General features: G+C 71.1%; 113 protein-coding genes and 5 tRNA genes (2 of these 118 cut by a window edge). 31 read left to right on the top strand and 87 right to left on the bottom strand.

The features are described 5' to 3' along the window. The 26 genes from mscL to ACIQI7_RS24020 all read right to left on the bottom strand — a co-directional run. On the bottom strand, positions 1-327 hold the 5' portion of the coding sequence (gene mscL, locus ACIQI7_RS24145) for a large conductance mechanosensitive channel protein MscL (protein ID WP_401113197.1). 99 nt of this gene lie to the left of the window's left edge; only the first 327 of its 426 coding nucleotides appear in the window; its start codon is at positions 325-327; its stop codon lies beyond the left edge, outside the window. A 141-nt stretch (positions 328-468) separates the two neighbouring features. Next, positions 469-1308: a type I methionyl aminopeptidase gene (gene map, locus ACIQI7_RS24140; protein WP_380728078.1), complete on the bottom strand. Its 840-nt coding sequence runs from the start codon at positions 1306-1308 to the stop codon at positions 469-471. A 118-nt stretch (positions 1309-1426) separates the two neighbouring features. Next, positions 1427-2080: an adenylate kinase gene (locus ACIQI7_RS24135; protein WP_401113195.1), complete on the bottom strand. Its 654-nt coding sequence runs from the start codon at positions 2078-2080 to the stop codon at positions 1427-1429. Next, complete coding sequence (gene secY, locus ACIQI7_RS24130; protein ID WP_401113193.1) at positions 2080-3390, bottom strand: preprotein translocase subunit SecY; 1311 nt, start codon at positions 3388-3390, stop codon at positions 2080-2082. Before secY ends, ACIQI7_RS24135 begins: the two co-directional genes overlap by 1 nt. A gap of 310 nt (positions 3391-3700) precedes the next feature. Further along, positions 3701-4153, bottom strand: coding sequence for a 50S ribosomal protein L15 (gene rplO / locus ACIQI7_RS24125; protein WP_030280790.1), 453 nt, complete (start codon positions 4151-4153; stop codon positions 3701-3703). A 2-nt stretch (positions 4154-4155) separates the two neighbouring features. Further along, on the bottom strand, positions 4156-4338 hold the full coding sequence (gene rpmD / locus ACIQI7_RS24120) for a 50S ribosomal protein L30 (RefSeq protein WP_030055835.1): 183 nt from the start codon (positions 4336-4338) through the stop codon (positions 4156-4158). Then, a complete protein-coding gene (gene rpsE, locus ACIQI7_RS24115) occupies positions 4338-4958 on the bottom strand; it encodes a 30S ribosomal protein S5 (RefSeq protein WP_316523510.1) in 621 nt (206 codons plus the stop codon). The genes rpmD and rpsE overlap by 1 nt, the downstream gene beginning before the upstream one ends. A gap of 48 nt (positions 4959-5006) precedes the next feature. Further along, complete coding sequence (gene rplR / locus ACIQI7_RS24110) at positions 5007-5390, bottom strand: 50S ribosomal protein L18 (protein ID WP_031063032.1); 384 nt, start codon at positions 5388-5390, stop codon at positions 5007-5009. A 3-nt stretch (positions 5391-5393) separates the two neighbouring features. Beyond that, positions 5394-5933 carry a 50S ribosomal protein L6 gene (gene rplF, locus ACIQI7_RS24105; RefSeq protein ID WP_387756336.1) on the bottom strand — a complete coding sequence of 180 codons (540 nt, stop codon included), beginning with the start codon at positions 5931-5933 and terminating at the stop codon, positions 5394-5396. Positions 5934-5955: 22 nt separating this feature from the next. Next, positions 5956-6363 (bottom strand): 30S ribosomal protein S8, encoded by a 408-nt coding sequence (gene rpsH / locus ACIQI7_RS24100; protein WP_238862988.1) that lies wholly within the window; start codon positions 6361-6363, stop codon positions 5956-5958. Between the two features lie 281 nt (positions 6364-6644). Next, positions 6645-6830: a type Z 30S ribosomal protein S14 gene (locus tag ACIQI7_RS24095; RefSeq protein ID WP_030055830.1), complete on the bottom strand. Its 186-nt coding sequence runs from the start codon at positions 6828-6830 to the stop codon at positions 6645-6647. 4 nt (positions 6831-6834) lie between these two features. Beyond that, on the bottom strand, positions 6835-7404 hold the full coding sequence (rplE, locus tag ACIQI7_RS24090) for a 50S ribosomal protein L5 (RefSeq protein ID WP_316523506.1): 570 nt from the start codon (positions 7402-7404) through the stop codon (positions 6835-6837). Beyond that, on the bottom strand, positions 7404-7715 hold the full coding sequence (gene rplX, locus ACIQI7_RS24085; RefSeq protein WP_030263484.1) for a 50S ribosomal protein L24: 312 nt from the start codon (positions 7713-7715) through the stop codon (positions 7404-7406). The genes rplE and rplX overlap by 1 nt, the downstream gene beginning before the upstream one ends. 15 nt (positions 7716-7730) lie before the next feature. After that, positions 7731-8102, bottom strand: a complete 372-nt coding sequence (gene rplN, locus ACIQI7_RS24080; RefSeq protein WP_196949334.1) for a 50S ribosomal protein L14 — start codon at positions 8100-8102, stop codon at positions 7731-7733. A 102-nt stretch (positions 8103-8204) separates the two neighbouring features. Then, complete coding sequence (rpsQ, locus tag ACIQI7_RS24075) at positions 8205-8477, bottom strand: 30S ribosomal protein S17 (protein WP_030055826.1); 273 nt, start codon at positions 8475-8477, stop codon at positions 8205-8207. Beyond that, positions 8477-8701, bottom strand: a complete 225-nt coding sequence (rpmC, locus tag ACIQI7_RS24070) for a 50S ribosomal protein L29 (protein ID WP_030263491.1) — start codon at positions 8699-8701, stop codon at positions 8477-8479. Before rpmC ends, rpsQ begins: the two co-directional genes overlap by 1 nt. Next, positions 8701-9120: a 50S ribosomal protein L16 gene (rplP, locus tag ACIQI7_RS24065; protein ID WP_030232476.1), complete on the bottom strand. Its 420-nt coding sequence runs from the start codon at positions 9118-9120 to the stop codon at positions 8701-8703. Before rplP ends, rpmC begins: the two co-directional genes overlap by 1 nt. Positions 9121-9125: 5 nt before the next feature. After that, positions 9126-9950, bottom strand: a complete 825-nt coding sequence (rpsC, locus tag ACIQI7_RS24060) for a 30S ribosomal protein S3 (RefSeq protein ID WP_355253411.1) — start codon at positions 9948-9950, stop codon at positions 9126-9128. Further along, positions 9950-10297 (bottom strand): 50S ribosomal protein L22, encoded by a 348-nt coding sequence (gene rplV / locus ACIQI7_RS24055; protein WP_030280773.1) that lies wholly within the window; start codon positions 10295-10297, stop codon positions 9950-9952. Before rplV ends, rpsC begins: the two co-directional genes overlap by 1 nt. An 82-nt stretch (positions 10298-10379) precedes the next feature. Beyond that, entirely contained in the window at positions 10380-10661 is a 282-nt protein-coding gene (gene rpsS, locus ACIQI7_RS24050) for a 30S ribosomal protein S19 (RefSeq protein ID WP_030280772.1), read from the bottom strand. Between the two features lie 11 nt (positions 10662-10672). Then, on the bottom strand, positions 10673-11509 hold the full coding sequence (rplB, locus tag ACIQI7_RS24045) for a 50S ribosomal protein L2 (protein ID WP_030232466.1): 837 nt from the start codon (positions 11507-11509) through the stop codon (positions 10673-10675). 46 nt (positions 11510-11555) lie between these two features. Further along, the gene (gene rplW / locus ACIQI7_RS24040) at positions 11556-11873 is read right to left on the bottom strand and encodes a 50S ribosomal protein L23 (RefSeq protein WP_030280768.1); all 318 of its coding nucleotides are present in this window, start codon (positions 11871-11873) and stop codon (positions 11556-11558) included. Then, positions 11873-12550, bottom strand: a complete 678-nt coding sequence (gene rplD, locus ACIQI7_RS24035; protein ID WP_097237486.1) for a 50S ribosomal protein L4 — start codon at positions 12548-12550, stop codon at positions 11873-11875. Before rplD ends, rplW begins: the two co-directional genes overlap by 1 nt. Positions 12551-12555: 5 nt before the next feature. Then, the gene (rplC, locus tag ACIQI7_RS24030) at positions 12556-13203 is read right to left on the bottom strand and encodes a 50S ribosomal protein L3 (protein ID WP_153460994.1); all 648 of its coding nucleotides are present in this window, start codon (positions 13201-13203) and stop codon (positions 12556-12558) included. A 14-nt stretch (positions 13204-13217) separates the two neighbouring features. Next, positions 13218-13526, bottom strand: a complete 309-nt coding sequence (rpsJ, locus tag ACIQI7_RS24025; protein ID WP_012785157.1) for a 30S ribosomal protein S10 — start codon at positions 13524-13526, stop codon at positions 13218-13220. A gap of 393 nt (positions 13527-13919) precedes the next feature. Further along, entirely contained in the window at positions 13920-15737 is a 1818-nt protein-coding gene (locus tag ACIQI7_RS24020) for a hypothetical protein (protein WP_401113187.1), read from the bottom strand. Between the two features lie 286 nt (positions 15738-16023). Between ACIQI7_RS24020 and ACIQI7_RS24015 the strand changes: the two genes are divergently transcribed. Beyond that, positions 16024-17778, top strand: a complete 1755-nt coding sequence (locus tag ACIQI7_RS24015; RefSeq protein ID WP_401113185.1) for a hypothetical protein — start codon at positions 16024-16026, stop codon at positions 17776-17778. Positions 17779-17861: 83 nt separating this feature from the next. Here ACIQI7_RS24015 and ACIQI7_RS24010 read toward each other — a convergent pair whose 3' ends face one another. The 6 genes from ACIQI7_RS24010 to rfbB all read right to left on the bottom strand — a co-directional run bounded on the left by ACIQI7_RS24010 (position 17862) and on the right by rfbB (position 23168). Then, positions 17862-18767 (bottom strand): glycosyltransferase family 2 protein, encoded by a 906-nt coding sequence (locus ACIQI7_RS24010; protein ID WP_387756327.1) that lies wholly within the window; start codon positions 18765-18767, stop codon positions 17862-17864. 4 nt (positions 18768-18771) lie between these two features. Next, complete coding sequence (locus ACIQI7_RS24005) at positions 18772-19170, bottom strand: DUF2304 domain-containing protein (RefSeq protein ID WP_401113183.1); 399 nt, start codon at positions 19168-19170, stop codon at positions 18772-18774. Beyond that, positions 19167-19856 (bottom strand): glycosyltransferase family 2 protein, encoded by a 690-nt coding sequence (locus tag ACIQI7_RS24000; protein WP_392867362.1) that lies wholly within the window; start codon positions 19854-19856, stop codon positions 19167-19169. Before ACIQI7_RS24000 ends, ACIQI7_RS24005 begins: the two co-directional genes overlap by 4 nt. Before the next feature lie 68 nt (positions 19857-19924). Then, positions 19925-21241, bottom strand: a complete 1317-nt coding sequence (locus ACIQI7_RS23995; protein WP_401113181.1) for a lipopolysaccharide biosynthesis protein — start codon at positions 21239-21241, stop codon at positions 19925-19927. A gap of 17 nt (positions 21242-21258) precedes the next feature. Next, positions 21259-22194: a dTDP-4-dehydrorhamnose reductase gene (gene rfbD, locus ACIQI7_RS23990; RefSeq protein WP_401113180.1), complete on the bottom strand. Its 936-nt coding sequence runs from the start codon at positions 22192-22194 to the stop codon at positions 21259-21261. Then, positions 22191-23168, bottom strand: a complete 978-nt coding sequence (rfbB, locus tag ACIQI7_RS23985) for a dTDP-glucose 4,6-dehydratase (RefSeq protein ID WP_387756318.1) — start codon at positions 23166-23168, stop codon at positions 22191-22193. Before rfbB ends, rfbD begins: the two co-directional genes overlap by 4 nt. A gap of 81 nt (positions 23169-23249) precedes the next feature. Here rfbB and rfbA point away from each other — a divergent pair, with 81 nt between their 5' ends. The 3 genes from rfbA (at position 23250) to ACIQI7_RS23970 (ending at position 26123) form a co-directional block, all read left to right on the top strand. Then, entirely contained in the window at positions 23250-24125 is an 876-nt protein-coding gene (gene rfbA, locus ACIQI7_RS23980) for a glucose-1-phosphate thymidylyltransferase RfbA (protein WP_401113177.1), read from the top strand. Next, positions 24122-24718: a dTDP-4-dehydrorhamnose 3,5-epimerase gene (rfbC, locus tag ACIQI7_RS23975; RefSeq protein ID WP_401113176.1), complete on the top strand. Its 597-nt coding sequence runs from the start codon at positions 24122-24124 to the stop codon at positions 24716-24718. The genes rfbA and rfbC overlap by 4 nt, the downstream gene beginning before the upstream one ends. A gap of 214 nt (positions 24719-24932) precedes the next feature. Next, complete coding sequence (locus ACIQI7_RS23970; protein WP_401113174.1) at positions 24933-26123, top strand: acyltransferase family protein; 1191 nt, start codon at positions 24933-24935, stop codon at positions 26121-26123. 39 nt (positions 26124-26162) lie between these two features. Here the strand turns inward: ACIQI7_RS23970 and ACIQI7_RS23965 are convergent, their stop codons facing one another. The 9 genes from ACIQI7_RS23965 to ACIQI7_RS23925 all read right to left on the bottom strand — a co-directional run bounded on the left by ACIQI7_RS23965 (position 26163) and on the right by ACIQI7_RS23925 (position 37578). Further along, the gene (locus ACIQI7_RS23965; protein ID WP_401113173.1) at positions 26163-26615 is read right to left on the bottom strand and encodes a GtrA family protein; all 453 of its coding nucleotides are present in this window, start codon (positions 26613-26615) and stop codon (positions 26163-26165) included. Between the two features lie 23 nt (positions 26616-26638). Next, on the bottom strand, positions 26639-28894 hold the full coding sequence (locus ACIQI7_RS23960; protein ID WP_401113171.1) for a hypothetical protein: 2256 nt from the start codon (positions 28892-28894) through the stop codon (positions 26639-26641). Positions 28895-29129: 235 nt separating this feature from the next. After that, entirely contained in the window at positions 29130-30146 is a 1017-nt protein-coding gene (locus tag ACIQI7_RS23955) for a glycosyltransferase family 2 protein (RefSeq protein ID WP_401113169.1), read from the bottom strand. 288 nt (positions 30147-30434) lie between these two features. Beyond that, positions 30435-31628, bottom strand: coding sequence for an elongation factor Tu (gene tuf, locus ACIQI7_RS23950; RefSeq protein WP_355253441.1), 1194 nt, complete (start codon positions 31626-31628; stop codon positions 30435-30437). Between the two features lie 198 nt (positions 31629-31826). Continuing rightward, positions 31827-33932 (bottom strand): elongation factor G, encoded by a 2106-nt coding sequence (fusA, locus tag ACIQI7_RS23945; protein WP_387756307.1) that lies wholly within the window; start codon positions 33930-33932, stop codon positions 31827-31829. A gap of 39 nt (positions 33933-33971) precedes the next feature. Continuing rightward, entirely contained in the window at positions 33972-34442 is a 471-nt protein-coding gene (gene rpsG, locus ACIQI7_RS23940) for a 30S ribosomal protein S7 (RefSeq protein WP_030055803.1), read from the bottom strand. A gap of 2 nt (positions 34443-34444) precedes the next feature. Further along, positions 34445-34816 carry a 30S ribosomal protein S12 gene (rpsL, locus tag ACIQI7_RS23935; RefSeq protein ID WP_014144289.1) on the bottom strand — a complete coding sequence of 124 codons (372 nt, stop codon included), beginning with the start codon at positions 34814-34816 and terminating at the stop codon, positions 34445-34447. Positions 34817-35192: 376 nt separating this feature from the next. Then, complete coding sequence (locus ACIQI7_RS23930) at positions 35193-36809, bottom strand: DUF2142 domain-containing protein (RefSeq protein WP_401113166.1); 1617 nt, start codon at positions 36807-36809, stop codon at positions 35193-35195. A gap of 223 nt (positions 36810-37032) precedes the next feature. Next, positions 37033-37578, bottom strand: a complete 546-nt coding sequence (locus tag ACIQI7_RS23925) for a DUF1707 and DUF4190 domain-containing protein (RefSeq protein WP_401113164.1) — start codon at positions 37576-37578, stop codon at positions 37033-37035. Between the two features lie 263 nt (positions 37579-37841). Between ACIQI7_RS23925 and ACIQI7_RS23920 the strand changes: the two genes are divergently transcribed. The 4 genes from ACIQI7_RS23920 to ACIQI7_RS23905 all read left to right on the top strand — a co-directional run bounded on the left by ACIQI7_RS23920 (position 37842) and on the right by ACIQI7_RS23905 (position 43180). Next, complete coding sequence (locus ACIQI7_RS23920) at positions 37842-38663, top strand: ABC transporter ATP-binding protein (protein WP_401113162.1); 822 nt, start codon at positions 37842-37844, stop codon at positions 38661-38663. A 218-nt stretch (positions 38664-38881) separates the two neighbouring features. Next, entirely contained in the window at positions 38882-40504 is a 1623-nt protein-coding gene (locus ACIQI7_RS23915; RefSeq protein WP_401113160.1) for a transporter, read from the top strand. Between the two features lie 159 nt (positions 40505-40663). Next, positions 40664-41935 carry a DUF2786 domain-containing protein gene (locus tag ACIQI7_RS23910; RefSeq protein ID WP_401113158.1) on the top strand — a complete coding sequence of 424 codons (1272 nt, stop codon included), beginning with the start codon at positions 40664-40666 and terminating at the stop codon, positions 41933-41935. 132 nt (positions 41936-42067) lie between these two features. Further along, a complete protein-coding gene (locus ACIQI7_RS23905; protein WP_401113157.1) occupies positions 42068-43180 on the top strand; it encodes an ADP-ribosylglycohydrolase family protein in 1113 nt (370 codons plus the stop codon). A 30-nt stretch (positions 43181-43210) separates the two neighbouring features. On the opposite strand, the gene ACIQI7_RS23900 is transcribed toward ACIQI7_RS23905, so the two are convergent. The 22 genes from ACIQI7_RS23900 to ACIQI7_RS23795 form a co-directional block, all read right to left on the bottom strand. Beyond that, entirely contained in the window at positions 43211-44527 is a 1317-nt protein-coding gene (locus tag ACIQI7_RS23900) for a serpin family protein (RefSeq protein WP_401113155.1), read from the bottom strand. Positions 44528-44579: 52 nt separating this feature from the next. Next, the gene (locus ACIQI7_RS23895; RefSeq protein WP_401113153.1) at positions 44580-45578 is read right to left on the bottom strand and encodes an ADP-ribosylglycohydrolase family protein; all 999 of its coding nucleotides are present in this window, start codon (positions 45576-45578) and stop codon (positions 44580-44582) included. A 22-nt stretch (positions 45579-45600) separates the two neighbouring features. After that, positions 45601-46815, bottom strand: a complete 1215-nt coding sequence (locus ACIQI7_RS23890) for a cytochrome P450 (protein WP_401113151.1) — start codon at positions 46813-46815, stop codon at positions 45601-45603. Between the two features lie 90 nt (positions 46816-46905). Then, the gene (locus ACIQI7_RS23885) at positions 46906-47646 is read right to left on the bottom strand and encodes an SIR2 family NAD-dependent protein deacylase (RefSeq protein ID WP_401113150.1); all 741 of its coding nucleotides are present in this window, start codon (positions 47644-47646) and stop codon (positions 46906-46908) included. Positions 47647-47737: 91 nt separating this feature from the next. Continuing rightward, on the bottom strand, positions 47738-48355 hold the full coding sequence (locus ACIQI7_RS23880) for a hypothetical protein (protein ID WP_401113149.1): 618 nt from the start codon (positions 48353-48355) through the stop codon (positions 47738-47740). A gap of 173 nt (positions 48356-48528) precedes the next feature. After that, positions 48529-49209 (bottom strand): response regulator, encoded by a 681-nt coding sequence (locus ACIQI7_RS23875; RefSeq protein ID WP_401113147.1) that lies wholly within the window; start codon positions 49207-49209, stop codon positions 48529-48531. Beyond that, positions 49206-50393 (bottom strand): sensor histidine kinase, encoded by a 1188-nt coding sequence (locus ACIQI7_RS23870; protein WP_401113146.1) that lies wholly within the window; start codon positions 50391-50393, stop codon positions 49206-49208. The genes ACIQI7_RS23875 and ACIQI7_RS23870 overlap by 4 nt, the downstream gene beginning before the upstream one ends. Before the next feature lie 82 nt (positions 50394-50475). Continuing rightward, the gene (locus ACIQI7_RS23865; protein ID WP_401113145.1) at positions 50476-51150 is read right to left on the bottom strand and encodes a hypothetical protein; all 675 of its coding nucleotides are present in this window, start codon (positions 51148-51150) and stop codon (positions 50476-50478) included. A 175-nt stretch (positions 51151-51325) separates the two neighbouring features. Continuing rightward, a tRNA-Met gene (locus tag ACIQI7_RS23860) sits at positions 51326-51399 on the bottom strand. A 158-nt stretch (positions 51400-51557) separates the two neighbouring features. Continuing rightward, complete coding sequence (locus ACIQI7_RS23855; protein ID WP_387756283.1) at positions 51558-55451, bottom strand: DNA-directed RNA polymerase subunit beta'; 3894 nt, start codon at positions 55449-55451, stop codon at positions 51558-51560. Between the two features lie 98 nt (positions 55452-55549). Beyond that, complete coding sequence (gene rpoB / locus ACIQI7_RS23850; protein WP_387756281.1) at positions 55550-59026, bottom strand: DNA-directed RNA polymerase subunit beta; 3477 nt, start codon at positions 59024-59026, stop codon at positions 55550-55552. A 693-nt stretch (positions 59027-59719) separates the two neighbouring features. Next, positions 59720-60106 (bottom strand): 50S ribosomal protein L7/L12, encoded by a 387-nt coding sequence (gene rplL, locus ACIQI7_RS23845; protein WP_387756279.1) that lies wholly within the window; start codon positions 60104-60106, stop codon positions 59720-59722. An 87-nt stretch (positions 60107-60193) separates the two neighbouring features. Beyond that, the gene (gene rplJ / locus ACIQI7_RS23840; protein ID WP_045693068.1) at positions 60194-60757 is read right to left on the bottom strand and encodes a 50S ribosomal protein L10; all 564 of its coding nucleotides are present in this window, start codon (positions 60755-60757) and stop codon (positions 60194-60196) included. Positions 60758-61143: 386 nt separating this feature from the next. After that, positions 61144-62022 carry a hypothetical protein gene (locus ACIQI7_RS23835; RefSeq protein WP_401113142.1) on the bottom strand — a complete coding sequence of 293 codons (879 nt, stop codon included), beginning with the start codon at positions 62020-62022 and terminating at the stop codon, positions 61144-61146. Between the two features lie 208 nt (positions 62023-62230). Beyond that, entirely contained in the window at positions 62231-63154 is a 924-nt protein-coding gene (locus tag ACIQI7_RS23830; protein WP_401113140.1) for a hypothetical protein, read from the bottom strand. A gap of 88 nt (positions 63155-63242) precedes the next feature. Next, positions 63243-64121, bottom strand: coding sequence for a hypothetical protein (locus ACIQI7_RS23825; RefSeq protein WP_401113138.1), 879 nt, complete (start codon positions 64119-64121; stop codon positions 63243-63245). Between the two features lie 123 nt (positions 64122-64244). Beyond that, entirely contained in the window at positions 64245-65024 is a 780-nt protein-coding gene (locus ACIQI7_RS23820) for a hypothetical protein (RefSeq protein ID WP_401113136.1), read from the bottom strand. Positions 65025-65259: 235 nt separating this feature from the next. Next, a complete protein-coding gene (gene rplA, locus ACIQI7_RS23815; RefSeq protein ID WP_207809814.1) occupies positions 65260-65982 on the bottom strand; it encodes a 50S ribosomal protein L1 in 723 nt (240 codons plus the stop codon). 77 nt (positions 65983-66059) lie between these two features. After that, positions 66060-66494, bottom strand: a complete 435-nt coding sequence (rplK, locus tag ACIQI7_RS23810) for a 50S ribosomal protein L11 (RefSeq protein WP_387760756.1) — start codon at positions 66492-66494, stop codon at positions 66060-66062. Positions 66495-66656: 162 nt separating this feature from the next. Then, positions 66657-67514: a transcription termination/antitermination protein NusG gene (nusG, locus tag ACIQI7_RS23805; RefSeq protein WP_401113133.1), complete on the bottom strand. Its 858-nt coding sequence runs from the start codon at positions 67512-67514 to the stop codon at positions 66657-66659. A gap of 209 nt (positions 67515-67723) precedes the next feature. Further along, positions 67724-68056, bottom strand: coding sequence for a preprotein translocase subunit SecE (gene secE, locus ACIQI7_RS23800; RefSeq protein WP_401113131.1), 333 nt, complete (start codon positions 68054-68056; stop codon positions 67724-67726). A 146-nt stretch (positions 68057-68202) separates the two neighbouring features. Next, positions 68203-68275: transfer RNA gene (locus tag ACIQI7_RS23795), tRNA-Trp, on the bottom strand. 284 nt (positions 68276-68559) lie between these two features. Between ACIQI7_RS23795 and ACIQI7_RS23790 the strand changes: the two genes are divergently transcribed. Then, positions 68560-69807 carry a pyridoxal phosphate-dependent aminotransferase gene (locus tag ACIQI7_RS23790; RefSeq protein ID WP_401113129.1) on the top strand — a complete coding sequence of 416 codons (1248 nt, stop codon included), beginning with the start codon at positions 68560-68562 and terminating at the stop codon, positions 69805-69807. A 126-nt stretch (positions 69808-69933) separates the two neighbouring features. Then, positions 69934-70998, top strand: a complete 1065-nt coding sequence (locus ACIQI7_RS23785) for an adenosine deaminase (protein WP_401113127.1) — start codon at positions 69934-69936, stop codon at positions 70996-70998. A 40-nt stretch (positions 70999-71038) separates the two neighbouring features. Here the strand turns inward: ACIQI7_RS23785 and ACIQI7_RS23780 are convergent, their stop codons facing one another. From ACIQI7_RS23780 to ACIQI7_RS23745, 8 genes are all read right to left on the bottom strand, one after another. Further along, positions 71039-72082, bottom strand: a complete 1044-nt coding sequence (locus ACIQI7_RS23780) for a UDP-N-acetylmuramate dehydrogenase (RefSeq protein WP_401113125.1) — start codon at positions 72080-72082, stop codon at positions 71039-71041. Between the two features lie 113 nt (positions 72083-72195). Next, entirely contained in the window at positions 72196-73659 is a 1464-nt protein-coding gene (locus ACIQI7_RS23775) for an MFS transporter (protein ID WP_401113124.1), read from the bottom strand. Between the two features lie 86 nt (positions 73660-73745). Beyond that, positions 73746-74345: a TetR/AcrR family transcriptional regulator gene (locus ACIQI7_RS23770; RefSeq protein WP_401113122.1), complete on the bottom strand. Its 600-nt coding sequence runs from the start codon at positions 74343-74345 to the stop codon at positions 73746-73748. Positions 74346-74452: 107 nt separating this feature from the next. Further along, a complete protein-coding gene (locus ACIQI7_RS23765; protein WP_387760762.1) occupies positions 74453-74875 on the bottom strand; it encodes a MaoC family dehydratase in 423 nt (140 codons plus the stop codon). Positions 74876-74880: 5 nt separating this feature from the next. Next, positions 74881-75339, bottom strand: coding sequence for a MaoC family dehydratase N-terminal domain-containing protein (locus tag ACIQI7_RS23760; protein WP_401113120.1), 459 nt, complete (start codon positions 75337-75339; stop codon positions 74881-74883). Positions 75340-75455: 116 nt separating this feature from the next. Next, the gene (gene rpmG, locus ACIQI7_RS23755) at positions 75456-75620 is read right to left on the bottom strand and encodes a 50S ribosomal protein L33 (protein WP_006604855.1); all 165 of its coding nucleotides are present in this window, start codon (positions 75618-75620) and stop codon (positions 75456-75458) included. Positions 75621-75703: 83 nt separating this feature from the next. Then, positions 75704-75776, bottom strand: a tRNA-Met gene (locus ACIQI7_RS23750). Between the two features lie 43 nt (positions 75777-75819). Then, positions 75820-75892 (bottom strand) — tRNA-Thr (locus ACIQI7_RS23745). 278 nt (positions 75893-76170) lie between these two features. Here ACIQI7_RS23745 and ACIQI7_RS23740 point away from each other — a divergent pair. Continuing rightward, positions 76171-77439: a hydrolase gene (locus ACIQI7_RS23740; RefSeq protein ID WP_401113119.1), complete on the top strand. Its 1269-nt coding sequence runs from the start codon at positions 76171-76173 to the stop codon at positions 77437-77439. Between the two features lie 275 nt (positions 77440-77714). Here the strand turns inward: ACIQI7_RS23740 and ACIQI7_RS23735 are convergent, their stop codons facing one another. From ACIQI7_RS23735 to ACIQI7_RS23685, 11 genes are all read right to left on the bottom strand, one after another. Then, the gene (locus ACIQI7_RS23735; protein ID WP_401113117.1) at positions 77715-78452 is read right to left on the bottom strand and encodes a response regulator; all 738 of its coding nucleotides are present in this window, start codon (positions 78450-78452) and stop codon (positions 77715-77717) included. 69 nt (positions 78453-78521) lie between these two features. Beyond that, positions 78522-81065: an ATP-binding protein gene (locus ACIQI7_RS23730; RefSeq protein WP_401113116.1), complete on the bottom strand. Its 2544-nt coding sequence runs from the start codon at positions 81063-81065 to the stop codon at positions 78522-78524. Positions 81066-81186: 121 nt separating this feature from the next. After that, positions 81187-81822 carry a potassium-transporting ATPase subunit KdpC gene (kdpC, locus tag ACIQI7_RS23725; RefSeq protein WP_401113114.1) on the bottom strand — a complete coding sequence of 212 codons (636 nt, stop codon included), beginning with the start codon at positions 81820-81822 and terminating at the stop codon, positions 81187-81189. 20 nt (positions 81823-81842) lie between these two features. Next, positions 81843-83960 (bottom strand): potassium-transporting ATPase subunit KdpB, encoded by a 2118-nt coding sequence (gene kdpB, locus ACIQI7_RS23720; protein ID WP_401113112.1) that lies wholly within the window; start codon positions 83958-83960, stop codon positions 81843-81845. Continuing rightward, a complete protein-coding gene (gene kdpA / locus ACIQI7_RS23715) occupies positions 83960-85624 on the bottom strand; it encodes a potassium-transporting ATPase subunit KdpA (RefSeq protein ID WP_401113110.1) in 1665 nt (554 codons plus the stop codon). Before kdpA ends, kdpB begins: the two co-directional genes overlap by 1 nt. Position 85625: 1 nt before the next feature. Continuing rightward, positions 85626-85715, bottom strand: a complete 90-nt coding sequence (gene kdpF, locus ACIQI7_RS23710; protein WP_401113108.1) for a K(+)-transporting ATPase subunit F — start codon at positions 85713-85715, stop codon at positions 85626-85628. A gap of 1141 nt (positions 85716-86856) precedes the next feature. After that, positions 86857-87327 carry a hypothetical protein gene (locus ACIQI7_RS23705; protein WP_401113106.1) on the bottom strand — a complete coding sequence of 157 codons (471 nt, stop codon included), beginning with the start codon at positions 87325-87327 and terminating at the stop codon, positions 86857-86859. 88 nt (positions 87328-87415) lie between these two features. Continuing rightward, positions 87416-88552, bottom strand: a complete 1137-nt coding sequence (locus tag ACIQI7_RS23700; protein WP_401113104.1) for a hypothetical protein — start codon at positions 88550-88552, stop codon at positions 87416-87418. Continuing rightward, positions 88549-89064, bottom strand: coding sequence for a DUF4365 domain-containing protein (locus ACIQI7_RS23695; RefSeq protein WP_401113102.1), 516 nt, complete (start codon positions 89062-89064; stop codon positions 88549-88551). The genes ACIQI7_RS23700 and ACIQI7_RS23695 overlap by 4 nt, the downstream gene beginning before the upstream one ends. Positions 89065-89342: 278 nt before the next feature. Beyond that, positions 89343-90026, bottom strand: a complete 684-nt coding sequence (locus ACIQI7_RS23690; protein ID WP_401113100.1) for an HAD family hydrolase — start codon at positions 90024-90026, stop codon at positions 89343-89345. Continuing rightward, on the bottom strand, positions 90023-90871 hold the full coding sequence (locus tag ACIQI7_RS23685; RefSeq protein ID WP_401113099.1) for a GntR family transcriptional regulator: 849 nt from the start codon (positions 90869-90871) through the stop codon (positions 90023-90025). Before ACIQI7_RS23685 ends, ACIQI7_RS23690 begins: the two co-directional genes overlap by 4 nt. Before the next feature lie 529 nt (positions 90872-91400). Here ACIQI7_RS23685 and ACIQI7_RS23680 point away from each other — a divergent pair. From ACIQI7_RS23680 to ACIQI7_RS23615, 14 genes are all read left to right on the top strand, one after another. Continuing rightward, positions 91401-91664: a hypothetical protein gene (locus tag ACIQI7_RS23680; protein WP_401113097.1), complete on the top strand. Its 264-nt coding sequence runs from the start codon at positions 91401-91403 to the stop codon at positions 91662-91664. Beyond that, entirely contained in the window at positions 91661-92305 is a 645-nt protein-coding gene (locus ACIQI7_RS23675; protein WP_401113096.1) for a hypothetical protein, read from the top strand. Before ACIQI7_RS23680 ends, ACIQI7_RS23675 begins: the two co-directional genes overlap by 4 nt. Further along, positions 92302-93573, top strand: coding sequence for a hypothetical protein (locus ACIQI7_RS23670; protein WP_401113094.1), 1272 nt, complete (start codon positions 92302-92304; stop codon positions 93571-93573). The genes ACIQI7_RS23675 and ACIQI7_RS23670 overlap by 4 nt, the downstream gene beginning before the upstream one ends. 17 nt (positions 93574-93590) lie before the next feature. Next, positions 93591-93731 carry a hypothetical protein gene (locus ACIQI7_RS23665; RefSeq protein WP_401113093.1) on the top strand — a complete coding sequence of 47 codons (141 nt, stop codon included), beginning with the start codon at positions 93591-93593 and terminating at the stop codon, positions 93729-93731. A 48-nt stretch (positions 93732-93779) separates the two neighbouring features. Beyond that, on the top strand, positions 93780-94166 hold the full coding sequence (locus ACIQI7_RS23660; protein ID WP_401113092.1) for an ATPase: 387 nt from the start codon (positions 93780-93782) through the stop codon (positions 94164-94166). Between the two features lie 17 nt (positions 94167-94183). Next, positions 94184-94354: a hypothetical protein gene (locus ACIQI7_RS23655; protein ID WP_401113091.1), complete on the top strand. Its 171-nt coding sequence runs from the start codon at positions 94184-94186 to the stop codon at positions 94352-94354. Between the two features lie 139 nt (positions 94355-94493). After that, a complete protein-coding gene (locus ACIQI7_RS23650) occupies positions 94494-95300 on the top strand; it encodes a hypothetical protein (protein WP_401113090.1) in 807 nt (268 codons plus the stop codon). Between the two features lie 17 nt (positions 95301-95317). Further along, entirely contained in the window at positions 95318-95752 is a 435-nt protein-coding gene (locus tag ACIQI7_RS23645) for a hypothetical protein (protein ID WP_401113089.1), read from the top strand. Continuing rightward, complete coding sequence (locus ACIQI7_RS23640) at positions 95752-96459, top strand: hypothetical protein (RefSeq protein ID WP_401113088.1); 708 nt, start codon at positions 95752-95754, stop codon at positions 96457-96459. The genes ACIQI7_RS23645 and ACIQI7_RS23640 overlap by 1 nt, the downstream gene beginning before the upstream one ends. Before the next feature lie 264 nt (positions 96460-96723). Beyond that, the gene (locus ACIQI7_RS23635) at positions 96724-97086 is read left to right on the top strand and encodes a hypothetical protein (protein ID WP_401113086.1); all 363 of its coding nucleotides are present in this window, start codon (positions 96724-96726) and stop codon (positions 97084-97086) included. 130 nt (positions 97087-97216) lie between these two features. Further along, positions 97217-97807 carry a hypothetical protein gene (locus ACIQI7_RS23630; RefSeq protein WP_401113084.1) on the top strand — a complete coding sequence of 197 codons (591 nt, stop codon included), beginning with the start codon at positions 97217-97219 and terminating at the stop codon, positions 97805-97807. 20 nt (positions 97808-97827) lie between these two features. Then, a complete protein-coding gene (locus tag ACIQI7_RS23625) occupies positions 97828-99807 on the top strand; it encodes a DUF3987 domain-containing protein (RefSeq protein WP_401113082.1) in 1980 nt (659 codons plus the stop codon). A gap of 257 nt (positions 99808-100064) precedes the next feature. After that, positions 100065-100250 (top strand): AlpA family transcriptional regulator, encoded by a 186-nt coding sequence (locus tag ACIQI7_RS23620; RefSeq protein WP_280675284.1) that lies wholly within the window; start codon positions 100065-100067, stop codon positions 100248-100250. Beyond that, positions 100250-101644: a tyrosine-type recombinase/integrase gene (locus tag ACIQI7_RS23615; protein ID WP_401113081.1), complete on the top strand. Its 1395-nt coding sequence runs from the start codon at positions 100250-100252 to the stop codon at positions 101642-101644. The genes ACIQI7_RS23620 and ACIQI7_RS23615 overlap by 1 nt, the downstream gene beginning before the upstream one ends. Before the next feature lie 151 nt (positions 101645-101795). Here the strand turns inward: ACIQI7_RS23615 and ACIQI7_RS23610 are convergent. Beyond that, a tRNA-Tyr gene (locus ACIQI7_RS23610) sits at positions 101796-101876 on the bottom strand. Between the two features lie 216 nt (positions 101877-102092). On the opposite strand from ACIQI7_RS23610, the gene ACIQI7_RS23605 reads away from it, so the two are divergent. Further along, the gene (locus ACIQI7_RS23605) at positions 102093-102581 is read left to right on the top strand and encodes a YajQ family cyclic di-GMP-binding protein (protein WP_049652087.1); all 489 of its coding nucleotides are present in this window, start codon (positions 102093-102095) and stop codon (positions 102579-102581) included. A 136-nt stretch (positions 102582-102717) separates the two neighbouring features. Here the strand turns inward: ACIQI7_RS23605 and ACIQI7_RS23600 are convergent, their stop codons facing one another. After that, the gene (locus ACIQI7_RS23600; RefSeq protein ID WP_387753153.1) at positions 102718-103278 is read right to left on the bottom strand and encodes a TetR/AcrR family transcriptional regulator; all 561 of its coding nucleotides are present in this window, start codon (positions 103276-103278) and stop codon (positions 102718-102720) included. A 124-nt stretch (positions 103279-103402) separates the two neighbouring features. Between ACIQI7_RS23600 and ACIQI7_RS23595 the strand changes: the two genes are divergently transcribed. Continuing rightward, positions 103403-104002: a DUF2867 domain-containing protein gene (locus ACIQI7_RS23595; RefSeq protein WP_401113078.1), complete on the top strand. Its 600-nt coding sequence runs from the start codon at positions 103403-103405 to the stop codon at positions 104000-104002. A gap of 85 nt (positions 104003-104087) precedes the next feature. Here ACIQI7_RS23595 and ACIQI7_RS23590 read toward each other — a convergent pair whose 3' ends face one another. Together ACIQI7_RS23590 and ACIQI7_RS23585 are read right to left on the bottom strand one after the other, a co-directional pair. Beyond that, positions 104088-104582: a hypothetical protein gene (locus ACIQI7_RS23590; protein ID WP_401113076.1), complete on the bottom strand. Its 495-nt coding sequence runs from the start codon at positions 104580-104582 to the stop codon at positions 104088-104090. Positions 104583-104624: 42 nt separating this feature from the next. Further along, the gene (locus tag ACIQI7_RS23585) at positions 104625-105281 is read right to left on the bottom strand and encodes an ArsR/SmtB family transcription factor (protein WP_401113074.1); all 657 of its coding nucleotides are present in this window, start codon (positions 105279-105281) and stop codon (positions 104625-104627) included. A 157-nt stretch (positions 105282-105438) separates the two neighbouring features. Between ACIQI7_RS23585 and ACIQI7_RS23580 the strand changes: the two genes are divergently transcribed. The 4 genes from ACIQI7_RS23580 to mug all read left to right on the top strand — a co-directional run bounded on the left by ACIQI7_RS23580 (position 105439) and on the right by mug (position 110607). Next, positions 105439-106833 carry an MFS transporter gene (locus ACIQI7_RS23580; protein WP_401113072.1) on the top strand — a complete coding sequence of 465 codons (1395 nt, stop codon included), beginning with the start codon at positions 105439-105441 and terminating at the stop codon, positions 106831-106833. A gap of 822 nt (positions 106834-107655) precedes the next feature. After that, a complete protein-coding gene (locus tag ACIQI7_RS23575; RefSeq protein WP_401113252.1) occupies positions 107656-108735 on the top strand; it encodes an aminopeptidase P family protein in 1080 nt (359 codons plus the stop codon). Between the two features lie 109 nt (positions 108736-108844). Beyond that, positions 108845-109960, top strand: coding sequence for a phosphatase PAP2 family protein (locus ACIQI7_RS23570; protein ID WP_401113071.1), 1116 nt, complete (start codon positions 108845-108847; stop codon positions 109958-109960). 14 nt (positions 109961-109974) lie between these two features. Then, on the top strand, positions 109975-110607 hold the full coding sequence (gene mug, locus ACIQI7_RS23565; RefSeq protein ID WP_401113250.1) for a G/U mismatch-specific DNA glycosylase: 633 nt from the start codon (positions 109975-109977) through the stop codon (positions 110605-110607). 10 nt (positions 110608-110617) lie between these two features. Here the strand turns inward: mug and ACIQI7_RS23560 are convergent, their stop codons facing one another. Further along, positions 110618-111489: the 3' portion of a LysR family transcriptional regulator gene (locus ACIQI7_RS23560; RefSeq protein ID WP_401113069.1), read on the bottom strand. The gene runs 130 nt beyond the window's last position; 872 of the gene's 1002 nt are visible here — the last part of the coding sequence; the start codon falls outside the window, past its right edge; it ends in the stop codon at positions 110618-110620.

The following is a 111489-nucleotide window of genomic DNA, read 5'->3' as shown; positions in this document are numbered from 1 at the left end:
GCGCTTCGGCGTCTTCGGCTTCTTCGGCATGTAGCGCGCGGTCGCCTTGGTGATCGGCAGCACCACGCAGAAGTACAGCACCGCGGCGGTCATGAAGAACGCGATCAGCACGTTGAGGAACTGCCCGTACGGGAAGGTCACCCCGGCGACGTGCGCCTTGTACGAGCTGAAGTCGCCGGCCGCGCCGACCACCACACCCACCAGCGGGGTGAGGAACGCCGACACGAAGCCGGTCACCACTGCGGTGAACGCGGCGCCGATGACCACACCGACGGCCATGTCGACGACGTTGCCGCGCATCATGAAGTCGCGGAATCCCTTGAGCACGTGCTGTCTCCTGCATCGCTCGTAAACCAGTCAGGCGGCAGCGGACCACTACCAGCCGATAAAAATAGGACAAAAGCCCTGGAGGTCCAAACCTCCAGGGCCCTGATCCCTCGTCAGCGGCGGCAGCCGGCGCCGCCCCGACTACGCGAGGGGGTCCGGAGCAGCGGTGATGCCCAGCTTGGCCAGTTCCGCCTTGCCGCCGTCGAAGGCGGTCAGCACCAGCGGGCCCTGCTCGGTGACGGCCACCGAGTGCTCCCAGTGCGAGGCCCAGGTGCCGTCGTTGGTGACGACCGTCCAGTCGTCCTCCAGCACGGTGGTGTGCGGGGTGCCGAGCGAGACCATCGGCTCGATCGCCAGCACGGTGCCGGGGACCAGCTTCGGGCCCTTGCCGCGGCCGCGCTCGACGTAGTTCAGCACGTGCGGCTCCATGTGCATCGCGGTGCCGATGCCGTGGCCGCCGTACCCCTCGGTGATGCCCCACTTGCCCTTCGGCGGCAGCGGCTGGCGGCGGATGTAGCCCTCGATCGCCTTGGAGACGTCCACCAGGCGGTTGTTCTTCTTCATCTGGGCGATGCCGGCCCACATCGAGCCCTCGGTGACCCGGCTCAGCATCTCGACCTCCGGGCGGACCTCGCCGACCGCCACGGTGATGGCCGAGTCGCCGTGCCAGCCGTCCAGGATGGCGCCGCAGTCGATCGAGATGACGTCGCCCTCCTGGAGCACCCGGTCGCCGGGGATGCCGTGCACGACCTCGTTGTTCACCGAGGCGCAGATCACGCCCGGGAACCAGAGCCCGCCGTGGTGGGCGCGGAAGTTCGAGGTGGCACCGTGGTCGGTGATGACCTTGTCCGCGATGTCGTTGAGCTCCTGGGTGGTCACCCCCGGGACGACCGCCTCGCGGCAGGCCTTCAGGGCCTCGGCGACGACCAGCCCGGCCGCTCGCATCTTCGCGATCTGCTCGGGGGTCTTGATCTCCACCATCTGGTCACGCCTTCCAAGTCCGGATTACCACTGCTACCACCGTACGACGCCGAAACGGCCGGGCCACCCGCGCTGGGGCGGGCGACCCGGCCGTACCGTCGTACGTTCGCCGAGAGACTCAGCTGTCCTGCTTCAGCGCCTCGATCGAGCGGGCGGTGACCTCGTCCACCTTGCCGAGGGCCGAGATGGTCGCCACCAGGCCCTGCTGGACGTAGTAGTCGATGATCGGCTCGGTCTCGGTGTGGTAGACCTCCAGGCGCGTGCGCACCTTCTCCTCGGTGTCGTCCGAGCGCTGGTACAGCTCGCCGCCGCACTCGTCGCAGACGCCCTCGGTCTTCGGCGGGTTGTAGTCCACGTGGAAGACGTGGCCGCCGTCGTTGCGGCACAGGCGTCGGCCGGCGATCCGGCGGACGACCTCGTCCTCGGGGACCTCCAGGTCCAGCACGCCGTCCAGCTCGATGCCCTGCTCGGCGAGGAACTCGTCGAGCGCCTTCGCCTGGCCCAGGTTGCGCGGGAAGCCGTCGAGCAGGAAGCCCTTGGCGGCGTCCGGCTGGAGCATCCGGTCCTTGGCCATCCCGATGGTGACCTCGTCCGGCACCAGGTGTCCCGCGTCCATGTAGCTCTTGGCCTCGAGCCCCAAGGGGGTGCCCTGGCTGATGTTCGCACGGAACAGGTCGCCGGTGGAGATGTGGGGGATGGACAGGGTCTTGGCGAGCAGGTGCGCCTGAGTACCCTTCCCGGCCCCGGGAGGACCAACGAGGACGATACGCATCAGCGGAGGAACCCTTCGTAATTGCGCTGCTGGAGCTGGCTCTCGATCTGCTTCACAGTTTCGAGTCCGACGCCGACGACGATGAGCACGCTGGTGCCGCCGAACGGGAAGTTGGTCTGCTGTCCGAAGGCGACCAGGGCGATCATCGGGATCAACGCGATCAGGCCCAGGTAGAGCGAACCCGGCCACGTGATACGGGTCAGCACGTAGTTCAGGTACTCGGCCGTCGGCCGGCCGGCCCGGATGCCCGGGATGAACCCACCATACTTCTTCATGTTGTCGGCAACTTCTTCGGGGTTGAAGGAGATGGCGACGTAGAAGAACGCGAAGAAGACGATCAGCAGGAAGTAGGTGGCCATGTAGATCGGGTGGTCACCCTTGACGAAGTTCGTCCGGATCCACGTGGCCCAGCCGGCCTGGCTGTTGGTCAGCTGGACCACCAGCGCGGGGATGTACAGCAGCGACGAGGCGAAGATGACCGGGATGACACCGGCCTGGTTCACCTTGAGCGGGATGTAGGTCGAGGTGCCGCCGAACGCCCGGCGGCCGATCATCCGCTTCGCGTACTGGACCGGGATCCGGCGCTGGGCCTGCTCGACGAAGATGACCAGCATCACGACGATGACGCCGACCGCGACCACGGAGAGGAACTCGACCCAGCCGCCGCCGATGGTGCCGGACTGCTTGATCGCCCACATCGAGGACGGGAACTGGGCGGCGATCGAGGTGAAGATCAGCAGCGACATGCCGTTGCCGATGCCGCGGTCCGTGATCAGCTCGCCGAGCCACATGATGACCGTGGTGCCGGCGGTCATGGTGAGCACCATGACGGTGATCCGGAACACGCTGGTGTCCGGGACGATCTGGTTGGCCAGCGGGCAGCCGGAGAACAGCGCGCCGCTGGAGGCCGTCGCCACGATGCCGGTGCCCTGGAGCACGGCGAGCGCGATGGTCAGGTACCGGGTGTACTGGGTGATCTTCGCCTGGCCGGCCTGCCCCTCCTTCTTCAGCATCTCCAGTCGCGGGATCACGACGGTGAGGAGCTGGAGGATGATGCTCGCCGTGATGTACGGCATGATGCCGAGGGCGAAGATCGTCAGCTGGAGGAGCGCGCCACCGCTGAACAGGTTGACGAGTCCGAAGAGGCCACTGTTCTTGGTCTCCTTCACGCACTCGTTCACGGCCGTGAAGCTCACGCCCGGAATCGGGATGTGCGAGCCCAGCCGGAACAGCACCATGATGCCCAGCGTGAACAGCAGCTTCTTGCGCAGGTCGGGCGTCTGGAACGCCCGCGCGAACGCACTGAGCACGGTGCCTCCTGCGCCTCCCGCGCGTCGTCGGCGGGAGGGTCGGTCCTGAATGGGGAGTTTGCGGTACGGGCCCCCGTACAGACGGCACAGGCGAGCCTACGCGCAGCCTACAAGGGAACTCCACGGACTCTAACAGTGCGCGGCCATTCCGAAGAAGCGCGTACGGCCGCTCCCCCACTCACGGGGTACGGGATGCCCGGGTTTGCCACACAAAAGAACGAGCACCGTCCGGCGCGATGTCACCGGGAAACGGCACGAGCCCCGCACCTCCCGAAGGAGGTGCGGGGCTCGTGGGGCCGGATCAGCGAACTCAGACGAGCTCGGTGACCGTGCCGCCCGCGGCCTTGATCTTCTCGGCGGCCGAACCGGAGACGGCGTCGACCGTCACCTGGAGGGCGACCGAGACCTCGCCGGTGCCGAGCACCTTGACGAGCGAGTTCTTGCGAACCGCGCCCTTGGCGACCAGGTCCTCGACCGTGACCTCGCCACCCTGCGGGTAGAGCTCGGCCAGCTTGTCCAGGTTGACCACCTGGAAGGTGATCTTGAACGGGTTCTTGAAGCCCTTCAGCTTCGGCAGGCGCATGTGGAGCGGCATCTGGCCACCCTCGAAGCGCTGCGGAACCTGGTAGCGGGCCTTGGTGCCCTTGGTACCACGACCAGCGGTCTTACCCTTGGAGCCCTCACCACGACCCACGCGGATCTTGTCGGTCTTGGCACCCGGGGCGGGACGCAGGTTGTGGATCTTGATCGGGTTGTCGCCCATGATCAGTCCACCTCCTCAACCGTCACCAGGTGACGGACCGTGTGGGCCATCCCGCGGATCTCGGGACGGTCCTCCTTCACCACGACGTCGTGCATGCGCTTGAGACCAAGCGAACGCAGGGTGTCACGGTGGTTCTGCTTGCTGCCGATGTACGACTTGGTCTGCGTGATCTTCAGGCGAGCCATCAGGCGCTCACCCCAGCAGCACGCGCCCGCAGCAGAGCGGCGGGGGCCACGTCCTCCAGCGGCAGGCCACGACGGGCGGCGATCTCCTCGGGGCGGACGAGGCCCTTCAGAGCCACCACGGTGGCGTGCACGATGTTGATCGCGTTGTCCGAGCCGAGCGACTTCGACAGGATGTCGTGGATGCCGGCGCACTCCAGGACGGCGCGCACCGGACCACCGGCGATAACACCGGTACCGGGGGCGGCGGGCTTCAGCAGCACGACGCCGGCGGCCTTCTCACCCTGGATGGGGTGGGGGATGGTGCCCTGGATACGGGGGACCTTGAAGAAGTTCTTCTTGGCCTCCTCAACACCCTTGGCGATGGCGGCCGGAACCTCCTTCGCCTTGCCGTAACCGACACCCACGGTGCCCTCGCCATCGCCCACCACGACGAGCGCGGTGAAGCTGAAGCGACGGCCACCCTTGACAACCTTGGCGACACGGTTGATCGCGACGACGCGCTCGACGTAAGCGGTCTTCTCGACAGCCGGGGCGTTGCCCTGACCGTCACGCTTACGGTCGCGCCGCTCGCCACCCGTGCCGCGACCGGCGCCGCCTTCGCGGCGCTGGGGTCCAGCCATTGGAATTACCTCTCTCGTTTACGTCCGTCGACAGAGTCGACGAGCGGCTTAGAAGTCGAGCCCGGCCTCGCGGGCCGCGTCCGCCAGGGCGGCGATGCGGCCGGCGTACCGGTTGCCCGCGCGGTCGAAGACGACCGACTCGATGCCGGCGGCCTTGGCGCGCTCGGCGACCAGGCTCCCGACCTTCTTGGCCAGCTCGGTCTTGTCGCCCTCGGTGCCCTTGATGGACACGTCGAGGGTGGACGCCGACGCCAGGGTGTGACCCTTGGCGTCATCGATGACCTGGGCGACCATGTGGCGGTTCGAGCGCGTCACGACGAGGCGCGGACGCACCTCGGTGCCGACGACGCGCTTGCGAACGCGGATCGCGCGGCGCTTGCGAGCGGCGCTCTTGTAGGCGTTGCCCTTGCCGATCTTGACAGAGACACTCATCGCTTACTTACCACTCTTTCCGACCTTGCGGCGGATGACCTCGCCCGCGTACTTGACGCCCTTGGCCTTGTACGGGTCGGGCTTGCGCAGCTTGCGGATGTTCGCGGCGACCTCGCCGACCTTCTGCTTGTCGATGCCGTCCACGTGGAACTTGGTGGGCGACTCGACGACGAAGGAGATGCCCTCCGGCGCGGCGATCAGGATCGGGTGGCTGTAACCGAGCGCGAACTCCATGTCGGAGCCCTTCGCGGTCACACGGTAACCAACACCGCTGATCTCCAGCGACTTGCGGTAGCCCTGGGTCACACCGGTGATCATGTTCGCCACCAGCGTGCGGGTCAGGCCGTGCAGGGCCTTCGAGCGACGCTCGTCGTTGGGGCGGGTGACGAGCACGGTGCCGTCCTCGCCCTTGCCGATCTCGATCGGCTCGGCGACGACGTGGGTGAGCGAGCCCTTCGGGCCCTTCACCGAGACCGCCTGGCCATCGATGGTGACGTCCACGCCAGCGGGGACCTGGATGGGCAGCCGTCCAATGCGCGACATTGCTGTACCTCCGTTTCCCGAATTACCAGACGTAGGCGAGAACTTCTCCGCCTACGCCCTTCTTGGCGGCCTGCTTGTCGGTCAGGAGGCCGGACGACGTGGAGATGATCGCCACGCCCAGGCCGCCGAGAACCTTCGGCAGGTTGGTGGACTTTGCGTAAACGCGCAGACCCGGCTTGCTGATGCGCTTGATGCCGGCGATGGAGCGCTCACGGTTGGGGCCGAACTTGAGCTCGATGGTCAGCTTCTTGCCGACCTCGCCCTCAGCCGGCTCCTCAACCTTGTAGGAGGAGATGTACCCCTCCTGCTGCAGGATCTCGGCGACGTGCGCCTTGATCTTGCTGGCCGGCATCGCCACGGAGTCGTGGTACGCCGAGTTCGCGTTACGCAGACGCGTGAGCATGTCTGCGATGGGGTCGGTCATGGTCATGATGGCCTCAGGCCTCTCTCGCCGTGGTTTCTCCGCACCAGGTCCCCCTTCCGCACTCTTCCGAGTTCGTCAGGGGCACAAGCGCAGGGGACCTACGACGTAGTAAGACTGGGTGCGAGCCCTTGAAGGGGCCACGGTCGTCCATGGGGAAGCCGTGGCAGGGGGCCCGACCCCACTACCTTACGGGAATCCGTACGGCAGCCCAAACCTCAGCACTGTGAGATCGGCGGGCCAGGTGGGGTCGGGCACCTCTGCGTCGCTGTGTGCCTAAAGCGCCTGGATTACCAGGAGCTCTTGGTCACGCCCGGCAGCTCGCCGCGGTGCGCCATCTCACGGAGGCAGACACGGCACAGGCCGAACTTGCGGTACACCGAGTGCGGACGGCCGCAGCGCTGGCACCGGGTGTAGGCCCGGACGCCGAACTTCGGCTTGCGCTCGGACTTCGCGATGAGGGACTTCTTCGCCATTGGCTCACGCCTCCTTGAACGGGAAGCCCAGAGCGCGCAGGAGCGCCCGGCCCTCGTCGTCGGTCTGAGCGGTGGTCACGACGGTGATGTCCATACCGCGCTGACGGTCGACCTTGTCCTGGTCGATCTCGTGGAACATAACCTGCTCGGTCAGACCGAAGGTGTAGTTGCCACGGCCGTCGAACTGCTTCGGGGAGAGACCACGGAAGTCACGGATACGCGGCAGGGCCAGCGAAACCAGACGGTCCAGGAACTCCCACATGCGGTCACCGCGGAGGGTGACGTGGGTGCCGATCGGCTGGCCCTCGCGCAGCTTGAACTGCGCGATGGACTTGCGAGCCTTGGTCACGGCCGGCTTCTGACCGGTGATGGCGGTCAGGTCGCGGATCGCGCCCTCGATCAGCTTGCTGTCACGGGCGGCCTCGCCGACACCCATGTTGACCACGACCTTGACCAGGCCGGGGATCAGCATGACGTTCTCGTACTTGAACTGCTCGTGCAGCTGGCCCTTGATCTCGGAGTTGTAACGCTCCTTGAGGCGGGGGGCCACCTTCTCAACAGACGTCTCAGACATCAGATGTCCTCACCGGTTCGCTTGGCAACGCGGATCTTGTTGCCCTGGTCGTCGAAGCGGTAGCCGACGCGGGTGACGACCTTCTTGCCGTCCTTCTCCACGACCAGCTGGACGTTGGAGACGTGCACCGGGGCCTCGACGGTCACGATGCCACCCTGGGTACCCGGACCCGGCTTGGTGTGCTTCTTGACCCGGTTGACACCCTCGACGAGGACCTTGTTCTCAGCCGGCATGGCCTGGATGACCTTGCCCTGCTTGCCCTTGTCCTTGCCGGTGATGACCTGAACCAGGTCACCCTTCTTGATCTTCATGCTGTTCGCCATGGGTCAGAGCACCTCCGGCGCCAGCGAGATGATCTTCATGAACTTCTTGTCGCGCAGCTCGCGGCCCACCGGGCCGAAGATGCGGGTACCGCGGGGGTCACCCTCGGTGTTCTTGAGGACGACGGCGGCGTTCTCGTCGAACCGGATGTAGGAACCGTCCGGACGACGGCGCTCCTTCACGGTACGGACGACGACGGCCTTGACCACGTCACCCTTCTTCACCGAGCCACCGGGGATCGCGTCCTTGACGGTCGCGACGATGACGTCCCCGATTCCGGCGTAGCGGCGACCGGAGCCACCGAGAACACGGATGCAAAGGATCTCCTTGGCACCAGTGTTGTCGGCAACACGCAGTCGCGACTCCTGCTGGATCACAGCTTTCTCCTGATCGTCAACGAGAGTCGACGGGCCGGCCGCTGCTCACATCGGCGCCCCGGAGGGACCCGCTGCACATACGGCCGTACCACATCGGCTTCGTTACTTGGCCTTCTCGAGGATCTCGACGACGCGCCAGCGCTTCGTCGCGGACAGCGGGCGGGTCTCCGCGAGGAGGACCCGGTCGCCGATGCCGCAGGCGTTCGCCTCGTCGTGCGCCTTCAGCTTGTTCGTACGGCGGATGACCTTGCCGTACAGAGCGTGCTTGACGCGGTCCTCGACGGCGACGACGACGGTCTTGTCCATCTTGTCGCTGACGACGAGACCCTCACGGGTCTTGCGGAAACCGCGCGTCTCGTTGGTGTTCTCAGTCATCAGGCGTTCTCCACCGTCTCGATGCCCAGCTCGCGCTCGCGCATCAGGGTGTAGATCCGCGCGATGTCCTTACGGACCAGCTTGAGCCGGCCGTGGTTGTCGAGCTGCCCGGTCGCCGCCTGGAAGCGGAGGTTGAACAGCTCCTCCTTGGCCTCGCGGAGCTTGGCAACGAGACCCTCGTTGTCCAGCTGACGAAGCTCAGCAGCCTTGGTAGCGGCCGACATCAGCTCTCACCGTCCTCGCGCCGGACGATCCGGCACTTCATCGGCAGCTTGTGCGCGGCGCGGGTGAGCGCCTCGCGAGCAACCTTCTCGTTCGGGTACGACAGCTCGAACATGACCCGACCCGGGTGCACGTTCGCGATCCACCACTCCGGCGAACCCTTACCGGAACCCATGCGGGTCTCGGCCGGCTTCTTGGTGAGCGGACGGTCCGGGTAGATGTTGATCCAGACCTTGCCGCCACGGCGGATGTGACGGGTGATCGCGATACGAGCGGACTCGATCTGACGGTTCGTCACGTAGGCCGGGGTGACGGCCTGGATGCCGAACTGGCCGAACGCCAGCTCGGTGCCACCCTTGGCAGCGCCACGGCGCTTCGGGTGGTGCTGCTTGCGGTGCTTGACCCGACGGGGGATCAGCATTTGGGTCAGGCCTCCGTTCCGGTGTTCTCGGCAGCCGGAGCCTCGACGGCCGGGGCCGCGGGGGCCTCGGCAGCGGCGGGACGACGGCCACGGCCACCGCGCTCGCCACCGCGACGGTCGCCACCGCGGGCGGGACGACCACCCTCGGGACGGGCCGGGCGGTTGCCGGAGCGGGCAGCGGCGTTCTCAGCGCGGACCTCGGCGATGTTCTTGACGTCGCCCTTGTAGATCCAGACCTTCACGCCGATGCGGCCGAAGGTGGTCTTGGCCTCGAAGAAGCCGTAGTCGACGTTCGCACGCAGGGTGTGCAGCGGCACGCGACCCTCGCGGTAGAACTCCGAACGGCTCATCTCGGCGCCGCCGAGACGACCGGAGCACTGGACCTTGATGCCCTTGGCGCCGGACTTCATGGTGCCCTGCATCGACTTGCGCATGGCACGGCGGAAGGAGACGCGGGAGGACAGCTGCTCCGCGACGCCCTGAGCCACGAGCTGGGCGTCCAGCTCGGGGTTCTTGACCTCGAGGATGTTCAGCTGGACCTGCTTGCCGGTCAGCTTCTCGAGGTCGCCGCGGATGCGGTCGGCCTCGGTGCCACGGCGACCGATGACGATGCCGGGGCGGGCGGTGTGGATGTCGACGCGGACGCGGTCGCGGGTGCGCTCGATCTCGACCTTGGAGATGCCGGCGCGCTCCATGCCCTTCGTCATCATGCGACGAATGGCGACGTCTTCCTTGACGTAGTCCTTGTACAGCTTGTCGGCGTACCAGCGGGACTTGAAGTCCGTGCTGATGCCGAGGCGGAACCCGTGCGGGTTAACCTTCTGGCCCATTACCGGGTCCCTTCCTTGCTGCTGACGACCACGGTGATGTGGCTGGTCCGCTTGCGGATCCGGTAGGCGCGGCCCTGGGCACGCGGACGGAACCGCTTCAGGGTCGGGCCCTCGTCAACGTACGCCTCGGAGATGTAGAGGTCGTCCACGTTGGAGTGGTTGTAGTTGTGCGCGGCGTTGGCGATGGCGCTGTCGAGCACCTTGCCAACCGGCACGGTGGCGGCCTGCGGAGCGAAACGCAGGACGGCCTGGGCCTCCGTGGCATTCATGCCACGGATGAGGTCCACCACGCGGCGGGCCTTCATGGGCGTCACGCGGATGTACCGCGCCTGTGCCCTGGCTTCCATGGTTGTCCCCTTAATGGAGTAAGTCATTGAGTCTTTTTGGCGCGCAAGCTCAGCCCGTGGCCAGTGGCCACAGATGGGCCTTCTAGCGACGCTTCGACTTCCGGTCTTCCTTCACGTGGCCACGGAAGGTGCGGGTCGGAGCGAACTCGCCGAGCTTGTGGCCGACCATCGACTCGGTGACGAACACCGGGACGTGCTTACGGCCATCGTGAACCGCGATCGTGTGGCCGAGCATGCTCGGGGAGATCACGGAACGACGGGACCAGGTCTTGATGACGTTCTGGGTACCCGCCTCGTTCTGAGCGTCCACCTTCTTGATGAGGTGGCCGTCGATGAAGGGGCCCTTCTTAAGACTGCGCGGCATCTGACCTGCTCCTAGCGCTTCTTGTTGGTCTTGCGGCGGCGCACGATGAGCTTGTCCGACGCCTTGTTCGGGCGACGGGTACGGCCCTCGGGCTTACCCCACGGCGAGACCGGGTGGCGACCACCGGAGGTCTTACCCTCACCACCACCGTGCGGGTGGTCGATCGGGTTCATGGCGACACCACGCACGGTCGGGCGGACGCCCTTCCAGCGCATGCGGCCGGCCTTGCCCCAGTTGATGTTCGACTGCTCGGCGTTGCCGACCTCGCCGACGGTGGCGCGGCAGCGCGCGTCGACCAGGCGGATCTCACCGGAGGGCATGCGCAGGTGCGCCATCTTGCCCTCACGCGCCAGCAGCTGGATGCCGGAACCGGCCGAGCGGGCCAGCTTGGCACCGCCACCGGGACGCAGCTCCACCGCGTGGATGGTGGTACCGACCGGGATGTTGCGCAGCGGCAGGTTGTTGCCCGGCTTGATGTCGGCGCCAGCGCCGTTCTCGATCCGGTCACCCTGCGCGATGCCGCGCGGCGCGATGATGTAGCGCTTCTCGCCGTCCGCGTAGTGCAGGAGCGCGATGCGCGCGGTGCGGTTCGGGTCGTACTCGATGTGCGCGACCTTGGCCGGCACGCCGTCCTTGTCGTGACGACGGAAGTCGATCACGCGGTAGGCGCGCTTGTGACCGCCACCCTGGTGGCGAGCGGTGACACGACCGGCGTTGTTACGGCCGCCCTTGCTGTGCAGCGGGCGAACCAGCGACTTCTCCGGAGTGGACCGCGTGATTTCTACGAAGTCGGCCACGCTGGAGCCGCGACGGCCCGGCGTAGTCGGCTTGTACTTGCGGATGCCCATTTGGCTCTCTCGTCCTCGTCCTAATCGACGATCACGATCTCCCTGTTCAGGAGACCGGACCACCGAAGATGTCGATGCGGTTGCCCTCGGCCAGCGTCACGATGGCGCGCTTGGTGTCCTTGCGCTTGCCAAAGCCCGTCTTGGAGCGCTTGCGCTTGCCCTGACGGTTGATCGTGTTGACAGCCTCGACCTTGACCGAGAAGACCGCCTCGACGGCCTGCTTGATCTGGGTCTTGTTGGCGCCCGGCGACACGATGAACGTGTACTTGTTCTCGTCGAGAAGGCTGTAGCTCTTCTCGGAGATGACCGGCTTCACCAGGACGTCACGGGGGTCCGTGAACGTCTTGCTCGTAACGTCGCTCATCAGGCGGCGCTCCCTTCGAGCTCGCCCTCAGCGGCAACGGCCTTGGCGGACGCGGCCGGACCGGCCACGAAACGCTCGAAGGCGGCCTGGGTGAAGACCACATCGTCGGAGACGAGCACGTCGTAGGTGTTCAGCTGACCGGCGTCCAGGATGTGCACGTGCGGCAGGTTGCGAGCGGACTTCAGGCCCAGCTCGTCCTCGCGCTCGACGACCAGGAGGACGTTCTTGCGCTCGGTGATCTTGCCGAACAGGCTCTTGGCGGCCTTGGTCGACGGCGCCTCGGTCGCGGTCACGCCGGTGACGACGTGAATGCGGTTGTGGCGGGCCCGGTCGGTGAGCGCACCGCGCAGCGCGGCGGCGATCATCTTCTTCGGGGTCCGCTGCGAGTAGTCGCGCGGCACGGGACCGTGCACGACGCCACCGCCGGCGAACTGCGGCGCACGGGTCGAGCCCTGACGGGCGCGGCCGGTGCCCTTCTGGCGGTACGGCTTCTTGCCGCCACCGCGGACCTCGCCACGAGTCTTGGTCTTGTGGGTGCCCTGACGGGCCGCAGCGAGCTGCGCCACGACGACCTGGTGCATCAGCGGAACGCTGACCTTCGCGTCGAAGATCTCGGCCGGCAGCTCGATGCTGCCGGTCTTGTCGCCAGCCGGCGACAGGATGTCAATGGTGCTCATATCCTTCACAGCCCCTTCGCCGCGGTGCGGACGAGGACGAGGCCGCCGTTCGGGCCCGGGACGGCGCCCTTGATGAGCAGCAGACCCTTCTCCGCGTCGACCGCGTGCACGGTCAGGTTCTGGGTGGTCACACGCTCGTGGCCCATCCGACCAGCCATGCGCAGGCCCTTGAACACACGGCCCGGGGTGGCGCAGCCACCGATGGAACCGGGCGAGCGGTGCTTGCGCTGGGTGCCGTGACCGGCGCCGAGACCACGGAAGTTGTGGCGCTTCATGACACCGGCGAAGCCCTTGCCCTTGGAGGTGCCGGTCACGTCGACCTTGACACCCGCCTCGAACAGCTCGGCGGTGATCTCCTGGCCCAGGGTGTACTCGGACGCGTCCGAGGTACGGAGCTCGACCAGGTGACGGCGCGGGGTGACACCGGCCTTGGCGAAGTGGCCCGCGAGGGGCTTGTTCACCTTGCGGGGGTCGATCTCGCCGAAGCCGATCTGGACGGCGTCGTAGCCGGCCGGGCTGTCGGCGGTGTGGACCTGGGTCACGACATTCGGCCCAGCCTTGACGACGGTCACCGGAACGACCCGGTTGTTCTCGTCCCAGACCTGGGTCATGCCGAGCTTCTCGCCCAGGATGCCCTTAATCTGCTTAGCCATCTTCGGTGCGCCTCTCAGAGCTTGATCTCGATGTCGACGCCCGCCGGCAGGTCGAGACGCATCAGCGAGTCAACCGTCTTCGGCGTGGGGTCGAGGATGTCGATCAGACGCTTGTGAGTACGCATCTCGAAGTGCTCGCGCGAGTCCTTGTACTTGTGCGGCGAGCGGATGACGCAGTACACGTTCTTCTCAGTGGGCAGCGGCACCGGGCCTGCGACCTGCGCACCAGTACGGATCACCGTCTCGACGATCTTCTTCGCCGAGGAGTCGATGACCTCGTGGTCGTAGGCCTTGAGCCGGATGCGGATCTTCTGTCCCGCCATGGCTACTCAGTAGTCCTTTGTCCTTGGTTACTTCACGACTGCCCCTCCGACCCCCGCGCTCGGGCGTGTCGCACTCGCGCTTGCAAAAAACCGGCGAAGTACTTCGTCGGTTTCAAACTTTCGGGGTGGGGGGTGCCGGGCCGAGACCCCGCACACGCTTCCCGGAAGATTCCCGTACTTTCGCCCCGCAGCTGCCGTGGCGTAGAACTCACGCTTGACGGCCATCACGGGAACGACGAGTACATGGGACTCGCTTCCAGTCCTCCCGGCGGGAGGCGCGCAGCATCGGCACTCAACCGAGCAACTTGGACATACTGCCACATGGAGCAGCCCGGATGCCAATCGGGGCCGGTGAGGTGTTCCTCACCGGCCCCGATCGGGTGAAGCCCCTGGTCAGCCCTTGCGCCAGAGCACCCAGCCGCGCTCCTTGTTGTACTTCGCGATGTGCCAGCCCGGCTTCGGCTCCGGCCAGCTGGCCTCCGGCGGGGCCTCCTTGCGGGAGGACGTCGCCGCCAGGTACGCGGTGGCCTTCTCCGGCGGGGTGGAGCCGTCCTTCAGGTCGTCCGACCACACCCGGCCCCAGTAGACCTCGTACGCCATCGCCATCCGGGTGTCCCAGTCGAGGTCCATGTCCAGGACGACGTTGTCGCCCTTGCGCAGCCCGGCCTCCTTGGCCACGCCGACCGCCTGGTACTTGCGGGCCTTGACGTGCGGCTCGGAGACGTTGTCGGTGACGGCGATCGTCGCGTAGGCGGCGAACAGCGTCACGCAGGCCACCACCGCGGAGACCACCCGGCGCCCGCCGGCCACCCGCAGCAGCAGGCACGCGGCCAGCACCGCCAGCGCGCCGAAGCTCGTCCGGACCATGTGCAGGCCGTCCCAGGTCGACGCCAGGAACATCGCGTCCGGCACCGTCCACGGACTGACCCAGAGCTTCAGCTCGGCGCCCGCGTACGCGCCGACGGACAGCTGGATGGTCCCGATCACCGCCGTGCCGACCAGCGCCATCCACAGCAGCGCGCGGGCCCCGGCCCGCCACAGCGCGGCCAGGCCGACCACCAGGAACATCGGCACCAGCACCGCGCAGTACCGGGCGTACACCCAGTTGTCGGTCCGGTCGTTGTCCGCCAGCCCCGCCGCCGAGGCCAGCGCGGTGCCGAACAGCATGGCCACCATGGTGAAGGCCACCACCCGCTCGGGCACCGAGTACCGGCGGCGGAACACCACCACCACGCACAGCACGAAGGCGATCGCCCCGAAGCCGTACGTGGAGACCATGAAGTACCACAGCTGCCCGAAGGTGCGGGCGATGATCGTGCCGATGTAGTGGCTGTCCTCGAGGTTCTCGAAGACCTTGTTGCCGACGGCGCTCGGCGGCACATCCTTGAACCGGCTCTCGACGAAGCCGGTCAGCAGCTTCGCGCCCAGGTCCGAGACCCCGAGCGCGCCGACGCCGGCCAGCGAGGCGATTCGCGGCGCCCAGCCGAACAGCAGCACCACCACCAGGACCAGCGCGGTCAGCGCCACGACCACGCCGCCGCGGTCATGGGTGGCCATGGTGTAGCCGGCCGCCAGGCCCATCCCCACCGCGTACAGCGCCCGGCGGCGCGCCGACCCGGGCGACAGCCAGCCGTGCATCGCGAGCAGCCAGGCCAGCAGCAGCACCGGGAGCACGGTGTCGGACATGACGAACTGGGAGTAGAAGACCACCGGCGGCACCAGCGCCGCGGCGGTGCCCACCAGGTACGCCTGCGGCCGGGACAGGCCCACCCGGCGCGCCGCCGCCACGGCGAGCGGGAACACCAGCGCGTTGAGCAGCGCGTTGATGCCCATCACCAGGTGGTACGCGGTGGCCGGGTTGTCGGCGATCCGCAGCGCCGGCGAGATCAGCAGCGGGTACCCGCCGGGGATCACCACGCCGACCGGCATCTCGGTGGTCGGCCGGCCGGCCAGCACCCGAGCGATCACCAGGTAGGAGTCCTCGTCGGCGTGCACCGACGGGAAGTAGTTGTGGACGGACAGCACCAGGCGGAACGCCACCTGGCCGCCGTACCCGAGCAGCAGCGCCACCGGCCAGAACCAGCGGTGGGCGGCCAGCGCCCGCAGCCGGGGCGGCAGGACCGGGGCCCAGGTGTCCGGCGCGCTCCTGCCGCCGTCCTCACCCCGGCCCGGCCCGTCGGACGTGTGGGCAGAGTCGATCAGCGGCTGCACCGAGACACTTCCCTACTTGTGTGAGTAGACGATCCCGCCATGGGTCCGGACGGGCGCGCCACGGTTCCTGCCACCACTCGTCGAAGCGCATCGGCAGTGTGCCACGCGGTGATCGGCCGGAGCCAACGCGCTCCTCCCCTGCGGACGACAACGACCGGCTCGGGAACGGCGGTTCAGCCCCTGCGGATCCACCGACCGGGGTGCTGGCAGAATCGCAGTGTCCGGCCACCGAAATCACACACCGCCTCCGCACCGGATCGCTGCGGAAGAGCAGAAGGACCGAACAGTGACGACGAGCGTGCAGCCCGCCTCCACCCCGGGCATGCAGCAGGACATACCGTCCAGCCGAAAGAGACGGGCAGCCGCTCTGCGCCTCTCCGCCGCCCTCTGGACCGCGGAGATCCTGACCGCGGTCGCGGCGGCCCTGCTGATGACGGGCCTGGCGACGTCCATCGAGCTGAACCCGATGTCGAGGATCGGCCAGGTCAGCGGTCTCGCGGCGCTGCAGCTCCGGCTCCTGCTGCTGCTCGGCGTCGTCGTCCTGGTCCTGGTGCCGGCGATGCGCCGCTGGGCGGACACCCCGGTCCGGTTCGCCGCCGCGGCGGTCGCGGGCCTGTCCTCCGGCGTCCTGGCGGCCGGCGTCTCGCTCGCCCTGCGCGACACCAACTGGCCGCTGTACGCCCAGTCGGGTGACTCCGGCAGCCTCCAGGCCTGGGTCAACGCCCTGATGGAGGGCAAGCCCCTCGACGGCGCCTACCCGCCCATGTTCCCGCACATCGTCGCCTTCGTCGCCGAACACGTCACCCACGGGGACATCGGTTACGCCCTCAAGCTCGCCGACCTGCTGTTCGTCGCGCTGCTCGGCCCGCTCGCCTACCTGTCCTGGCGGCTGCTGCTGCCGCCGCTGTGGGCGCTCGGCATCGGCGTCACCGCCGCGCTGCCGATGGCACAGCCGTACAAGCCGTACACCACCTTCGTGCTCGTCGCCTTCCTCCCCGTGCTGGCGAAGCTGATGCAGCTCCTCCAGCGCGCCCCGGAGCTCCCGCGCCGCACCGCCGCCGTCCGCGGGGCCGTGCTCGGCCTCGGGATCGCGCTGCTCTTCCTCCTCTACTCCGGCTGGTTCGTGTGGTCCGCGGCCGGCGTGGTGGTGCTCACCGCAGTACTGCTGCTGCGTGCGCGCCGCGCCGGCGGGACCTCCGGCCTGCTCAACGCCCTGTCCGCGATCGGCGCCGCCGCCGGGGTCTTCCTGGCCGTCTCCTCCGTCTACCTGGTCCGGCTGCTCGGGTCCGCGGGTAGCACGGTCGACCGCTACTGCTACTTCGACACCTACACCGAGCCGACCTACTTCACGATGTGGCGCGACGACCTCCCCGGCACCGACGGCCAGAGCACCTGGCCGGTCCCCGGCGAGCTCGGCGGGGTCGGCCTCTTCACGATCCTGCTGCTGGTCGGTCTGGGCGTGGCGCTGGCCCTCGGGATCGGCCGGGCCGTCGTCCTGACCGCCGCCGCCTGCACCGCGAGCGCCCTGCTGATGCGCTACTGGTACGCCTCCCACATGGAGCGCGACCAGGCGGTCATGCTCTATCCGCGCACCAGCGCGCAACTGTTCTACTGCCTGCTGGTGCTGGTGGGCCTGGCGTGCTACCTGATCGCCCGCCGCCGGAACGCCGTCCCGGCCCCCGCCGCCGAGACGGCCGAGGAGTCCGGCCGCCGCCTCCCGCTGCGCCTCAACCCGCGCGCAGTGGCCATCGGCGCCGTCTGCGCCCTGGGCCTGCTCTTCGGCATGGCCGGCTCCGCCACCGCCAGCAAGTACATGCCCGACCCGCACGAGGGCACCGGCATGCTGGCCTGGATCTCGCAGACCACCGCCGACACCAAGGGGCACTGCTCCCGCTACGCGCCCAAGTGCGTCGACGCCCCGGGACTTCTGAACCCTTCGGACCCGAAGGTCGACCTCGGGAAACTGATCTGCCCGAAGGTCAACCCCTACCCGCGCAAGAACGGACTGCTCCCCGGGTTCTCCGCGGACCTGCCCGAGTGATCCTCGCCGAACCGCGAACGGCACTGGGCCGGTAGTCCGAGTTCGGACTACCGGCCCAGTGCCGTATCAGGACCTCCGAGCGGTCAGTGCCGCTCTCCCCCGGTCAGCGCGTGGCGGACCAGGACCTTGGCGCCGGCCCGCTGGCCGCGCTTCAGCGCGCCCGGCAGCATGGTCAGCGCGTGCAGGCGGGAGGCGCTGCGGAACCGGGCCGCCCGGGCGGCCTTCGGCCAGCCGCGGGCGTCCATCCGCTCGGCCACCGCGTTGAAGTACCGCTCCGCCTCGGTGAACCGGGTGCCGGAGAAGGCCTGCACCGAGGACTCGCTGACGGCGTGCCGGCGGTACTGGAAGACGACGGTGGTGTTGTCCACCATCATCTGCTCACCGCGCTCCAGCAGGTCGACGACCAGGGCCAGGTCCTGGATCACCGAGTACTCGTCGCGGAAGTTGACCGCGCGCAGCGCCTCGCCCCGCCAGCAGATCGACGGGAAGTAGAGCCAGTTGCCGCGCAGCACGCTCGCGGCCAGCTCCTCGCCGCCCATCAGCCGCCGGCCCTTGACGGTCGGCGCGTAGATCTTCTCCTTGACGTTGTCCGCCAGGCCGGACCGGCTGACCTCGCCGTTGCCGTCGATGACCTCGACGCCCGGCTGCACCATGCCCAGGTCCGGGTTGTCCTTGACGATCGCCCGGACGGTCTCCAGGTAGTGCGGGTGCAGCAGGTCGTCGCAGCCCATGATGACCACGTGGTCGGCCGTCGACAGCTCCACGCACTTCTGGAAGTTCTTGGTGATGCCGAGGTTCCGCTCGTTGCGCAGGTAGCTCACCCGGTCGTCGCCGAGCTCGGCGAACCAGCCCGGGACGTCCGGCTCCTTGCCGTCGTCGATGACGGTCAGCCGGAAGTCCCGGTCGGTCTGCGCGAGGATGCTCCGCACCGCGGCCTGCATCAGTGCCACGTCGCCGTAGTACGGCAGCATGAACTCGAAGGTCGCCACGGGATCAGGCCTTGCTGCGGTCGACCGGCGCCGAGACCGGCAGGTCCAGGTCGAAGCGCTCCTCGTTCAGGCGGGCGCCCTCGTTGATCGCCACGGTGCGCGCCAGGTCGGTGAGCTTCTTCTCCAGCGAGCGGAAGCGCAGGAAGGTGTTCAGGGTCAGGAAGCCCATCGCCAGCACCATCACGTACAGCACCAGGTCGGTGCCGCGGCCGACGCCGAGCTGGTGGGCCAGCCAGGTCACGTCGGTGGGACGCAGCACCGCGTAGATGTTCACGATCACGAAGACCGAGAACGCGATGCGCTTCCAGGCGCGGGTGTTGGCACGGTCCCAACGCCGGATGAACATGAAGGCGAGAGTGACCGAGCCGAGAATGAGAACCAGCTGGATCCAGAAGAATTTCATCGGCGGCTACGCTCCCGCAGCGAGATGTCGAAGATGATGTTGACGCCGTTGATCAGGGACTGACCCTTGGCGCGTGAGTAGTCGGTGTACAGGATGTCCACCGGGAGTTCGGCGACCCGGAGGTCCGAGCCGGCGAGGTAGCTGACGATCTCCGACGCGTGCGCCATGCCGTTCATGGTGATCCGCAGCCGGCCCGCGGCCTCGCGGTTCAGCACCCGCAGGCCGTTGTGGGCGTCGGTCAGCTTGAGCTTGCGAGCGGTCGGGCTGACGGTCGCCGCGGTGCGCAGGACGACCCGCTTGATCCACGGCACCTGCCCGTTCTGCTCGATGAAGCGCGAGCCGAGGACCACGTCCACGTCGCCCTCCCGCAGCAGGGCGACCATCTTCTCGACGTCGGCGGTCTGGTGCTGACCGTCCGCGTCGAAGGTGGCGAAGTACTTGGCGCCCGGCTGGGCCAGGGCGTAGGCGAGGCCGGTCTGGAGGGCGGCACCCTGGCCGAGGTTGACCGGGTGGCGCACCAGGTGCGCGCCCGTCTCCATGATGTGCTTGGCCGAGTCGTCGCCGCTGCCGTCATCGACCACCACGATGTTCGGGAACGTCTTTCGCGCCCCCTCCACAACGTCGGCGATCACCTGGCCCTCGTTGTAGGCCGGGATCACCAGCCAAACATCGTCGTACTGGGACACGGAGGCTCCATGAATGGGGTCTGGCCCGCGCTGCTGCGCGGCGATCTGAAGATGAGGGGCGGACACGGTCAGTCACCGGCCGTCCGGCTGCTCAACACCGCGGCGTCCGGGTCCCCCGCCTGCTGGACGGGGCCCGCGGAAATCGTCGCCGAACGGGCGAAACTCTGCCTCAGGACCGCCAGCATACCGAGGACGGTGGCCACGGAACCCGCCGTGTACGCAAGGATCACGCGGGTGGACACCTCGCCGGGCAGGAAGGTCACCCCGGCGAGGACCGCGGTGCCGACCGCCCAGCAGAGCAGCTGCAGGTTGTGCCGCTTGAATACCATCAGCGCCTGGCCGAGCACCATCGCGAACATGTACGCCACGGTTCCGGCGGACAACCAGAAGAAGTCGAGGCAGCCGAGCACCGGCTTGGCGCCGAACAGTACCTGGATGAGCCACGGGCCGAGGGCGACCGCCGGGATCCCGCCGAGCAGGCCCAGCGCGCCCACCACGGCGCCGATCTTCTTGAGCATCCCGGTGAAGGCGGCCCGGTCCCCGACCGCGATCGCGGCGGAGAGGCCGTTCAGCAGCGAGGCCTGGAGCGAACCGAAGACGAACAGCGGCACCCGGGCCAGCACCAGCGCGTTGAGCAGGGCGGCGATCAGCGCGGAGTCGGAGGGCGCGAGCAGCTTGGTGCTCACCACGGCCGCGTTCACCACGACCTGCGAGAGCAGCGTCGAGCAGATCAACAGGCCCAGCCCGGAGCAGAGTTCGGACCAGCCGACCTGCTCGCCGGGCTTCACCGCGCGCAGCAGCGGCGGCAGGGTGACGATCGTGGCGAGGATCGGCGAGACGGCCAGGATCAGGCTGAACGCGAGCGCCGAGTGCACCCCGGCCACGCCGAAGGCGAAGGCCAGGCCGATCCGCAGGCCGCCGTCCAGGCCGAGCTGGGTGCCGTACGCGCCGAAGCGGCCGAGGCCGGCCAGCACGCCGCGGGTGAGGTAGCAGACGGCCATGCCGGTGAAGGCCCCGCCGAGCGCCAGCACCAGCGAGCGGTCGCCGTGGAACATCGACCGGGCGATCGGGCCGGAGGCGGCGCCGAGGACGGCCAGGGTCGCCGCGAGGATCCCGCCGGTGAGCAGGGTCGCCCGGCGCAGCACCGGCGCGGCGCCGTGGCCGAGCGCGGCGCGGGCGGCGACGATCCGGGTGAGCTCCTGCTCGATCGGGAAGAAGACGCCGATGCCGACGGACATCACGATCGTCCACAGCAGGGAGACGTTCGCCATGTCGTCGACGGACAGGCTGTGGCCCGCCACCCCGAGGTGGATGTAGGAGGCGGCGCCCAGGACGACGGTGCCGCCGGCCACCGCCAGGGTTCCCGGCGGTAGCGCGGCAGCCACCTTCGTCAGTGCTTTCTTCACTGAGGTCTGTCGCTCTCGGTGCTCCGGGCCGTGGCGGCCAGTTCGGCGAAGACGGGCCGGGCGAGGGCCTCGGCCAGCATGGCCCGCCACTCGGGCAGCGGCGCCAGTCCGGCGGCGGCCCAGCGGTCGTGGGCCAGCACGCTGAAGGCCGGTCGGGCGGCCGGGCGGACGAAGGCCTCCGACGTGGTCGGGCGGATCCGCTCCGGGTCCAGCCCGCTCAGCGCGTAGCTCTCGCGGGCCAGTCCGCACCAGGTGGTGCGGCCGCTCGCGGTGCCGTGGTAGACCCCGGCCGGGGCCCGCCCGGCGAGCGCGGCCCGGCCGAGCTCGACCAGGCGGCCGGCCAGCGCGTACGACCAGGTCGGCTGCCCGTGCTGGTCGTCCACCACGTCCAGGGTGTCCCGCTGGGCGGCGAGCTTGAGCATGGTGGCCACGAAGTTCGGGCCGTGCTCGCCGTACAGCCAGGCGGTGCGCACGACGTAGCCGTGCTCGGGGAGCAGTTCGGCGACCGCCCGCTCCCCCACCAGCTTGCCGCGGCCGTACGCGTTCACCGGCGCGGTCGGGGCGTCCTCCGGGCAGGGCTCGGTGGCGTCGCCCGGCAGGACGTAGTCGGTGGAGACGTGCAGCAGTCGCGCGCCGCTCTTGGCGCAGGCCGCGGCCAGGTGGCGCACACCGGTGCCGTTGACGGCGGTGGCGGCGTCCTCCTCGGTCTCCGCCGCGTCGACGTTCGTCCACGCGGCGCAGTTGACCACGATGTCGTGGCCCTCGACGGCGGCCTGGACGGCCGCCGCGTCGGTGATGTCGAGGTCCGCCCGGCGCAGCGCGGTGATCTCGGCGGTCGCGTCGGCGCCCAGCACCGACAGCAGGTCCCGTCCGAGCATCCCGGCCGCGCCGGTGACCAGCCAGCGCACGGGCGCGGCGGCGTTCGCGGTCACTTGGCCAGGGCCGCCTTCTGCTTCAGCGGCTCCCACCAGGCGCGGTTCTCGCGGTACCACGCGATGGTCGCGGCGAGGCCGTCCTCGAAGCGGACCTGCGGCTCGTAGCCGAGCTCCTCACGGATCTTGCTGATGTCGATCGAGTAGCGGAGGTCGTGGCCCTTGCGGTCCTCGACGTGCTCGACCATGTCCCAGCCGGCGCCGGCGGCCTCGAGCAGCAGGCCGGTCAGCTCCTTGTTGGTGGCCTCGGTGCCGCCGCCGATGTTGTAGACCTCGCCGGCCCGGCCGCCGCGCATGACCAGCTCGATGCCCCGGCAGTGGTCCGAGACGTGCAGCCAGTCGCGGATGTTGCCACCGTCGCCGTACAGCGGCACCTTCTTGCCGTCGATCAGGTTGGTGGTGAACAGCGGGATGACCTTCTCCGGGAACTGGTAGTGCCCGTAGTTGTTGGAGCAGCGGGTCACCACGACGTCCATGCCGTGGGTGCGGTGGTAGGCCAGCGCCAGCAGGTCGGAGGAGGCCTTGGAGGCCGAGTACGGCGAGTTCGGCTCCAGCGGCCAGGTCTCGGTCCAGGAGCCCTCGTTGATCGAGCCGTACACCTCGTCGGTGGAGATGTGCACGAAGCGGCCGACGCCGTGCTTGCGGGCCGCGTCGAGCAGCACCTGGGTGCCCACGACGTTGGTCAGCACGAACGGGCCCGCACCGGCGATCGACCGGTCCACGTGGGACTCGGCGGCGAAGTGCACCACCACGTCGTGGCCAGGCATGACCTGGTCGACGGCGTCCGCGTCGCAGATGTCGCCCTGGACGAAGGCGTAGCCCTTGTGGTCTGCCACCGGGGCCAGGTTCTCCAGGACACCCGAGTAGGTGAGCTTGTCAAAGACCGTGATCCGGGCGTTCTCGTCAGCTCCCAGGAGCTGACGGACGAACTCCGAACCGATGAATCCGGCGCCGCCGGTCACGAGGATGCGCATAATGCGCGTAGTCTACCGCCGCCCGAACGCCCTCCCGACCCGGCCCCTCCCGCGTTCACGGTTCTCGAATAGGGTGCACCCATGCGTGGAATCCTCCTGGCCGGCGGCACCGGCTCGCGGCTGTGGCCCCTGACCCGTGCGGTGTCGAAGCAGCTCCTCCCGGTCTTCGACAAGCCGATGATCTACTACCCCCTCTCGACCCTGGTGATGGCCGGGATAAGCGAAATCCTGATCATCACCACCCCGAACGACCGGGACCAGTTCGAACGGCTGCTGGGCGACGGTTCCCAGTTCGGCCTGAAGCTCCAGTACGCCGTCCAGGAGAAGCCCGAGGGCATCGCCCAGGCCTTCGTGCTCGGCGCGGACTTCATCGGCGACGAGCCGGTGGCCCTGATCCTCGGCGACAACATCTTCCACGGCACCGGCCTGGGCACCGCGCTCACCGAGCACTCCGACATCAAGGGCGGCCGGGTCTTCGCGTACCCGGTGGCCGACCCGACCGCGTACGGCGTGGTCGAGTTCGACGGGAACGGCCAGGTCCTCTCCATCGAGGAGAAGCCGGCCGAGCCCAAGTCCCGTTACGCCGTCCCCGGCCTGTACTTCTACGACAACCGGGTCGTCGAGATCGCCCGCAACCTGCAGCCGAGCGCCCGCGGCGAGCTGGAGATCACCGCCGTCAACGACGCCTACCTGCAGACCGGCGACCTGCACGTGACGATCCTCGACCGCGGCACCGCCTGGCTGGACACCGGCACGTTCGTGTCGATGGTCCAGGCCTCGGAGTTCGTCCGGGTCATCGAGGAGCGCCAGGGCTTCAAGATCGGCTGCATCGAGGAGGCCGTCTGGCGGGCCGGGCTGATCAACGACGTCCAGCTGCGCGAGCTCGCCGAGCCGCTGCTGAAGAGCGGCTACGGCCAGTACCTGCTGGGCCTGCTCGAAGAGGAGGCCGCCCGGTGAAGTTCCGTGAGCTCTCCATCGAGGGCGCCTTCGAGATCACTCCGCAGGTGCACGGCGACGCCCGTGGCCACTTCACCGAGTGGTACCGCTTCGACCGCCTGGCCGAGGTCGTCGGCCACCCGCTGAACCTGGCCCAGGCGAACCTGTCGCTCTCCGCCAAGGACGTCGTCCGCGGCATCCACTTCGCCGACGTCCCGCCCGGCCAGGCCAAGTACGTGGCCTGCACCCGCGGCGCGGTGCTGGACGTCATCGTCGACCTGCGGGTCGGCTCGCCGAACTTCGGCAAGTGGGAGTTCGTCCGGCTGGACGACACCGAGCGCAAGGCCGTCTACATCCCCGAGGGCCTCGGCCACGGCTTCTGCGCCCTGACCGACGACGCCACGCTGACCTACCTCTGCTCGGCGACGTACAACCCGACCGGCGAGCACGGCGTGCACCCGCTGGACCCGGAGCTCGGCATCGAGTGGCCGACCGACGCCCCGCAGCTGTCGGCCCGCGACGCGGTCGCGCCCTCCCTCGCGGAGGCGCTCGCCGGCGGCCTGCTGCCGGACTACCAGGCCTGCAAGGCCTACACGGACTCGCTCAAGCGGTAGCAGCGCGGCCCGGTCGGCCGAGGGGGCGAGCGCAGGCGAGTCCGTCCCCTCGGCCGTTCTCCCTGCCCCCATCACAGGCCCATTCCCAGGCCGCTCCCCAGCCGGCCGGAACGGACGGACCATGACCCACCATGCGGGACGCTCACACGGCATACGCGGGGGCGTCGACACCCGACGCCCTGCGTGGCTGAGGGGAGGCAGTCTGTCCGGCCGGGTGAACAGCTTCGGCGCGATCCGGACGACCCTCGCGGTAGCCGTCGTCTACTCGCACGCCTACCCGCTCGGATTCGGCCGGCCCGCTCCGCTCTCCCACTTCAGCGGTGGCCAGATCGACCTCGGGCGGCTCGCGGTGGTCGGCTTCTTCGCACTGTCCGGGTTCATGATCACCGGAAGTGCCGTGCGCAGCACGGCCGGCCGGTACTCCTGGCACCGCGCCCTGCGCATCCTGCCCGGGCTCTGGGCCTCGCTCCTGGTCTGCGTCCTGCTGGTGGCACCCGCCCTGTACTACCGGACCCACGGCTCGCTCACCGGCTACTGGTCGCACCCGCACGGGCCGCTGAACTACCTGGCGGGCGCCTGGAACGCCTCGCTCTCGACCGGGTTCGACATCTCGAACGTCATCGACGACGGCATGCGGGCCGGCACCAACCACGACCCCGGGATCAACGGCTCCCTCTGGTCGCTCGACTACGAGATGCTCTGCTACGTCATGATGGGCCTGCTGGCCGCCGGCGGGGTGCTGCTGCGCGCGAAGAGGACGGTGCCGCTGCTGACCCTGGTCGGCTGGATCCTGATCTTCGAGGACTGGCGGTCGACCCCCGGCTTCGTCAACAACCCGCACAGCATGGGCTTCTACCTCCACGTGCCGGTCTTCGGCCAGGTCTACACGCAGTACTTCGTCTACTTGTCGTTCGTCTTCCTGCTCGGCGCCACGGTGCAGCTGTACAAGGAGCGGATCCCGATCAACGCCGGGCTCGCGCTGCTGTCGGTCGTCGTGCTGGTCGCCAGCATGCGCTACGGCGGTCTGTTCGCGTTCGGTTACCCGGCCTTCGCATACCTGCTCTTCTGGCTGGCGGTCCGGCTGCCCAGGCCGTTCCAACGGATCGGCGTCAAGCGGGACTTCTCCTACGGCATCTACGTGTACGGCTTCACCGTGGAGCAGGCCGTCGCCGCAGTCGGCGGCAACGCGTACGGCATGAAGGTCTACCTCCTGCTGTCCCTCGCCGGGACGGTCGTCCTTGCCGCGCTCTCCTGGTACCTGGTCGAGAAGCCCGCGCTGAAGGCGAAGGACTGGACGCCGCGGCCGGTGCGCGCGCTGGCCGAACGCCGGGCCTCCAAGGTCGCCGTCCCGACCTCGGCCGAGCAGGCCGCGGAGTCCGTCAGGGCCGCGGTCCCCGCGCCCTGATCCCGCACGGACGTCAGGCCCAGGTGGCCCGGTTCTCCCTCAACGGGTCCTGAAGACCCACAGCTTGAGGAGGACGAACCGGGCCACCGTCGCGAGGCCGTTCGCCACGACCAGGCCGGCGACCTCGACCATCCGCGAGGCGTGCGGCGCGAAGTGGGCCAGCAGCGCGAGCGCGCCGCTGCTCAGGCCCAGACCGATCATGAACGCGACGGCGCCCTGGAGCTGCTGGCGCACCGCGCCCTGCGAGCCGGTGATGCCGAAGGTGAAGCGCCGGTTGGCCGCGGTGTTGGCGACCGCGCTCACCGCCATGGCGATCAGGTTGGCCGCCTGCGGGTCGACGACATGGCGGGCCACCACGTACAGGCCGAGGCAGAAGAGCGTGCTGAGCACGCCGATGACCACGAACGACGGCAGCTGCCGCTTGGTGGTGCCGGCCGTCGCGGCCGCCGGGCCGTCGGGTGCCGGCGCCGGCGCGTTGTCGGTGGAGATCATGGTCCGCTGCTTCGTTCGTCGGGTCAGGAGAGCTCGTACACAGCCACCCGGCCATTGTCGAACACCGGCTTGGCGAAGTTCCTCAGCTGTGGCGACTCGGCCCCCGCCATCCGCTGGACCACGAGGTAGCGGACCTTGTGCTCACGGTGCAGCCGGTTCAGGACGTCCGGCGTCGGCGCGTAGAACGCGGCTTCGTTGAGCTGGAACAGCTCGGTGTCCCAGAACGGCGAACCGGAGGCCGACGACCCGTTCGAGCTGGACATCAGTCTCGGTGCGTACGCCCAGCCCTCGATGAGGACCGACCGCTCCGAATAGGCGCCGAGCCAGTGCGAACGGTAGTTGGCGCACGGCAGACCGTCCGCGTAGTCCTCGTACTGCCAGCAGTGGCTGTTCGTCGCCAGGATGTCCGAGGGCGCACTGTGCGAGCGGATCCAGCGCGCGGCGTTCACCTGGCTCGCGGGCATCACCCAACTGCCGTCCCAGGGGGACTCATGGGCCTGGATGGCGTCGAGGGCGAGGCCCGGGGTGCCGAGCGTCAGTCCGGCGGTGAGCAGGACGATCCCGCCCCGGCGCCGCAGGCCGCGCGCCGTCCTGGAGAACAGGCGCCAGAGCAGCCCCACGAGCACCGCCAGTACCGCGAACGCGGCCGCCACGCTCAGCGCCGGCAGCAGCGGCGTGTACGACTCGGTGCCGGTGCCGTCCCCGGTGTGCTCGCGCAGGAAGGCCTCCCAGTCCGCCGAGTACCGGTACGAGAGCCACGTGAACAGCCCGGTCAGGGCCACCGCGCCGACGGCCAGGGCGGACTTGGCGGCCCTGGGCAGCGTGGCCCGTTCGAAGGCCTCGCAGTACCCCCAGGCGGACAGCACCGCTCCGAAGGGCATCGCGGAGATGGTGAAGTAGCTGGCGTTGTAGCCGTTGACCATCAGATAGGCCGCCGGACCGGCGACCACCGCGCCGAGCAGGAACCACTGCTCCGCGTTCAGCCGGAGCCTGCGCCGCCACAGCAGCGGCACCGCGCCCAGCAGCTTGATCTGGTGGTTCAGGAAGAAGGCGATCAGGACGACCGCGACCAGACCGCCCTGAAGCAGCACCGGACGGCCCTCCAGGGGTTCGGCCCAGTACTTCTGGATGTTGCCGAAGGGGAGGACCTCGAGGCCGTAACTCTCGAAGTCGAAGATCACCGCCGTCGCGAAGAGCTGGGCCCCCGCGATGACCGCACCCAGCCCGACGACCGTCCAGGGGATGCGCCGGGTCCTGATCAGGACCGCCAGGCCGGCGACGGCCAGGCCCGCGAGTGCCACCGGGAGGGTGCTCGCCTTGGCCGCGCTGGAGGCGGTCGCGAACATCGCCGTCAGGACGAAGGCTCCCCTCCCGAACTCCGGCGCGCCGGACGGCCCGTCCGCGTCTCCCGGACCGACCCTGCGGAGCCTGTCGGCGACCACGCCGACCAGCGCGATCAACAGTGGCTGGCTGTACGTCAGCGACATGCTCGACCAGGACATCAACCGGATGGCCGGCGCGCCGAAGGTCCAGCTCATCACGGTGTTCGGGTAGACCGCGGTGAACTCCCCGACCGCGAAGAGCAGCAGCGCGGCGAGCGGGCCGGCCCATGCCCGACCGGTGATCCGCTGGGCCACCACGGCCGTGATCAGCGCGCCGAGCGCGACGAACGCGGGGACGAGCAGCCTGGTCTCGACCACCGGCAGGTCGATGTGGCCGACCATGTCGGTCATCGCCATGTGCGCGAACGTGAACCAGTGGTAGTGGAGTGGTTCCCCCGCCACCTGCGGCAAGGTCAGCGGCACGTGCTGCTTGGCGTTGGCCGCCAGCGACAGCATGTACGGCATGTCGCCGAACAGCCGTGACTTCTCGTCCGTCGCCAGGACCGGGAACTTCGACAGGAAGACCAGGTAGTAGTAAAGGCTGGTCAGGCCCACCAGCCCGGCCATCGACCAGGAGAGGCCGAGGGATTGCCGCCGGTAACCGCCGACGCGCCAGTGCCGGCGCAGGGCCGGGACGAGTGCGAACGGGACGACCACGGCGAGCGGCCACCCGACCGCCACCGACTGGAGGCCCGCGCCGACGAGGACCGCCCACGCCGCCAGCTCCAGCACCAGCCCGGTCACCGCGCCGAAGACGAGGTCCTCCAGCAGGGTGTGCGGACGCCTGCGCAGGGCCCGGAAGACCAGGGTGCCCGGAAGCACCACGCCCCAGCCCGCGTAGAAGGTGTACCGGGCGACGTCGCCGACCCTGGTGTCCGCGGCCAGCAGCAGTCCCACCAGGAACAGGTACGCGCAGACTGCGGGGAGGAACCGCCAGAAGGCGCGGGCCCCGGGTCCCCCGTCCGCCGCGCCGCCGGACGGCGCCGGGACACCCGGACGTTCTCCGGTGGCCGGCGCTCCAGTCGCAGTGCTGTTCGTATGCATGGTGTCCGTTCTCTCGTCCAAGCTCACAGCCCGCGGCACGGCCCGGAGGCCGACGGCGGTCTGTCGACCGGCGGCGGAACGACTCCGGTCAGCCCGTGCAGGAGGCGCTGCGACGAGCCGTCGCGGGGTCGGGCCCCTCCGCCGAGTCGTAGCCGACGAAGTAGGCCGGCCTGGCCTGGGCCGCCGAGTAGATGCGGCCGACGTACTCGCCCAGGAGGCCCATGCAGACGAGCTGCACCGCGCCGAGGAACAGCATGCCCATGAACAGCGAGGACCAGCCGGGGACGGTCTTGTCCAATGCGTACATGACCACGGTGTAGACGCCGAGGGCGAAGCAGAGCAGGAAGCTCAGCAGCCCGAGCCAGGTGGCGAGCCGCAGCGGACTCGCGGAGAAGTTGGTGACACTGTCGACGGCGAGGCGGACCATCTTGGACAGCGGGTAGTGGGTCGCGCCCGCGACCCGCTCCTCGCGCACGTAGACGACCTCGCCGCTCGGGAAGCCGAGCCACGGTACCAGCAGCCGGTAGACCGGCTGGTGCTCGGGCATCGCCTTGAGGGCGTTCACCGCCGCACGGCTGAGCAACCGGAAGTCGCCGGCCTGGTTGGGCATCTTCTTGCCGACGAGCTTGCGCATCAGCCAGTAGTAGGCGCCGGCGGTGCGGCGCTTGAAGATCGTGTCGGTGCCGCGGTCGCCGCGCACGCCGTAGACGATGTCGAGGTCCTGCTCCCGCGCGAGCGAGAGCATCTCGGGGATCTTCTCCGGCGGGTCCTGGAGGTCGGCGTCGATGGAGACGACGTAGTCGCCGAAGGCGCGGTGGATGCCGGCGGTGAGGGCGGCCTGGTGCCCGGAGTTGCGGGCGAACCGGACGATCCGGAACTCCGGCCAGTCCTGGTGGATCTTCTGCATCAGCACCGGGGTGGCGTCCGTGCTTCCGTCGTCGATGCCGACCACTTCGTACGTGATCCCCAGGCCGTCGAGGATCGGGCGCAGGCGCCGCACGGTCAGCGGCAGCGCCTCCTGCTCGTTGTAGATCGGCATGACGACCGACAACAGCGGCGCCGGCTCCCCGGTCCGCCCGACTCCCTGCTCCACTGCGTTGAGCATCCTTTTCGCCTGTCCCCATGTAATCCGAAAGCGGTTGGGAGGCATGGACCGCCGGGTCGTCCCACCGGCCGGAATCCTTCCCCCTCCGTACCCTGAGCATCGCGGACGGCGGCGGGGGAGAGCCAATGAGCGGCAGGATAGCAGCCCATTCTAAGGGCACTCTCAACGGACCTGTTACCTGATCTCCGTCGATTCGATACCCCGACACGCCGCAGGGCCTCGCGCACCAGGAGTGCGCGGGGCCCTGCGGACTGAGCCTGTACGAGGCAGGCAGGTCAGAACGTCAGATTACTTGACGATCTTGGTGACCTGGCCGGCGCCGACGGTGCGGCCACCCTCACGGATGGCGAACTTGAGGCCCTCCTCCATGGCGACGGGCTGGATCAGCGCGACGGTCATGGCGGTGTTGTCGCCCGGCATGACCATCTCGGTGCCCTCGGGGAGGGTCACGACGCCGGTCACGTCCGTGGTACGGAAGTAGAACTGCGGGCGGTAGTTGTTGAAGAACGGGGTGTGGCGGCCACCCTCGTCCTTCGACAGGATGTAGGCCTGGGCCTCGAAGTCGGTGTGCGGCGTAACCGAACCCGGCTTGATGATGACCTGGCCGCGCTCGACGTCCTCGCGCTTGATGCCGCGGAGCAGCAGACCGACGTTCTCACCGGCCTGGCCCTCGTCGAGCAGCTTGCGGAACATCTCGATGCCGGTGACCGTGGTGGTGGTCTTGGTCTCCTTGATGCCGATGATGTCGACAGTCTCGTTGACCTTGAGGATGCCACGCTCGATACGACCGGTGACGACGGTGCCACGACCGGTGATCGTGAAGACGTCCTCGATCGGCATCAGGAACGGCTGGTCGACGGCGCGGGCCGGGGTCGGGATGGCCTCGTCGACGGCGTGCATCAGGCCGAGGAGCTTCTCGCCCCACTCCTTGTCGCCCTCCAGCGCCTTCAGCGCGGAGACGCGGACGACCGGCAGGTCGTCGCCCGGGAACTCGTACTCGGAGAGCAGCTCGCGGACCTCGAGCTCGACGAGCTCCAGGATCTCCTCGTCGTCCACCATGTCGGCCTTGTTCAGGGCGACGACGATGTAGGGGACGCCGACCTGGCGGGCCAGGAGGACGTGCTCCTTGGTCTGCGGCATCGGGCCGTCGGTGGCGGCGACCACCAGGATGGCGCCGTCCATCTGGGCGGCACCGGTGATCATGTTCTTGATGTAGTCGGCGTGACCCGGGCAGTCGACGTGGGCGTAGTGGCGCGCCTCGGTCTGGTACTCGACGTGCGCGATGGAGATGGTGATACCGCGCTGCCGCTCCTCCGGCGCCTTGTCGATCTGGTCGAACGGCGTGAAGGGGTTGATCTCCGGGTACGCGTCGTGCAGCACCTTGGTGATGGCCGCGGTCAGCGTGGTCTTACCGTGGTCGATGTGACCGATGGTGCCGATGTTGACGTGGGGCTTCGTCCGCTCGAACTTCGCCTTCGCCACTGAGTCCTCCTGAGGACAGTTCCTGTACGCCGTGCTGACGTCAGTTGGTCTGAAATCGGTTTTGGTGCGGGTTGTCCGGAGGACATCCCGTGCCGTCCCGCTGGTGGGGGGCCGGAGGCCCCGGGAGGATCCGACCGGATCCTCCCGGGTTGCCTCCTAATAGCCTAAGGCTTCGCTATCGTCCCGATTATCGGGACGTCACTCGCCCTTGGCCTTGGCGATGATGTCGTCCGCCACGTTCTTCGGAACCTCGGCGTACGAGTCGAACTGCATCGAGTAGCTCGCGCGACCAGAGGTCTTGCTGCGCAGGTCACCGACGTAGCCGAACATCTCGGAGAGGGGCACCAGCGCCGAGACGACGCGGGCACCGTGACGCTCGTCCATGGACCGGATCTGGCCACGGCGAGAGTTGATGTCGCCGATCACGTCGCCCATGTAGTCCTCGGGCGTGGTGACCTCGACGGCCATCATCGGCTCGAGGAGGACCGGCTTGGCCTTCTTCGCGCCTTCCTTGAAGGCCATCGAACCGGCGATCTTGAACGCGAGCTCGGAGGAGTCGACGTCGTGCGCCTGGCCGTCCAGCAGCTTCACGCGGACACCCTGCAGCGGGTAGCCGGCGAGGATGCCGAACTCCATGGCCTCCTGGCAACCGGCGTCGACCGACGGGATGTACTCGCGCGGAACGCGGCCACCGGTGACCTGGTTGACGAACTCGTAGCCCTCGGCCTGCTCGAGCGGCTCGATCGCGATCTGCACCTTGGCGAACTGACCGGAACCACCGGTCTGCTTCTTGTGGGTGTAGTCGATGCGCTCGACCGCCTGGCGGATGGTCTCGCGGTACGCGACCTGCGGCTTGCCGACGTTGGCCTCGACCTTGAACTCACGGCGCATACGGTCGACCAGCACCTCGAGGTGCAGCTCGCCCATACCCGCGATGATGGTCTGGCCGGTCTCCTCGTCCGTGTTGACCTGGAAGGACGGGTCCTCCTCGGCGAGACGCTGGATGGCGACACCCAGCTTCTCCTGGTCACCCTTGGACTTGGGCTCGATCGCGACGCGGATGACCGGGGCCGGGAAGTCCATGGACTCCAGGATGACCGGGTTCTTCTCGTCGGACAGCGTCTCACCGGTGGTGGTCTGCTTCAGGCCCATGACGGCGATGATGTCGCCGGCGCCCACCGAGTCGATCTCCTCACGCTTGTTCGCGTGCATGCGGTAGATCTTGCCGATGCGCTCCTTCTTGCCCTTCACGGCGTTCAGCACCGAGGTGCCGGACTCCAGGCGGCCCGAGTAGACCCGGACGAAGGTGAGCTTGCCGAGGTGCGGGTCCGACATGATCTTGAACGCGAGCGCGGCGAGCGGCTCGTCGTCCGAGGCCTTGCGGGAGATCTTGACGGTGTCGTCGCCCGGCTTGGTGCCCTCGATGGACTCGATGTCCAGCGGGGACGGCAGGTACTTGACGACCGCGTCGAGCAGGGGCTGGACGCCCTTGTTCTTGAAGGCGGTACCGCAGAAGATCGGGGTGAAGTCCGAGTTCAGGGTGCCCTTGCGGATCGCGTCCTGCAGCAGCTCGACCGGGATCTCCTCGCCCTCGAGGGCGAGCTCCATGATCTCGTCGCTGACGTTCGAGACCGTGTCGATGAGCGCCTCGCGGTACTCGTCGGCCTGCTCCTGCAGGTCGGCCGGGATGTCGACGACGTCGTACATCTCGCCCTTGGCGGCCTCGGCGGACCAGACCAGGGCCTTCATGCGGACCAGGTCGACAACGCCCTGGAAGTCCGACTCGGCACCGATCGGGAGCTGCATGACCAGCGGGGTGGCGCCGAGGCGGTCCACGATGGTCTGGACGCAGAAGAAGAAGTTCGCGCCCGTGCGGTCCAGCTTGTTGATGAAGCAGATGCGCGGGACGCCGTAGCGGTCAGCCTGCCGCCACACGGTCTCGGACTGGGGCTCGACACCGGCGACACCGTCGAACACCGTCACGGCACCGTCGAGGACGCGCAGCGAACGCTCCACCTCGACGGTGAAGTCGACGTGACCCGGGGTGTCGATGATGTTGATGGTGTTGTCGACGCCGTCGACGGTCCAGTGACAGGTCGTCGCGGCCGACGTGATCGTGATGCCGCGCTCCTGCTCCTGCTCCATCCAGTCCATGGTGGCAGCGCCATCGTGGACCTCACCGATCTTGTACGAGACACCGGTGTAGAACAGGATCCGCTCGGTGGTGGTGGTCTTGCCCGCGTCGATGTGCGCCATGATCCCGATGTTGCGGACCCTGGCGAGGTCAAGGGAGGTTGCAGCCATGGTGGCTCGTTCTCTCTCTGTCTAGTGACGGGGTACGGACTACCAGCGGTAGTGCGCGAAGGCCTTGTTGGACTCGGCCATCTTGTGGGTGTCCTCGCGACGCTTCACGGAAGCGCCCAGACCGTTGCTGGCGTCGAGGATCTCGTTCATCAGGCGCTCGGTCATGGTCTTCTCGCGACGGGCGCGGGAGTAACCGACCATCCAGCGCAGCGCCAGGGTGCTGGCGCGGCCCGGACGGACCTCGACCGGAACCTGGTAGGTCGCGCCACCGACACGGCGGGACTTGACCTCGAGGGCCGGCTTGACGTTCTCCAGCGCGCGCTTCAGCGTCACGACCGGGTCCGAGCCGGTCTTCTCACGGACGCCCTCGAGGGCGCCGTAGACGATCCGCTCGGCGGTGGAGCGCTTGCCGTGCAGCAGGATCTTGTTGACCAGCTGGGTGACGACCGGGGAGCCGTAAACCGGGTCGATGATGACCGGGCGCTTCGGGGCGGGGCCCTTACGAGGCATTCTTACTTCTCCTTCTTGGCGCCGTAGCGGCTGCGGGCCTGCTTGCGGTTCTTGACACCCTGGGTGTCGAGCGAACCGCGGATGATCTTGTAGCGGACACCAGGAAGGTCCTTCACACGACCACCGCGCACCAGCACGATGGAGTGCTCCTGCAGGTTGTGGCCCTCGCCCGGGATGTAAGCGGTGACCTCGATCCCGCTGGTGAGGCGCACACGGGCGACCTTGCGGAGAGCCGAGTTCGGCTTCTTCGGGGTGGTCGTGTACACACGCGTGCAGACCCCACGGCGCTGCGGGGAGCCCTTCAGCGCGGGAGTCTTGTTCTTCTCGACCTTGTCCTGCCGGCCCTTTCGGACCAGCTGCTGGATCGTAGGCACCGTTTCTCCGTTTTCTGTGTGCCAAGGCTTGGTGGAACTAACCTGCGGTGTCTCCCTCGCACACGGCCCCGTGGTCGACCCACGCGGTCGGGTGTGTTGGGCTTGTTACGACACGGAATCCCATGAGCTGATGTACAGCGACGGCGCTCTACGCGCGGCGCGCTGGGAAGCGCTCCGGCTCGGCGCGGCGACCGGTGTGCATGCACGCACAAGGACCCGGGGACACCCCAGGCACAAGGTCAGAGCGTACCTAGCGCATCGGGCGCGGTCAAAACAAATGCAACGCCGCAGGTCGCGGGGCCAGGCCTCGAAACGGAACGGGAAACGGCGCGGGCGGCCCCCATACCACGACCGAGAACCCCCGCACGGCGAAACCCTACGCCTCTGCGCGGACGGCGGCGAGCGGGGTGTTCCCGTCGCCGGCGCCGTCCCCGGACGTCCCGGCGGACGACGACTCGTCCTGCTCCTGGTCGGTCCCCTTCCGGTCCGACAGGGCGACGAGCAGTCCCAGTGCCACCACGGCCATCCCGTACACCAGCACGCAGGGCTGCCAGCCCACGAACGGCGGCGCCCAGTGGGCCGGGCTGATGAAGAACGACCCGCCGGTACCGACCGCCATGCGGCGCAGCGCCCAGACGAACGCCGCGAAGTCGGCCAGGGCCAGCGCGCCGGAGCAGAGCACCATCAGCCGGCGCCAGGAGAAACCGCCTCCCGGCAGCCGCTCATGGCAGATCGCGACGCACACGATCGGCAGCCCGACGGCGAACGGCAGCAGGTAGCGGCCCTGCCAGATCATGCCGACCTCCCGCGCCTGCATGGCCTGGGCCACCAGCGGTATGGCCACGATCCCGGCCAGGATGCCCAGGACGGCCAGGGCGTCCCTGAGCCGCGCGTAGCAGAGCGCGAGCAGCACCAGGGCGATCGCCACGCCGCACCACAGCAGGAGCGTCGCCGCCGGGGGTTCGGCGTCCAGCCAGCCGAAGTAGCCGATCATCTGCTTCATGTACAGCAGACCGTTGTCGAAGGTCTGACGGGCCGCGGACAACGGAGTGAAACCGCTCGGTGCGTTGATGACCGAGTGGTCGGGGTGGGCCGAGGACCAGACGAGGGCCACGCCGGCCGTGACCGCGGTCAGAGCGCTCCAGACCCAGGTCGCCCTATGCCGCAGGATCGAAGCCAGTGCGTCCTTGCGCCCGAGCAGCAGAGCGAAGAAGACCGCGCCACTGAACCAGATCAGGCCCAGCGGCCGGATGCTGATCAGCACTATCGCGCCGATGCCGAGCCGGGCGACACGGCGGCTCAGGAGCTGTGGATCCGGGTTCATCAGCAGCGCGACGGCGGCGCTCCAGACCAGGATGCCCGCGGCGATCTCCGGACCGCTCGGGTTGACCACCCCGAACATGAACAGCGACATCGGGGTGGCGGCCGCCACCACTCCGAGGAGGCCGAGGGAACGTCGCCGCCACTCCGCCGCGGAGACCACCGCGCTCGCCACCAGGGCGGAGCAGATCACGGCCGAGATCAGGCGCATCAGGTAGAAGGCCGTCTTGCCCGGGAGCAGCAGGCTGGGCCAGCCGACGGCGAAGTAGTACGCCGGGTGGTAGCGGCCCGCCGACGTGGTCACCTCGGTCGTCCCGGAGCGCTGCTTGAGCGAGGGAGCGCAGTCGGCCGACTGCCAGGGCTTGAAGGCGTAGCACGAGTGGGTCTCCGCCACGTCCTCGTAGATCCGCGGGAGCACCACCCCGCTCTCGGCCCAGTAGCCTTTGATCCCGCCGACCGTGTGCGGGATCATGATTTCCTCACCGTTGACCTGTCCTCGGGCGACGGCGCCCGCCCGGATGAGGTGCGCGGGTTCGTCCGGCGAGCCGCCGATCGGAGTCGCCAGCGACCAGGACGCGCTCAGCGCGAACAGGATCGCGAACGCGACCGCCCACAGCCGCCGGGGCGTGGACGCAAGCCGCTCGGCGATGCTCTTGACGGCAGTGATCATCATCTGGAAATGGGCCTTCGGGGTCGGTCCGAACTCGGCGTGCGGCGCCCACGGCCGGGGGCGGTGGGTGCTCGCATCGACGAGATGTAACAGGCAACGGTCAGCCATGGACGAGAAGACCGTACCGAACCGAGCCCTGAGGGACTAACGGCACCCTCCCGATGGCGGCCCGTGGACCCGGTCGGCCGGTGTGCTCCGCCGCCTACGGAGGCGGTGCCCAGCAGGATCAGACGGTACCCAGCAGGATCATCAAGGTCCAGAACGCGGTGCCAAGGTATCCGATGACCAGGCCGAGGACGGCCGCCCAGTCGCCGTCCATGCCGCGCTGCCGGATCTGTGACCGCGCGATGTGGCCGGTGACCACGGCGGGCAGGGAGAAGCCGATCAGGCTGAGCGCCAACGAGGTGACCGCCAGCGCGCTGGTGGTACGGGGCGGAGGCGGAGGCGCCAGGAGGAAGGTCGCCGGGATCGGCTGCGGTGCGGTGACCGACGGCGCCGTCATCGGCCCGGAGGGCAGATCGGCCACCAGCGCGGCCAGCTGGCCGTAGGTCTGTGCCGCGGCCACGGCCTCGTGGCGCTGCTCGTACTCCTGGACGGAGAGCCGGCCCTCGGCGAACGCGGCCTTGAGCACGTCGATCGTCCGGTCCCGGTCGGCGTGGCCTGCCCGCATCGCGGCCTGCGACGACACCGCGGGCGCTGGTTGCCAGCCCCCCGCCGGCCGCTTGCCGGGCGGGTAGCCGGAACCCGGCTCGCCCCATGGCTGTACGGACATCCGCCACCTCCCGGTAGCGCGGCACCCCCGCGCACGTCACTGCTCCCTCATAGTGCAGGACGAACGAACGAACTGAGTAGTTGCCGAATCGGCCCAGTAGTCGCCGGGAAGGCGCTGCCGGCCGGCCTGCCTTGCCCGGACGGCGGATGTGCTCAGAGGATGCTCAACTCGGGCGACAGCCCGTTCGAGGAGTGCCAGGCTGAGCCGCGGGGGCCTCGCACCGCGGTCTCCTCCCCTCCACCCCACGAGCAGAGAAGGCCGCCATGCAGGCGTCAGCGCCGCCGTCCTCCGACCTCCCCGGGCCGGGAACCCCGTCCGCCGTCAGCATCCAGGGGCTCTGGAAGCACTTCGGCACCCAGGCCGCCGTGGCCGGGCTGAGCCTGGAACTGCCGGCCGGGGCGTTCATCGGCCTGGTCGGGCCGAACGGAGCCGGCAAGACCACCACGCTGTCGATGGTCACCGGGCTGCTCCGGCCCGACCAGGGCACCGTCCTGGTGCACGGCGCCGACGTGTGGGCCGACCCGGTCACGGTCAAGGCCCGGATCGGGATCCTGCCCGAGGGCCTGCGGATGTTCGAGCGGCTCAGCGGGCGCGAGCTGCTCCAGTACACCGGGCGGCTGCGCGGCCTGCCCGGCGCCGAGGTGGACCGGCGGGCCGAGGAGCTGCTGGCCGTCCTGGACCTCGGCCGGGACGCCGACAAGCTGGTCGCCGACTACTCCACCGGCATGCGCAAGAAGATCGGCCTGGCCGCCGCGCTGCTGCACAACCCGGACGTGCTCTTCCTGGACGAGCCCTTCGAGGGGGTCGACCCGGTGTCCGCCCAGACCATCCGCGGGGTGCTCAAGCGGTACGCGGCGGCCGGGTCCACGGTGGTCTTCTCCAGCCATGTGATGGAGCTGGTCGAGCAGCTCTGCGACTGGGTCGCGGTGGTCAACGCCGGCCGGGTGATCGCCCAGGGCCCGCTGGACTCCGTCCGGGGCGGGCGCAGCCTGCACGAGGCCTTCCTGGAGCTGATCGGCGTGCGCGAGGACGACGGGCAGGCGCTCGGCTGGCTCGGCGGCGGATCGGCCGGGGGCGACCGGTGAACGAGCGGAGCGAGGCTGCCGTCAAGCGGAGCGGCGTCGCCGTCAAGCGGAACGAGGCGGGCGCATGAGCGAGCGGAGCGAGCGAATCGTCGAGAGGTGCGCGTGGGCGAATGCCCCAGCCGAGCGCAGCGAGGCGGGCGCATGAGCGAGCGGAGCGAGCGAATCGTCGAGAGGTGCGCGTGGGCGGATGCCCCTGCCGAGCGCAGCGAGGCGGGCGCATGAGCGGCGCGACGACACCCGCCGTGCCCGACGGCCGGACGGTGGTCCGCGCCCTGGTGGCGCTCAAGCTGCGGCTGCTGCGCAACGGGCTGCGGCGCAGCCCCGGCCGGACCACCGTCTACGTGATCGGCGGCGTCGTGGGCCTGGCCTTCGCGGCCGGCATCGCCGTCGCCATGGCCGCGCTGAACGGACGCTACCCGGGCTCCGGGGACGCCGGGGTGATGCTGCTCGGCGTGCTGACGCTGAGCTGGGCCGCACTGCCGCTGTTCCTCTTCTCCAGCGACGAGAGCGCCGACCCGACCCGGCTGACCATGTTGCCGCTGCGGCCCGGCCCGCTGCTGCGCGGCTCGCTGCTGGCCGCGCTGATCGGGCCCGGGCCGCTGATCAGCCTGGTGCTGGTGACCGGCGCGGTGCTGGCGGGCGCGGCCGGCGGCGTCTCGGCCGCGGTCGCGGTGGCCGGTGTGCCGCTCGCGGTGCTCTGCCTGGTCACGCTCTCCCGGGCGGTCGCGGCGGGCAACGCCCGGATGCTCTCCAGCCGGCGCGGCAAGGACTTCGCGATCTTCGGCGGGCTGGCCTTCGCCCTGCTGGTGCAGGTCGCCAACGTGGGCTCGCAGAGCATCCTCGGCCGCCGGGGCGGGCCGATCGACCTCTCCCCGCTGAAGCCGATCGCCTCGGTGCTGCGCTGGATCCCGCCGATCAGCGCCGCCGACGCGCCGCGCACCGCCGGCGAGGGCCGGTACGGGCTGGCACTGCTCCAGCTCGCCGCGGCGGCCGCGCTGCTGGCGCTGCTGCTGCGCTGGTGGCGGCGGAGCCTGCAGGAGCTGATGGTGACCGCCGACTCCTCCACCCTGGAGGTGGCGCGCGGCGTGCAGGACTCGCGCGGCTGGGGCTTCCTGCCCCAGGGCCGCACCGGCGCGGTGATGCAGCGGCACCTGCGGTACGCCTGGCGCGAGCCGCGGGCCAAGGCGGCACTGTTCACCAGCATCGGGATGACGCTGGTGATCTGCGTGCTGTCGATGGTCCAGGGCTGGGCGAGCGTCTACCTGCTGGCGATGACCGGGGTGTTCCTCGGGCTGCAGATGCTCAACCTGTTCGGCATGGACGGCTCGGCGTTCTGGATGGTCGCCGCCACCCTGCGCACCCCGGCCGACGCCCGGTCGGAGTTGCGCGGACGGGCGTACGCGGTGCTCTCGTACGCCGTTCCGGTGACGGTGGTGCTCGGGCTGGTGCTGGCGGCCGTCACCGGCCGGTGGAGCGAACTGCCGCCCGCGCTCGGCCTGGCGCTGACGCTGCTCGGCTGCGGGATCGCGCTGGGATCGGTGTTCAGCGTGCTGGCGCCGTACACCATGCCGGCCGACAGCAATCCGATGCGCAACGCCGCCCCGGGGCAGGGCGGGCTGATCCTGCTCAACCAGTTCGGCTCGATGGTCGGCGTCACGGTGCTGGCGCTGCCGGTCGGCGGCTACCTCGCCTGGGCGCTGGTCGCGGACGGGCCGAGCTGGCCGGTGCTGCTGGTCGGCCCGCTGTACGGCGCGCTGGTCGCGACGCTGGGCGTGCGGCTCGCGGCCGGCCGGCTGCTGGAGCGCACGCCGGAGATCCTGGCCAAGGCCATCGAGCGCTGAGCCCGCCGGGTGGGGCCGAACCGTTGCGCCAGGCGTCGGGGCGGCGCCCGCCCACCCGCCCGGAGAGACGGTTCACCGGCCCGCTCTCCGGACGGTCCGCGCCACCGCTCCGGCATCATGGGCAGGAGGCCGGACCGTCGAGGAGAGCAGGGACACACCGTGGGCGAGCGCGCGCAGCAGGCCGGGACCGCCGGGCCGCTGCTGGAGCAGGCGGTGCGGTCGGTGCTGACGGCCCCCGACGACGCACTGGACCTCGCCCTGGACACCGGGGCCTCGCTGCTGGCCGCCTCGGCCGGGCAGTGGCCCGACGTCGGCCGGGCGCTGCTCGGCCACGCGGACACCGCCGTCGGCCGCTGCTGGTCCGCCGGATGGCGCCCGGCCGACCTGGTCCGGGTGGTGCGGCGCGAGCTGAAGCCCGTCCACCTGGCCCTCGCGGTGGACCTGATCGCCGCCGAGGGCCGCCGCCACCCCGCGGCCGCCCTGGACCGGCGCTGGCGGGAGCAGCTGCGCGAGCTGGAGGCCGAGGTGTGGTGGTCCGGCGACGGGGAGTACCTGGGGGCCTTCGCCCACCGGCACCGGCTGGACCGCTTCGCGCTCGCCACCGCGGCCCTGGAACTGCTGCGCACCTGGGGCCGGCTGCCGCCGATCGCCCCGGTGGGGCCCGCCCCCGGGCAGGCCGTGCGGCAGCGGCACCCGGCGCCGGCGGCCGGCGAGCCGCGGATGCTGGCGCGGATCCGGGCGCTGCTGGCCAAGGCCGAGTCCACCGAGTACCCGGAGGAGGCCGAGGCGCTGACCGCCAAGGCCCAGCAGCTGATGGCCCAGCACAGCATCGACGACGCGCTGCTGGCCGCGGCCGGCGCCGACCGCGACACCCCGGCGGCGCTGCGGATCGGGGTGGACAACCCGTACGAGGGCCCCAAGACGATGCTGCTGGACGCGGTCGCGGCGGCCAACCGGTGCCGGGTGGTGTGGGCGAAGGAGTTCGGCTTCTGCACCGTGGTCGGCTTCGACGGCGACCTGGACGGCGTCGAACTGCTCTACACCTCGCTGCTGGTGCAGGCCACCCACGCGCTCAACAAGGCGGGCTCCCGCAAGGACTCGCGCAGCAAGGCGTTCCGGCAGTCCTTCCTGGTCGCGTACGCGGCGCGGATCCGGGAACGGCTGACGGCCGCGACCGAGCGCGCCACCAGCGCCGCCGCGGCCGGGCGGCACCTGCGCGAGGACGGCACCGAGGAGCAGCTGCTGCCCGACGAGCGGCTGCTGCCCGCGCTGGCCGCCCGCTCCGAGGCGGTGGACGAGGAGATCGGCCGGCTGTTCCCGAAGCTGGTCTCGCAGCGGGTGCGGGTCAGCGACGGCGTGGGCTGGGCGGCCGGCCGCGCCGCCGCCGACCGGGCCGCGCTGCACGGACGCGCCGGGGCGATCCGCCGCTGAGGGCGGGTCGGACGGCGCCCGGGGCCGTCCGCACCGGTTCCCCGCCCGACCCGCGCAAGATCCACATGAGCCGCCCGGCTCCCTGAGGGACCTGATAGAACGTAGTCCGCCACGAACGAAGGGGGACTCGACGTGACGGAACCGGCGGCGGAGTCGGGATACCGGGACCGGGTGCGCGGGGCGCTGCTCGGCGGAGCGATCGGCGATGCGCTGGGCTGGCAGGTGGAGTTCCAGCAGCTCCACCAGATCCAGGACCGGTACGGGCCGCAGGGCGTCACCTCGCTGCCGGCCGGGCCCGGGCCGGTCGAGGTGACCGACGACACCCAGATGACGCTGTTCACCGCCGAGGGCCTGATCCGCGGCTTCGTCCGCGGCTGGACGGGCGGCGGCGGCTCGGTGCCGGAGGCCGTCCACGGCGCCTACCGGCGCTGGCTGCGGACCCAGTACCAGGGCGCGCCGGACGCCGGGCCGCAGCCCCGCCCGTACGACGGCTGGCTGCTGAGCCGGCCCTTCCTGTACGCCCGGCGCGCGCCCGGCAACGCCTGCCTGAGCGGGGTGTCCGAGCACCCGGTGTTCGAGGCGCCGTCCGCGATCGGGCTGAACGGGCCGATCAACCCGGGTTCCAAGGGCTGCGGCACGGTGATGCGCTCGGCGCCGTTCGGGCTGGCCCGGCTGGGCGTCGAGCAGTCCTTCGGGCTGGCGGTGCAGTGCGCCCAGCTCACCCACGGCCACCCGACCGGCTACCTCGCGGCGGGCGCCTTCGCGGCGCTGGTCGAGCGGCTCGCGGACGGCACCGAGCCGTGGGCGGCGGTCGGCGAGACGGTGGAGCAGATCCGCGAGCTGCCGAGCTCCAAGGAGACCGTCCAGGCACTGGCCCGGGCGGTGCGGCTCGCCCAGGAGGCCGAGCCGGCGGCCGAGACGGTGGAGCGGGTCGGGCTCGGCTGGATCGCCGAGGAGTGCCTGGCCATCGCGGTGTACTCGCTGCTGGCGGCCACCCTGGACCCTGACCCGGTGCGCACCGCGCTGCTGCTGTCGGTGAACCACTCCGGGGACAGCGACTCGACCGGCGCGGTCTGCGGCAACCTGGTCGGGGCCGCGTACGGCGCCTCGGCGCTGCCCGCCGAGTGGGCCGGGGCGGTCGAGGGCCGGACGGAGCTGCGGCAGGTCGCGGACGACCTGCTGGTGCTGTTCGGCAGCCGCGACCCGCTGCACCCGGGGCTCGGCGGGCGCTACCCGGCCTGGTGAGCCGGGGCGGCCCGGTCCGGTGAGCCGGAGCTACCCGGCCTGCGGGTCGGTGACCTGGCCGAGGAACAGCGGCGCTCCACCCCGGGTGTCCCGGATCAGGAACAGGAACGGCCGGTCCAGGTGCACCTGGACCGGCCGTTCGGCGTTCGGCGCCGCCGCCACGTCCATCCCGACACCGCTGCCGGCCGCCGCGACCGTGCCGTCCTCGCCGACCTCGATGGTGGCCTTCTGCACCACCGTGCCGACGGCCGGCGGGTCCTTGGCGATGCCGCTGAAGTCGGCCGCGCCGAAGGCCGCCCGCACGCCGAGCGAGCGCAGCGCGGAGCCGAGCTCCTTCGAGGTGTCGAAGCGGAAGCGCGGCAGCTGGAGGTCGACCGGCCGCTCGGCGAGGGCGCCGAGGATGCGGTCCAGCTGCGGCTGGTCCAGGCCCTTGGCGAAGGCCGCGAAGCCGCCCTGCGCGGGGACGATCAGGTCCATCACCAACCCGCCGTCCGCGTACGGCAGTTCGACGGCCTGCCAGGGCTCGCCGACGATCCCGCCGGAGCCGTCGGCGTACTTGAACTCCCCGGTCTGCCCCATCGTGGGGACGGCCGGGGCGGAGCCGTCGAGCCTGTGGAACGGGCGGTCGGCGGTCTGCGAGGGCTTGAAGGCGGAGGCCCACCTGGCCTTGAGGTAGAGCGCGTCGGTGAGCACCAGCCGGGTGCTCGGGTTGATCGCCTCCCGGCCGAACAGGTCCTTGATCCGGCCATCGGTGGCCTTCTCCACGGCCGCGTTGACGGACTTGCGGGCCCCGTCCGGGTCCTTGGCGAAGTCGGCCTGGTGCACGCCGGTGCCGAAGGCGCCGGCCAGGGTGGCCAGGTAGTCCGGCTCGACGGCCAGACCCCGCTGCGTCCAGACGTCGTCGCTGCGGCGCAGGGTGAGCTTGTCGGTGGCCGGGACCGGCCGGTTCAGCGCGCCGGTGGCGAACGCGTACTGCTGCGGGTCGAGCCCGGTGTGCAGGGCCTTGGCCAGCTCCTCGGCGGTGGCGCCGCGGGCGCCGGGCAGCAGCATGGCGAGCACGGTGGCCAGGCCGGACGGGGAGACCACGAGGTTGCTCCCGGCGGTGTCCGGCTCGGCGGTCAGGACGTGCAGGAGGTCCAGGCCGAAGGCGTCGGTGGCGGCCGCGGTGGCGGCCACCTGGGCCGGGTCGACGGTCGGCCGGCCGGTGGGCGGGGAGGCCCGGAGCTCCACGGGCGCGGGGGCGGTGCTGCCGCAGCCGGCGAGCAGCGGCGTGGCGAGCGCGGCCGCGAGCAGGAGTGCCGCCGGGCGGCGGAGGGTACGACGGGTTGCGGTGCTGCGGTTCGTCATGGCCCTTCGACGCACCGCCCCGCCACCCGGTTCCGCCAGCCCCGGCCCCGGCTCAGTCCCAGAGCGCCCCGAACTCCAGCAGCTCGTCGCGGTACTCGATCCGCTCGACCCAGTCGGCCGGCCAGGCCGCCTCGCCGTGGTGGGCACCCGCGAAGGCACCGGTCAGGCAGGCCAGCGAGTCGGAGTCGCCGCTGGAGTACGCGGCCCGCCGGACGGCGGCCACCGGGTCGTCCGGGAGCAGCAGGAAGCAGAGCAGGCCGGTGCCGAAGGCCTCCTCGGCGACCCAGCCCTCGCCGGTGGCCAGGCAGGGGTCCGCCTCGACATCGGGTGCGGCGAGCGCCGCGTCCAGCCGGTCGAGCACCTCGAGGCAGTCGTCCCAGCCGCGGGCGAGGACGGCCTGCGGCGAGGCGCCGTACCAGCGGTCGGCGAGGTCGCCGAGCCAGAACTCGTCGTACCGCTCCCGGCTCGCCAGGGCGTGGGCCCGGAGCACCGCGGGCAGGCCGGCCGGCGGCAGGCCCTCGGCGAGCCTGCGGACGGCGTACGCGGTGAGGTCGCCGGCGGCGAGCGCGGTGGGGTGGCCGTGGGTGAGCCCGGACTGCAGTTGGGCGGCGCCGGAGAGCTGCCGGGCGTCCAGTTCGCGGACCAGCCCGACCGGGGCGACCCGCATGTTGGCGCCGCAGCCCTTGGAGCCGACGTCGGAGGCCTGCTGCCAGCGGTACTCCTGCCGGCTGAGCCGCTCGCAGGAGCGCAGGCACGTCATGCCGGGGGCGCGGTTGTTCTCCGGGGAGCGCCACCAGTCGACGAACTCCTCGCGGACCGGCCGCTCCAGCCGCAGCGGCGTGAGCGGGCCTCTCGCCAGGGCGGTGCGCAGGCCGCGGGCCAGGGCGAGCGTCATCTGGGTGTCGTCGGTGACCAGCGCCCTGCCGGGCAGCGGGAGCCGCCGCCAGTCCGGATGGTCGGCCGCGATCGCCTCGACGGTCCTGAACTCCGTCAACCGGCCGAGCGCGTCCCCGATCGCCAGCCCCAGCAGTGTCCCCGTCGCCTTGCCCACGGCCGTTCCCCCCTCTGCTCCGTCAGACCTCGACCACCAGTTCCTTGAGCCCGCGGATCACGTAGCCCGGGTTCCACTCGGGCTCGCGGACCAGCCGCAGGCCCGGGGCCCGGCGCAGCAGGGTGCCGTAGGACTCGGTGAGCTCCAGTCTGGCAAGCGGGGCGCCGAGGCAGAAGTGGATTCCGGCCCCGAAGGTGATGTGCGGGTTGTCGGTGCGGCCGAGGTCGAGGCGGTCCGGGTCGGCGAAGCGCTCGGGGTCGCGGTTGGCGGAGCCGAAGAGCAGGGCGATCTCGGCGCCGCGCGGGACGGTCACGCCGCGGACCTCGATGTCTTCCAGCACCCAGCGCTCGAACATCTGCAGCGGGGTGTCCCAGCGCATCAGCTCCTCGACGGCGGTGGGCAGCAGTTCGTCCACCGAGCCGCGCAGCCGGGCGAGTTCCCCGGGGTTGCGGAACAGCGCCCACCAGCCGTTGCCGGTGGTGTTGACGGTCGCCTCGTGGCCGGCGTTGAGCAGCAGCACGCAGGTGGAGACCATCTCCTGCTCGCTGAGCGCGTCGGCGCCCTCCTGGGCCTGGACGAGCGCGCTGATCAGGTCGTCGCCCGGGTTCGCCCGGCGCTCGCGGATCAGGGCGCGCAGGTAGTCGGAGAACTCGGTGCTCGCGGTGACGGCCCGGCGGGCGGCCTCCTCGGTCGGGTTGAGCTCGAACATCCCGGTGATGTCGGAGGACCACGGCCGCAGCAGGTGCCGGTCGCCCTCCGGCACGCCGAGCATCTCGGCGATCACGGCGACCGGCAGCGGCTCGGCGACGGTGGCGATCAGGTCGCCGCCGCCGGCCGCGAGCAGGTCGTCGACCAGTTCGCCGGCCAGCCGCCGCACGGTGGGGCGCAGTCCCTCGACCATGCGCGGGGTGAAGGCCTTGGAGACCAGTCGGCGCAGCCGGGTGTGGTCCGGCCCTTCGAGGTCCAGCAGCCCGTGGTCGTTCAGGGTGTGGAAGGGCTCGTGCGCCGGGTCGGGCTCGGGGCGGCCGAACTCCGCGTGGCTGAAGCGGTGGGTGTAGGTGCGGCCCAGCCTCCGGTCGCGCAGCAGGGCACTGACGTCGTCGTGGCGCGAGACCAGCCACTGGTTCGTCGGCTCGAAGTACGTCACCGGCGCGTGTTCGCGCAGTTCGGCGTACGCGTCGTACGGGTGGGCCACGAACGCCGCCGACCAGGGGTCGAACTTCGCCGTCGTCGTCATCGGTCGATCACTCCAGGCCATGAGGGGGAAAGCCGGAAGGATCATCGTACGCATGCGGTGCGTACGGGAAGCCGATCCTTCCGGCCCTGCTCAGGCCCGCTCCAGCACCAGCCGCCGGACCAGCTCCGGCAGCGCCCGCGAGATCGGCTCCCGGATCACCTCGGCCGCGGCCTCGTCGTACGGCGTCGGCTCGGCGTTCACGATGATCAGCTCCGCCCCCGTCCTCACCGCGTCGTACGGCAGCGCCGCCACCGGGAACACCTGGAGGCTGGTGCCGACCGCGATGAGGACGTCGCAGGCCCGGACGATCGAGTCGGCCTGCCCGAGCACCTCCGGGTCCAGGTTCTCGCCGAACATCACGATGCGGGGCTTGAGGATCCCCCCGCACTCCCGGCACGCCGGGTCCGGCTCGCCCGCCCCGACCCGCGCCAGCGCGTCCGCCATCGACCCGACCACCCGGCACCGCAGGCACTGCGTCTCCCGCGTGTTGCCGTGCAGTTCGAGCACCTTGCGGGCGGTCAGCCCGGACCTCTGGTGCAGCCCGTCGATGTTCTGGGTGAGCACCCGCAGCGGCAGCCCGGAGCGCTCCAGGTCGACCAGCGCCCGGTGCCCGGCGTTCGGCTCGGCGGCCACCGCGTCCGTCTCCAGCCGCATCCGCCAGGCCCGCCGCCGGACCTCCGGATCCTCCAGGTACGGCCCGATGGTGACCAGCTGCTGCGCCGACGGGTCCTTCTGCCACACCCCGTTCGGGCCGCGGTAGTCGGGGATGCCGGAGTCCGTCGAGATGCCCGCACCGGTGAGTACGGCGATCAGGGGGCGCTTCGCGTTCATACCCCGGACGGTACGGCCGCCGGCCCGGCCGCGGCCACCGAAAATCGGGGTGCGCCGACGGGCGGCGCGCGGCGGCGCGGCCGGGCGGAGGTCAGGCCGGCACGGCGCGCGGCGGCGCGGCCGGGCGGGCCAGCGGGGCGAGCGCGAGCAGGTAGCAGGCGGCGGCGAGCGGGATGAGGGCCAGGTCGACGCCCGAGGCGAGCGTGCCGAGCAGCACCAGCGCCGGACTCCACCGGGGAAGTGCCCGGGAGCGGCCCGCCGCGGCGGCGGTCAGCAGCGCCAGCAGGCCGACGTGGAAGAGCAGCGGACCGACCTGGTAGACGGCCGGCAGCACGCCGGGGACGTCCTGCACCCGGTCGAACAGCCGCGACTGCTCGGCCTTGTCCGCCGCCGCCAGGCCGACGACCAGGTCGATGCCGATCTGCGCCAGCGAGCAGAGCAGCCCCGCGAAGGCCGTTCCCAGTGCCGCCCCGACGGCGATCCGCCCGGCCGTACCGCGCGGGGAGAGCCGCCGGTGCAGGGCGAGGAGGAGCGGGGCGAACAGCAGCAGCCCGGCGAGCATCGCGGTGTGGCCGGCCGTCCAGCCGGGGCCCGGCCCGCGGGAGCCCGGCACCAGGCGGATGCCGCCGTAGAGGGCCATCAGGGCGGGCGCGCCGACGACGGCCCAGGAGGTGAGGCGGGTGGATCGCGCGGTCCGGGTGGCGTTCATCCGATGGTCTCCCCGTTGTGTGGTCCGTTCCGACACCGCAGAGCCTGGCCGCCCGGGCCCTCGTCCCGGATCGCCCGCACCGGCGAACCCGCCGCCTCCCCCGCGCGAGGGAGCCCGCGCGACGGCGCCCACGCGACGGCGCCCGTACGCGCAGCCCGGGAGGACCGGGCCCGTCAGCCCTCCCCCGCCACCACCGCCCCGGCCTCGTACGCGAACACCACCGCGTGCACCCGGTCCCTCAGCCCCAGCTTGCTCAGCACATTGCTGACGTGCGTCTTCACCGTGTGCTCGCTGACCACCAGCTCGGCCGCGATCTCGGCGTTGGACAGCCCGCGGGCGATCAGCCGCAGCGTCTCCCGCTCGCGCAGGGTCAGCAGCTCCAGCAGCCGCGACGGCGGCCGCACCGCCCGCTCCGGGGCGCCCGGCCGACGGGCCGCGAACTCGCTGATCAGCCGCCTGGTCACCGAGGGCGCGAGCAGTGCCTCCCCCGAGGCGACCATCCGCACCCCGTGCGCCAGGTCGTCCCGCCGGACGTCCTTGAGCAGAAAGCCGCTGGCCCCCGCGTACAGCGCGTCGAAGACGTAGTCGTCGATGTCGAAGGTGGTCAGCATGATCACCTTGGTGGCCGGGAACCCGGCGCACACCCGACGGGCCGCCTCCAGCCCGTCCATCACCGGCATCCGGACGTCCAGCAGCAGCACGTCCGGGCCGTGCACGCACACCGCCTCCACCGCCTCGGCGCCGTCACAGGCCTCGGCCACCACCTCGATGTCCGGCTGCGCGTCCAGGATCATCCCGAACCCGGCCCGCACCAGCTCCTGGTCGTCCGCGACGACCACCCGGATCGGCGTCATCCGTCCACCCTCTCCCCCGTTCCACCCGCGCCCAGCGGCAGCCGGGCGCTCACCACGAAACCCCTGCCCCCCGGCCCCGGACCGGCCTCGGCCCGCCCGCCGCAGGCCGCCGCCCGTTCCCGGATGCCGACCAGCCCCCGGCCGCCGGACCAGCCGACCACCGTACGGGCGGCCGCCGCCGGCACCCCGCGGCCGTTGTCCGAGACCACGACCTCCAGCACCTCCCCGACCCGCCGGACCCGGACCGCCACCCGGTCCGCCCCGGCGTGCTTGACCGTGTTGGTCAGCGCCTCCTGCACGATCCGGAACGCCGCCGTCTCCACGTCGGCCGGCCACGGCCCCCTCCCCTTCGGGAGTTCGAGGTCCACCCGCGGCCCCGCCGCGCGCACCCGCTCGGCCACCTCGGCGAGCTCGGCCAGCCGGGGCTGCGGCGCCAGCTGCCGGCCCGCCTCCGGATCCTTCAACACCCCGAGCACCCGCCGCAGCTGGACCATCGCGTCCCGGCCCGCGTCGGCGATGGTGTCGAACGCCCGGACCGCCCGGTCCGGATCGCGGTGCACCACCACCGGCCCGGCCTCGGCCTGGATCACCATCAGCGAGACAGCGTGCGCCACGATGTCGTGCATCTCCCGGGCGATCCGGGCCCGCTCCTCCGCGACCGCCCGGGCCGCGTCGCTCGCCGCCCGTTCACCGGCCTCCCGGGCCCGCTCCGCCTGCACCCGGGCCAACTGCCGCTGGGCGCGCACCAGCGAGCCGAACACGAAGGTGCCGACGGAGGTCACCAGGCTGAACAGCGCGCCGTTCGGCGAGTGGGTGCCGAGGACGTTGCCGACCACCACCGCCCCCAGCACGCTCCACCGCACCCGATCCGAGGAGCGCTCCGCCACCGTGTAGAGGGCGACCACCCCGGACAGCGGCACCTGGGGGTTGGCCGAGTGCGCCGCCACCGAGATCACCAGCGACGGCGCCGTCGCCAGCGCCAGCACCGTGAACGGCGCCCGGCGCCGCCAGGGCAGCGGCAGCGCGGTCGCCACCGCGAGGAGGTAGATCCACCACGGGTGCGCCGTCTCGTCGTGGTACGCCGACCAGACCGCGACCCCGGCCGCCGCCACCGCCAGCAGCGAGTCCCACGCGTACGGGCCCAGCCCGTACGCCCGGGCCCCCACACGCCCCGTACGCTCCATCCCGGCCCCTCCCCCGTAGCCGGGGACGCCGTCCCCGCGGAGGAGATCATGCCCTACCGGCAGGGCCTCCGGAACGGCCGGCTCAGGCACCGCCGACCGTCACCCCACCGGTCTCCGCCCGCGCTTTGACGGTGCGCGCCGCCCCCGGCCGCGTGGGGACGCCCACCTCCACCGGGCCGGCCGAGGCCCGGGCGTCCACCGCGTACGCCTCCCCGGCCGGCACCCGCAGCCGCACGCCGCCGTTGGTGGTGCTCGCCTCCACCGCCGACGGCGCCGCGGCGAAGTCGGCCCGCACCCCGCCGTTCACCGTGGACAGCCGCGCCCGCGGGGACCTCAGCCCGTGGGCCTCGACCCCACCGTTGGTCGCCTCGGCCTCCACCTCGCCGGCCAGCCCGTACAGCCGGACCCCGCCGTTGGTCGCCTTCACCCGCACCCTGGTCCCGGCCGGCACCTGCACGGTGTAGCCGATCGCGCAGTCCTCGCAGTCGTACGCCAGCTTCAGCACGCCGTCCGTCACCTCGTGGGTGCTCCTCGGGGCGGCCCCCCGGTAGTTCTGCTTCTCGACCACGTGCACGGCGTCACCGCCCCCGTTCACCACCACGCCGCCGTCGACCCCCTCCACCACGAGCTCCCTGACCGGCCCCGCCACCCCGTAGCCCACCGTCCGGCGCTCCTCGTCGCCCCAGGCCGGCAGGCAGCCCGACATCCCCACCAGCACCCCCGCCGTGATCAACACCGCGCCCAGCACCCGCTTCATTCCCGGCCCCCTCGCCAGCCCCGTCGTCCCGACACCGAGAAGCCTGCCGGGGCCGCCGCCCCCGCCACCTCCCCCGCCGGAGCGGTTCCCGCCCCTCCCCCGCGCGACGGAGCCGGCCCCGCCCGGGAACGCCGAAGGGCCCGGAGGCTTGATGCCTCCGGGCCCTTCGAACTAGTAGCGGGGACAGGATTTGAACCTGCGACCTCTGGGTTATGAGCCCAGCGAGCTACCGAGCTGCTCCACCCCGCGTCGGTGAACACGACTCTACGCGACTTCGGCCGAATGTCCTAACCGGGTTCTGCCGACCGGCCCGCGGCCGCGCCCCGGCGCCCCCGGAGGGGGCCCGGCAACGCCGCAGGGCGGCCACCCCGTGAGGGGTGACCGCCCTGCGGTCGGTGACGCGCGACTCAGCCGGTGTACGGGCCGTAGTCGTAGTCGTCCAGCGGGACCGCCTGGCCGGAGCCGGCGCCGAAGGGCGACAGGTCGTAGTCGTCGTAGCCGACGGCCGAGTACATCGCGGCCTTGGCCTCCTCGGTCGGCTCGACCCGGATGTTGCGGTAGCGGGGCAGACCCGTACCGGCCGGGATGAGCTTACCGAGGATGACGTTCTCCTTGAGGCCCAGCAGCGGGTCCGACTTGGCGTGGATCGCCGCGTCGGTGAGGACCCGGGTCGTCTCCTGGAAGGAGGCGGCCGACAGCCAGGACTCGGTGGCCAGCGAGGCCTTGGTGATACCCATCAGCTGCGGACGGCCGGAGGCGGGGTGACCGCCCTCGGCGACGACGCGGCGGTTCTCCTGCTCGAAGCGGCCGCGCTCGACCAGCTCGCCGGGCAGCAGCTCGGCGTCGCCCGACTCGATGATCGTCACGCGGCGGAGCATCTGCCGGATGATGATCTCGATGTGCTTGTCGTGGATCGACACACCCTGCGAGTTGTAGACCTTCTGGACCTCGGCGACCAGGTGGACCTGGACGGCACGCTGGCCCATGATGCGCAGGACGTCGTGCGGGTTGGTGGCACCCATGGTCAGCTTCTGGCCGACCTCGACCGCCTCGCCCTCGCTGACCAGCAGCTTCACACGCTTCGAGACCGGGTAGGCGATCTCGTCGGTGCCGTCGTCCGGGGTGACGACCAGCTTGCGGGTCTTCTCGGTGTCCTCGATGCGGACCCGGCCCTGGGCCTCCGAGATCGGGGCCACACCCTTGGGGGTACGGGCCTCGAAGAGCTCGACGACACGCGGCAGACCCTGGGTGATGTCGTCACCGGCCACACCACCGGTGTGGAAGGTACGCATGGTCAGCTGGGTACCGGGCTCACCGATGGACTGGGCGGCGATGATGCCGACCGCCTCACCGATGTCGACCAGCTTGCCGGTGGCCAGCGAGCGCCCGTAGCACATGGCACAGGTGCCGACGGCCGACTCACAGGTCAGGATCGAGCGGGTCTTGACCTCGCCGATGCCGTGGCGGATCAGCTCGTCGATCAGGACGTCGCCGAGGTCCGTGTTGGCGGTGGCCAGCAGCTTGCCGTCGACGGTGATGTCCTCGGCGAGCATGCGGGCGTAGACGCTGGTCTCGACGTCGTCGGCCTTGCGCAGCACGCCGTCCGCGCCCACGGAGCCGATCGACAGCTTCAGGCCGCGCTCGGTGCCGCAGTCCTCCTCGCGGATGATGACGTCCTGGGAGACGTCGACCAGACGACGGGTGAGGTAACCGGAGTCGGCGGTACGCAGGGCGGTGTCGGCCAGACCCTTACGGGCACCGTGGGTGGAGATGAAGTACTCCAGCACGGACAGACCCTCACGGAACGACGCCTTGATGGGTCGCGGGATGGTCTCGTTCTTGGCGTTCGACACCAGACCACGCATACCGGCGATCTGGCGCATCTGCATCATGTTTCCACGAGCACCCGAGTCGACCATCATGAAGATGGGGTTCGTCTTCGGGAAGTTCGCGGCCATGGCGTCCGCGACCTCGTTGGTCGCCTGGGTCCAGATGCCGACGAGCTCCTGCTTGCGCTCGTCGTTGGTGATCAGACCGCGCTCGTACTGCTTCTGGACCTTCTCCGCCTTGGCCTCGAAGCCCTCCAGGATCTGGGGCTTGCTCGGCGGGACGATGACGTCCGAGATCGAGACGGTGACACCCGAGCGGGTCGACCAGTGGAAGCCGGCCGCCTTCAGGTTGTCCAGGGTCGCCGCGACGACGACCTTGGGGTAGCGCTCCGCCAGGTCGTTGACGATCGCGGAGAGCTGCTTCTTGCCCACCTCGTAGTCGACGAACGGGTAGTCCTCGGGCAGCAGCTCGTTGAAGAGCGCGCGGCCCAGGGTGGTGGTCAGGCGGAAGGGCTCGCCGTCGAACCAGGTCGACTGGCCCTCCTCGTCCACCGGCGGGGTCCAGCCGCGCGGCGGGACGGTGCCGGCCGGCAGGCGCAGCTCGATCGGGGCCTGGACGTCCAGGTCGCGGGCGTCGAAGGCCATGATCGCCTCGGCGGTCGACGAGAAGGTGCGGCCGGCGCCCTTCACGTTGTCGCGGTCCGAGGTCAGGAAGAACAGACCGAGCACCATGTCCTGGGTCGGCATGGTGACGGGACGACCGTCGGCCGGCTTCAGGATGTTGTTCGAGGACAGCATCAGGATGCGGGCCTCGGCCTGCGCCTCCGCGGAGAGCGGCAGGTGGACGGCCATCTGGTCACCGTCGAAGTCCGCGTTGAACGCGGTGCAGACGAGCGGGTGGATCTGGATGGCCTTGCCCTCGACCAGCTGCGGCTCGAAGGCCTGGATGCCGAGGCGGTGCAGGGTGGGCGCACGGTTCAGCAGGACCGGGTGCTCGGCGATGACCTCTTCGAGGACGTCCCACACGACCGGACGGGCGCGCTCGACCATGCGCTTGGCCGACTTGATGTTCTGCGCGTGGTTCAGGTCGACCAGGCGCTTCATCACGAACGGCTTGAAGAGCTCCAGCGCCATGGCCTTCGGCAGACCGCACTGGTGCAGCTTGAGCTGCGGGCCGACGACGATGACCGAACGGGCCGAGTAGTCGACTCGCTTGCCGAGCAGGTTCTGACGGAAACGACCCTGCTTGCCCTTCAGCATGTCGCTGAGGGACTTCAGCGGGCGGTTGCCCGGGCCGGTGACCGGACGGCCGCGGCGGCCGTTGTCGAACAGCGCGTCGACGGCCTCCTGGAGCATGCGCTTCTCGTTGTTCACGATGATCTCGGGGGCACCGAGGTCGAGCAGGCGCTTCAGGCGGTTGTTGCGGTTGATGACGCGGCGGTACAGGTCGTTCAGGTCGGAGGTCGCGAAGCGGCCACCGTCCAGCTGCACCATCGGACGCAGGTCCGGCGGGATGACCGGGACGCAGTCCAGCACCATGCCGTTGGGCTTGTTGGTGGTCTGCAGGAACGCGGAGACGACCTTGAGGCGCTTGAGCGCACGGGTCTTCTTCTGGCCCTTGCCGGTGCGGATGATCTCGCGCAGGCGCTCGGACTCCTCCGCCAGGTCGAAGGTCTCGAGGCGGTCCTTGAGGGCCGCCGCGCCCATCGAGCCGGAGAAGTAGGTGCCGAAGCGGTCGCGCAGCTCGCGGTAGAGCAGCTCGTCGCCCTCGAGGTCCTGGACCTTGAGGTTCTTGAAGCGGGCCCACACCTCGTCGAGGCGGTCGAGCTCGCGCTGCGCGCGGTCGCGCAGCTGCTTCATCTCGCGCTCGGCGCCCTCGCGCACCTTGCGGCGCACGTCGGCCTTGGCGCCCTCGGCCTCCAGCTCGGCCAGGTCGGTCTCGGCCTTCTTGGCGCGGGCCTCGAGGTCGGAGTCGCGGCGGTTCTCGATCTGCTGGCGCTCGACCGAGACGTGCGCCTCCAGGGACGGCAGGTCGCGCTGGCGGCGCTCGTCGTCGACCCAGGTGATCATGTAGGCGGCGAAGTAGATGACCTTCTCGAGGTCCTTCGGCGCCAGGTCGAGCAGGTAGCCCAGACGGGACGGCACGCCCTTGAAGTACCAGATGTGGGTGACCGGGGCGGCCAGCTCGATGTGGCCCATCCGCTCGCGGCGCACCTTGGCGCGGGTCACCTCGACGCCGCAGCGCTCGCAGATGATGCCCTTGAAGCGGACGCGCTTGTACTTACCGCAGTAGCACTCCCAGTCCCGGGTGGGGCCGAAGATCTTCTCGCAGAAGAGTCCGTCCTTTTCGGGCTTCAGGGTGCGGTAGTTGATGGTCTCCGGCTTCTTGACCTCGCCGTGCGACCACTGGCGGATGTCGTCGGCGGTGGCCAGGCCGATGCGGAGCTCGTCGAAGAAGTTGACGTCAAGCACTGGTCGTCAAGCCCTCTTTCGTAAGTCGAGAGTCGTTCATGTGGTCTGAGGGGGGCCTGGGGGCGGGCCGGCCGCGGGTGCGGCCGGCCCAACCTCCGTCAGACCTCTTCGACGCTGCTCGGCTCGCGCCGGGACAGGTCGATGCCGAGCTCCTCGGCGGCGCGGAACACGTCCTCGTCGGAGTCCCGCATCTCGATGGACTGGCCGTCCGAGGACAGCACCTCCACGTTGAGGCAGAGCGACTGCATTTCCTTGATGAGGACCTTGAAGGACTCGGGAATGCCGGGCTCGGGGATGTTCTCGCCCTTGACGATGGCCTCGTAGACCTTGACCCGGCCGAGGACGTCGTCGGACTTGATGGTGAGCAGCTCCTGGAGCGCGTAGGCAGCGCCGTACGCCTCGAGGGCCCACACCTCCATCTCACCGAAGCGCTGACCACCGAACTGCGCCTTACCACCGAGCGGCTGCTGGGTGATCATCGAGTACGGACCGGTCGAACGGGCGTGCAGCTTGTCGTCGACCAGGTGGTGCAGCTTGAGGATGTACATGTAGCCGACCGAGACCGGCATCGGGAACGGCTCGCCGGAGCGGCCGTCGAACAGGCGGGCCTTGCCGGTGGAGTTCACCAGGCGCTCACCGTCACGGGTGAGGGTGGTGTTGTCCAGCAGGCCGGTGATCTCGTCCTCGCGGGCGCCGTCGAAGACCGGGGTGGCGAGGTTGGTGCCGCCCTGGACCGTGTCGGCGCCGATCGCCTGCAGGCGCTGGGCCCACTCGTCGGCGAGGCCGGAGACGTCCCAGCCCTGCTTGGCGAGCCACCCGAGGTGGATCTCCAGGACCTGTCCCGGGTTCATTCGGGACGGGACACCCAGCGGGTTGAGGATGATGTCGACCGGAGTGCCGTCCTCGAGGAACGGCATGTCCTCGACCGGGAGGATCTTGGAGATGACACCCTTGTTGCCGTGACGGCCGGCGAGCTTGTCACCGTTGGTGATCTTGCGCTTCTGGGCCACGTAGACGCGGACCAGCTGGTTCACGCCCGGGGGCAGCTCGTCGCCCTCTTCGCGGTCGAAGACGCGGACGCCGATGACCTTGCCGGACTCACCGTGCGGCACCTTCAGCGAGGTGTCGCGGACCTCACGGGCCTTCTCGCCGAAGATCGCGCGGAGCAGGCGCTCCTCCGGGGTCAGCTCGGTCTCGCCCTTGGGCGTGACCTTGCCGACCAGGATGTCGCCGGTGACGACGTCGGCGCCGATGCGGATGATGCCGCGCTCGTCGAGGTCGGCGAGGACCTCCTCGGAGACGTTCGGGATGTCCCGGGTGATCTCCTCGGGGCCGAGCTTGGTGTCACGGGCGTCGACCTCGTGCTCCTCGATGTGGATCGAGGAGAGGACGTCGTCCTGGACGAGGCGCTGCGACAGGATGATCGCGTCCTCGTAGTTGTGACCCTCCCACGACATGAACGCCACGAGCAGGTTCTTGCCGAGGGCCATCTCGCCCTCGTCGGTGCACGGGCCGTCGGCCAGCACCTGGCCGGCCTCGACCCGGGCGCCCTCGTCCACGAGCACCTTCTGGTTGAAGGCGGTGCCCTGGTTGGAGCGGGTGAACTTGGCGGCGCGGTACGTGGTGTACGTGCCGTCGTCGTTGGCCACGGTGACGTAGTCGGCCGAGACCTCCTGGACGACACCGGCCTTCTCGGCGGTGATGACGTCCGCGGCGTCGACGGCGCAGCGGTACTCCATGCCGGTGCCGACCAGCGGAGCCTCGCTCTTCAGCAGCGGCACCGCCTGGCGCATCATGTTCGAGCCCATGAGCGCGCGGTTGGCGTCGTCGTGCTCGAGGAACGGGATCATGGCGGTCGCGACCGACACCATCTGGCGCGGCGAGACGTCCATGTAGTCGATCTCGGTGCCGGGGATGTAGTCGATCTCGCCACCACGGCGGCGGACCAGGACGCGCGGCTCGGCGAAGTGCAGGTCCGCGGTCAGCGGCGCGTTCGCCTGGGCGATGACGTAGCGGTCCTCCTCGTCGGCGGTGAGGTAGTCCACCTTCTCGGTGACCACACCGTCGACGACCTTGCGGTACGGCGTCTCGATGAAGCCGAACGCGTTGACCCGGCCGTACGAGGCCAGCGAGCCGATCAGACCGATGTTCGGGCCTTCGGGGGTCTCGATCGGACACATGCGGCCGTAGTGCGAGGGGTGCACGTCACGGACCTCGAAGCCGGCCCGCTCACGGGACAGACCACCGGGGCCCAGCGCGGACAGACGGCGCTTGTGGGTCAGGCCCGACAGCGGGTTCGTCTGGTCCATGAACTGCGACAGCTGGCTGGTGCCGAAGAACTCCTTGATGGAGGCGACGACCGGCCGGATGTTGATCAGGGTCTGCGGCGTGATCGCCTCGACGTCCTGGGTGGTCATGCGCTCGCGCACGACGCGCTCCATGCGGGCCAGACCCGTACGGACCTGGTTCTGGATGAGCTCGCCGACGTTGCGCAGGCGGCGGTTGCCGAAGTGGTCGATGTCGTCGACCTCGACCACGATGTCGCGGCCCTCGTCGTCACGCCACTCGGTCTCGCCCGCGTGCAGCTTCACCAGGTACTTGATCGCACCGATGATGTCGGGCTCGGTGAGCACGCCGGAGTCCAGCGACTCGGCGTTGCCCAGCTTGCGGTTGACCTTGTAACGGCCGACCTTCGCGAGGTCGTAGCGCTTCGGGTTGAAGTACAGGTTCTCCAGAAGCGTCTGCGCGGCCTCGCGCGTGGGCGGCTCGCCCGGGCGCAGCTTGCGGTAGATGTCCAGCAGCGCGTCGTCCTGGCCCTGGGTGTGGTCCTTCTCCAGGGTGGCGCGCATCGACTCGTACTCGCCGAACTCCTCGAGAATCATCTCGTTGGTCCAGCCGAGCGCCTTGAGCAGCACGGTGACGGACTGCTTGCGCTTGCGGTCGATGCGGACGCCGACCATGTCGCGCTTGTCGATCTCCATCTCCAGCCAGGCACCACGCGAGGGGATGACCTTGCAGGAGTAGATGTCCTTGTCGGACACCTTGTCCAGGGTGGAGTCGAAGTACACACCCGGGGAGCGGACGAGCTGCGACACGACGACACGCTCGGTGCCGTTGATCACGAACGTGCCCTTGTGGGTCATGAGCGGGAAGTCGCCCATGAAGACCGTCTGAGACTTGATCTCACCGGTCTCGTTGTTGGTGAACTCGGCCGTGACGAAGAGCGGGGCCGCGAACGTGAAGTCGCGGTCCTTGCACTCGTCAATGGAGTTCTTCGGCGGCTCGAAACGGTGGTCGCGGAAGGTCAGCGACATCGACCCACTGAAGTCCTCGATCGGGGAGATCTCCTCGAAGATCTCCTCCAGACCGGACTTGGTGGGGACGTCCTGACCAGACTCCAGCGCCTGCTCGACCCGGGTCTTCCAGGCCGCGTTGCCGAGCAGCCAGTCAAAGCTCTCGGTCTGCAGGGCCAGGAGGTTGGGGACCTCGAGGGGCTCCTTGATCTTCGCGAAGGAGACGCGGAGCGGGGCGGTGGATGCGGCGGAATTGTTCGAGGCGTTGCGCGGCGCGGCCAAGAGGGGGGTCCTTCCGAGGGCTCGGAGCTCACTACGCGCGTACCAGCCGGGCCTGCTTGGGCTTGGTGCCGCCTCCCTCGCCACTGGCCTCCGCCGGGGTCGAAACCCCAGGTCAGAGCCGCTTTGCGGAGGCGGTGCCAGACCCCTTCAGGGCAACGCAAACTCCGGGCGACGAGTCACGGAGCAGCTAACAGGCAGCGCAAAGGGACAGTGTAGCCAAAGGCGACACTGCTGTCCAGCTCTGATTCGGAGACCGAATCGGAGACTCCTCCCGGTAGCCGGTGGGCGCGGGCGCCCACCGGGTACTGCTCTAACTCACGTGGAGTCATTTCCCGCCGGAGCCACTGGTTATGCATCCAGCGGCGAACCAACCGGGCGGACTCGCGCCTTGAGAATCGCGCGCCGCGCCAGGTTCGTCAAGGGCCCGCCGGCGGCGCGGACCTCGACCCGTCTATCGGTCCGGACCCGCTCGGCGTTACAGAAGCCGTGGTCGGGCCGCCCTCGACGACGGTGATCACCATACCCCCCGGCACCGACGGTGCCGAGTGCGCCGTCGGCCACACCGGGGGCCGTACCGGCCAGTCGGCGCAACGGCCCGGCGGGCCGCCCCGGGCCGGGAACGCGAAAAGGCCGGGCCGACCACCCGCAAGGGTGATCGGCCCGGCCGTACGCCCCCTCAGAGGGGGCGCGGGATCACTTGACGGTGACCTTGGCGCCGGCACCCTCGAGGGCGGCCTTGGCCTTCTCGGCAACGTCCTTGGCAACCTTCTCCAGGACCTTGGCACCAGCGGTGTCAACGAGGTCCTTGGCCTCCTTCAGGCCGAGGGAGGTCAGGGTGCGCACCTCCTTGATGACCTGGATCTTCTTGTCGCCGGCGGCCTCGAGGATGACGTCGAACTCGTCCTGCTCCTCGGCAGCGGCCTCGGCGCCACCGGTGCCACCGGCAACGACGACGGCGGCGGCCGGGGCGGCAGCGGTGACGTCGAACTTCTCCTCGAAGGCCTTCACGAAGGCAGCGAGCTCGATGAGGGTGAGCTCCTCGAACTGCGCGAGCAGCTCGTCCTGGGTCAGCTTCGCCATGATGGCGTCCTTCCACTAAATCGGCAGGTGGTGCCGTATGTACGGGTTGGGCGGGCACGGGCCCGCAGCGAGGCGTTAGCCTGCCGATTACTCGGCGGCGGCGTCCTCGGCGGCGGGAGCCGGCGTACCGGCACCGCCCTGCTCGACCTTGTCGCGCAGCGCGTCCACAGTGCGGACGAGCTTCGACGGCAGGGCCTGGAAGAGCGCGGCAGCCTGGGACTGCTTGGCCTTCAGGGCACCCGCCAGCTTGGCGAGCAGCACCTCGCGGGACTCGAGGTCCGCGAGCTTCTTGATCTCATCGGCGGACAGCGCCTTGCCGTCAAGGACACCGCCCTTGATGATGAGAGCGGGGTTCTCCTTGGCGAAGTCACGCAGAGCCTTCGCCGACTCCACCGGGTCACCGGTGACGAAGGCGACAGCCGTCGGACCGTTGAACAGGTCGTCGAGCTCCGTGATCCCGACCTCATTGGCCGCGATCTTGGTCAGCGTGTTCTTCACCACGGCGTACTCGGCGTTGTCGCCGAGCGAGCGACGCAGGGTCTTGACCTGCTTCACCGAGAGACCGCGGTACTCGGTCAGCAGCGCCGCGGAGGAGCCACGGAACTTGTCCGTGATCTCGGCAACGGCAGCAGCCTTGTCGGGCCTGGCCATAGGCTTACGCCTCCTTCCGTGATGTCGAAGTCGGGCCGACCGCGAAAGTCGACCTAGGTCGCCGTGGACCGACCGGACGGAAGGAAAGCTCCTGCGAAATGCAACGAGCCCCGGTGCGCAGGGGCACGGGGCTCGGAACGACCTCGACGGGCAGCCGCGTGAACGCGGACCCGGAAGTCGAAGCTCCAGACACACCTGCGCGGGCTGCCTGCGACGAAGCGCAGATCCTTCGGCCACCTGCTCCCTGACGGGCGCGTGATGACAACCAGCGGTCTTTGGCTTCGGCAACAGTAACCGGAGCCGTCCGCCGGGGGCAAATCGCCCTCGGGTTCGGCCCGGCGGCCCGACGGGGATGGGACGGCGGGGTGGGTCCGCCGGGCCGCGGTTCAGCGGGCCAGCGGGGAGACCGTCCGGACGCCGGTGTCCACGGTGTCCGTCTCGGCCGGCGCCTGCGCCGAGAGCAGCGCCCCGGCGAGGTCGGTGTAGAGCACCGCGTCGTCCGCCCGGCCGCTGTCCCCGTTGCCGGTGCGCTGGAGCCGGACCAGCTGGTCCTTGTCGTTGAGCCAGAGGTCCAGGGTGAGCGAGAGCGAGCCGCCGGGCGCGAGCGCGGCCCGCAGGCCGTCCCGGCGGGACTGGGTCAGCTGGGTCTGGGCGGCCGCGTACCTCTCGGCGGTGGTGGTGACCCGGTAGTGCCCGACGGTCGAGTCGTCGGACTTCTCCTCGCCGACGAAGACCGGCTCCGTCCCCTCGGCGGTGGCCGCGGTCAGCGCCTCGACCGGGTTCAGCAGGTCGATCAGCCCGGCGTACGGGATCTCCTTGCGGCCGTCCGCGGCCGGCGGGACGGTGAAGCGCTCCCAGTGCTTCCCGCCCTGCCGGGCCGCGGTGGCGGCGTCGCCGCCCTGGTAGGCGACGGTGTCCACGACGATCAGCTGCTCGGCCTCGGCCGGCGTGGAGCGCTTGATCTGGAGCGCGGTCTTGGGCTGCCAGAACAGCGGGCCGGAGCCGGCGTCCGCGCCGAGCCGGTAGCTGACCTTGGCCCGGCGGGCGGTCTGCGCGGCCAGCTGGGCGGAGAGCAGCACCCCGTGCGGGGAGCGGTCGGTCGGCTTGGCCTGGGCGCTCGGCGAGGCGGTGGACGGCGTGGCGCTGGCCGTGCTCGGGCCGTCGGACGGCACGGCGGTCGTGTCGCCGCCCCCGCCGCACCCGCTCAGCCCGCTCGCCAGCAGGGCGACGGCGGCCACTGCCGCCAACCGCTGCCGTCCCGCCATGGTCCGTTCCCCTCTCGCCGGCCCCCGCCCGACGGCGGCTTCGCTCCGGCCACCTTGCCACCCGTCCCCCGCCCGCCCGGTCGCGGCCCCCTCCGGACCCGCCCGGGGCCGGACGGATCCACCGGGTCGGCCGAGCCGGGCCGGGCCGGGACACCGGTCGGGGGCGGCGGGGAGCCGGTCGGCACCCCACCGCCCCCGACCTCGCGGATCAGCTGCCGGCCGCGGCCTTCTGCAGGTCGGCGAGGTCGATGGCCTCCGAGGCCGACGGGGTGGCGGCGATCACCGGGGTGCCGTAGTCCGAGTAGCTGACGGTGACGTTCATCGCGCCGGCCTTGGTCTCGGCCTGCTCGGTCCGCTTGACGACCAGCTTGTCGGCGTCGACCCAGACGTCGATCCGGTCGCTGGTGACGCCGGCCGCGTCCAGGTTCTGCTTCAGCCGGTCGGCCTGCTCCTGGGTCATGCCCTGGCTGGTGGCCTTGGCCACGTCGGCCGCGCTGAGCACGCCGGAGTAGTGGGTGGTGGCCTTGCCGTTCACCGTCTCCGGGCCGACCTCGGTGACCTTGCCGCTGGCGATCAGCGTCCGGACGCCCTGCACCGGGTCCGCGCTCTGGAGCTGGTCGGTCGTGCCGCCGGAGGCCTTGGCCATGTCGGCCTTGCTGTAGCGCACCCACTTCGGGCCGCCGCTCTCCAGCAGCTTCCCGCCCAGGCCCATGTACATGGCGTCCTTGGTGTACAGGTAGTGCACGTTCGGGCCGCCGGTCAGCGGCTCCAGGAGCTTGGCCATCGGGGAGCCCGACAGGTCCATCGTGAGGTCGGCCTCCAGGCCGTCGGCCCAGGACACCGCCCCCTTGCCCTTCATGGTGACCTCGCCCACCTGGATCAGCTCGTCGACCTTCGCCGACTTGGCCGCGCCGGTCTTCTGGGTGACCTGCTCCAGGTAGACCGCCGGGCTGACCTTCTCCGGCTTCGCGCCGGTGGCCGGGGCGGCGGACGACGGGGCGGCCGAGGTGGCGGCGGCCGTGGTCGGCGCGGCCGGGGCGGCGCTCTTGTCGTCGTTGTCGTTGCACGCGGTCGCGGTCAGCGCCAGGGCGGCGAGGACGACAGCGACGGCGGTGTTGCGGGTTCCAGCCATGGTTCCCCCCTTGAGGATCCCCGGGCGCGGGATGCGCCCGGGGCGGTAGCCGGTCGTAGCCGGAGGGCTCGGAGTCCGGACGGCCGGATCAGCCGAGCAGCTTGAGCAGGTCGGTCTCGGCGCCGAGGTCGTCGGCGGCCGGCACGGCGATCGGGGCGGCCTTGCCGAGGTCCGAGTACTTGACGGTGACGGCTTCCTTGCTGCCCTTCTTCTCGCCGTACTCCTGGTACTGGACGAGTTCCTGCTTGGCGTTCAGCCAGAAGTCGATGGTGAGGGACTTGCCGTCCTCCTCCAGCACCTTCTGGACGGCGGGCCGCCGCTCCGCCGGGAGCCCCGTCATTCCGGCCACCAGCGCGGCGGTGTCCTGCTCCGCCCGCAGGTGGACGGTCTGGGCGCCGTCCACGGCCTCCTGGCCGACCTTGGTGAGCTTTCCGCTCTGGGCCGCCATGGTGAGCAGGGTGACCGGGTTCATCATCTGGCCCGCCGCCCGGAAGGTGGCGCCGGTCTCGTCCGTGGACAACTTGACCCAGTGCTTGCCCCCGAGGGCCGGAGCCGCCTCGTCGCCGCCGAGGTAGGCGTCCACGCCGACCACCCGGATCTTGAGCTTCTTGCCGCCCATGTCGCCGAGCAGGTCCACGGAGGTCTTGGCCGGCTCCTTCCAGTCCGCGTCGCCGGTGCCGCCGGGGCTGTCGGGCTCGGCCGGGATCATGGTGACCTTGCCGTTGCCGGCCTTCTGCATCACCAGCGCGGACGCGGCCAGCGCGGCCTTCGGGTCCCCGGCCAGCACCGCCGCGAGCGGGTCCGCGGCCTTGGCGTCTGCGGTCTTGGTCTCGCCGCCCTTGGCCTCGGCGGTCTTGGTGTCGCCGGCCTTGGCGTCATTGCTCTTGGTGTCACCGCCACAGGCCGTAGCCGCACCGAGCAGGACGGCCGTCGTCGCGACGGCCGAGGCGAGGCGCAGAGCGCGCATGGAGCTACCCCCGTGGGATCTGGTCAATCCATGGAAGATCCGATCGTCGGTTCTTCTCATGTTCTTTTCACGCGGACTCTAACCGATCGCCGAAACCCCCACGCACTGGATATCCCCCTTCCGTCACCCGCCCGCTGCGGGCGTCGCGTCCGCGCCCCCGGGAGCCGAGACATCGGTCGTGGTGACCGTGGTTCCCGCACTCCCCCGGATCGTCTCGCGCAGCCGCAGCAACTGCATGCCGGGCCCGACCCAGACCTCGTAGCCGATCGACGTCACCCCGTGCCGCCGGTACCAGTCCAGCGTGGCGGCGCGCCGCTTCGGGGTCAACTCGTCGTCCTTGCCGAACAGTTCGGCCACCGGTGCGGAGCCCTGGTAGTGCGCCACGGTCACCCCGGCCAGCTGCTCGCCGCCGAGCGAGACGAGCTTGACGCCCTGGGCGACCTCGTACGCCCGGCTGCCCGGGCCGGTGATCAGCGCGGTCGTCCAGCCGCCCGCGAAGCCCTCCGGATCGGGGCCCGCCCCGGGGTCGACCGCCTCGGCGGTGCTCCGCTCCGCGTGCTTGGCCGCACCGCCCTGGTAGACGAGGTCGAGCGCGCCGTCCTTCAGGGTCAGCCGCCCGCTGCCCAGTTCATCGGTGACGGTGAGGGCCGCCTCGTCCGAGGCGCCCCAGACCAGCGAGCCGCTCGCGGTGCGCCGCCCGGCCGCGCCCTCCTGGACCACGTCGATCCGGGCGCCGCCGGCGTCGTCCAGCGCCTGTGCGGCCGCCAGCACCACCTGCTTGGGCGGCACCGGCGCGGGGCCCCCCGGGGTGGCGGCGGTCGGGGCGGCCAGCAGGCTGCACCCGGTGGTGGCGAGCAGCAGCAGGGCCGCCGCGAGAACGGTGGGGCGAGGGGCGGGCGGCACGGCACACTCCGGCGGTCACAGGTTCTCCACATGGTCTGACCGGCAGAGCGTACGACGGTTCGGCCCGCCGTTCCCATCCGCCGGTGTCCCGATCCGGCAACCGTTGCGGCCCGCCGGCGTGCCCTGCCCCGGCCCGGTCGCGTCCCCCGGTCACGGCCCGGGAACGACGGCGGGCCCGCACCCCCGGTGAAGGGGGTACGGGCCCGCCGTACGGACTGCTCTAGAGCACTGGGGCTCAGACCGCGGCCGGGTCCTCCTCGACGAGGAGGTTGCGGGTGCGGTTCGGGTCCACCTGGATGCCGGGGCCCATGGTGGTCGAGAACGCGGTCTTCTTGATGTAGCGGCCCTTGGCGGCGGACGGCTTGGCGCGGAGCACCTCGTCCAGCGCGGCGGCGTAGTTCTCGACCAGCTGCTCGTCGGTGAAGGAGGCCTTACCGATGATGAAGTGCAGGTTCGAGTGCTTGTCGACGCGGAACTCGATCTTGCCGCCCTTGATGTCGTTGACAGCCTTGGCGACGTCCGGGGTCACGGTGCCGGTCTTCGGGTTCGGCATCAGACCACGGGGACCGAGCACGCGGCCGAGGCGGCCGACCTTGCCCATGAGGTCCGGGGTGGCGACGACGGCGTCGAAGTCCAGCTTGCCCTTCGCGACCTCGTCGATCAGCTCGTCGGCACCGACGATGTCGGCGCCCGCAGCACGCGCGGCCTCGGCACGCTCGCCGGTCGCGAAGACCAGGACCCGAGCGGTCTTACCGGTGCCGTGCGGGAGGATCACGGTGCTGCGGACCATCTGGTCGGCCTTGCGCGGGTCGACACCCAGACGCATGGCGACCTCGACGGTGCCGTCGAACTTGGTGGTGCTGGTCGCCTTGGCGAGGCGGACGGCCTCGAGGGGGGCGTAAAGGCGCTCGCGGTCGACCTGGGCGTCCGCGGCCTTCAGGGCCTTGCTGCGCTTCATAGCTGCTCCTGAATGGTGAATGGAGTTGTGGTGTCACGGGCCTGCGCGGGCCCTACCACAGAGGACGAGAGGGGTTCTCAGCCCTCGACGGTGATGCCCATCGACCGGGCGGTGCCGGCGATGATCTTCGCCGCGGCGTCCAGGTCGTTGGCGTTCAGGTCGGGCATCTTGGTCGTGGCGATCTCACGGACCTGGGCGCTGGTGAGCTTGGCGACCTTGGTCTTGTGCGGCTCGCTGGAGCCCTTCTCGACACCGGCGGCCTTCAGGATGAGGCGCGCGGCCGGCGGCGTCTTCGTGATGAAGGTGAAGGAACGGTCCTCGTAGACCGTGATCTCCACCGGCACGATCATGCCGCGCTGCGACTCGGTCGCAGCGTTGTAGGCCTTGCAGAACTCCATGATGTTGACGCCGTGCTGGCCCAGCGCGGGGCCGACCGGCGGCGCCGGGTTGGCCGCGCCGGCGTTGATCTGGAGCTTGATAAGCCCCGTGACCTTCTTCTTCTTGGGAGGCATGTCTCTCCGGGTCCTTCCGAGAGGTGATTGCTGGTGCGTGCGGAACCGGGGCGACACCCGGCCGCCAGCACACACATCGGACCAGGCTAACGCGTTCGCGCCGCTGGACCAAAACGGATCCGGGCGGGCCCGCGGGCCCGCCCGGATCCGAAGACCGTACGACTAGTTCTTCTGGATCTGGTCGAAGGAGAGCTCGACCGGGGTCTCCCGGCCGAAGATCTCGACCAGGCCCTTGACCTTCTTCGAGTCCGGGTTGATCTCGTTGATGGTCGCCTGGAGGGTCGCGAACGGGCCGTCGGTGACGGTGACCGAGTCGCCGACCTCGAAGTCCAGCACCTGGACCTCGACCGGGCGGACCGGCGAAGCCTTGCCGGCCTCCTTGGCGGCCTGGCGCTCGACGTCGGGGGCGAGCATCTTGACGACCTCGTCCAGGGTCAGCGGGTACGGGTCGTAGGCGTTGCCGACGAAGCCGGTGACACCCGGGGTGTTGCGCACGACGCCCCAGGACTCGGGGGTGAGGTCCATGCGCACCAGGACGTAGCCGGGGAGCTTGTTCTGGCGGATGGTCTTGCGGTCGCCGTTCTTGATCTGGACGACCTCCTCCTGCGGCACCTCGGCCTGGAAGATGTACTCCTCGACGTTCAGCGAGACGGCGCGCTGCTCCAGGTTCTGCTTCACCCGGTTCTCGTAGCCGGCGTAGGTGTGGATCACGTACCACTCGCCCGGCATGAAGCGCAGGTCCTCGCGGAACTTGGCGACCGGGTCGACCTCCTCGGCCGGCTCCTCCTCGGCCTCCTCGGCCTCCTCGGCGGCGCCCTCCACGTGCAGCGCGGCCTCCTCGGCGGGCTCGCCGGCCTCGGCCTCGTCGTACGCCTCGACCTCGTCCTCGTCGCTGTCCGCGGCGTCCACGATCTGCTCGGCGGACTCGGTGTCGACAGCCAGCTCGGTCGCGTCCGGCTCGGCGGCGACATCCGCCTCGCGGACGGTCTCGTCGGCGTCGTACAGGGGGGACTCAGACACGGTGGCGGCTTCTTTCCTGGAGATGGTGAAGGTGGCGCGCTCCTCGACCGGCCCGGCGGACGACCGCTCGCGCGGGCGCCAGATGAGGTCTCGGAGACTTCAACAGTACCGAGTCCACGGTAACCGCGCGTACGTCCGGCGCCGACAGCTCGACCCGGGCCGAGGATTCGGCCCGGGTCGGGAGGCTGTTCGAGAGGTGGGGCGGCCGGTCAGCCGAAGACCAGGAGGCTCAGCTTGGAGAAGCCGTAGTCCAGGCCGGCCACGAAGGCCATCACGACCACGACGAAGGTGACCACGACGGCGGTGTAGTTGGTGAGTTCGCTGCGGGTCGGCCAGACGACCTTGCGCAGTTCCGCGATGATCTGGCGGTAGAACAGCGCCATCCGGGCAAACAGGCCCTTCTTGGCGCGCTTGCCGGACTTCTTCTCGCGGTTGCCGCGCTTGCCCGACTTCTCGTCGGCGGGCGTGGTCTCGGCAGCGCCGTCGGCACCCTCGGGGTTGCCGCTCTCAGGCGTTGCGGTGGAGCCCGTGGTCTCCGTCACTCGTCCTCACCTGAATCCGGGTCCTGCCGACTTCGCCGCGCACCAGGTGGGGCACGACCAGCCGGCTAGCGGTGCTGATCGGTGCCATCTCCGCATCAAGCCCGCTCACTCCTGTGGAGCGAACGGGCTGAAAACGGATCTAGCAGCAGGGCAAGAGGGACTCGAACCCCCAACCGCCGGTTTTGGAGACCGGTGCTCTACCAATTGAGCTATTGCCCTACGGTGCCTCGCGGCTCCGGTGGCGACCAACCTACCGCATCTCCCCCCGCTGCCTGCACAGGCGGTGAAAGCTCCGGTTCTTTTCGGCGGGCCGTCGAGCAGCGAGTGTACGTGGTCGAGGGGCGTTTGGTCGAACGTCTTCTTCCGGACCGGCCGGTCACCCGGCGGATGTCCGGCCCCGCCGGTCCCCCGCCGACGGATCGCCGGGGCCGCGATCCGGACGGGGACGTACGGATGCCGATACCCCGATGCCCGGTAGGTCCGGGTTCTGCGACGATGCAGACATGAGCGCTTCCACCCCGCAGCCCGACCAGTCCATCCGCCCCGCCGACCGCCGGGTCTCCGCCCGGATCGGCGCGATCGCCGAGTCCGCGACCCTCGCCGTGGACGCCAAGGCCAAGGCCCTCAAGGCCGCCGGCCGTCCGGTCATCGGCTTCGGTGCCGGCGAGCCCGACTTCCCCACCCCGGACTACATCGTCGAGGCGGCCGTCGAGGCCTGCCGCGACCCGAAGAACCACCGCTACACCCCGGCGGGTGGCCTGCCCGAGCTGAAGGCCGCGATCGCCGCCAAGACGCTGCGCGACTCGGGCTACCAGGTGGACGCCTCCCAGGTGCTGGTCACCAACGGCGGCAAGCAGGCGATCTACGAGGCCTTCGCGGCGATCCTGGACCCGGGCGACGAGGTCATCATCCCGGCCCCGTACTGGACCACCTACCCGGAGTCGGTCCAGCTGGCCGGCGGCGTCCCGGTGGAGGTCGTCTCCGACGAGACCACCGGCTACAAGGTGTCGGTCGAGCAGCTGGAGGCCGCGCGCACCGAGAACACCAAGGTGGTGCTGTTCGTCTCGCCGTCCAACCCGACCGGCGCGGTGTACACCGAGGCCGAGGCCGAGGCGATCGGCCGCTGGGCGCTGGAGCACGGCCTGTGGGTGCTCACCGACGAGATCTACGAGCACCTGGTGTACGGCGACGCCACCTTCACCTCGCTGCCGGCCCTGCTGCCCGAGCTGGCCGACAAGTGCATCGTGGTCAACGGTGTCGCCAAGACCTACGCGATGACCGGCTGGCGGGTGGGCTGGGTGATCGGCCCCAAGGACGTCGTCAAGGCCGCGACCAACCTCCAGTCGCACGCCACCTCGAACGTCTCCAACGTCGCCCAGCGCGCCGCCCTGGCCGCCGTGGCCGGTGACCTGGACGCGGTCGCCGAGATGCGCGAGGCCTTCGACCGCCGCCGCAGGACCATCGTGCGGATGCTCAACGAGATCGACGGCGTGTTCTGCCCCGAGCCCGAGGGCGCCTTCTACGCCTACCCGTCGGTCAAGGGCCTGCTGGGCAAGGAGATCCGCGGCAAGCGCCCGCAGACCTCCGGCGAGCTGGCCGCCCTGATCCTGGACGAGGCCGAGGTCGCGGTCGTCCCGGGCGAGGCCTTCGGCACCCCCGGCTACCTGCGGCTCTCCTACGCGCTCGGCGACGCCGACCTGATCGAGGGCGTCAGCCGGGTCCAGAAGCTGCTCGGCGAGGCCCGCGACTGACGCCGTTCCGGCACTGGCGTCAATCCGACATACGGGATTCACCCGGCACACCGCCTCCTTTCACCCCTTCAGGGGATGCGAAGGAGGCGGTTCCCGTTCGGGGGCCTCATACGGCAGTATCGGTGAATGGAACGCCTGTTGAACCCGCGAGACGTCAGGGGCCTCCCGAAGGCCCACCTGCACCTGCACTTCACCGGCTCGATGCGGCCCGCCACCCTCCTGGAGCTGGCCGACAAGCACGGCGTCCGGCTGCCGGAGGCGCTCAGCTCCGGTGAGCCGCCCCGGCTGCGGGCCACCGACGAGCGGGGCTGGTTCCGCTTCCAGCGGCTGTACGACACCGCCCGCTCGGTGCTGCGGGACGAGGCGGACATCCGCCGGCTGGTCCTGGAGACCGCCGAGGACGAGAAGCGGGACGGCTCCCGCTGGCTGGAGATCCAGGTCGACCCGACCTCGTACGCGCCCCGGCTGGGCGGGCTGATCCCGGCGCTGGAGCTGATCCTGGACGCGGTGGAGCACGCCGCCGCGGCCACCGGGGTGGGCATCCGGGTCCTGGTCGCGGCCAACCGGATGAAGTCCCCGATGGACGCCCGGACGCTGGCCCGGCTGGCCGTCCGCTACGCCGACCACGGGGTGGTCGGCTTCGGCCTCTCCAACGACGAACGCCGGGGCCTGGCCCGGGACTTCGACCGGGCTTTCGCGATCGCCCGCAAGGGCGGACTGCTGGCGGCCCCGCACGGCGGCGAGCTGTCCGGCCCGGAGTCCGTCCGGGACTGCCTGGACGACCTGGGCGCCGGCCGGATCGGCCACGGCGTGCGGGCCGCCGAGGACCCCCGGCTGATGGAGCGGCTGGCGGACCGCCAGGTCACCTGCGAGGTCTGCCCCTCCTCCAACGTCTCGCTCGGCGTCTACGAGCACCCCGAGGAGGTCCCGCTGCGCCGGCTCTTCGACGCCGGGGTGCCGCTCGCGCTGGGCGCCGACGACCCGCTGCTGTTCGGCAGCCGGCTGGCCGCCCAGTACGAGCTGGTCCGGGACGTGCTGGGCTTCTCCGACACCGAACTCGCCGAGCTGGCGCGGCAGTCGGTGCGCGGTTCGGTCGCGCCGGAGGCCGTCCGCAAGGAGCTGCTGGCGGACATCGACGCCTGGCTGGCGGACGGCCGCGCTCCCGCGGACCGGGCCGCGGTGCCCGCCTAGCCGGCGGCCGTCCGGGGTCCGCCCCGGGCCCGGGCCCTGGTCAGAGCTCGACGCCCACCATCACCGGCTCGTTCACCAGCTCCACCCCGAAGGCCTCGCGGACCCCGTCCCGGATCTCCCGGGCCAGCGCCAGCAGGTCGTCGGCGGTGGCCGAGCCGCGGTTGGTGAGGGCCAGGGTGTGCTTGGTGGAGAGCGTCGCCGGGCCGCTGCCGTAGCCCTTGCCGAAGCCCGAGCGGTCGATCAGCCAGGCCGCCGAGGTCTTGGTGCAGCCCTCCGGGGCCGGGTAGGCGGGGGCGTCCTCGGCGCCCGGGCGGGTGCGGAAGGACTCGTACTGCGCGGCCGTGAGCACCGGGTTGGTGAAGAAGGAGCCGGCCGACCAGGTGTCGTGGTCCGCCGGGTCCAGCACCATGCCCTTGCCGGCGCGCAGCAGCAGCACCGCGTTCCACGCGGTGTCGACCGCCACCCGGTCGCCCTGCCCGACGCCCAGGTGCCGGGCGGTCTCGGCGTAGCGGACGGGGGTGGAGAGCCCGCCGTTGTCCTCCAGGCGGAACCGCACCCGCAGCACCACGTAGCGGTCCGGATCGGCCTTGAAGCGGCTGTGCCGGTAGGAGAAGGCGCACTCGGCGTTCGGGAGCACGACCACCTCGTCGGCGGCGCGGTCGTACGCGACCACCTCGGTGATCGCCTGCGCGACCTCCTGGCCGTACGCGCCCACGTTCTGCACCGGGGTGGCACCCGCCGAGCCGGGGATGCCGGCCAGGAACTCGACGCCCGCCAGGCGGTGGTCGAGCACGGTCCGGCGGACCACCTCGGACCAGGTCTCGCCGGCCGCGACCTCCAGGCCGGTGCCGTCCAGGGCGAAGCCCTCGGTGGCGATCCGCAGCACGGTGCCGGGGAAGCCGGCGTCACCGATCACCAGGTTGGAGCCGCCGCCGAGGACCAGCAGCGGCTCGTCGGCCGCGTCGGCCTCGCGGACGGCGGCGATCACCTCGTCGTCGGTGTGGGCGGTCACCAGCCGGCGGGCCGGGCCGCCGAGCCGGAGCGTGGTCAGCGGGGCGAGGGGGGCGTCGTTTTCTACCAGCACGCCCACCAGCGTACGGGTGGCAGGGATGCCCCCCGGCACCCCTGCCACCCGTCGCCCGGCGCTCCGGCGCTCCGGCCCGCCCGGCGCTCCGGCTCGGCCTGCGCTCCGGCGCCTCAGACCCGCGCCGGCTCGGCCGGTGCCCCGGCCCGCTCCTCCCGCGCCCCCGCCGGCGCGGCCGCCACGGCCTGCGCCCCGCGCCGACCCGGGATGCACACCGCGGCGAGCGCGCCGAGCCCGACGGCCGCCCCGCCGACGTACAGCGCGGGCACCAGCCCGTCCGTGAACGCCTGCGCCGACTGGTAGCCGCCGTGCGCCGAAAACACCGCCGCGAGCACGGCGACCCCGAGCGCCCCGCCGACCTCACGCAGCGCGTTGTTGGCGCCGGAGGCGATCCCCTGCTCCTGCGGCCGGACGCTGGCCATCACCAGCTGGGCGGTCGGGCCGAAGTACAGCGACATGCCGATCCCGCAGATCACAATGGCCGGGATCTGGGCGGGGTAGTCGAGGCCGGTGCCCCCGTCCGCGACCAGGCCGAACAGCACCAGGCCCACGGCCTGCAGCGCCAGCCCGGCGGCCACGATCGACCGGCCGCCGATCCGGTCGGAGACGATGCCCGCGACCGGCGAGACCAGCAGCGGCATCGCCGTCCACGGCAGCATCCGGACGCCCGCCTCCTGCGGGCTGAAGCCCCCGACGCCCTGGAGGTACTGGCTGATCAGGAAGATCGAGCCGAACATCCCCAGGTACATCAGCAGGCTGGCCGCGTTGACGGCGGAGAAGGCCCGGCTGCGGAACAGCCGCATCGGCAGCATCGGGTGGACGGCCACCCGCTGCTCGTACCAGACGAAGGCGGCCAGCAGCAGGGTGCCGGCGACCAGCGAGCCGAGGACCAGCGGGCTGGTCCAGCCGTCCGGGTTGCCGCGGATCAGGCCGAGCACGAGCCCGAACATCCCCAGGCTGACCAGCAGGGTGCCGGGCACGTCCAGGGCCCGGCCCGCGCCCCGGCTCTCGCCGAGCCGCAGGAAGGCCAGCGGCAGCAGGACCAGGCCGACCGGGACGTTCACCCAGAAGATCCACTGCCAGGAGAAGTGCTCGGTCAGCGAGCCGCCGATCAGCGGCCCGGCGGCGACGGCGAGGCCGCTGACGCCCGACCAGACGCCGAAGGCCAGCCCCCGCCTGGCCTCGGGCACGGCGGCGGTGAGCAGGGTGAGGGTGAGCGGCATCATCACCGCGGCTCCGGTGCCCTGGAGGGCGCGGGCGGCGATCAGCTCGCCGATGCCCGGGGACAGCGCGGCCGCGGCGGAGCCGGCGGTGAAGACCGCCAGACCGACCAGGAAGATCCGGCGGCGGCCGAAGCGGTCGCCGAGCGCGGCGCCGAACATCAGCAGCACGGCGAAGCTCAGGGTGTAGGCGCTGACCGTCCATTCGAGGTCGGACAGCCCGCCGCCGAGCTCCTCGCGGATCGACGGCAGTGCGGTGGTGACCACCAGGTTGTCCAGGGCGGCCATGAAACTGGCCGCGCTGACGATCACCAGGGTCCAGATCGCGGTTCTGCCCATGGCCGGTTTCTCCGTCATGACGTCCCCCAGGTTCCTTAGGTAGTAATTGCTCAATAACTTTCGTGGGCCGAAAGGAGGCCGCACGGACGCACCGCGCGGCCGGTCTACTCGGACGCCCCGGACTCCCCGTGTTCCCCGGAGGCCCCGGGCTCCCCGTGCTCGCCGAAGCCGGTCCACATCCGGTGGTCCGGGGGGTAGCCCAGCGCCACCAGGGTGTTGATCAGCATCCCGTACGCGAAGAACCGCGTGGCGTCCTCCATGTCGCCGCCGATCCGGATCCTGACCCGGTCGAACAGGTTCTCCCACAGCCGTCGGGCGGCCTCGCCGATCTCCTCCTCGCCGGCCACCCGGGCCGTGAAGACCGAGACGTAGAGCTGCATCTGCATCATGAGCTGGTCGCGGTCCTCGACCAGGCTCAGGTACGCGCCGGACATCGCCTCGGCGGCCTCCTCGCCGGACAGCCCGGCCGAGGCCTCGTCGAACACCCGCCAGGTCTCCTCGACGCAGCGCTCGGCGGCGGCGGCGAAGATCGCCTGCTTGCCCGGGAACAGCCGGAACAGGTACGGCTGCGAGACGCCCACCCGGCGGGCGATCGCCTCGGTGGAGGTGCCGTGGTAGCCACCCCGGGCGAACTCGATCAGGGCGGCCCGGACGACGCTCTCGCGCCGCTCCTCCGCGCTCATCCGGATGCTCGACTTCGCCATGGGCACCAAGTTAGTGGCCAATCACTAGCTACGCAAGGCCCGCGGCCGCGGCCGGAACTCCCGTGCGGTACGGGCTCCGGCCGCGGCCGCCGTCGGGCGGGAGCCGCTCAGCCGAGCCGGACGACGGCCCGGGACATGCCGAGCACCTTCTGGCCGCCCGTGGTGGCCAGCAGGTCGACCTGCACCCTGCGGTCGTCCAGCTTCTTGGCGACCTTGGCCGAGACCTCGACCACCGCGCCGACGCCGTCGTTCGGCACCGGCACGGGGCGGGTGAAGCGCACGCCGTACTCGACCACCGCGGCCGGGTCGCCGACCCAGTCGGTGACCACCCGGATCGCCTCGGCCATGGTGAACATGCCGTGCGCGATGACGTCCGGCAGGCCGACCTCCAGAGCGAACCTCTCGTTCCAGTGGATCGGGTTGAAGTCTCCCGAGGCGCCCGCGTAGCGCACCAGTGTGTCGCGGGTCACCGGGAAGGACTGCGCCGGCAGCTCGGTGCCGACCTCGACCTCGTCGTAGCTGATCGCCATCGCGCTCACTCCCCCGCCTCGTCGGCGGCCCGGGCCACCAGGGTCATGACCGACGTCACAACGTGCTCGCCGGTCGCGTCCGTCACCTCGCCACGCACGGTGAGCACGTCGTTGCCCGCCAGTGACTTGATGTTGTCGATGGTCACCGCGACCGAGAGCCGGTCGCCGGCCCGCACCGGGCGGCTGTAGGCGAACTTCTGGTCGCCGTGCACCACCCGGGTGAAGTCCAGGCCCAGCTCCGGGTCCTCGACCACCTGGCCCGCCGCGCGGTAGGTGATCACGAACGGGAAGGTCGGCGGGGCGATCACGTCGGGGTGGCCCAGCGCCTTCGCCGCCTCCGGGTCGGTGTACGCGGGGTTGGCGTCGCCGATCGCGGTCGCGAACTCGCGGATCTTCTCCCGGCCGACCTCGTACGGCTCGGTGGGCGGGTAACTACGCCCGATGAAGGAGGGGTCGAGCGCCATGGCAGCTCCTCGGAACGCGGGTGGATACGAAAAAACTCCGGGCCGCACCCCCCATGAGGGATGCGGCCCGGAGTAGAAGACCTGAATTCACACAGGCCCGGCGCCCTGCAACAGGGTCAGCGGGTCTCGCGGTGCGCGGTGTGCGAGTTGCAGCGGGGGCAGTGCTTCTTCATCTCAAGACGGTCCGGGTCGTTACGCCGGTTCTTCTTGGTGATGTAGTTCCGCTCCTTGCACTCCACGCAGGCCAGCGTGATCTTCGGGCGGACATCGGTGGCAGCCACGGGAGTGCCTTCCTTGGACAACGAATAAGAACACGACAAGAGTAGCCGACCGGGAGTGCGATCTCCCGACCGACTACGCGGGGTAGCGGTGACCGGACTTGAACCGGTGACACAGCGATTATGAGCCGCTTGCTCTACCAACTGAGCTACACCGCCACAGTGATCCGCAGCACAGCCGGAGCTGACTGCTTCTCACCCGAGCCCCCATGCGGAATCGAACCGCAGACCTTCTCCTTACCATGGAGACGCTCTACCGACTGAGCTATAGGGGCGAACGAGGAAGAGATTACACGTTTCGCGGCCGGAGGTGAAATCCGTATCCCGCGGCGAAGACCGCAGGTGGGCGAGGGGTACGGACGGACGATCCAAGGCCCGGCGTTCGATCGGCCTCCGAGCCGCACGGCCCGACCCGATACGACTATTGCCCGCCTCCCGGCGCCCCGCCCCCCGGGCCCATAGGCTCGACGCTCATTGATCGGGAGGGCTGGCCGGTGGGACGGGCCAGCCGTACGGGGCCGACCGCACGGGCCGGCCCGAGAAGGAGCCGGCGATGGACAGCGCAGCCGCCGACGGGCCGCACTCCGGGCCCGACCCGGCGGCCAACCCGCTCGGGCACGGCCCGGTCCTCCTGCTCACCGGCGCCAGGCTGGCCGACGGGCGGGTGGTGGACGTCCGGATCAGCGGCGACCGGATCCAGGCGGTCGGCACCGTCGGCAGCCTCGGCCCGCTGCCCGCCCTGCCCGGCGCCCCCACCGTCACCACCGGCGCCCGGATCGACCTGCGCGGCTACCTGCTGCTCCCGGCCCCCGCCGAGGCGCACGCCCACTACGACGCCGCCTTCTCCGCCGCCCTCTCCACCCCGCCGCCGGACACCCCCGCCGACCTCACCCGGCGGGTCACCGAGGCCGCGCTGACCTCGCTCGGCTACGGCGCCACCGCCCAGCGCACCCACGTCCGGATCGGCGACGTGCACGGGCTGCGCCGGCTGGAGGCGGTGCTCACCGCCCGGCAGGCGCTGAGCGGGCTGGCCGAGCTCCAGGCGGTGGCGATGCCCCGGCTGCTCACCGGGCGGGCCGGGGCGGACAGCCGGGCGCAGCTTCGCGAGGCGCTCAAACTGGGCGCCACGGCGGCCGGCGGCTGCCCGGAGCTGGACCCCGACCCGGCCGGGTACGTGCAACTGCTGCTGGAGGCCGCCCGGGAGGCGGACTGCTCGGTGGACCTGCACACCAGTGCCGCCGACGCCGCCCAACTGGCCCGGATGGCCGGGGCGTTGGCGCCGCTGCGGCCGCGGGTGACACTCGGCCCGTGCGGGGCGCTGCCCCGGGGCGCGTCGACGGTGCTGGCGACCAGCGGGATCCGGGTGGTCTGCCTGCCGCAGAACGGCTGCTGCACCGGACTGGATGGCCGGATGACGGGCCTGCGGCCGGGCCTGGTACGGGAGTTGGCGGCCGCCCGGGTGCCGCTGGCGGCGGGCAGCGGGGCGCTGCGCGATCCGTCCAACCCGGTCGGCCGGGCGGATCCGCTGGAGTCGGCCTATCTGCTGGCGGCCGGTGGGGAGTTGGACCCGGCGGCGGCGTACGACGCGGTGGCGAACCAGGCCCGGGCGGCGCTCGGCCTGGCGCCGGTCCGGGTGGACGCCGGGTTCCCGGCGGAGCTGCTGGCGGTGCGCGGGGACAGCCTGGCCGGGGCGCTCGCGGGCGGGCACAGCCGGCTGGTGGTGCACAGCGGCCGGGTGGTCAGCCGGACCAGCGCGGTCCGGGAGTTCGCGGACACCGTGGCGCTGGCGCTGCCCCGGCAGTGCGGGGGCGAGGACGGCTGAACCGGGGCGAGGACGGCTGAACCGGAGCCGGAAGGCATTGGGGGCGCGCGACGGGTGTCGCGCGCCCCTCCCCCACCTGCCGGCCGTCCGTGGACGGCGTCCGGAGCGACCCCAGACCTCCCCCACACGGAGCAGGGCCCGCTCCCTCGGCACCGACACTACGTCCGCGGAGCACCGCCGCCGGGCCGCCTTGACGCCCTCCTGTCGCCCAGCGGACCGCTCTTGACGGCACGTTGACAGGTTCGGCGGCCCGGTCGGCCGGACGGTCACAGCGGTCACGGCACGTACCGGTACCCGATCCCCGGCTCGGTGACCAGGTGCCGCGGCCGGGCCGGGTCGCGTTCCAGCTTGCGGCGCAGCCCCGCGAAGTAGACCCGCAGGTAGTTGCCGCGCCCCTCCTGGGCCGGGCCCCACACCTCGCGCAGGATCTGCCGCCCGGGCACCAGCCGACCGGGGTTGGCGAGCAGCAGGGTGAGGATGCGCCACTCGGTCGGGGTGAGCCGGACCGGGCCGTTCGGGCCGTTCACCGCGGTGGCCACGAGGTCCACGGTGTGGTCGCCGATCACCGGCCGGCCCGGCGGCACGTCGCCCGGCAGCACGCCGCCCGGCGGCCGGCGCAGCACGGCGCGCAGCCGGGCCAGCAGCTCGTCCATCAGGAACGGCTTGGTGAGGTAGTCGTCGGCACCCGCGTCCAGGGCGCCCACCTTGTCGGCGGCGTCCGTCCGGCCGGAGAGCACGATGACCGGCACCGCGCTGTGGGTGCGCAGGCCGCGCAGCACGTCCATCCCGTCGAGGTCGGGCAGGCCGAGGTCGAGCAGGACGGCGTCCGGGGAGGAGTGCGCGGCGCGGTCGAGCGCCTCGCCGCCGCTGGCGGCGGTGCGGACGGCGTACTGCCGGGCGCTGAGGTTGATCCGCAGGATGCGCAGCAGGGCCGGCTCGTCGTCGACGACCAGGATCTCCCTCGCTCCGCGGGACACGGGCCTCCCGGTGATTCGTTCACTCCGTTCGCTCATGCGTCCGCCTCGCTTCGCTCGGCAGTCGCTTCGCGGGACACGCACCTTCCGGTGATTCGTTCACTCCGTTCACTCATGCGGCGGTTCCTCCCCAGGGGCGGCGGGCAGGGTGAGCAGCATGGTGGTGCCGCCGCCCGGGGTGTCCTCGACCTCCAGGCTGCCGCCCATCGCCTCGGCGAGGCCGCGGGAGAGGGCGAGTCCGAGGCCGACGCCGGTGGTGTTGTCGGTGTCGCCGAGGCGCTGGAAGGGCAGGAAGACCCGGTCGCGGTCCTCGGGGGCGATGCCGGGTCCGCGGTCGATCACCCGGATCTCGACCTGTTCGGCGTGGTGGCTGGCGGTGACCAGGACGGGCGCGCCGGGGGCGTTGTGGCGCAGCGCGTTGGTGACCACGTTGGCGAGCACCCGCTCCAGCAGCGGGGGGTCGGCGAGCACCGGCGGGGTGGTGTCCAGGTCCAGCGGCTGGACCGGCACGTACGGGTCCGGGAGGCTGTCGAGTGCCCGGGGCAGGATCTCGTCCAGGTGGGTCTCGGTGAGGTGCAGGGTGAGCGCGCCGGCCTGGAGGCGGCTCATGTCGAGCAGGTTGTCGACCAGCCGGGTGAGCTTGGCCAGCGACTCGTCGGCGGTGGCGAGGAGTTCGGCCTGGTCCTCGGAGGAGAACTCGACGTCGGGGCTGCGCAGCGAGCCGACCGAGGCGCGGGCGGCGGCCAGCGGGGTGCGCAGGTCGTGGCTGACGGCGGCGAGCAGGGCGGTGCGCATCCGGTCGGCGGCCTTGATCGGCTCGACCTCGGCGGCGACCACGGCCAGCCGGTCGCGCTCCAGCGCGGCGGCGACGTGGGCGGCGAAGGCGGTCAGCACCCGCTGGTCGGCGGCGGGCAGCCGGCGGCCGGTGAGCACCAGCACGGCGTCCTGGCCGACCGGGACCTCGGTGGTCTCGTACGGTCCCTCGCCGTCGCCCTGGTGGTCCCCCTCGCAGTGCGCGAGCACCTCGCCGTCGGCCCGGGAGAGCAGGGCGACGGCCCGCATGCCGAAGGCCGTCCGGGACTTCTCCAGCAGGGCGGGCAGCGCGTCGGCGCCGCGCAGCACGCTGCCGGCCAGGGTGGAGAGGGTCTCGGCCTCGGCGGTGGCGCGGGCGGCCCGGCTGGTGAGCCGGCCGGCGTGGTCGACCACGGTGGAGACGGTGAGCGCGATGGCGGCGAACACCGCCAGGGCGACGATGTTGTTGGTCTCGCCGATGGTCAGGCTGTGGATCGGCGGGATGAAGTAGTAGTTGAGCAGCACCGAGGCGACGACCGAGGCCAGCAGGGCCGACACCGCGCCGCCGAGCAGGGCGACGACGACCACGCCCAGCTGGAAGATCAGCGCGTCGGTGGTCAGGTTGATGCCGTGGTCCGCCCGCGGGAGCAGGACGGTGAGCACCCAGGGCAGCACCAGGCCGGCCAGGTAGCCGGCGACGGTGCGGCGCCGGGAGTGGCGCCGGCCGAGCGAGGGCAGCCGGCCGCGGCCGGTGAACTCGTGGGTGACCATGTGGACGTCGATGTCCTCGGAGGCGTCCACGGTGGTCTGTCCGGTGCCGGGGCCGGTGAGGAAGCGGTTGATCCGGCCGCGGCGGCTGGTGCCGAGCACCAGCTGGGTGGCGTCGTGGGCGCGGGCGAAGGTGAGCAGCGCGGTGGGGACGTCGTCGCCGACCACCACGTGGTAGCTGCCGCCGAGGGTCTCCACCAGCTGCCGCTGCTGGGCGAGCGCGCCGGAGGAGGCGCCGGCCAGGCCGTCGCTGCGGGAGACGTGGACGGCCAGCAGTTCGCCGCCGGCCGTGCGGTCGGCGATCCGGGCGGCGCGGCGGATCAGGGTCTCGCCCTCGGGGCCGCCGGTGAGGGCGACCACGACCCGTTCGCGGGTCTCCCAGACCCGGTCGATGTTGTGGCTGGCCCGGTAGTCGCGCAGGCCCTCGTCCACCCGTCCGGCCACCCAGAGCAGGGCGAGCTCGCGCAGGGCGGTGAGGTTGCCGACCCGGAAGTAGTTGGAGAGCGCGGCGTCCACCTTCTCCGCCCGGTAGACGTTGCCGTGGGCCATCCGGCGGCGCAGTGCCTGCGGGGCCATGTCGACGAGTTCGAGCTGGTCGGCCCGGCGGACCACCTCGTCCGGGACGGTCTCGCGCTGCGGGATTCCGGTGATCTTCCGAACGACGTCGTTCAGCGACTCCAGGTGCTGGACGTTGACGGTGGTGATGACGTCGATCCCGGCGGCGAGCAGCTCCTCGACGTCCTGCCAGCGCTTGGCGTGCCGGCCGCCGGGGATGTTGGTGTGCGCCAGCTCGTCCACCAGCACGACGGACGGGCGGCGGGCGAGCAGGCCGTCGAGGTCCATCTCCTCGAACTCGGCGTCCCGGTAGGAGCGGTGCACCCGCGGCAGGACCTCCAGGCCGGCCAGCATGGCCTCGGTGTGGCGTCTGCCGTGGCACTCGATGTACCCGACCACGACGTCGGCCCCGCGCTCCTGTCTGCGCCGGGCCTCGTCCAGCATCCGGTAGGTCTTGCCGACGCCCGGCGCGGAGCCGAGGTACACCCTCAGCCGGCCACCGCGGTTGCCGGTGCCGGTGGTGAGGTCGCGGGCCATGGGCACTGCTCTTTCCATCGGGAGGTGGTGCACGTCTGCGGCCGCGGGCCGGCCGGCCCGGGCGCGGGAGGCGTGCTCCGGCGCCCGGGCCGGCCCGGTCACCCGACTGTGCGGGGCGGTGTCACTTCTGCTCGCTGAGCGCCTTGTTGAGCAGCAGGACGTTGACTCCTCCGTCGCCGAGGAAGCCGAGCGAGCGGCCCTCGGTGTACTTCTCGACCAGCTTGTCCACCGTCTCCACCGGCAGGTCGCGCGCCTTGGCGACCCGGTTGACCTGCTCCTCGGCGTACGCGACGGAGATGTGCGGGTCGAGGCCGGAGCCGGAGGCGGTCAGCGCGTCGGCCGGAACGCTCGCCGGGTCGACGCCGTCGAACGCGGCGACGGCGGCGCGGCGGTCGTCGACGGCCTTCAGCAGGTCCTCGCTGTTCGGGCCCTGGTTCGAGGCGGCGGACGAGGACGCGTCGTAGCCGGTCCCGGCGGCCGAGGGGCGGGGCTGGAACCACTGCGGGTCCGGCCGGGCCTCCTCGTCCGGGTCCGCGGGGTTCTTCTTCGGGAGGTCGAAGCTCTGGCCGATCAGGCTGGAGCCGACCTCCCTGCCGTCGGACTTCACCGGAGAGCCGTTCGCCCGGTCGTCGAAGGCGACCTGGGAGATGCCGGTGACCAGCAGCGGGTAGACGATCCCGAGGACCACGGTGAGCACGAGGAGTACCCGCAGGGCCGTGAAGTGGGTGCGGAGGATCGTCGGCAGGGGCTTGGACATGGTTTTCTCTCCTTCCCGCGTCAGCCGAGGCCGGGGATGAACTGGACGATCAGGTCGATCAGCTTGATGCCGACGAACGGCACCACCAGGCCGCCGAAGCCGTAGACCCCGATGTTGCGGCGCAGCAGCGAACTCGCGTCAGCGGGCCGGTACTTCACGCCGCGCAGGGCGAGCGGGATGAGGCCGATGATGACCAGGGCGTTGAAGACGATCGCCGAGGTGATCGCGGACTGCGGGCTGTGCAGGCCCATGATGTCGAGGTGGCTCAGGCCCGGGTAGACCCCGGCGAACATCGCGGGGATGATCGCGAAGTACTTGGCCACGTCGTTGGCGATCGAGAAGGTGGTCAGCGCGCCGCGGGTGATCAGCAGCTGCTTGCCGATCTCCACGATCTCGATCAGCTTGGTCGGGTTGGAGTCCAGGTCGACCATGTTGCCGGCCTCCTTGGCCGCCATGGTCCCGGTGTTCATCGCGACGCCGACGTCGGCCTGGGCGAGCGCGGGGGCGTCGTTGGTGCCGTCGCCGGTCATCGCGACCAGCTTGCCGCCCTCCTGCTCCTTCCTGATCAGGGCCATCTTGTCCTCGGGCGTGGCCTCGGCGAGGAAGTCGTCCACGCCGGCCTCCTCCGCGATCGCCTTGGCGGTCAGCGGGTTGTCGCCCGTGATCATGACGGTCTTGATGCCCATCCGGCGCAGCTCGTCGAAGCGCTCCCGCATGCCCTCCTTGACCACGTCCTTGAGGTGGACGACCCCCAGGACCCTGGCCGGAGCCGAGCCGACCCTGGTCGCCACCACCAGCGGGGTGCCGCCGGCCGCCGAGATGCCGTCGACCAGCGTCGACACCTCGTCGGTGACCCGGCCGCCGTTCTCGGCGACCCAGTCGGTGACCGCGCCGGCCGCGCCCTTGCGGACCTGGTGGACGCCGTCGGCCTCGTCCAGGTCCACGCCCGACATCCGGGTCTGGGCGGTGAACGGGACCCAGGTGGCGTGGGTCAGCTCGCCCTGGGCGCGGGCCCGCAGGCCGTACCCGGTCTTGGCGAGGACCACGATCGAGCGGCCCTCGGGGGTCTCGTCCGCGAGGGAGGACAGCTGCGCGGCACCGGCCAGTTCGTCCTGGCCGACTCCGGGTGCCGGGACGAACTCGGCGGCCTGGCGGTTGCCCAGGGTGATGGTGCCGGTCTTGTCGAGCAGCAGGGTGTTGACGTCGCCGGCGGCCTCGACGGCGCGGCCGGACATCGCCAGCACGTTGCGCTGCACCAGGCGGTCCATGCCGGCGATGCCGATCGCGGAGAGCAGCGCGCCGATGGTGGTCGGGATGAGCGCCACGATCAGGGCGACCAGCACGATCATCGACTGCGGGGCGCCCGCGTAGCCGGCCATCGGCTGGAGCGTGACGACCGCGACCAGGAAGACGACGGTCAGCGAGGCCAGCAGGATGTTGAGCGCGATCTCGTTCGGCGTCTTCTGCCGGGCGGCGCCCTCGACCAGGGCGATCATCCGGTCGATGAAGGACTTGCCGGGCTCCGCGGCGATCTTCACCACGATCCGGTCGGACAGCACCTTGGTGCCGCCGGTGACGGCGCTGCGGTCGCCGCCGGACTCGCGGATGACGGGCGCGGACTCGCCGGTGATCGCCGACTCGTCGACGCTCGCGACGCCCTCGACGACGTCGCCGTCCCCGGGGATGACCTGCCCGGCCTCGACCACCACGTGGTCGCCGAGCCTCAGCTCGGTGCCGGGCACCTCCTCCTCGTCCCGGGTGGCGGGCCAGTTCGTCAGCCGGCGGGCGACGCTCTCGGTCTTGGTCCTGCGCAGGGTGTCGGCCTGGGCCTTGCCTCGGCCCTCGGCGACGGCCTCGGCCAGGTTGGCGAAGACCGTGGTCAGCCAGAGCCAGACGGTGACGGCCCAGGCGAAGACGGACGGGTCGGCGATCGCGGCGACGGTGGTGACCACCGAGCCGACCTCGACCACGAACATCACCGGGTTCTTGACCATCACCCGGGGGTCGAGCTTCCTCACCGCGTCCGGCAGGGACGCGACGATCAGCTTCGGGTCGAGCAGGCCGCCGGCCGCTCTGTGCGGGGCGGCGGGTTCGGCGGGGGTCTCGGCCGGTGCGGGGTTGAGCGTTGGGGTGGACATCAGGAGGACAGACCTTCCGCGATCGGCCCGAGAGCCAGGGCCGGGAAGTAGGTGAGGCCGACGACGATCAGGATCACGCCCGACAGCAGGCCCACGAACAGCGGCTTGTGGGTGGGCAGGGTGCCCGGGGTGGCCGGGACCGGCTGCTGCTGGGCGAGCGAACCCGCCAGCGCCAGGACGAAGACGATCGGCAGCAGGCGGCCGAAGATCATCGCCAGGCCGAGCGCGGTGTCGTACCAGTCGGTGTTGACGGTGATGCCGCCGAAGGCCGAGCCGTTGTTGTTGCTCGCGGAGGTGAAGGCGTACAGCACCTCGGAGAAGCCGTGGGCGCCCGAGTTGAGCATCCCGGCGCGCTCACCCGGCAGGGCCATCGCCACACCCGTGCCGACCAGCACGATCGTCGGCGTGGTGAGGATGTACAGCGAGGCGAACTTCATCTCCCGGCCGCCGAGCTTCTTGCCCAGGTACTCGGGCGTGCGGCCGACCATCAGGCCGGCCACGAACACCGCGACGATCGCCAGCACCAGCATGCCGTACAGGCCGGAGCCCACACCGCCGGGCGCGATCTCGCCCAGCATCATGTCGAAGACCGCCAGCCCGCCGCCGAACGGCGTGTACGAGTCGTGGAAGGAGTTCACCGCACCGGTCGAGGTCAGCGTGGTCGAGGCGGCGAACAGCGAGCTGGCGGCGATGCCGAAGCGCTGCTCCTTGCCCTCCATCGCGGCGCCCGCGGCCTGCAGGGCCGTGCCGGAGTGCTGCGACTCGGCGAGGGTCATCAGGGCGGTGGAGGCGGCCCAGAACAGGCCCATCACCGCGACGATCGCGTAGCCCTGGCGGTCGTCCCCGACCATCCGGCCGAAGGCCCGCGGCAGGGCGAACGGGATCAGCAGGATCAGGAAGACCTCGACCAGGTTGGTGAAGCCGGTCGGGTTCTCGAACGGGTGCGCCGAGTTGGCGTTGAAGAAGCCGCCGCCGTTGGTGCCGAGCAGCTTGATGACCTCCTGGGACGCCACCGGGCCGCCGGGGATCTTCTGCACCTCGCCCGCGAGGGTGGTGACCTCGTGGAAGCCGCGGAAGTTCTGGATCACGCCGTTGGCGGCCAGGACCAGGGCGAAGACGATCGAGATCGGCAGCAGCAGGCGCAGGCTGATCCGGGTCAGGTCCACCCAGAAGTTGCCGACCCGGTCCGTCCGGTTGCGGGTGAAGCCCCGCACCAGCGCGGCGACCACGGCGATGCCGACGGCCGCGGAGACGAAGTTCTGCACCGCCAGGCCCGCCATCTGCACCAGGTGGCCCATCGCGGACTCGCCGCCGTAGGACTGCCAGTTGGTGTTGGCGACGAACGAGATGGCGGTGTTCCAGGCCTGGTGGCCCTCCATCCGCGGAACGCCCAGGCTCAGCAGCAGGTGGCCCTGGAGGCGGATCAGGCCGTAGAGGAAGAGGACGGAGACCGCCGAGAAGGCCAGCACCGAGCGGAGGTAGACCGGCCAGCGCTGGTCCGCGTCGCCGTCGACGCCGATCAGCCGGTAGACGCCGCGCTCGGCTCTGAGGTGCTTGGCGGAGGTGAGGAGCTCGGCGATGTAGTCGCCGAGGGGGCGGTAGCACAGGGCCAGCGCGCCGACGAGGGCGAAGACCTGGAGCCAGCCCGCGAGAGTGGATCCCATGTCAGAACTTCTCCGGGAAGATCAGCGCCACGACGAGGTAGCCGACGAGTGCGACGGCCACGACCAGACCAGCGACGTTCTCGGCGCTCATGCGGCCACCTCGCTGCGCTCGCTGGGCGCCTGGCGCGACACGCGCCCTTCGATGGTTCGTTCGCTGCGCTCGCTCACAGCTTCTCCACCCCCCGCGCGATCAGGGCGATGACGGCGAACACGGCGACCGTGACACCGACGTAGATGAGATCGGACATGGGCTCCACCAGAGTGGTTCGGGAGAGGCCGCGACCTGGCCGGAGGGGCTCGCGCGGCGCCGGTGGACGACCGGCAGAAGCAGCCAACCAGCCGTCAGGGGCGCGTCATGAGGGCCCTGACGCCGTCCATACGGGTGATAGCGCGACGTTGACGCGGCCTTGACGGGCGCTTCACCGGACCGAGACCGTCGCGATCGGGCCGAGATCCTGGCGGCTGCTCCGGCGGCGGTCCGAGAGCGGTCACTGCGGCTGGTCCGCGGCTGATTCGGCGGGTCCGAGAGCGGTCACGGCGGCTGGTCCGGCGGCGGTGGCGACCGTCCCGGGAGACGGAACGGCCCCGGACGGCGGGCTGCCGTCCGGGGCCGTCCTGTTCCCCGTCCCCGGTCACATCCGCATGCGCGGCCGGCAGACCACCGCGTCGGTGTGCCGGCGCAGGGCGCGGCGGCGGCCGGCACCAGCGCGATCGACTCCGGCCCGTACGCGACCGAGGCCGTGGCGTCCGGGGAGAGCGCGGTCGGCCCGCCGAGCGGGCCCGGTCCGGTGGCTGTTGGCGGGGGTGGGGCGAGCCGTTGTCCCGGCGGTCGCCGGCTGGGAAGACGATCAGCTCTGTCGAAGGACTCCCACCCCCGGCACCCCACTCTGCTGCCTACAACCTGTAATTGCAAGCAATGTGCAATAAGTCGGCCCGGAGCCCCGCCCCACGGAACGGCCCCGGACAAACGAAACAGCCCCCGATCTGCGTTTCCGCAGATCGGGGGCTGTTTCCATCCTGTGGCTGGTGCAGGGTTCGAACCTGCGTAGCTTGCGCGACAGATTTACAGGCCGCTGACCAGGGGCGCTCTGACCAGGCAACACTTGATCGCGGACCGGATCTGGTCCGCGCCTGGTCCGAATCATGGTCTCGACGCCCCCTCCCCCGAGCACACGATGGGCCGGCCCGGGCAGCGATCTCCGCTGCCCGGGCCGGCCCTTTTGTGTTTCTGCTCACGCTCCGGCCGCCGGGCCTCCGACCCCGAGGTCGAGCCGGGCCTGCGCGTGATAGGCGTTGAGCAGCTCGACCAGGACAGGCCCGTTCGACACCTCGGAGTGCTCACGGGCCGCGATCTCGGACTCCCACAACGCGGCGTTCACCGCCTTCGCCGCCTCCACCGCAGCCGGACTCGCGAGCAGGACGAGCGTCTCGAAGAGCGCCGACCGCTGGATCTCCAACTGCTCCATCGCCGCCAGGAACTCCGCCCGCTCCGTCGACCCCACCTCGACATCCACCGCCCGCTTGGCCACGGCCGCGATCTCCTTCACGCAGGTCGCGTACTGCACATAGGTGTCGAGCTTCCGCTCGTCCCACCGCGAGGCCATCAGCCGCCGATGCTTGACCCGCTCCGCCCACCCGGTGGCCACGAACGAGGTGAGCGCGCCCAGCAGGACACCCACCAGCGTGACGATCTGAGTAATCACCACCCAGAACCTACCGACACCGCGCGCCCCACAGAAGAGCAAGGCCCCCGCAGCGAACCCACTGCGGGGGCCTGATGTACCGCGGGACTCAGAGCGTCATCACGGAGTTGTCGGGCGCGAACGATCGGACTTCCATGGTGGCTGGCCGCCCGGGCGGTGCATCAAGAATTCCTGTTACCACCACAGGGCGGCGCTCTCCATGGCATTGCGCAGCGTCACGATAGGCCTTGGGCCCCAAGTCGAAGGAGACCTGTCGCTTGCGTCCATCAATTACCGTATCAAGGCTGACTTTTCCACCTTCTTCGTTCTGCCTGCGGCCCATCTTTCGGATTACCCCATAGAGAACTGTTTCAATATTGGAGTGACCCTCCTCAAGCTCTCCTCGAACATTCTCCAGCACTACCACGTTTTCGCGTGCGAATGTCACGTTGCGCCTTAGTTCGGTCGGCACTGGAGCTCCAGGAGCCCAGTTGAACGTAACATCCAGAATTTCTACCTTCGCCTTGCCTACAACTTCAAGGACCGCAGCGCACAATTCAACGGAAACACCATCGCCTACCGAGTCCCTAACTTCATCGCGCGTGGGTGTGCGATCACGATTCATAGTGAGCTCGGCTAGCGTTTCAAGAGATCGCGAGAGCGTAGCCAAGACTCGTCGATCAAAGTAAGATTCCTCGGCTTGGATGTCGAGCTGGAGGTCGACATCTACCGGACGCGGAGCAGCGCTGAATCTAGCATTACTGATGACTGGAACGACGTACGACCCAGGGCGGGTCTGACCGAGCCGGAGTCGACGGGCGTGCTCGTACGCCTTCTTAGGCATCGACTTTCCGTAATGGCCCTGTCGATGCAAGGTCGCGGCCGCAGCGGAGACCATTAGGCGATTTGCTGCACTAAAAAGGCCAAGTCCGGCCTCAATTGAAATCGTTCCCTGGTCAATATCATCGTCTTCGGCGCGCAAGTCTGTCACATCCAGGAACTGACGCGAGATTTCTAGTTGGATCTCGCTAACAGGTCGATGCTCAAGAAGGGATAGCTCGCGCGTCAGAATGTCCAGCGTTCGGCCATAGTCAGGTGCGTCAATGGCCAGCGGAACAAGAATGCTGCCAGCCTCTCCCCGAGTGGGAGCCCAGAGTTCAGCTAGGGCCCCGCTGCGGAGCTTTGTCCAGCCCGCTCCACGAAGGTAGCTTGCGAGATCTTCCGGTTTGACGTCGGAGGTGATCATGCGATGGCCTCCTGGGCGCTAGGACCGAAGAGCCGTTCGTCTGCATAGGCGAACATGGCATCCAGTCCGGCCGCGTTAAGTCTTTGGGCTGGCGGCAGGTAGATGCGCTTGTTGGACGTGTTCGTTGTGGCCGGCATATCTTGTATTTGCTTGTAGAAGCCGGTGCATCTGACAAGCAGAGATTTGGGCTCCAGGTCATGCACCAGCCATGTATTTACATCACGCGGGACTATGAACAGGGCGAGGAATCCGGCGGCATGCCTGCGCTCGCCGCGGAGCTTGTCATAGGTGGCTACGTCCAGGTCAAATGCATAGTCGCCGTCGGCAGTGATAGTGGGGCTGTGCGTGCACTTGAGCTGAACCTCAACCAGCTGGTGGTTCCGCTTCAGGGTGACGTCGACGCCGTCTTTGTCTACATTCCACGTTGCAACCGTGGCACGGGCCTGCGTTGCGACCGCAGTGACATAGGCAAGACTGAGCTGCTCTTGCTGCCACGTGTCAGGGTCTACCACGCAGCCTCCTTCACATCGGCGCACCACGGCTGGCAGTAGCGTAGCGGCCTCTGCGGCAAAATTGGCAGACACTGACCTGAGGTGGGTGGGCTGGCAGCGGAGGCGCGGGCAGGGGGCGTGTCTGGCGTGTGGCCGAGTGAGCACGGGCCCTCCTGACCTGTGGCTGAGTCGCTGGGCACTCCGTAGCGTTGCACGGGGGTATGACACTTTCCCGCCTTGCCGTCAACAGTCCTAGCCGGTGAGGGAGGGTGGATTGATTTATCTTGTCCCGGTTTCTCCTAGGTGAGCGCCTCGGCGATGAGTTGTATGGAATCCACGATCACCACGGCGCCAGCGGCGGCAAGCCTCGCTTCCTTGCCCGGCTTGTTGGCGTAGCCAATCGTCGAGACTCCGGCAGCCTTCCCAGCCTCAACATCACGAGCCGCGTCGCCGATGAAGACGCACTGCTCCGGTGCGGCGCCTACGGCCGCCATGGCTTCGAACAGGAGGCGCGGGTTCGGCTTCATGGAGGAGGGGTCGCCCGGCGCCCGCCCGAAGACACCGGCCACGTATTCGCTGAGGCCGTGCTCGGTGAGGTAGGTCTCGATCGCGTCGCCCGCGTTGTTGCTGACTACAGAGACCAGCCGACCGGAGTGAGCAGCAGCGCGCAGAACCGATTCTCCGCCGGGGGTCGGGCGGGCAGCCCGGACGGCTTCGGTCTCCAGCACGGCCAGCGCGGCGTCCATAGTCGCCGTGAGGTCGGGTCGGGCGTCAGCGACCAGCCGGAGCAGGGCAAGCGGGTCGTTCTCCTCCTCCACTCCCAGAGCCTGCACGCCGGTGGCGAGCAGGCCCTCACGGAGTCGCCGTGCAACCTCCGGGGCGGGGAGGCCGGCGAAGACCGAGCACACCGGGCCGTCGAAATCGAGCAGCACGTGCTTCACCGGCCGCAGCACGTCGGCGAGTTGCTGAGGGGTGGCGATCATGGCTGGCGCTCGTAGGCGATCGTGCTCCACACGCTGTCGAACCACATCTGGGCCTGCTGGACGTACTGCGATCCAAGCGAGGCGTCATCCGGGCCGGCGGCGTGGTGGAACAGGGTGGTGTCCTTGCCGGTCACGTCGTAGAAGGTGTGGGCGGTGTCGTCGATCGACACGGTGCGCTCGCGGAGCGGGTAGAAGCCGAAGAACGCCTCCGACCGGTTCAGGATGTACAGCTTGAACAGGCTGGACGCCCGGTGGACCTTGACCTGGACGCTCGCCTTCTGGACGAGGCCCAGCTCGGCCAGCATCTCCACCGAGTGCGAGATGCCGCCGGCGTTCGTCAGGGCGATGTTGCGGGCGCGCTGCCGGAGGACGGCCTCGTCCTGGAGCCCGTCGACCAGGACCGGCACCGCCATCGGCGCCGTGGTGTCCGGCAGCAGCAGGCGGACCGTGATGGACTCCGGTGCCAGTCGGCCGGAGCGGACCTTGTCGAGCGGCTCCTGCAGCGCGTTGTGCAGCGTCTCGCTGGAGAACCCGGCGAAGTCGAGGGTCACCTGCTGCTGCTCGAAGGCGGCCTCCAGGTGCGGCCGCAGCCCGACCGGCCGAGACGTCCGCTCCCTCACGAACGAGCCGCTCCCCTGCCGGGTCACGATCAGCCCCTCGGTGCGGAGCAGGTCGAGCGCCTTGTCCACCGTGCCGCGCGCCACGCCGAAGTGCTTCGCCAGCTCGGGGCCGGAGGGCAGCTTGTCGCCGGTCTCGAAGCCCGGCTTCTTCGTGAGGATCGAGGCCCGCAGAGAGCTGCTGACCTGCTGATACGGGGGGCGAGAGTCATCCGGGTCTAGGGCCATAGGCCAATGCTAGGGGAGGCGCCCAACAGGCGCGAGAAACCCAACTCTCTTGACCTGCTTAAGCAGGTTGTCTATGTTGTGGGTGTCGCACCAAGTGAGACAGGGGCGACACAGAGGGGCCTTCTTTGGGTTGCTCTGAGCTGCACAAATGCACCCGCGAATGGTCGGCGAGCGCCGTACCCAGGGTGAAGGGGCCCGGGATAGATCGGGCCGAGGCAACCGGCGCCTTGGCAGTCCGGATGGCTGGAGACCGAAAGGTCAACGCCGTCCATGCCTGGGAGCACATCCCGAAAGGACGGCACATCGGGCCCTGCTCTGCCGGGGCCCGATCTGTGAACGAGTGACTTTGGTCCGGCCCTTCCGCTTCGCGGTTGGGCCGCGGCCATGGCTGCTCGTGCACCGCGAGTAGCTGGGCCCGCATGAGTCGGGCCGCCGCGCTCCGGCCAAGGAACGCGCGGCGGCCCTCGGGCCCGCCCCCTACGAGAGAAGAGGTAGACCCGTGAGGTCGATTGTTGCAGGCCAAACGGCCTTGAACGAGGAGGAGTTCGCCGAGCTGGCGCTCGGTCTCGTCGTGGACTCGGAGTTCACCCGGCTGTTCACCGGGGTGCCCGGCGAGAGCGTGATCGAGCGCGAGGCCCGGATGGACGCCGCGGACGACGTCCTGGCGAACCTGCGTCGGGAGGACCCGGTGCTGGCCGCCTACGCCGAGCGTCTGCTGAGCGTGGCGCCGGTGCCGTTGCGGCGCCCGGCCGTCATCCGCCGTACCGCGAGCGTCGAGCGGGTGGCGGCGTGAGCAACATCCTGAACCGCGCCAGTTGGTGCTTCGACGTCCGGAATGGGATGACCATGCGCAACCCCCGGCCGGAGCTGCCGTCGGGGGTGGGCGTCACCGAGGCTCTGGACCTGCCGGTGGACGAGTTGCGGCGTGCCTTCGCCGCGCACGAGGCCGGCCACGTCCTGGTCCTGCTGCACTTCGGGATCCCGTTCGAGGCCGTCTTCATCCGTGACGACCTCGGCCTGGTCCCGGACCGGGCCGGCAGCGGCGGGGCGGTCGTCCTCGGTCCCTGTTCGGCCCCGCTCCGCACCGGCCTGACGATGCTGGCCGCCGGCGAGCGGGCCCAGGACCGGTGGCTGCGGGAGAGCGGCCGGTGGACCACCCGGCGCGGATGGCTGACCGAACTCGGCGCCGTCAACGACCGCCGCGAGATCTACCGGGTCGTGGACGAGGGCTCCGGCCGGGACGTCACCTTCGGGGCGTCCGACGACCCGTGCCGGGACCTGGCCGCGCTGCACGACCACACCGACGCCCTGCTCGACACGCTGTGGGACCGGGTGACGGCCCTCGCCGAAGCCCTGGACCAGTGCGGGCGGCTGACCTGCGGGCAGGCCGCCGAGGCGGTCGGCTTCTCCCCGAAGGCGGGGTGGCAGCGGTGAGCGGGCTGAACGACTTCCGTGCCGAGCGGCGCGAGGACCGCCGGGCCGTCCGGGCTGATGACCGGGCGGACCGGCGCGAGGAGCGCGAGCAGAAGCGGCTGGACGCCGAGGCGGCCCGCCAGCGGCACCAGGCCGACCAGCGCGACGCCGAACAGGCGAAGGAGCGCCGCCGTGCGGCAAGGGCTGCGCGGTTCGGCCGGGTCACCGGCTGGATCACGGCGAACCCGGCGCGGGCGTTCGTCCGGCTGGTGCAGGCGTGCTCGATCGTGCCGGCCGTGGTCTCGCAGGTCGCCGCGCTCGACCACGCCGACGTCGCGCTGCTGCTGGCGGTGCTGCTGGCCGCGATGCTGGAGGGCGGTGCGTGGGCGCTGGTCGCCATGGGCGCCCAGGCCGAGGGCGAGCGCTCCACCCACACCTACCGCCTCGGCGCGTGGGCGGCCGGCCTGGTCGCCGGGGGCATCAACTTCGCCCACGGCTGGACGCAGTACCCGCACCACCACTGGGTCGCCTTCGTGCTGGCCCTGTCCAGCATCGGCGCCGTCTGGCTGACCGACCTCCAGACCCATGGCGGCCGCGGCCCGACCACCGCCGAGAAGAAGACGGCGAAGGAGCGCGCCGAGCACGCCCGCCGCCGGGCCGAGCACCACCCCGAGGTACGGGAGGTCGCCGACCGCCTGCTGTCCGCCGCCCCGTTCGGCGCGCTGCCCGCCGACGAGGCGTGGCGGATCGCCTGGGAGTACGTCCACGGCGTCACCGTCCCCGGGCTGACGGCCGATCTGCTGGCCCGCAGGCTCAACGCCCGCGCCCGGGTCGCGGAGCTGAGCGCGCTCCCGGCACCGGCCGACCTGTGGCCGGGAATGCCCGACGACCCGTTCCCCGCCCTCACCCTCCCGCTGCCCTCCGGACCGTCCGACGGCGTCTATCTCGACACCGTTCCCGACGGCCCGCGGAACGCTTCCCCGATCACCACGGAAGCCCTCGAAGCCCTTTACCGAACGGGGTCGTACGCACCCGCACCTGCCCCCGGGACGCCCGGAGGCGAGCCCTCGGACAGCCCTGCCGGGAACGCTGCCGCGACCGCCGGGGAACGCGCCCTCGACCCGGCCGACATCGCCCGGGTCCGCGTCCTGGCCGACGACCTCGCCGCCCGCGGCGAGGAGCTCAGCACCAAGAAGGTCCGCGACGCGCTCGGCTGCCGCAACGACTACGCCGTACGCCTGCGCCGCCACGTCGACGCCGAGCGCCACAACCCGCCGGCCACCGCCTGACCTCGGAGGAGACCGACATGGAGAGCTGCGACTACTGCGACGAGGCCAAGCCGGACGTCACGGTCCGCGTGGACCCGTTCGACCTGGAGATCAACGACCGGGAGTGGGTCCGCCCGCTCTGCGACGACTGCTACCAGCTCCGCTGCGACGAGATCTGATCCTCTCCCCCGCTCCACCCCACCACGCCGCACACGGAGGGTACTGTCATGGCCCTGACCACCATCGACGTCGTCTCGTTCGGCTACCTCCACGCCGACCCGCCCGACGCGACCCTGACCCTCGACCTGCGCCGCCACTTCCGCGACCCGCACGTCGACCCGGCCCTGCGCCAGCAGACCGCCCAGGACCTGCCCGTCCGCCAGGCCGTCCTGGCCACCCCGGGCGTTCACGAGCTGATCGTGAGCACCGCGCTGCTGGTCGACGCCTTCGACGCCGGCCCGGCCGAGGCCCCGCTGACCATCGCGGTCGGCTGCGCGGGCGGTCGGCACCGCGCCGCCACCGTCGCCATGGCCCTCGCCCGGCGCCTCGCCAAGACCGGCACCACCGTCCGCCTCACCCACCGCGACCTCGACAAGCCCGTCGTCGACCGCTGAAGGAGCGCGCGACCCCGATGCAGATCTTCCGCCGCAGCCAGCTCCAGAGCGGCCAGCAGCGCCGGGCCGCCGACGTCCGCCGCGCCGACAGCGAGGGCCAGCGCCAGATCGACGCCCACCGCACCAGCCAGAGCACCACCGCCTGGCACCGCACCCCGGCCACCCGCTCCTGGTGGCGCTCCTCCTGACCTGCCGTCCGGGCCCGGCTTCGGCCGGGCCCCACCTGCCTGAGGAGAGACCCGTGATCGTGATCTACCTGCTCTGGCTGGCCGACGCGGCGCTGGCCGTGTGGGGCGTCAGCGTCCTGGCCCGCAAGGGGTGGCGCCGGTGACCATCCCCCCGCCCCCGAACGAGCCGCCCACCATCGGCATGTCCGAGCCCGTGGTCGAGTGGTGGCGCAAGGGCGGGCCCTGGAACCCGCCGCGCGTCGCCACCGGCTCCGCGCCGCGGCAGTTCACCGCCGAGCCCGTCTACGTCGACCTCCGCACGACCGACTCCGCCGGCGCCGTCGAGGGCCAGGCCGTCGGGGACGACGACCTGGAGCAGGCCGACCCCGCCGAGGCCGCCGCCGACGAGCAGGTCCGCCGTGGCGAGGACCACGCGGAAGAGCCGCGGACCGCCTTCCGGAACCTCCGCGACATGATCAGCATGACCCCCGAAGAGCACGCCGAGCAGGCCCGCCTCCGGCGCGAGGCCGCCCTCCGGGAGGTCGAGGCGGAGGAGACCCCCGAGGAGCGCGAAGACCGGCTCCGCACCGAGCAGGCCCACCTCCACGCCCAGCAGGTCACCAGCGAGCGCCGGGCCTCCAGGCTGTGGCGTCAGCCCCACTCCGAGCGCGCCCGCCGCTTCCGCCGCTGGTGCATCCTCACCGCCGCCTCCGGCATCGCGGGCTACCAGATGGGCCTCGTCCACCTGGCCGCCCACGTGCCCCTGACCGTCGCCACCATCGGCGCCGGCCTCGGCTGGCTCCTCGACCTGCGGATGCGCGGGTGGGGCCACGTCCGGGTCTCCGAGGTCCGCGGCCCCGTCGGCATCGCCGTCCTGATCCTCGTCCGGGTGCCGTTCGCCTCCGCCCTCGTCGGCACCCTCGGCCTCGCTCCCCTGATCACCCTCTTCTCCACCATCCACCACTGACCGTCAGGAGATCGACCATGGACACCTCCGAGTTCGGCGCCTTCGGCTCCGGCGGCATCTGCCTCGTCATCGCCGTGTGGATCATCCTCGGCAGCCGCAAGGCCGAGAAGCAGGGCAAGCTCGCCAAGAAGCACAAGGACGAGCACACCGCCTACTGGATGATGGTCTTCGGCATGTTCGCCGCCGGGGCCGGACAGGCCTTCAGCGCCCCCGGCAAGGTCGGCGACGCGCTCACCCACACCTTCGCCAGCCAGAACGCGGCGTTCGGCAACGTCGGCGCCGGTGCCGTCGCCGCCCTGCTGACCATCGTCCTGTTCGGCACCAAGCCCGTCCCGATGAAGGACTCGGTGCTCGGCGCCACCCTGCCCAGCATCTACACCGCCGCCGGCGGCATCTGGGCCCTGCCCATCACCATCGCCACCTCCACCCTCAAGGGCCTGGTGGGCGCCTGATGAAGCCGCACCACTACCTGGAGGGCGCCTCCCTCACCGCGCTCGGCCGCGGCAACCGCCTGATCATCCGGGCCATCCGGCCCCACACCGCGAAGCTGAAGGTCACCCGGCAGCAGATCGGGGGAGCGCTCGCCCTGGCGGCCTTCCTCTCCCCCGTCCTCGCCCGGCCCGTCGCCCGGTACGCGCCGACCACCATCACCGTCCTCCTCGTCCTGTGGGTCGTCGCGGCGGTCGCGGTCGGCAATACCAAGGCCGCCGCCGAACTCGCCCAGGCCGACGAAGCGGCCCACGACAAGGCGGCCGGGAAGAAGCCCGCCGAGAACGCCGCCGCCCGTAAGGACGGGGATTCGGCGGAGACCGCCTCCCCCTCCGAGCAGGACGATGCCGGCGTCCAGGCCGACGAGCCCCAGGACACCCCCGCCGACGCCGACCTCTACGCCCTCGTCCGGTACGTCGCCGAGATGTCCGACCAGGGCACCGCCGCCCACCTCTCGCACGTCCTGGAGGAGGGCCAGGCGCGGGGCTTCTTCGAGGGCTGGGCGGTCGCCGACCTGAGGGCCCACCTGGAGAGCCTGGGGGTGGCCCTGATCGAGGGCAAGAAGCTCACCTTCAACGGCCGCCCGCGCAACCGCCTCGCGGTGGCCCTCGACGCCCTCCCCGAGACCGCCCCCGGCGCCGTCCCGGCGGTCCTCCGGAAGGCCGCCTGACCCCGCTCCCCCACCCCCTCCCGGCACCCCCTCCCGGGAGGCGGTAGGGCGGTAGGAACCGCAGGTCAGCGCCCGCCTACCTACCGCCCTACCGGCCCCCTACCTACCGCCCTACCCCGCTCCGACCGCCACCGGCAGAAGGGGAAGACGAGGTCTGACCGGCCTGTGTCGACCGCCGTTCCGCCTGCCCCTCGCCTCCCGGCGGGGTGCGGGCGGTGCGGGGGACGGACAGCCCGATCCCACCGATCGCCTCGGAGGGGCCACTTGCCCGAAATCACCTTCAAGCGCCTCGGACCCACGACGTACGAGGTCACGCACGACGGCGCCAGCTACCTGCTCCTCAAGCACCCCGGCGGCGCCGACGACAAGGGCCGGATCGGCCGCATGGCCTGGTACCTGCACCCCTGGCCGCCGGCCCCGGGCGTCCTGGAGCCCGCCATCGCCCACCTCGGCACCCACCTCGACCACGCCCAGCGCCTCGCCCTGCCCGTCCTGGAGGGCTGGACCTGGTACTCCGGCACCCCGTCCACGCCCGACGGCGAGATCTGGCGCCACGCCGACGGCACCACCCGGCCGCTGACCGACCTCCTGGCCGGCGTTCACCGCACCGGTCACGCCGAGGACTGACGGTCTCGGGGCACCGCCCGGTGCCCAACCCCCACCCACCCAGCACGGAGCCCCGCACCAACCGGTCAGTTCTTGGCAGATCGCCGGTTGGTGCGGGGCCGTGCGTCCCCTTCACAGAGACGGGACCAGCATGCCCCAGTTCGACCGCTCCACGCTCGTCATCGTCGACGACACCGCCGACCGGGAGAGCGCCAGCGACGGCCACTCCCGCTACGGCGCCTACATCGCCCACCACGCCGACCAGTTCCACGAGGGCGGCGAGCCGCTCCGCCCGACCGAGTTCGCCGTCGCCGCGTGGCGCACCGCCACCAGCCCGGTCATGGCGCCGGGGTACGCGGTCGTGCGCCCGGACCTCGACCGGGTCGAGGTGTACGTCGGCCACGAGGGCGGCGCCCAGTTCTGTGCGAAGGTCGGCCTGCGGCACAGCGCGCTCGCGCACCGCCTCGCCGGCCGCCGGTTGGACTGGGAGTGCGCCCCGTGGTCCCGCCCCGGTGAGGTGTGGCCCGTGCTGGTCGGCCCGGAGCGCACCGACCGCCCCGCCGTCCTGGTGACCGCCACCGTGCTCCTCCCGGTCCCGGAGAGCATCCTCGTCACCCCCACGGCGGTCCGGCCCGGCCGCGCGCTCACCGGCGAGGCCAAGGCGGTGGTCGCGGCGCTCGCCGAGCACGCCAACCGGAACCTGGCCCCGCTCGTCGCCGGCCTGCTCGGCGGTGTCCGGTGAGCGGCCCGGCCATCAGCTCGTTGACCAGCGAGTACGCGCCGAACGTGATCCCGTTCCGGCCCGAGCCCGCCGAGGTGAAGGCCGCCGAGCAGGCCGTCATCGGCGCTGCCCTGCTCGACCCCGCCCAGATCCCCGCGCTCGCCGCCCAGTTGGGCGACCCGAGCGCGTTCTACCACCTCGCGCACGAGACGATCTGGCGGGCCATCGTCCGCATGGCCGGCGGCGAGCGGCCGGTCGACCCGATGCTGCTGGCCGAAGTCCTGCGCGGCCAGGGTGACCTGGTCCGCGTCGGCGGGGCCGGCTACCTGCACGCCTGCATCCAGGCGACCCCGACCGCCGCGAACGGCGAGTACTACGCCGAGATCGTGCGTGTGGCCGCCGAGCGGCGGCGTATCAACACCGCCACCAGCCGCCTGGCCCACATGGCCGGCGACGACCAGGCCGACCTCGACGACGTCCGCACCGCCGCGCTCGCCGCCCTGGCGGACCTCGCCTCCGGCGAGACCTGGCTCGACCCCGTCCCGCTCGGCTCCCACGGCGCCCTGCCCACCTTCCCCGTCCGCGCCCTGCCCGGATGGGTGGGTGCGTACGTGGAGGCGGTGGCGGAGTTCACCCAGACCCCGCCCGACATGGCCGCCACCATGTCCCTGGCCGCCCTCTCGACGGCCGCCGGCGGACGGGTTGGCGTGGAGATCCGGCCCGGCTGGCGCGAGCAGTCGAACCTCTACCTGGTGTGCGCGATGCCGCCGGCCAGCCGCAAGTCCGACGTGTTCGCGTTCATGACCGGCCCGGTCTACCGGGTCGAGGACGAGCTGCGGGCCGAGGCCCGGCCCCGGATCATCGAGGCCGAGACCGCCAAGGAGACCGCGCTGGCCGAGGTCGAGGCGCTGATGGCCAAGGCCCGCAAGAACCCCGACCTCGACCGCGCCCACCTGGTCGCCGAGATCTCCGGCGCCCGGATGCTCGCCGACGAGATCGTCGTGCCGCCGAGCCCGCGGCTGACCCTGTCCGGGGACATCACCCCCGAGACCGTCACCCACCAGCTCGGCGTCCACCGCTGCCTGGCCGCGCTCTCCCCCGAGGGCGACCTCTTCGACAGCATCGTCGGCCGCTACAGCAGCAAGCCCAACCTCGGCGTCTTCCTCCAGGCCCACAAGGGCGAACGGCTCCAGGCCGACCGGATCACCCGCGAGCAGCCCACCGTCGACAAGCCCGCGCTCACCATCGGCGTCACCCCGCAACCCGCCGTCCTCCAGGAGCTCGGCGCCGCCCCCGGCGCCCGTGACCGCGGCCTGCTCGCCCGCTTCCTGTACTCCCTCCCGCCCTCCAACCTCGGCTACCGCAAGATCCGCACCACCCCCGTCCCGGAGCCGGTCGCCACCACCTACGACATCCGCCTGTCCGCGCTCCTGCGCACCCTCACCGCCTTGGACGAGCCGGTCATCGTCACGATGACCGAGGCCGCCGACCTCGCCGTCGAGAAGCTCCAGGAGAAGTTCGAGGTCCAGCTCCGCCCGGACGAGCCGCTCGCCCACATCAAGGACTGGGCCGGCAAGCTCGTCGGCCACATCGCCCGCATCGCGGTCCTCCTCCACCTCGCCGACCACGTCGGCGGCGACTGGCGCGCGCCCGTCGAGGCCGCCACCGTCGACCGCGCCGCCGAGATCGCCGAGTACTACACCGCCCACACCCTCGCCGTCTTCGACCTCATCGCGGCCGACCCCGCCACCGAGGACGCCCACGCCCTCCTCCAGTGGCTCCAGCGCCCGAAGAAGGACGGCACCCACCGCACCCACATCAAGGCCCACGACGCCGTCGCGTCGTCCCGGCGGTTCAAGAAGGTCACCGACGTCGAGCCCGCGCTCGCCCTCCTCGAACAGCACGGCTGGCTCCGCACCGACCAGGTGCCCACCAACGGCCAGCGCGGTCGCGCCCCGGCCGTCACCTACCGTGTCCACCCGGCCGTCGGCCGCCTCACGGACGGGACCGAGGCCCCGTAACCGTCAGGGATGTCAGGGAAAATCCCTGACCAGCCAAAACGCGCCCTGACCACCTGTCAGGGAACGTCAGGGATGTCAGGGGAAAACCGAATTTCCCTGACATCCCTGACAAGCCCTGACGCCACGCCAGGAGCCAAACCCGCAGGTCAGCGATTTTCCCTGACATCCCTGACACTTTCCGGCCCCGACCCCCGTCCATACGCAGGGGCCGTCACGCACCGCAACCACCTTCCGCACCCACAGCAGGAGACTTCGCCGTGCCCAAGCGCGAACTGCTCAAGCTCCCCGTCGTGCTCGCCGAACTCGGCATGTCGCGTGCCGCCTTCTACCGGATGCGCGCCCGGGGCCAGGCGCCGCGCCTCATCAAGCTCCCGAACGGCCAGGTCCGGGTCGACCGGGCCGACCTGGACGCGTGGCTCGCCGCCTGCGAGGTGGCCGCCTGATGGCCACCTCCTACAAGGTCAAGTTCTGGGACCACCGGCACCGCCCGGACCGGCGGGCCCCCTGGATGGTCCGCTGGACCGTCGCGGGGCGGGAGTTCTCCGAGTCCTTCCTGACCAAGACCGCGGCCGACGGCCGGAAGTCCGAGCTGATCTCCGCCCTCCGCGACGGACAGCCCTTCGACGTCGACCGTGGCCTGCCGCTCTCCGAGCTCCGCAAGGAGAAGCAGATCACCTGGTACGAGCTCGGCCGGCGGTACGTCGGGGCCCGCTGGGAGGGGGCACCAGCCAAGACCCGTACGACCTGGGCCGACGCCCTCGCCACGGTCACGTTCGAGCTGGTGAAGTCGAAGGCCGGCATGCCGGACAAGCGGATCGTCCGCCGGGCGCTCTACAGCTGGGCGTTCAACGTGAACGCGTGGGAGGAGGAGCCGCCGGCGGACTGGGCCAAGGCCCTGGCCTGGGTGCAGAGGCAGTCGGTGCCGGTCTCCGCCTTCGAGGAGCCGCCGATGGTGCGCCGCCTGCTCAACGCCCTCGCGGTGAAGCTCGACGGCAAGAAGGCCGCGCCGTCGGTCATCCTGCGCAAGCGCCGCATCCTCGGCCACCTCTTCGGCTACGCCGTGGAGGAGGGCTACCTGGCGGCCAACCCCCTCCCGACCGTCCAGTGGCAGCCGCCGGAGTCCGAGGAGGAGGTCGACCCGGGCGTGGTGGTCAACGAGGACCAGGCCGCCGCGCTCATCGAGGCGGCGGGACGCCAGGGGAAGCGCGGGGCCCATCTCCGGGCCTTCTTCGCCTGCCTCTACTACGGCTGGCTGCGGCCGGCCGAGGCCGTCTTCCTCACGCTCGCGCGCTGCCACCTCCCGGCCGAGGGGTGGGGCTACGTGGTCCTGGACGAGACCCGGCCGCGGGTCGGGTCGTCCTGGACGGACGACGGGACCTCGCACGACAAGCGCGGGCTGAAGCACCGGGCCGAGAAGGCGACCCGTCGCGTTCCGATCCCGCCCGAGCTGGTGGCGATCCTGCGGGAGCACGTCGCCGCCTTCGGCGCCGCGCCGGACGGGCGGCTGTTTCGGACGTCCCGGGGCGGGATGGTGCAGGAGAGCGGGTACGGGGTCGTCTGGCAGCGGGCCCGGGCCGAGGTGCTGTCGCCGGCCGACTGCGCGACGAAGCTCGGCAAGCGCCCGTACGACCTGCGGCACGCCGGGATCTCGCTCGGGCTGAACTCCGGGGTCGACCCGACGGAGGTCGCCCGGCGGGCGGGGCACAGCGTCGCCGTCATGCTCCGGGTCTACGCGAAGTGCCTGCACGGCACCGTCGAGTACGCGAACGAGCTGATCTCGAAGCGGCTCAACCGGAACCGTCCGGCGCCCCCGCCCGCCCCGGATCCTGGTCCGTAACTGGTCCGTATGCGCTGGTCAGCACCGGGATTCAGGTGGCGCAAAGTGAGACAAGCCACTCAAACGGGGCACCGTGCCACCCGTCGGCCAGCTCAACGAAGAAGGGCCCGTAGCCTGCGTTTCCGCAGGTCACGGGCCCTTCTCTATCCTGTGGCTGGTGCAGGGTTCGAACCTGCGTAGCTTGCGCGACAGATTTACAGTCTGCTCCCTTTGGCCGCTCGGGCAACCAGCCAGGATCTTCGTTTCCCGGGGCGTTCACCCCGTTCGACGTGGTAAACCATACCCGATGCCGGGGGGTGCTCCGCCACTCGATAGATCACGCGACGATCAGGAAACCTCGGGCGACCGCTACGGGCGGGGCCGGTGTGGCGCTGGATAGGCTGGGACCGCGGACGCCCGGTGGGCGGGCCGCGCCAGTGAAGCCAGAGCATCAAGGAGACCAACACCCATGGCCGACTCCAGTTTCGACATCGTCTCGAAGGTCGAGTGGCAGGAGGTCGACAACGCGATCAACCAGACCTCCCGCGAGATCGCGACGCGCTTCGACTTCAAGAACGTGGGCGCCGAGATCAGCCGCTCCGGCGAGAAGATCGAGATGAAGGCGAACGGCGAGGAGCGCGTGCGCGCCGTCCTGGACATCCTCCAGACCAAGTTCGTCAAGCGCGGCCTGTCGCTGAAGGCCCTGGACGCCAACGAGCCCCAGCTGTCCGGCAAGGAGTACAAGATCTTCGCCAACGTCAAGGAGGGCATCACCACGGAGGACGCGAAGAAGGTCGCGAAGATCATCCGTGACGAGGGCCCGAAGGGCGTCAAGGCGCAGGTCCAGGGCGACGAGCTGCGCGTCAGCTCGAAGAGCCGCGACGACCTCCAGGCCGTACAGGCCCTGCTCAAGGGCAAGGACCTGGACTTCGCGATCCAGTACGTGAACTACCGCTAGGACCGGCCCCGGCCGCGGGGACGCGGGCTGCGAGCGGCCACCGGGCGCGGCGGGGGCGCGGTGCCGAAGACGTCTTCGGCGGCACGCCCCCGTCGCGCCCGTCGCGTTCGGCCGCGGGGTGCGGGCCGCGGCGGGCTCAGCGCAGGAGCCAGTCGCGGGTCAGTTCCATCACCTCGGCGCGGCTGCGGCCCTCGTGGTCGACGGCGACGAGGTGGTGGCCGATCCGGAGCGAGAAGCTGACCAGGCTGCGGACCTCGACGTCGTCCGGGTCGGGGCAGAACGACGAGTAGAGCGAACGCAGGTACGCCATCCGGCGGTTGTCCACCCGGCGCAGGCGCTCGGCGACCGCCTCGTCGCGCCGCGCCCAGTCGCGGATCGCCAGGTCGACGGTGGTGCCGGTCACCGGCCCGTCGCCGCTGGTGGCGGCGATCGCGAAGAGCCGCCCGAGCCGGGTGCGGGCGTCGCCGCCCTCGTCCTCGACCTGGGCGATCACGCCCTCGGTGACCTCCCGCTCCCAGGTGTCGAGCATCTCGTCGAGCAGCGCGCCGCGGTTGCGGAAGTACCCGTAGAAGCCGCCCTTGGTGACGCCGAGCGCCTGCGCCAGCGGCTCCACCCGCACCGCGTCCGGGCCGCCGGCCGCGAGCGCCCGCAGGCCCTCCTCGATCCACCGGGCGCGCGGCGTCCGCGTCACGCCCATGCCGGGCCCCTCGCCGCGTCTCGTTCCACTGTGTCGCTCCTCACGCTCTCGCCCTTGCGTATACGCCACCGTACACACGGGTCTAGCCTGCTCCTATACGGCACCGTACAGACAGGGCACGCAGATGAGACTCCCCGGCACGGCCCACACCTCCCGCCCGTGGCGGATCCACGAGATCGCCCCCGACTTCCACCTGGAGGACGTCTGGGCCCTGCCGACCCCCGGCGGCCCCGACGACCTCGACCGGCTGGTCGACCAGTTCGCCGACGGTGCCGGTGCCCCGATGTCCGACTCCCCCGTCGTCCGCCTCCTCTTCGCGATCCGCTGGAAGCTCGGCGGCCTGCTCGGCTGGGACAAGCCCGACACCGGCCTCGGCGCCCGCGTCCCCACCCTCCGCGACCGCCTCCCCGCCGACCTCCGCGACGCCCCGCGCGGCCCCGACACCCGTTCGGCGCCGTTCCGCTCCGTCTACCGGCTCCACGACGAGTGGACCGCCGAGATGGCCAACCGCACCGTCCACGGCGTCCTCCACCTCGGCTGGGTCGAGACCTCCCCCGGCAGCGGCACCTACCACGCCCAGATGGCCGTCCTGGTCAAGCCCAACGGCCCCTTCGGCCGGCTCTACATGGCCGCCATCAAGCCATTCCGCCACCTCGGCGTCTACCCCGCCCTCCTCCGCTCCATCGGTCAGCGCTGGCGCGCCGACACCCCCGGCTCGCGCTGAGCGCGGGCGGGGTACGGGCAAGGGCGCGGGCGGGGTACGAGTACGAGCGCAGGCGCGGCCCAGGTGCGGACCCTGGGCGGCGGGGTCAGCCGGTCGGCTCCGCCCAGCCACCGGTGCTGCGGTGCCGGCCCAGGCCGACCGACTCGAACTCGTCCACCCGGCCCTCCTCGATGCGCGCGCCGATCCGCCGCAGTGCGCGGGAGATCGGGGTGCCCTCGGCCGGGGAGGGCTCGAACTCGCCGATGGTGAGCGGGCCGAGGGCGATCCCGCCGTCCGCCCAGACGGCAGCCCGCTGGGTGCCGCTGCCGCCGAAGTAGTCCGCCTCGACGCAGGCGATCGGGCCGGCCTTCGACCAGGCGGCCAGCCGGAGTTCGAAGCCGTCCGAGTGCCACCCGAACCCGGCCCCGCCGCCGGACCCGCGCACCCCGCCGTCTCCCTGGAGCGCGGCGAGGACGGCGGAGGTGACCGGAATCAGCGCCAGCCCCTGCGCCAGGGGCACCACCCGGGCCGCCGGAACCTCCGCCGCAGCCAGCGTCAGCAGCTCCCGAGTTCCTATCAGCGCCTGGAGTTCATAGGACATGGCGGCCATGGTGTCCCACCGCACCGACAGTCGGCCCGGAATTTATGATTCCGTGCCCGGTCGGAGACCGTAGAGCAGGGTGAAGACGGTCACGTCCAGCGCATCCTCGGCCGAACTCGGGCCTTCCTCGTTCAGTTCGTCGAATATTTCGGCCAGTTGGGAACGCAACCGGTCCAGCCGGTCGGGGCTGAGCCGCAGCGCGAAGTCCGCGAACAGCCCGGACGGCGGGCCCGAGTCCCCCGGCGTCCGACCGAAGTCCAGCCGGCCCTCGGCGATCCTGGCGCGGAAGTCGGACCGCACCCGGTCCATCGCGGCCAGGACGGCGTCGTACGCCTCGGAGCGGGTCGGGGATCCGGCGGTGAACATCCCCGGGGCCAGCCGGATCGCCCCCTGGGCGGCCCGGTAGCGGCTCTCCACGATGCCGGAGACCAGCCGGGTGCCGGCCACCAGGACCAGCCCGGCCTTCTCCAGCTGCTTGATGTGCCGGTAGAGCTTGGTCTGCGGCTCGTCCAGCGCGGCGGCGAGCTCCTTGGCCGTCAGCGGGCGGTCCTCGGAGGACTGCAGGGCGCCGAGGATGGCCAGGCGCAGCGGGTCGGCCAGTGCCTTGAGCACCGCGACGTCGGACACCTGGCGTTCCTTCACCCAGGTAACGGGCTGCTGCTCGCCGCTGTCGGCGGCTTCCGGTGCGTGCTCGACCACGGGGCCACCCTTCCAGATCGGCCGCTCCGTCCGCAATCACACCCCGGTGAGCGCTCACCATCGAGCCATCGATCACCCTTGCGCAATCAATTACGTCTGGGACATCATTCACATAAGCGTGAATGACTGCGCCGATCGCGAACGATGGAGGCAGGGCATGACGGACCAGCCGACGACGACGGCACCGACGCGACTCCGACCGGACGACGCACCGGCGGCGGCCGCACTCTCCCCGTCCGAACCGACGCCGTCCGAACCGACGCCGTCCGCACCGACGCCGTTCAACCCGATACCGTCCGAGCCCCCGCCGTCCGAGCCGCCGCCGCCCGTACCGCTGCGGCGCAACCTGCGGTTCCAGGCCCTCTGGGCCGGCCAGGCCTCCGCGACCCTCGGCATGGTGATCGGCGACACCGCCTTCCCCCTGCTGGTCCTCGCGCTCACCGGCTCCTCCACCGCCGCCGGGGCCTTCGGCGCCGTACAGATGGCCACCACCCTGCTGCTGGGCGTCCACGGCGGCCTGGTCGCCGACCGGGTGGACCGCCGCCGGGTGCTGATCGCCGCCGACGGTGCCCGGCTGCTCGCCCTCGCCAGCGTCCCGGCGGCCCTGGCGTTCGGCCCGCCGCACCTGGCCCACCTGCTGCTGGTCGCCGCCGTGATCGGCGCGACCGTCGCCTACAGCGGCCCGGTCCGGCTGCTCGCACTGCGCTCGGTGGTCCCGCCGGAGCAGCTGTCCCAGGCGCTGGCCCAGGACGAGGCCCGGATGAGCGGGGCCGCGCTGGCCGGACCGCCGCTGGCCGGGTTCCTGTTCGGGCTCGGCCGGGCAGTCCCCTTCCTCGGGGCCGCGCTCGCCTCGCTGCTCGCGCTGGCCGCCGCCCTCGCGGTGCGCTTCCCCAGCCCGCACGAGTCCGGGGCGCCCGGCCGGCGTGCCGGGGGCGGCGCCCTGGACGGCTTCCGCGTCCTCGCCGCCTCCCCACTGCTGCGGGCCGCCCTGGCCGTCCTGCTGGTGATCAACCTGACCGGGGCCGCGCTGCTGCTGCCCGTCATGGTGCTGCTGCGCGAGCACGGCACCGGCAGCGCCGGAATCGGCCTGGCCCTGGCCGGCGAGGCGGTCGGGGCGCTGGCCGGCGCCACTCTGGTCGCCCGGCTGCACCGGCTGGCCGGCCCCGGCGTGCTGCTGCTGACGATGGGCTGGATCACCGTCCTGGTCCCGCTGGCGCCGCTGCTGCCGGGCGGGACGCCGACCGTCTTCGCCGCGCTGTTCGTGTTCGGCGCGGGCGTGCCGGCCATGCGGGTGATGCTCGACCTGCTGGTCTTCCGCCAGGTACCGGACGCGCTGCGCGGCCGGGTGATCGCCGCGACCATGACGCTGCTCACCGCCGGCATGCCCGCCGGGACCTTCCTCACCGGTCTGCTGCTGGACCGCTCCTCCCCCGCCGCCGTACTGGTCGCGATCAGCGCCCTGCTCGCCGCCGCCCTGCTGGTCGCGACCGCGAGCCGCACGCTGCGCCGCGCCGCCTGGCCCGCCGACGGATCGGGCACCCCGCAGGACTGATTCCCGGGGGTGACCGGTGCCCGGGCGTGACCGGTGCCCGGGCAGGACTCTCGCCCGGGCAGGACCGTCACCGGGGCAGCCCGTCGTCCGGCCGGGGAGCAGCACCCGGGCCAGGCCGCCGGTCACCCGCACGGCCGCCCGCCGCATGCGGCGGGCCCGGCAGACGGGTGAACTGACCGCGTACCGTCCGCCCCGGGGGCCTTCCCGGAGCGGCCGCGGCCCCGTCGCACCGGAGACCCCGCACCACGCGTGCGATCCGTCCGGCCCACCGCCCCGTGCAGTCGTGTCCGGCGCCCCACGCAGGCCCGGCCCGAGCCACCGGGCGGGTCGCGGCGGCGCCGCACCGGAGGAGGAGGACCGGATGAATTCCACGGACGCGCCCCCGCCCGGCCGAACCGCACGCCCCCGCCCCGGTGCCCCCGGCATCCCCGACACCCGAGGCGGCGAACCCCGACGGCCCGGCCGGACGGCCGCCGCCCCCCGCCCATCCTGGCCGGCGCTCGCCCTGCTGCTCACGGCCGCGTCGGCCGGCCTGCGCCTCGCCCCGGCCGTCGCGGCCATCACGGCCTCCGGACGCCTCCTCTGCCCGGTCCACGCCCTCCCCCGCCCCGCCCCGGCGCCGACGGGCCCGCCGGACCGGCGCCGGCCCGACGGGGAGCGGCCGGCCCGTCGCCCGGACCGCGCCGGCGCCTCCCCGAGGGCTTCGCCAACTCGTCCGCGAAGTGATGGAGTTGCCCTGACGAAGGCTCAGCCGAGCCCGTCCGGCCCAGAGGAGGACCCGCCGTGCCCCGCCCCTTCACCGTCGAGGACCATGCCGCCCGGATGGCCCGCGCCACCGCCGAGGCGACCGCCGCCGGGCTGGCCGGCCTGGTCGTCGCCCCCGGCCCCGACCTGGTCTACCTGTGCGGCTACTCGCCCACCGCGACCACCGAGCGGTTGACCGCCCTCGTCCTCACCGCCGGGCGCGAACCCGCCCTGGTGGTCCCCAGGTTGGAGCGTCCGGACGCCGAGAAGGCGGTCGGCGCCCCGGCCGTCCGGCTGCTCGACTGGTCCGACGGCGCTGACCCGTACGCCACCGTCGGCCCACTGCTCGACCCGGCCGGACGGTACGGCGTCTCCGACAACACCTGGGCGCTGCACCTGCTCGGCTTCCAGGCCGCACTGCCCGGCGCCACCTTCACGTCGTTCACCGACAGCCTGCCGATGCTGCGCGCCGTCAAGGACACCGAGGAGCTGGACCGCCTGGCCGCGGCCGGCGGCGCGGCGGACGCCGCCTACCGGCGCATCCTGGAGGCCCGCTTCGCCGGCCGCCGGGAGTCCGACGTGGCCGCCGACCTCGGCGCGCTGCTCATCCAGTACGGGCACAGCCAGGTCGACTTCACCGTGGTCGGCTCCGGCCCGAACGGCGCCGATCCGCACCATGAGGCCGGTGACCGGGTCATCCGTACGGGTGACACCGTGGTGCTGGACTTCGGCGGTCTGAAGGACGGGTACGGCTCCGACACCACCCGTACGGTGCACGTCGGCCCGGACGTCCCGGACGAGGTGCGGAAGGTGCACGGCCTGGTCCGGCTGGCCCAGCAGACCGCCTTCGCGGCGGTCCGCCCCGGGATCGCGTGCCAGGAGATCGACCGGATCGCCCGCCGGGTGATCACCGAGGGCGGGTACGGCGAGTACTTCGTCCACCGCACCGGCCATGGCATCGGCACCACCACGCACGAACCTCCGTACCTGGTCGAGGGCGAGGAGCGGCCGCTGGTGCCGGGCATGTGCTTCTCGATCGAGCCCGGGATCTACCTGCCCGGCCGGTTCGGTGTCCGGATCGAGGACATCGTCACCGTCACCGAGGCCGGTGGCCGCCGCTTCAACAACACCCCGCACGAGTTGGGCATCGTGGCCTGACCGTCCCTGACCGACCGTCCAACCGGGTGCCGACCGAATCGGATGTTCTTACGATCCGGTCATATTTCACCCAGAGTCCTCCAAGTTTGGGTTGCTAATTTCGGTGCGCATGACCAAGACCCTCCCCCCGGCCCCGCACGACGTGCGGGCCGGGCAGCCGCGCCCGGTGCCTCCGCCCCGCCCACGCGTGACGGGCTGGTCGAGACTCCGCTGGCTGGCCTGGCCGCTCTACCTGACGTGCTTCCTCTGGTTCCTCCGGACCGAGGGCATCCCCGCGGCCAACGACGTGCTGTTCCTCTGGCTGATCGCCGCCCTGCTGACCGCCGCCGTGCACAGCGGACACGGCCCCCGCGGCTTCCTCCTGGTCCTGCGCGACTGGGTGCCGGTGATGGCCGTGGTGTGGACGTACTCGCTGCTGCGCGGCTACGGCGCGCACACCCCGTGGGCCCCGCACTGGCTGCCGCAGCTGCGCTTCGACGAGGTGCTCGGCTTCGGCGAGACCTGGACCGTCCGGCTCCAGCACGCCCTCTACGACTCCGGCTCGCCGCACTGGTACGACTACGCCGCGGTGGCCGTCTACCTCTCGCACTTCTTCGTCGTCTACCTGCTGCTCGCGGTGCTCTGGCGGCGTGCCCACCACCGGTTCCGGCAGCTGCTCGCCGCCTACCTCACGCTCACCTTCGCGGGCTTCGCCACCTACATCCTCTACCCGGCCGATCCGCCGTGGCTGGTCTCCCAGGAGGGCAACCTGCCGCACCTGTCCCGGGTGGTCTGGGAGGTGATCTCGGTGAGCGGGCTGCCGCAGGCCGACTCCCTGCTGGAGAACGGCAGTCAGTTCGCCAACGACGTCGCCGCGATGCCCTCGCTGCACTCCGCCTACCCGGCGATGCTGCTGTTCTTCTTCTGGCCCACCGCCGGGCGCCGGCTGCGGGCGGTGCTGGTCGCCTACCCGCTCGCGATGACCTTCACCCTGGTCTACGGCGCGGAGCACTTCATCATCGACGTCTTCGTCGGCTGGGCCTACGCGGCCGCGGTGGTGTTCGGCCTGCGCCGGCTGCGCAACCGCCGGGCGGCGGCCGCGGCTTCGGCTTCGGCGGCTCCGGGCGTGACGGCTTCGGCTGCGACGGCTTCGACGGCTCCGGCGGCTTCGACGGCCCCGGCGGAGAGCACGGCCAAGGGCGCGGTGAAGGACACCGCGAAGGGCACGGCAGACTTGGCCGGGTGAATCCGAGCGCACCGATGAAGCCCACCGCCGAGCAACTGCTGGCCGCCAAGGACACCACCATCCCGGACGTCTCCGGCCCCGGGCTGCGGGTGCTGTTCTGCGGCATCAACCCGGGCCTGTGGTCCGGGGCCACCGGGCACCACTTCGCCCGCCCGGGCAACCGCTTCTGGCCCGCCCTGTACCGCTCCGGCTTCACCGAGCGCCAGTACCGCCCGGACGAGCAGCGGGAGTTGCTCGCGCTCGGCCTGGGCATCACCAACGTCGCCCCGCGCACCACCGCCAAGGCGGACGAGCTGACCGCCGAGGAGCTGCGCGAGGGCGGCGCCGCGCTGCGCGAACGGGTGCTGCGGCTGCGTCCGCGCGTCCTGGCGGTGCTCGGGATCGGCGCCTACCGGACGGCCTTCGGGCAGCGCCGGGCCGCCCTCGGCCGGCAGCCGGAGCGCATCGGCGACACCGAGGTGTGGGTGCTGCCGAACCCCAGCGGCCTCAACGCCCACTACACCCTGGACGGGCTGGCCGAGGAGTTCCGCAGGCTCCGGGAGGCCGTCGACGGCCGCACCGTCGAGGACCGATCCGTCGACGGCCGCACCGACGAGGACCGAGCCGTCGAGGACGGGACGGCCGGGGACCGGCCGGCCGGGGACTGAACCGTCGCGGTCAGGCCTCCGGAGCCTGACCGGTCGAAGGCCGGGCCGCCGACAGCCCGGCCGGGAGCGGGAGTTCGCGCAGTTCGCGGATCAGCGCCCGGACGGCAGCCGTCCCGGCCAGCTCGGGCGTGGTGACGTACCCGACGGAACGGCTGGGCGGCTGCGGCCCGAGGTCGGTGACGGCGAGGCCGGCCGGGGCGCCGAGCAGCGCCGTCCGGGGCATGATCGCCATGCCGAGGCCCTGGGCGACCAGCGAGAGCGCCACCGTGTCGTCCTCCACGTCCACGGTCGCGGGCGGGATCCAGTCCTGCCGCTGCCACCAGTCCCGGGTGTACGAGCCGCAGTTCTCGTCCCAGTCGACCAGCGGGAGTTCGCGCGGCGCCGGGTGGCCCTGCGGGTGCGCCAGCGCGTACGACTCGTCGTACAGCGGCACCGCGACCAGGCCCGGGACCGGCGGCGGACCGCCCGCGTCGAGCGTCGCCAGCCCGAGGTCGGCGCGCCCGTCGGCGACCTCCCCGGCGGTGCCGCGGCCGATCTCCCGGACGATCCGGACCCGGGTACCGAGTCCGGGGTGGCGCTCGGCGAGCCGGGCCAGGACGGGCGGCAGCAACTGGGCGGCGGCGCTGCGGAAGGCGGCGATCCGCAGCGTGCCGGTCAGCGGCCCGGCCGCGGCCCCCGCGCCGCGCACCTCGGGGCCCATCGCGTCCAGCAGCCGCAGGATCCGACGGGCGTACGCCACCGCCCGCGCGCCGCCCTCGGTGGGGCGTGCGCCGTGGCGCCCGCGGTCGAAGAGCACCGAGCCGAGCTTCCGCTCGCAGGCGCGCACGGCGTGCGAGACGGCGGACTGGGTGGTACTCAGGCGTGCGGCGGCCGCCGTGAAGC

This window comes from Kitasatospora sp. NPDC092039, assembly GCF_044756065.1.
In the GTDB taxonomy this organism is placed as follows: Bacteria; Actinomycetota; Actinomycetes; order Streptomycetales; family Streptomycetaceae; genus Kitasatospora.
This window is presented reverse-complemented; position numbering and strand designations above follow the sequence as displayed.

Excerpts from the sequence above, each read along its gene's own strand:
- ACIQI7_RS23575 (WP_401113252.1), top strand. The coding sequence starts at position 107,656 with ATGGCCCGCGCCACCGCCGAGGCGACCGCCGCCGGGCTGGCCGGCCTG.
- rplW (WP_030280768.1), bottom strand. The coding sequence starts at position 11,873 with ATGAGCGACGTTACGAGCAAGACGTTCACGGACCCCCGTGACGTCCTG.
- ACIQI7_RS23915 (WP_401113160.1), top strand. The coding sequence starts at position 38,882 with ATGAGCGGCGCGACGACACCCGCCGTGCCCGACGGCCGGACGGTGGTC.
- ACIQI7_RS23790 (WP_401113129.1), top strand. The coding sequence starts at position 68,560 with ATGAGCGCTTCCACCCCGCAGCCCGACCAGTCCATCCGCCCCGCCGAC.
- ACIQI7_RS23580 (WP_401113072.1), top strand. The coding sequence starts at position 105,439 with ATGACGGACCAGCCGACGACGACGGCACCGACGCGACTCCGACCGGAC.
- ACIQI7_RS23925 (WP_401113164.1), bottom strand. The coding sequence starts at position 37,578 with ATGTCCGTACAGCCATGGGGCGAGCCGGGTTCCGGCTACCCGCCCGGC.
- ACIQI7_RS23735 (WP_401113117.1), bottom strand. The coding sequence starts at position 78,452 with ATGAGCGAACGGAGTGAACGAATCACCGGGAGGCCCGTGTCCCGCGGA.
- ACIQI7_RS23590 (WP_401113076.1), bottom strand. The coding sequence starts at position 104,582 with ATGTCCTATGAACTCCAGGCGCTGATAGGAACTCGGGAGCTGCTGACG.
- ACIQI7_RS23665 (WP_401113093.1), top strand. The coding sequence starts at position 93,591 with ATGGAGAGCTGCGACTACTGCGACGAGGCCAAGCCGGACGTCACGGTC.
- ACIQI7_RS23765 (WP_387760762.1), bottom strand. The coding sequence starts at position 74,875 with ATGGCGATCAGCTACGACGAGGTCGAGGTCGGCACCGAGCTGCCGGCG.
- ACIQI7_RS23920 (WP_401113162.1), top strand. The coding sequence starts at position 37,842 with ATGCAGGCGTCAGCGCCGCCGTCCTCCGACCTCCCCGGGCCGGGAACC.
- ACIQI7_RS23690 (WP_401113100.1), bottom strand. The coding sequence starts at position 90,026 with ATGATCGCCACCCCTCAGCAACTCGCCGACGTGCTGCGGCCGGTGAAG.
- ACIQI7_RS23965 (WP_401113173.1), bottom strand. The coding sequence starts at position 26,615 with ATGATCTCCACCGACAACGCGCCGGCGCCGGCACCCGACGGCCCGGCG.
- rpsQ (WP_030055826.1), bottom strand. The coding sequence starts at position 8,477 with ATGACTGAGAACACCAACGAGACGCGCGGTTTCCGCAAGACCCGTGAG.
- ACIQI7_RS23890 (WP_401113151.1), bottom strand. The coding sequence starts at position 46,815 with ATGACGACGACGGCGAAGTTCGACCCCTGGTCGGCGGCGTTCGTGGCC.
- ACIQI7_RS23955 (WP_401113169.1), bottom strand. The coding sequence starts at position 30,146 with ATGCTCAACGCAGTGGAGCAGGGAGTCGGGCGGACCGGGGAGCCGGCG.
- ACIQI7_RS23595 (WP_401113078.1), top strand. The coding sequence starts at position 103,403 with ATGAGACTCCCCGGCACGGCCCACACCTCCCGCCCGTGGCGGATCCAC.
- rplL (WP_387756279.1), bottom strand. The coding sequence starts at position 60,106 with ATGGCGAAGCTGACCCAGGACGAGCTGCTCGCGCAGTTCGAGGAGCTC.
- rplO (WP_030280790.1), bottom strand. The coding sequence starts at position 4,153 with ATGGGCGACAACCCGATCAAGATCCACAACCTGCGTCCCGCCCCGGGT.
- kdpB (WP_401113112.1), bottom strand. The coding sequence starts at position 83,960 with ATGTCCACCCCAACGCTCAACCCCGCACCGGCCGAGACCCCCGCCGAA.
- rplJ (WP_045693068.1), bottom strand. The coding sequence starts at position 60,757 with ATGGCCAGGCCCGACAAGGCTGCTGCCGTTGCCGAGATCACGGACAAG.
- ACIQI7_RS23605 (WP_049652087.1), top strand. The coding sequence starts at position 102,093 with ATGGCCGACTCCAGTTTCGACATCGTCTCGAAGGTCGAGTGGCAGGAG.
- ACIQI7_RS23615 (WP_401113081.1), top strand. The coding sequence starts at position 100,250 with ATGGCCACCTCCTACAAGGTCAAGTTCTGGGACCACCGGCACCGCCCG.
- ACIQI7_RS23870 (WP_401113146.1), bottom strand. The coding sequence starts at position 50,393 with ATGGAGCGTACGGGGCGTGTGGGGGCCCGGGCGTACGGGCTGGGCCCG.
- ACIQI7_RS23645 (WP_401113089.1), top strand. The coding sequence starts at position 95,318 with ATGGACACCTCCGAGTTCGGCGCCTTCGGCTCCGGCGGCATCTGCCTC.
- ACIQI7_RS23880 (WP_401113149.1), bottom strand. The coding sequence starts at position 48,355 with ATGAACGCCACCCGGACCGCGCGATCCACCCGCCTCACCTCCTGGGCC.
- ACIQI7_RS23740 (WP_401113119.1), top strand. The coding sequence starts at position 76,171 with ATGGACAGCGCAGCCGCCGACGGGCCGCACTCCGGGCCCGACCCGGCG.
- rpsC (WP_355253411.1), bottom strand. The coding sequence starts at position 9,950 with ATGGGCCAGAAGGTTAACCCGCACGGGTTCCGCCTCGGCATCAGCACG.
- ACIQI7_RS23900 (WP_401113155.1), bottom strand. The coding sequence starts at position 44,527 with ATGACGAACCGCAGCACCGCAACCCGTCGTACCCTCCGCCGCCCGGCG.
- ACIQI7_RS23600 (WP_387753153.1), bottom strand. The coding sequence starts at position 103,278 with ATGGGCGTGACGCGGACGCCGCGCGCCCGGTGGATCGAGGAGGGCCTG.
- ACIQI7_RS23825 (WP_401113138.1), bottom strand. The coding sequence starts at position 64,121 with ATGCGCGCTCTGCGCCTCGCCTCGGCCGTCGCGACGACGGCCGTCCTG.
- rpsJ (WP_012785157.1), bottom strand. The coding sequence starts at position 13,526 with ATGGCGGGACAGAAGATCCGCATCCGGCTCAAGGCCTACGACCACGAG.
- map (WP_380728078.1), bottom strand. The coding sequence starts at position 1,308 with ATGGTGGAGATCAAGACCCCCGAGCAGATCGCGAAGATGCGAGCGGCC.
- ACIQI7_RS24005 (WP_401113183.1), bottom strand. The coding sequence starts at position 19,170 with ATGAAATTCTTCTGGATCCAGCTGGTTCTCATTCTCGGCTCGGTCACT.
- rplP (WP_030232476.1), bottom strand. The coding sequence starts at position 9,120 with ATGCTGATCCCCCGTCGGGTCAAGCACCGCAAGCAGCACCACCCGAAG.
- kdpA (WP_401113110.1), bottom strand. The coding sequence starts at position 85,624 with ATGGGATCCACTCTCGCGGGCTGGCTCCAGGTCTTCGCCCTCGTCGGC.
- rfbB (WP_387756318.1), bottom strand. The coding sequence starts at position 23,168 with ATGCGCATCCTCGTGACCGGCGGCGCCGGATTCATCGGTTCGGAGTTC.
- ACIQI7_RS23785 (WP_401113127.1), top strand. The coding sequence starts at position 69,934 with ATGGAACGCCTGTTGAACCCGCGAGACGTCAGGGGCCTCCCGAAGGCC.
- mug (WP_401113250.1), top strand. The coding sequence starts at position 109,975 with ATGAAGCCCACCGCCGAGCAACTGCTGGCCGCCAAGGACACCACCATC.
- ACIQI7_RS23865 (WP_401113145.1), bottom strand. The coding sequence starts at position 51,150 with ATGAAGCGGGTGCTGGGCGCGGTGTTGATCACGGCGGGGGTGCTGGTG.
- rplF (WP_387756336.1), bottom strand. The coding sequence starts at position 5,933 with ATGTCGCGCATTGGACGGCTGCCCATCCAGGTCCCCGCTGGCGTGGAC.
- ACIQI7_RS23655 (WP_401113091.1), top strand. The coding sequence starts at position 94,184 with ATGCAGATCTTCCGCCGCAGCCAGCTCCAGAGCGGCCAGCAGCGCCGG.
- ACIQI7_RS23630 (WP_401113084.1), top strand. The coding sequence starts at position 97,217 with ATGCCCCAGTTCGACCGCTCCACGCTCGTCATCGTCGACGACACCGCC.
- ACIQI7_RS23830 (WP_401113140.1), bottom strand. The coding sequence starts at position 63,154 with ATGGCTGGAACCCGCAACACCGCCGTCGCTGTCGTCCTCGCCGCCCTG.
- ACIQI7_RS23640 (WP_401113088.1), top strand. The coding sequence starts at position 95,752 with ATGAAGCCGCACCACTACCTGGAGGGCGCCTCCCTCACCGCGCTCGGC.
- ACIQI7_RS23775 (WP_401113124.1), bottom strand. The coding sequence starts at position 73,659 with ATGACGGAGAAACCGGCCATGGGCAGAACCGCGATCTGGACCCTGGTG.
- ACIQI7_RS24135 (WP_401113195.1), bottom strand. The coding sequence starts at position 2,080 with ATGCGTATCGTCCTCGTTGGTCCTCCCGGGGCCGGGAAGGGTACTCAG.
- rplE (WP_316523506.1), bottom strand. The coding sequence starts at position 7,404 with ATGTCTGAGACGTCTGTTGAGAAGGTGGCCCCCCGCCTCAAGGAGCGT.
- ACIQI7_RS23770 (WP_401113122.1), bottom strand. The coding sequence starts at position 74,345 with ATGGCGAAGTCGAGCATCCGGATGAGCGCGGAGGAGCGGCGCGAGAGC.
- rplA (WP_207809814.1), bottom strand. The coding sequence starts at position 65,982 with ATGAAGCGCAGCAAGGCCCTGAAGGCCGCGGACGCCCAGGTCGACCGC.
- fusA (WP_387756307.1), bottom strand. The coding sequence starts at position 33,932 with ATGGCTGCAACCTCCCTTGACCTCGCCAGGGTCCGCAACATCGGGATC.
- rplV (WP_030280773.1), bottom strand. The coding sequence starts at position 10,297 with ATGGAAGCCAGGGCACAGGCGCGGTACATCCGCGTGACGCCCATGAAG.
- ACIQI7_RS23700 (WP_401113104.1), bottom strand. The coding sequence starts at position 88,552 with ATGATCACCTCCGACGTCAAACCGGAAGATCTCGCAAGCTACCTTCGT.
- rplK (WP_387760756.1), bottom strand. The coding sequence starts at position 66,494 with ATGCCTCCCAAGAAGAAGAAGGTCACGGGGCTTATCAAGCTCCAGATC.
- rpmC (WP_030263491.1), bottom strand. The coding sequence starts at position 8,701 with ATGTCGGCCGCTACCAAGGCTGCTGAGCTTCGTCAGCTGGACAACGAG.
- rpsH (WP_238862988.1), bottom strand. The coding sequence starts at position 6,363 with ATGACCATGACCGACCCCATCGCAGACATGCTCACGCGTCTGCGTAAC.
- ACIQI7_RS23930 (WP_401113166.1), bottom strand. The coding sequence starts at position 36,809 with ATGATGATCACTGCCGTCAAGAGCATCGCCGAGCGGCTTGCGTCCACG.
- ACIQI7_RS23730 (WP_401113116.1), bottom strand. The coding sequence starts at position 81,065 with ATGGCCCGCGACCTCACCACCGGCACCGGCAACCGCGGTGGCCGGCTG.
- rfbA (WP_401113177.1), top strand. The coding sequence starts at position 23,250 with ATGCGTGGAATCCTCCTGGCCGGCGGCACCGGCTCGCGGCTGTGGCCC.
- kdpF (WP_401113108.1), bottom strand. The coding sequence starts at position 85,715 with ATGAGCGCCGAGAACGTCGCTGGTCTGGTCGTGGCCGTCGCACTCGTC.
- rpsE (WP_316523510.1), bottom strand. The coding sequence starts at position 4,958 with ATGGCTGGACCCCAGCGCCGCGAAGGCGGCGCCGGTCGCGGCACGGGT.
- rpmD (WP_030055835.1), bottom strand. The coding sequence starts at position 4,338 with ATGGCTCGCCTGAAGATCACGCAGACCAAGTCGTACATCGGCAGCAAG.
- rplB (WP_030232466.1), bottom strand. The coding sequence starts at position 11,509 with ATGGGCATCCGCAAGTACAAGCCGACTACGCCGGGCCGTCGCGGCTCC.
- ACIQI7_RS23760 (WP_401113120.1), bottom strand. The coding sequence starts at position 75,339 with ATGGCGCTCGACCCCTCCTTCATCGGGCGTAGTTACCCGCCCACCGAG.
- ACIQI7_RS23570 (WP_401113071.1), top strand. The coding sequence starts at position 108,845 with ATGACCAAGACCCTCCCCCCGGCCCCGCACGACGTGCGGGCCGGGCAG.
- rplX (WP_030263484.1), bottom strand. The coding sequence starts at position 7,715 with ATGAAGATCAAGAAGGGTGACCTGGTTCAGGTCATCACCGGCAAGGAC.
- ACIQI7_RS23835 (WP_401113142.1), bottom strand. The coding sequence starts at position 62,022 with ATGGCGGGACGGCAGCGGTTGGCGGCAGTGGCCGCCGTCGCCCTGCTG.
- ACIQI7_RS24095 (WP_030055830.1), bottom strand. The coding sequence starts at position 6,830 with ATGGCGAAGAAGTCCCTCATCGCGAAGTCCGAGCGCAAGCCGAAGTTC.
- kdpC (WP_401113114.1), bottom strand. The coding sequence starts at position 81,822 with ATGTCCAAGCCCCTGCCGACGATCCTCCGCACCCACTTCACGGCCCTG.
- ACIQI7_RS23875 (WP_401113147.1), bottom strand. The coding sequence starts at position 49,209 with ATGACGCCGATCCGGGTGGTCGTCGCGGACGACCAGGAGCTGGTGCGG.
- rplR (WP_031063032.1), bottom strand. The coding sequence starts at position 5,390 with ATGAGTGTCTCTGTCAAGATCGGCAAGGGCAACGCCTACAAGAGCGCC.
- ACIQI7_RS23685 (WP_401113099.1), bottom strand. The coding sequence starts at position 90,871 with ATGGCCCTAGACCCGGATGACTCTCGCCCCCCGTATCAGCAGGTCAGC.
- rpsS (WP_030280772.1), bottom strand. The coding sequence starts at position 10,661 with ATGCCGCGCAGTCTTAAGAAGGGCCCCTTCATCGACGGCCACCTCATC.
- rplD (WP_097237486.1), bottom strand. The coding sequence starts at position 12,550 with ATGAGCACCATTGACATCCTGTCGCCGGCTGGCGACAAGACCGGCAGC.
- rpsG (WP_030055803.1), bottom strand. The coding sequence starts at position 34,442 with ATGCCTCGTAAGGGCCCCGCCCCGAAGCGCCCGGTCATCATCGACCCG.
- ACIQI7_RS23660 (WP_401113092.1), top strand. The coding sequence starts at position 93,780 with ATGGCCCTGACCACCATCGACGTCGTCTCGTTCGGCTACCTCCACGCC.
- rplC (WP_153460994.1), bottom strand. The coding sequence starts at position 13,203 with ATGGCTAAGCAGATTAAGGGCATCCTGGGCGAGAAGCTCGGCATGACC.
- ACIQI7_RS23885 (WP_401113150.1), bottom strand. The coding sequence starts at position 47,646 with ATGAACGCGAAGCGCCCCCTGATCGCCGTACTCACCGGTGCGGGCATC.